Source organism: Streptomyces sclerotialus (assembly GCF_040907265.1).
GTDB classification, from domain to species: domain Bacteria; phylum Actinomycetota; class Actinomycetes; order Streptomycetales; family Streptomycetaceae; genus Streptomyces; species Streptomyces sclerotialus.
The window spans coordinates 7,295,800-7,411,142 of the sequence record NZ_JBFOHP010000002.1 but is presented as its reverse complement, the minus strand read 5'-3'; the positions used below and the strand labels follow the sequence as shown (position 1 = coordinate 7,411,142).

Sequence of the window (115,343 nt, the reverse complement as noted above, 5' to 3'; positions counted from 1 at the left end):
CATTGGATGCCTCCCATGGGGGTGTCCGGGTCGGCGGGGCCGTCGGCCCGGCCCTTGCCCTTGCGCGGGCGCTTGGGATGGGTGTCGCCGCCCGCCCCATCGGCACCGCCGCGGCCGCGCTTGCCGCCCGCGACCGGGCCGGGTTCGTTGTCGGCCACGGTCCAGTGGCCGCCGTCCGGGTAGCGCACGGTGTCCGTACTGGTCGTCCAGACGATCTCCACCGGCGGCGGCAGCCGCTTCTTCCCCGCCTTTTCGGGGGCGAAGGTGGTCATGCTGCCGTCCGCGAAGGTGATGTGCAGTTCGCGGCCGAGGGCGTTGGCGTAGCGCTGCAGGGCGAAGTCCTCGGCCGTGGCCCTGACGGCCCGGTCGGCAGCGCCTTCCAGGCCGTCGGGCAGGAAGTTGTTGCGGCGCAGGCGCCCGCCGGCCAACGCGATGGACAGTTCCTGGGTGGTGAGGCCTGTGTCGAGGTTGCTCCGGAGCACCTCGTTGAGCAGGTTTTTGATCGCGTTCTTGGAGACCGTGCCACCGCGGCCGAGTTGGGCCCGCACGTCTCGCAGGAGCTGCTCCGCCGAGGGCAGGCGCAGGTGGCCGGGCGCGTTCTCGAAGGCGTGCAGCACCGAGGTGGGTGCCGGCTGGTGCGAAGCATGCACGATGGCGTGGTCGAGCATGTCCAGGAAGTACGACGGCTCCTCGTTGTGGGCATAGCCGTGGGTGATGAACCGCAGGTCCTCCTGGCGGATACCGGCCCGGATCGACGGGTCGCCGGGCAGCCCGGCGGAGACGTTGAGCCCCAGCGCGTGGGCGTCCGTACCCAGTTGGTCGCTCAGCCGCGCGGCGATGACGCGGGGAGGCTCCTGGGCCGGGCCTTCGAACGGCTTCGTCGGGTTGTAGACCGGCCGCAGCGGGTTGTCGTGATCCGCCGCTTCCGGGGACAGGTGGAAGCGCTCGTCACGGACGGGCTTCAGCTCCAGTCCGCGCTTGGTGTCCTTGTCCACGACCAGCCGCTCGACCTGTGCCAGCCCGGCGTGGTCCTGGAGCAGCTTCCCGCTCTTGCTGAAGAGGTCGGCCGCGACCCGGGAAAGGTCGGTGGAGATGGCCGCCTTCTCGAACTCGGCGACGAAGGCCGTACCGCGGACGGGCAGCGTGTGGTTACCGGCGGCGATCTGCCGCTGCGCCTCGCGGTCGGTGATGCCGTCCGCCACCCGCTTCTCCCAGTCGTCCTGGCTCTCGCCCGGCAGCCTCGGGAAGTCGTCCTCGGTGAGGCGGGGCAGGGTGGTGTCCAGCTCCCAGGCGTTGAAGTTGTTGAGCGCCCGGCTCAGCTGGTGGTACTCGGCGCCGCCGAGGCCGAAGCGCAGCGGCAGCCAGCCTTGGACGCCGGGCATGGCGTCCACCAGCGTCGCGGTGGCGTCGACGAAGAGGTTGGGTTCGGGCGCGTACGGCAGCAGTGGGTGGCGGCGGGCGATGCCGACGCGGGCGTGCGTGTCCGCGCGGACCCGCAGGACCACGGTGATCCGGTTCTCCTGCGTCACACGCAGCTCGCCGGGCTGCCGCGTGGTGTCCGAGGGCTTGACCTTGCCCTTGGCCTCGCCCTTGGCCAGGTGGTCGTCGATCTTGACCAGGAGCGGGTCGGGCGAACCGTCGCCCGGCGGCTCGGGTACCCGGTAGCCACCGAACATCGCGAGCGGGCGCAGCGGCTCGGCCGACGACGGCTCCCCCGCCCGCTCGACGCCGCGTATGTCGAACTTCTTCTCGAAGTAGTCGAAGATGTGCCGGCCGCTGGGCACGGTGTGCGGGAAGTCGTCGAAGTCCATGAAGGCGAAGTACGGATGGGTACGCCCGGTGCCGTCGGCGCCGCCGGCCATCATCGCGTGCACCATCGACCGGCTGGCCGGGCTGGTCATGACGGTGTTGCGGACGATGCCGTACGGGAAGTCGGCGCCGCGCCAGCCGACACCGACGACGGCGATCGGGAAGTCCTCCTGTACGCCGTCCAGGGCGTGCCGCACCGCGGTGTTGATCCGTGCCATCTCGCTCGCCGGGCCGTTGAGGCCGATGATCACACCGAAGCGTCCCCGGAAGCTGTCCGGCAGGCCGGTGGTGACCGCCCGCAGGAAGGCGTCGAGCTGCCCGTTGCCGAGGTCGTCGTACTTGACGACGGTGTTGACGACGAAGGAGAGCGGGCGCTGCTCGCGGACACTGTCGCGCACGTTGGCCAGGTAGTCGGCGCCGGACAGCGGCCGCTGGTCGAGCCCGTGCAGGTTCTGGAACGCGGTGTTGGCGCGGATGTCGCCCGGCGTGGTGCCGCGGGTGAGGGCGCCGTCCCACCGCAGACCGGGCATTTGGTGGTTGCCGCCGCCCTGGCCCGAGGGGCCGGGCTGTGCGTCGGTCATCTCCACGTCGCGCGGCCCGGGGTGCGAGGACGGCGCGCCGCCGAGCGGCCCCACGTACTCGCCGCGCTGCGCGCGGTCGGCGGCGATGGCGGAGTTGGCGTCGTCGATCTGCTGCCGGAGGGCCTGCGGGTCCATGCCCAGTTCGTCGAGGCGTGCCTCGGCCCGGTCCATGTCGGCCCTGCGGGCGCCGAGTTCGCCGAGCGCGTCGAGGGAGGCTGCGGAGGGCTTGGCCGGGCCGGGGCCGTGCGGATCGGGTACCAGGCGGTGCACGTCGTCCTGAGCACGCGCGAGGTTGTTCGCCGCGCGCTCGTACTGCGCCCAGGCGTCGAGCCGCAGCTCGGCCTCCGGCCCGCTCGTACCGCCGGTGACGATGTCGTGCCGGGCCGCGGCACGCTCGCCGATGCCGGTTCCGGGCTCGAAGCCGAGCGGCTTGGGCGGAGGCGCCGGCGTGACGGAGCCGCCGGTACCGGGAACGTTGGTTCCGGAGCCGCCGGTTCGGGGGACGTCGGTCCCGGGGACGTCGGTATCGGTCGCCCTTCCCTTGCCCTTGTCGATGGACGGTCCCTTGTCGACTCCCTTGCCCTTGTCGACCTGCGGGGCGGGCGCCTGGTCGCTCACGTCCCAGTGTCCGGGTTGCGGGCCGCCGTGGTCCGGGACCCAGGTCAGGTACAGCGGCGGGCCCGGCTTGCGGGCGCCGACGACGTCGACCGTGTGGGTGGAGCCCTCCGTCCCCCGGATCTCCAGGGGGCGGTTGAACGCCTTGGCGTAGCGTTCCAGCATGATCTGCTGGATCGGGCCGACCTCCGACACGTCCGGGCCCAGGCGCCCGGTGACCAGCCCGACGGTCAGCGCGCGGCCGTCGATGCCCCGTGTGTAGGCGTCGTTGATCAGGTCCGCGACGCCGTTCTTCCCCATCTGCCGCTGCAGCTGCGTCAGCAGTGACTGGGCGTCCGGGATCGCGCCGGGCGCGGGCCGTGCTCCCCTCGGGCCGTTGGCGCCCGCGGGCGGCTCCGGGAGGCTGCGCAGGAGCGAGTCGTACGGCAGGCCGCCCGTGGGCAGCACCTCGGCGATCACGTAGTTCTGCAGCCGGGTGAACGTCGCCTCCTCGGCGGCGAAGGCCAGCGCGTGGCTGATGAAGCGCTTCTCCGCCGGCACGATGCCCACCACCAGCCCGTCCGGCCGGCCCGGCACACGGAGGGAGATGTTGAGGCCGAGGGTGTTGCCGTCACCGCCCAGCCCGGCGCCCAGCCGGTCGAGGGTGGCCCGGGGGTGCTCGTTGAACTCGGGCGGCCGCCCGTCGATGCCGAGGGGCTTGAGGGGATCGTCCCGGAAGCCCAGGTGGGGGGACTTCCCCTTCAGCAGGTCCTCGCGCAGCTTCGCGAGCTTCAGGCCGTCCTTGGCCGGGACCGTGTTCGGGTCGACGTCGAAGGAGTCCCGGCCGAAGGCGTGCTCCACCACGTTCTTCAGGGTCAGGTGCTCCTGTGGCATGTTGCCGACGCCACCGGCCTTGCCGAGCTTGTAGTAGCCGGCCATGAGCCGGGAGAGGTCGGTGGGGACCGCGCCGCCGACGAAGTCGGCCACGAACGCGGTGCCGCGGTCGGGCAGCGTGGAGTTGGCGGCGGCGATGTCGCGCGCGACCGCGTTGCCCGGGGTGTCCGGCAGGGTCTGGTCCAGTTCCCAGGCGTGGAAGTGGTTCAGCTTCTCCCGCAGTCCCTTGTACTCACCGCTGCCGCCACCGAACCGGATCGGCTGCCAGGCGCTGCCGTCGGCCAGCCGTACCTTGTCCACCATGGTGACGGCGGCGTCCACGAAGAGGTTGGGCTCGGGCCCGTACGGCAGCAGCCCGTGGATGCCGGCCAACATGGCGCGGATGCGCATGTCGGCGTCGACGACGGACGCGAACTTGTCCACGTCCTGCTGGGTGAAGGTCATGCCGGCGGGCGTGGCGTCGCGGTTCTTGGTCTCCTTGATCAGCCGCTCGACCGAGCTGTCCACCTGGACGCCGTCGAGTTCCACCGTCTCGCCGGTCTTCGCCGGCACCCGGTAGCCGCCGACCATGCCCAGCGGGCGCAGCGGCTTCGGGTCCGTGTCGCCCGGCAGCGCCACGGAGTCGTCGGACGCCTTCGCCGCGGCTCCCGTGTCGTCGGGCAGGTTCTTGGCCCAGTCGTCCACGGCGCCGCCCTCGCCGAGGGTGAACTCCCGGTCGAAGTGGTCGAAGACGTGCCGGCCGCTGGGAACGGTGTGCTCGTACACGTCGAAGTCCATGAAGGCCCAGTACGGGTGGCTGGGGCCGGACGGGCCGCCGTGCATCATCGAGTGCGCCATCGACCGGGCCGCCGGGCTGGTCATGGTGTGGTTGCGGATGGTGCCGTAGGGGAACTTCTCGCCGTAGAACGTGGTGGCCACCAGCGCCAGCGGGTGGTCGAAGGCCACCGACTCCAAAGCCTGGTCCATCGCACGGTGGATGGCCGGGAGGTCCTCCGCCTTGCCGTTGACACCGATCACCACGCCGAGGCGGCCGTCGTAGCCGTCCAGGCCGCGGGTGATGGAGTTCAGGAAGTCCTGGAGCCCGCCGGCGATCTGGTGGTACGGAGCGATGGTGTTGACCACGAAGGACAGCGGCCTGCCCTCCCCCGTGCTCGCCCGCATCCAGCTGAGGTAGTCGTCCGCCGTGAGCGGCTGGTGGCCCACGTACGGCAGGTCGCGGAAGGACTGGTTGACCATGGTGCGGCCCGCGCCATGGGTGCCCGGCTCGGGCCACAGGGCGTGCGGCGCCTGCGGGTCGGGGGACCAGTCGTGCGCCCCGAGCGGCAGCGGCTCGTCGGAGTGCGGCGTCGGCGCGCCGCCGAGCGGCCCGACGTACTCCCCGTTCTGCGCGCGCTCGACGGCGATGGCGTTGTTGGCGTCGTCGAGCTGCTGGCGGATGGCCTGCGGATCCATGCCCAGCTCGCCGAGCCGGGTCTCCGCCTCGGCGAACTCGGCACGCTTGGTGCCCAGGTCGTCGAGCGCGTCGAAGGCCGCGGGGGACGGCTTGGACGGGCCGGGCTGGTCCGCCTTGGGCACCAGCCGGTCCACCTTGCCCTGGGCGCCGGCCAGGTCGTACGACGCCCGCTGGTACTGCTCCCAGGCGTCCAGCCGCAGCTCGGCCTCCGCGCCGCTGGTGCCGCCGGTGACGATGTCGTGCCGGGCCTGGTCGCGGGCGCCGCGCCCGGTGCCGGGGCCGGAACCGAGCGGGTCCTCCGGTGCCGGGCGGTGCGGGAAGGGGCTGCCCGGTGCGGGCTGCGGCGCCACGGAGTCCGCCTTGCCCTTGCCCTTGTCCACGGACGGGGCGGGCTCGGGCGCCACGTGATCCGCCGCCTTGCCCTTGTCGGCGGACGGGACCGACGCGGATGGGACCGATGCGGACGGGACCGACGCGGGCGGGACCGCCTGCGTCTCCGGCTGCGGGTGCGGCCGCGGGCCGCCGGCGAAGCCGTGTTCGCCGAAGAGGCCGCCGGTGAGGGCGTTGATCTGCTTGCGGGTACGCGCCGCGTCGATGCCCAGTTCGTCGAGCCTGGCCTCCGCCTCGGCGGCCTCGGCGCGCTTGACGCCCAGGTCGTCCAGCGCCTCGGCCAGGGCGGGTGAGGGCTCGCCCTGGGCGGCGCCCGGCGGCGGCGCCAGCTCGGCCACCTTGCGCTCCGCCTTACCGAGCTGCGACAGCGCGTTCTCGTACCCGGCCCACGCGTTGAGCTTCGCCCCTGCCTCGGGACCGGTCGAACCGCCGAGGATCAGGTCGTTCCGGGCGCGCAGGCGCTGGTTCATGGCGGCGGCACCGGAGAAGCCGCCGAAGCGGTTGCGCGGGGGCGCGGTGACCGGGCCGGAGTCCTTCAGGCCGGACGCCGGGGTGGGAGCGGGCCCGGCCTTGGGCGCGGGCGCCGGCGTGGGCGTGGGGGCGTGTTCGGCGGCCTTGACCGCGGCCGGTACGGCAGCGGCGTCCGCCGCCTTGGACACGTCCACCTTGGACACCTCGTCGCCCGGGTGGGCGATCAGGTCGAGGGCGCTGTGGTCCGCGATGCCGGACGCGCCCGCGCCGTCCAGGTCCGGACGGGCCGACACGCCGGCGGGGCCGCTGTCCGAGGTGGCGCTGTGGCCGGTGGCGCTGTGGCCGGTGGCCGGGGCGGGTTTGCGGTCGCCGGCATCCAGCAGGCTCATCGCCAGGTCATGCTGGTCGGGAACCGGTTGCGGAGCGGTCTCGGTCAGGGAACCGTTGCCGGACGAGGCGCCTGCGTTGGTGCCCGCCGCCGCGTCCGGGCTCTTCGCCCGCAACGGGTCGTGCGCACCGGCGCCCGTCGGCCGGATCGTTGCCGCCGGGCCGCCGTGCGCACCCGGTACGCCGTCGGCTCCGGGCAGGTTACGGGTTCCCGCCGAGCCGTGCGTGAGCGCCGCGTCCTGAATGCCCGTCAGGTCCGTGCGCGCCGGGCCGCCCGGCACCGTGTGCGCCAGGTCCTGCGCCGTGAACGTGCGCGTCGCCGCGTCGCCGATGCGGATGCTGACGCCGTCCCCGTGGAAAGCGGTCACCGCGACGTCGCCCGAGGCCAGCGCCTGCAGTTCGGGGAAGGTCATGTCCTCCAGGGCCTCGCCGTGCCCGGCGGCACCGCGGGCCATCGCGTGGCCGTCGCCGATGCCGTGGACGGATCCGGCGTCGAACGAGGCCTCCGGGACGCGGACGGCGGGGGCGTCCGCGTGGGCGAGCGGCGACGACGCGTGGGTGTCCTTGAGCAGGTCGATGGCGGTGTCCGCGGACAGCAGCAGATTGTTGTCCATACGGATGTGCCCGGCTGCGAAGTCCGTCTGCTGGATGAGCTGAGTGGCACCGGAACCGTGGACGTCCGGGACGGTCAGGCCGTTGGCGTGTGTGGTCATGCCGGGTACGTCGGGGGCGGTCACCAGCCCCGGCTGGTCGATCTGCTGCACGCCCGCGTGGGTGAGGGAGCCGTTGGGCACGGTGATGCCCTGGGGGACCGTCATGCCGTGCGGTGCGGTGACGCCCTGCGGCGCAGTGACGCCGTGCGGCACCGTGATGCCGTTGGGGGCGATACCGCCGAGCCCGTTCGGCATGAACGCCCCGAGCCCGTTCGGGGTGAGCGCTCCGAGCCCGTTCGGGGTGAGCGCCCCCAGCCCACCGGGCGTGAACGCCCCCAGTCCGTTCGGCGTGAACGCCCCCAGCCCACCGGGCGTGAACGCCCCCAGCCCTCCAGGCGTGAAGTGCGCGCCCGTCAAAGCGCCCGGGAAACCTCCCGGGAGACCGGCCGCGCCGAGATGCAGGCTCGACAGGTTCACGAAGCCGCCCGGCACGAAGGGCGCGCCGGTCCCGCCGACGGGCCGGAACGGCACGAGCGCGCCGGGCCCGCCGAACGCGCCGGTGGGGATGCCGCCGCGCAGCGCCGCGTCCGTACGCCCCGCATTGGCCAGCAGCGCGTGCAGTTCGGGCTGCTTGATGCCCAGGACCCGCTCGCCGAAGGCGAGCCGCGCGGCGCCGCCGAAGCCCAGGACACCGAGTTCGGTGAAGTCCAGAGGCAGGACGGTGGCGGTGACGATCCGCCCGCCCCGCCCGAAGTTGACCTTCGCGTACGCGCCGATCTTGGCCCAGCCGCCGTCGAGGTGACCGGTGACCGTCGCCCAGTCCTTGGCGAAGGTGCCCGCCAGGGACTCCCAGCCGCCCTTGGCGAGGTTGCCGAGCCCCTTCACGCCGTTGACGATGTTGAGGGCAGGCGCCGCGTGAGCGGCGATGACCGCGGGCGCGACCACGATCTTGGGCATGCCGTGCAGCGAGGAGAAGTGGCCGATCTCCGCGAAGATGTTCTTCCCGGCACCGGCGACGCCCTCGAAGCCGCCCTTGAGGACGCCGCCCAGACCCTTGACGATGGAGCCGACCGGCAGAGCCTTTGTGGTGGGGAAGAGCACGCCGAGGAAGGCGAGGCCGAGCTCCAGGCCGCTCGCCTTGCCCTGGCTGAAGTCGACGATGGTCTTGATCAGCAGGACCGCGTTCATGCCCCAGGCGAGGACCGCGAGGACGCCGCCGGTGAAGATGGCGATGACCGACAGGACGATGGTCAGCCATTCGAAGGCTTCCCAGAACATGTCGCAGTCGCTGACCGGCTGGACCATCAGCGACCCGGCAGCGGTCAGCGCCTTGTCCAGGGTGCTCGCCGCGTTGCTGAGCGCGGTCCTCGCCTCGTCGGCCCGGTCGATGTGGGTCTGCCGCTGCGGGTCGTCGTCGGCCAGGCCCTGGATGGCGGACAGCGCCTGGTCGGCGTCGCTCTGCGCGTCGGTGACGGCGGTGGCGTACGTACGCAGTGCCGCCTCGGCCTGGTGGAAGGACTCCTCGACATGGCCGACGAAGTTGTGCAGGTGGTCGTCGACCATGTCGCGCAGCTGGTCGGCGGTCTTGCCGACGAAGCGCCGGCCGTCACCGGCGGTCTGCTGGAGCGCCTTGAGGCCGTTGTTGATGGTGCCCGCGTTGGTGGCGAGGTCGCGCATCGCGTCGGCGATGGCCGTGATGGCGGCGGCGTCGCCCGGTGTCGGGTCGCCGTCGAGGCCGAGAGCACCCCAGTCTCCGGGACGCGTAGCCAAGCCTGTTCCTCTCCCGCGGTAGACCGTTCACAGGTGACACTACCGGCGCGTTCAGCTCACCGGTCTCAGAGGGCACCACACCTACGTTTACGTATCTGCGGTCCGATCGGTTCACCGTGTGAACGACATCACTTCGATCCACTTCGCCGGTACTTACGTGAACCGATTCGCTTTCCGTTGCGTTTGACCAGTGGAGAGACCTGGAACGATCTCCGACCGCGCGAAGGGTGTGACCGTGACCGACATAGCCGTTGACTACGAACTGCTCAACGACGTCGCGCAGAAGGCCGGCAAGCTCAAGGACGAGGTCAAGCAGGCCCGCGAGAGCAAGCAGGAGTATTCGGTCGACGAGGTCGGCACCCAGGTCGCGGTCGCGGCGATCCGCAAGTATTACGCGACGTGGAAGGGCTCCTTCAAGCGCTCCGAGGAGAAGCTGGAGAAGCTCAAGAACCTCTACGAGGGCGTGGCGAAGAAGTGGGCCGACTGGGACTTCGACCTGGCCAACAAGGCCGCCAAGCAGAGTGCCTCGATCGCCTCCGACCTGTGGAACGCCCGCAACGACGAGTGGAACGCCTGGCACGAATCGGTCGAGAAGGCCAAGAAGGAGTACCCGGACCTCGACCCGTCGATGCTGCCGGAGGAGCCCGAGAAGCCCGGTGAGCGCCCGGACGAGTGGACCACCGACGACGGGCACGGCAACAAGACCACCACGACGTACGAGTACGGGCCGGACGGCAAGCCGACGAAGGTCACCACGACCATGGAGACCAACACGGGCCTGAAGGCGACCGACACCACGAACTACCACGCCGACGGCACGTACGACTCGACCTCGACGGACGTCTTCGGCAGCGTCACGAACACCACCGGCACGTCGAAGACGACCGAGACGCCGGAGCACAAGACCACCACGGACGACTTCACCAGCAAGACGAAGGACGCCGACGGCAACGAGAGCACCACCACCGGTACCACCACTTCGGTCACCGACCAGAAGACCGGCCACCGCGACACGAAGACCACCTACACCACCGTCGGTCCCGACGAGGACGGCAACGAGCAGACGGTGACAGGTACCACCCACTCCTCCGTCGATCTCGACGGCCACGAGGTGACCACCACCATCGAGGTCAACGAGGACGGCAGCGGCACCAAAACCGTGGTGACCGACGGCAAGACGGAGGAGTGGACCAGCGACGACGCCGAGGGGGACACCGGCTGGACGCCGAAGGAGTCCGACGACTGACGGCCCCCGCCCTCGGCCCGACGCGCCCCCGGGCCCCGTCCGGGTTCCACCCATCCCCCTACCGACCCAGGGAGTCAGCACCATGCCCGCAGGCAACATCAACATCGACTACAACGAGATCCAGCGCGTCTCCGGCGTGATGAAGCAGGCCGTCAACGACATCAACCCGCTGCTGCTGAGCACCAAGACCTCCGTCGAGGGTCTGCTGGACAACGGCCTGTTCATGCAGCAGAGCAGCCCGGCGCTGAAGGAGTCCTACAGCAACCTCACCGCGTCGCTGCAGAAGGCGGTGGAGAGCATCAACTCCTTCGCCAACCAGTTCAACCAGATCAAGAACAGCGTCGAGAAGATGGACCTGGACATCGCGACCGGCACCAAGAACGCCGGCTGACGGGCCGCACGACACGGGCCGCGCGACGCGGACCGTACGACGCGGGCCGCACGACACGACGGTGCCCCGCCACCGGACCAGAAGTCCGGCGGCGGGGCACCGTCGTATGTGCCGTATGTACGGGCGACCGGTCAGCCGGCGTCGCCGTCGCGCAGCACCGTCTCCGGCACCAGCACCGACACCAGCGCACCGGTCACCGGGTCGACGGTCAGGCCCCGGCCCGGCGTCGGACGGCCCCGCAGCAGGTCGTACGGCACCCGCACGCCGAGGATGTCGCCCTCGCCCGGTGACTGCGGCGACAGCAGCACGCCCTTGCGTACCCGCCGTACCAGGCCGAGCCAGCCGATGCCCGCCGAGGTCAGCGTCTCGGCGGTGGCGGCGGCGACCAGTCCGATGCCGCGGTCCCGGCCGGTGGTGGCGACCTCCCGCAGCGCCGCGTCGCAGGCGGGCAGCTGGGCGAGCAGGTCGGCGTCGTCGACCAGGACCACGGCGGGCCCCGGTTCGGCGTTCAGCGCCGCGCTCACCTCGTCGGCCAGCGGGTCCGGGTCCTGGATGACCACGGCCCGCGGGTGCCGGGCCAGGCCCCGCAGCGGCGATTCACGCGGCGTGAGCGCGACCACCCGGGTGCCGCCGGCCAGCAGCGACACCGCGAGCGTGGTGAGCGCGGTGGACCGGCCGCTGCCGGGCGGACCGCTGACGAGGAAGGACGGCGCGTCGGCCGCGAAGTCCACACCGATGGCGCCCAGGTCGTCACCGCCGACGCCGAGCAGTCCCCACAGGGGACGCCGGTCGGCCGCCGGGACCTTCTCGTACGCGTCGGTGAACGACACCTGGCGGGGCAGGCTCAGGACGCGCGCCGGGCGGCGCGCCGCGGGCAGGTCGCGGTCGCGCAGCGCGGCCCGCTCCCCGATCCGCTTGAGCGCCTCGGCCTGGTCGCGTCCGGTGACCGGGGCCCCCTGTCCCTGAGGGGCCTGTTCGCCGAGCAGTGCGACCTGCACCTCGGTGGCGCTGCCCCCGCGCCAGCCGCGGCCCTGCGGGACGACGGCCGGCACCTGCTTCGGCGGGATGCCCGCCAGGCTGTACTCGTTGCGGTCGGTCAGCCTGAGCAGCAGCCGCTCGTCGTTGAGCGAGGCGACCTTGCCGGTCAGCAGCGCCCGCTCGGACGTGGCGACGACGTGCAGCCCCATCGGCGCGCCCTCGCGGATCAGCGCGGTCAGCTCGTGCATCGGCCGGCCGCCGTCGTGCTCGCCGAGCAGGGCGGCCAGCGAGTCCCAGCCGTCGACCAGGACGACCACGTGGGCGGGGCGTTCGGCGGGCGGCAGCAGGGCGCGCAGTTCGGTGAGGTTGGCCGCGCCGTGGGAGGTGAGCAGTTCCTGGCGCGCGCCCATCTCGGCGGTCAGCCGGGTCAGCAGGCGGCCCAGCCGTTCCAGGTCGGCGCGCGGTACGACGGCGCCGCAGTGCGGCAGTTCGGACAGCGCCGCCAGCGCGCCGCCGGCCGCGTCGATGCCGTACAGGTGCACGTCGGCGCTGGAGTGCCGCTGGGCCAGCGCGCCGCCTATGGTGCGCAGCACCTGGGAGCGGCCGGAGCGCGGGGTGCCCAGGACGTACAGGTGCCCGAAGCGGCTCAGGTCCAGTTCCAGGGGCTCCTGGCGCTGGGCGCCCGGCAGGTCGGCCAGGCCCCAGACGACCGGCGCGAGGCGCCCGTCGGCCGGGTCGGGCCGCTCGGGCAGTTCGGCCAGGCTCACCGCGTTCGGCAGCGCGGGCAGCCAGGGGCTGGGTTGCCGCTCGATCTCCAGCTGAGCGGCGGCTTCCTGGACCGCGTCGACCAGGGCCGTCAGGTCGGTGGGCGCGTCGGCGCGGTCCATCGCCTCCTGGATGGCGTCGAAGAGGTCAGCGGTCTCCTCGACGGGTTCGGCCGCCGTACGGCCCAGCAGCGACCAGGTCAGTTCGCTGGTCCAGACGTCGGCCCGGTGCTCTGCGTCTGCCCCGGTGCCCGTTTTGCCGTTGTCCGCGGCCGCGGCCTGTCCGTCCTCGCGTACGGCGCCGACGAAGGCGGTCTGGAACGGGAGCACCGAGCGGTGCCCGATCCGGGCCAGGGCGCGGCCCGGGGTGTCGCTGGAGATGCTCACCGCGTCGTTGACCTCCAGGACGTCCTGACTGTCGAGGGCGTCGGTGACGCGCAGCGAGATCCGCAGATTGGTGTTGGCGCGGATGTCGGCGGTGACCACACCGGCCGGGCGCTGGGTGGCGAGCAGCAGGTGCAGGCCGAGCGAGCGGCCGCGCTGGGCGATGCCGACCAGACCCGGTACGAACTCCGGGACGTCGCGGGCGAGGGTGGCGAACTCGTCGATGATGAGCAGCAGCCTCGGCAGCGGTGCCAGCGCGGGGTCGCGGCGGCGCATCGCCCGGTACTCGGTGTGGTCCTTGGCGCCCGCGTCGGCCAGGATGCGTTCGCGGCGGGTCAGTTCGGCGGTCAGCGAGGTCAGGGCCCGCTCGACCAGGTGGCTGTCCAGGTCGGTGACCATGCCGAGGACGTGCGGCAGCCGCTCGCAGCCGGCGAAGGCGCTGCCGCCCTTGTAGTCGACGAGGACGAACGTCATCTCGTCCGGCCGGTTGACCGCCGCCAGGGAGGCCACCAGCGTCTGGAGGAGTTCGGACTTGCCGGCGCCGGTGGTGCCCGCGATCAGGCCGTGCGGGCCGTCCTTGACCAGGTCGAAGGTGACAGGCCCGGTGTAGCCGGTGCCGAGCAGGACGCCGGTGGAGGCCGGGCGCTTGGTCCAGCGCGCTGCCAGTTCGGCGGCGCGCGGCGGTTCCAGGCCGAGCAGGTCCAGCAGCCTGACGCGGTCCGGCAGGCCGTCCGAGCCGTCCGGGGTGACGTCGCGTACGGGGGCCAGGGCCCGGCCGATCCGCTCGCACCAGCCGGTGTCCACCAGGTCGGGGCGGATGCCGGTGATGTCGGCACTGCCGGTACGGCGCAGCGTCACCTCGCGGGCGCCGACCGCGCAGACGGTGACGCACTCCTCGGGGAGCATCCGCTCCTCCTGGTCGAGGCAGATCAGGAACACCCGTACGGCCGGGCCCTCCTTGAGGACCTGCACCACGCCGGGCACGTCCCGCAGCCGCCGGGCGCCGTCCAGCACCACGACGAGGTCGGGCTCGGCGAGCAGCGCGCCGCCCATCGCGGACTCCCGCGAACGGGCCCGTGAGCGGATCGCGGAGACCAGTTCGGAGACCCGGTTGGCGACCGTCTCCGGGTCGTTGCCGATGGTCACGGTGGGTCCGCCGGACGGCGGCGCGGCGACGCCGCCCTCGCCGGGGCGGGCGTGCGGCAGCCAGCGCACCCACTGCCAGGCGGGCGCGCCCGCCGCGTCGGTGAGCACGGTGATCCGGACGTCGCGCGGGCTGTGCAGGATCGCGGCCTGCGCGACGGTCCAGCGGGCCAGCGCCCGGGCCGCGTCCGTCTCGCCCGAGATGCCGACGACACCGTCCCCGGCCAGGTTCACACCGATCGGCATGTCGGGGATCTGCCAGTTGACGGAGCGGTGGTTGTCCTCGCGGGAGGCGTCCTCGATCGTCAGCAGCGACGCCTGGCGTACGGTGCCGACGCGCAGCAGCAGGTGGTCGGAGTCGCCGCGGCGGCGTTCCCACAGCCGGGCGCCGGGGCCGACGGCCCACATGCCGGCGGCGGCCGGGTCGGGTCCGGCGGCGACCCGCAGGCCGCGCTCGCGCGCGACCATGTCCTTGACGTCCGCCTCCAGCGAGGCGCGCCGGGCACGGTAGTTGGCGACCGAGGTCAGGAAGTCGCGCCAGCCGCTCCGCTTGGCGCTGATCCAGTTGCCGATGGCGAGCACCGGACTGAAGACCGCGAACACCAAGTAGAAGTACGAGTGCAGGAAGAAGACCATGCCGACGCCCATGAACAGCGGCGCGATCACCACCAGCAGCGGGATGGTGCGCCGGGCCGGCGGCACCGGCGGCGAGGGCAGCGTGAACCGCTCCGGCACCAGCGGCGGCACGATCCGCGGCGGCCGGTTGAAGTCCAGGTACGCGCCGTCCTCGGAGGCGGTCACGGCGGCGTCCGCCTCGGTGGGCTCGGCCACCCGCAGCAGGTACTCGCCCATCCGCAGCTCACCGCCGAGCGGCCACTCCACCCAGCCGTCGGGGACGGGGGCGTGCGTGTCGGCGTAGGGGTCGGGGAGTTCGGGCGGCGGCGGGGGCGGCAGCGGGGTGGCGTCGGCGCGGGGCCGGGCGGGCGGTGGTTCGGGCACGGACAGGCGTACGCCGGTGCGGTGGCCGGCCCCTGTGCCGCCGTCCGCCGGCGCGCCGCCGGACGCGGGTCCGCCGGACGCCGGGTCGGTGTTCAGCAGGACGGTGCCGTCCGCGCGTACGGTGATGCGGATGCCGCCGGCAGGCACCTCACGGCCGTCGAGCCGTACCGAACTGCCCGCCTCCGGACCGACGGTGTGCGTACCGCAGTCCAGGGGCCAGACCCGGCCGGCACCGCGCCCGCCGATCAGCTGGAGTTCCACGCGGGGTGCGCGCGGCAGCCGCTCGCCGTCGGCGGAACGGGACGGCGGCGGCAGGTCGGCGCGGCCGGGCCCGTAGCCGCCGTCGGGCTCGGGCGGTACCGGACCGCCGAGACCGAGCGTGGCACCGTCCCGTATGCCGGTGGCGGCCAGCGGCAGGTCGGCGGGGAGTTCACGGCCGTCGAGGAAGAGCGCGGGGGCCGTGCCGCCGGTCGGGGACTCGCCGGCGAGGCGTGCGGCCAGTGCGCCGACGGTGGTCGAGCCCGGGGTGTCCAGGACCAGGTCGCGCCGCTCGGGGGCGGGGTGCGGGGAGCCGGACCGGTCCGGAGCGGAGGTTTCCGGGGCGGCTGGAGCGAGGGTGACGAAGAGTCTCACGGGGTACGAGGAGTCCGTTCCTGGGGATCGCCGGAGGCGGCGGGGTCGGAGTCGGCATCGGAGCGGTCGGCGGCGGAGCGGTCGGCGGCGGAGCGGTCGGCGGCGGACACCCCGGCCAGGCCGGAAGCGGGTGCGGCTGCCCGGAGCTCGGCCAGGTCCGGTTCCGTGAAGTCGAAGCCGTCCTCCACGGCGGAACCGGCGTCGGCCGGGCGGTCGGGGCCGGCCGCGCCGTGGGCCGTGCGGGATTCGGGTGCCGTGGTGGCCGGTCGCCCGGGTGCGTCCGGACGCTCTGCGGGAAGCGCGGGAGCGGGTACGGCGGAGGCCGCCGAAGCAGTCGTCCCCGGAGCAGGCGCACTCGGCGCGGGCTCATCGAAGTCGGCATCGTCGAAATCGGCATCGTCGAAGTCGGCGTCGTGGGGAGCGGCTACGACTCCGCGCGGCATGCCGTCGGCACCGCTGTCCGCCGCGCGGGCTGCCTCGGCGGGCCGGGCGGCCGGCTCGGCGGCCGTCACCTGCTCGCGTACCGGCTCGGTTCCGTTCGGTGCGGGCGCGGGCTTACGGAGTTCCGGCTTGGCCGGGGCGGTTTCGTGGACGGGCCCGGCGGCCGGGACACCGGACCCGGTGTTCGTGTCCGTGCCTGCGCCCGTCCCCGTACCGGCATCCGTGCCTGCGCCCCTCCCGGTACCGGCATCCGTGCCTGCGCCCCTCCCGGTACCGGCGTCCGGCAGGACACAGTGCGGCGCGGGGAATCCCCGCCGTACCGCGCGGGCCACGGCCCGGCCGAGTGCGGACGATTCCACGTCCACCTGTGGCCCGGGCCCCAGCAGCCGGCCGTCCGGCTCGGCGTGCAGGACCCAGCAGGCACCCGGCAGCCGGCCGCCGGCCAGCACGCGGGCCTGTCCTCGCGCGCACAGCTCCGCGAGCCGGGCCGCTTGCGCGGGCGTCGGTGCCCAGCAGACCACCACCGGCACCGCCTCGGCCGGGATGTCAGGGCCCGCCGTCGCCAGTTCGGCGAGGATGTCGTCCAGCGAACGCCCGGGGAATCGCGGGTGCACCCCGGAGGCGATCCGGACCGGCGGCCCGTCCGGCATCCGGTCCACCTGCGCGGCCAGCGCCTGGAGCGCGCCGCGGGCGACCCGCGCGTCGCCCTCGATGGCCAGCGCGGCGGGGCCGCGCAGCCAGTCGACGAGGACGACGCCCGGCGCCTTGCGGTCCACGCCCAGGACGAGCGGCAGCCGTACGGCGCGGCCGAGGCCGGCAGGCCGCGTCCGTACCGCATCGGCCGGCGCGGTCCAGGTCCACTTCCCCGGCTCGTCCGCCGCGTCCGTCCAGGGCAGCACCGGCCCGGCGGAGCCGGCCGGGTCGCGGCCCGCGACGACGACGCGGACGCGGTCCCCGGCCTGGGACAGCTGGACGGCGGGCACGTAGCAGCCCTCCCCCGCGTCCGCGTCCGCGCGGTCGAGGGCCGCCCGCACCACGTCGCCGGCGGCCGGGTCGGCGAAGTACCCGGCCAGCATCCGGGCGCAGCGCCGGTGCCGCAGGTAGGCGCGCAGCGGCGCGGTGAACGCCCGTGCGGTCATCCGTGCCTCCCACGCGATCCGGCGGCAGGTACGGCGGAAGCCGCCCTGCCTGCTCACGGTGCGGACGAGGAGCCAGACGAGCAGCACCAGGGCGACGAGGAAGCCGATGAGGATGAACCAGGAGTTGCGGTCCGGCATGCCGAGGGCCAGCGGTACCGGGAACTGCGCCGGTGCCGCGACGGCCGCCGCGCCCGAAGGCGCGGCGTGGCTGGAGAGACTCACGCGCACTCCCGCGCGGCGAGCGCGGCGGCCTGCCGCAGGTGGTGCATCGCGTGGTGCAGCCGGGACTTCACGGTGCCGGACGGAATGCCCAGGGCGTGCGCCGTATCGGGGCCGGAACAGCCGAGCAGGTATGTGTACACCAGAACCTCTCGATGGGGGCGGGACAGTTGGGCGAGCAGCTCGACGACGTGCGTCCGCTCCACGACGCGCGCGACCTCGTCCGTGAGAACGGCCGTCTCCGGCGGCAGCCCGGTCGGCACCGCGGGGCGGGAGCTGTCACGCCGACTCCAGTCGATCACGACGTTACGGGCGACCTTGAACAGCCAGGGCAGACTCGGTTCCCACCCGGTCTCGCGCCGGGCGCCGCGGGCGCGGGAGGCCGCACTCTTCAGCCAGGCGCGCAACAGTGTTTCCTGGACGACGTCCTCCGCGCGCTGCGGGTCGGCGGGCAGCAGGCCGGTGACATACCGCAACAACGGCTGACGGTACGTCAGGACAAGTGCGGTGATGCGTTCCTCGGCGGACGGGCGCCCCGGCCCGGCGGCAGCAGGCCCCGGGGCCGATATCGCCGGTTCGCTCATCGATGCGCTGCCTCAGGGGTGTGCGGGGGTGCCAGGCCGTACCCCGAGCGGGGAACAAGTGGTTGCCGTGACCACGCACCCCAGCCTAATCAGCGCCCACCGAACGCGGCAAAACCCCTGGGTGAACAGACGCCCCTTGCCAACCGCAAACCTACTCACAGCGACCCATAGTTCAACATTTAAACACTGGCTGTACGGGGGCGCCCTGAGGCCCCCATCCTGTCCTCAGGAGCCGTCAGCGGCGTCGCGCCGTGGTGGGCAGGGCAGGCCGCCACCGGGCTTCACAGCGCACGACGTCGTCGCGGTGCTGGAGCGTCAGGTCGATGTCGCCGAGGCCGGCCAGGAATCGATGACGGGTGTCGGCGGGAAAGCCGAAAGGGGCGTCGATGCCGTGTGCGCTGATGCGGCACTGCTGGAGGTCGACCGTGCCGGGGCAGGCGGGGTCACGTTCGAGCACGTCCCAGAGCTGCTCGACGACGGGGACCGGTACGGTGACCGGGAACAGCCCGTTCCGGCACGCATTTCCGGCGAAGATGTCACCGAAGCGGGGGGGCGATGACGGCCCGGAAGCCGTAGTCGACCAGCGCGTGAACCGCGCCGTCCCTGGAGGACCCGGTCCCGAAGTCACTGCCGGCCACCCGGATGGTCGCGGAGTCGTAGGGAGTGCGGCTGAGGATGAACTCCGGGTCGTCGCGCCGGTCGACGGCCGGGACGGGAGCCGGGGCGACGGATACCGACACCAGGACGGCAGGGGCCGGCAGCAGGGCGCAGGACCGCGTGGCGAACCGGTTGCGGGTGGCCCGCGCTCAGGGAGCGTTCAACATCGTGGGCGGGGTCTGGCCGCTGGTACATCTGCACAGCTTCGAATGGTATTCGGCCCGAAGCGTGATGACTGGTTGCAGAAGGCCGGCGCGGGACAGTTCGCGGCCACCGGCGTGGGCCTGCTGCGCGCCCCGGCGACCGAACAGGGCATGGCCCAGGCACGCGCCCTCGGCATCGGCGCCGCTCTGGCCTACCTGGCCGTGGACCTGTACGACGTGCCGCGCGGGGCGGATTCGCGCCACGTACCTGTTGGACGCGGCCATGGAAATCGGCTGGCTGGCGGCGTGGTGGGCGGCCGGCCGACAGGACCGGCGGCGAGCGGGCGCGCAACAGCGGGACGCTGCGCAACAATGTGACGTCCTCTGACGGTGCACAGCCCCGGCACGGCTCCGCCGGAGGACGGGCCGTCCGTCGTAGGCGCCGGCCAGTGTCATGGGAGTCGTCCGGCCGCTCGATGACCCACACGCCGACCGTGTTGAGAAGTGGCGCAACTCCCTGGCGGTAACGGCTCATCCGAGGATTGGGCCGCGCGGCGGCGGACACTCGCTCGTCGCGGTACGCCACCACCGGCCGCGGGCCGACCGGCCTTCACGCCTGCGACCGGTGAGCACTGCCACGGGGCGCGGCACGGCGCGCTCGTGTGGAGCACCTCTCCCGTCAGGTTCGTCGCTCCTTCGCGGTCTCTCTCAAGCAGGTTCACGTCTCTTTCAAGCAGGTTCACGTCTCTTTCGAGCAGGTCCAAAACAGGTTCGAGACAGGTTCAAGACAGGAACACACCATGACGACTGTTTCCGAGCCGGTGTCTCCCGTACCGGCCCATAGGAAGCTCAGCCGGGGCCAGGTGGTGGTGAGCTGGCTGACGACCACCGATCACAAGAAGATCGGCCACCTGTACCTGATCACTTCCTTCCTCTTCTTCCTGATCGGCGGCCTGCTGGCCATGGTCATCCGGGCCGAACTCGCCCGCCCCGGCCTGCAGATCCTCTCCAACGAGCAGTACAACCAGGCGTTCACCCTGCACGGCACCGTCATGCTGCTGCTGTTCGCCACCCCGACCTTCGCCGGCTTCGCCAACGCGATCATGCCGTTGCAGATCGGCTCACCGGATGTGGCCTTCCCGCGGCTGAACATGCTGTCCTACTGGCTCTTCGCGTTCGGCGGCCTCATCGTCATGGCAGGGCTGCTCACCAGCAACGGCACCGCCGACTTCGGCTGGACCGCCTACACCCCGCTCAGTCGGCACGAACGCAGCCCCAGCGTCGGCGCCGACATGTGGATCATGGGCCTGGCACTGTCCGGCTTCGGCACCATCCTCGGTGCCGTCAACTTCATCACCACCATCATCTGCATGCGCGCTCCGGGCATGACGATGTTCCGGATGCCGATCTTCACCTGGAACGTGCTGCTGACCAGCGTCCTGGTGCTGCTGGCCTTCCCCGTGCTGGCCGCCGCGCTGCTCGTGCTGGAGGCGGACCGGCGCTTCGGCTCGCACGTCTTCGATCCGGCCAACGGCGGCTCCCTGCTGTGGCAGCACCTGTTCTGGTTCTTCGGCCATCCCGAGGTCTACATCCTGGCGCTGCCGTTCTTCGGTGTGGTCACTGAGATCATCCCGGTGTTCGCGCGCAAACCCATCTTCGGTTACGTCGGGCTCATCGGCGCCACGATCGCCATCACCGGCCTGTCCGTCACCGTATGGGCCCACCACATGTTCGCCACGGGGGCCGTCCTGCTGCCCTTCTTCGCCTTCATGTCCTTCCTGATCGCCATTCCGACCGGGGTGAAGTTCTTCAACTGGATCGGCACGATGTGGCGGGGCTCGCTGTCGTTCGAGACGCCGATGCTGTGGGCGGTCGGCTTCCTCGTCACCTTCCTCTTCGGCGGGCTGACCGGCGTCCTGCTGGCCTCGCCGCCGCTGGACTTCCACGTCACCGACACGTACTTCGTCGTCGCGCACTTCCACTACGTGCTCTTCGGCACCATCGTGTTCGCGATGTTCGGCGGCTTCTACTTCTGGTGGCCGAAGATGACCGGCACGATGCTCGACGAGCGCATCGGCAAAATCCACTTCTGGACGCTGTTCCTCGGCTTCCACGCCACCTTCCTGATCCAGCACTGGCTCGGGGCGGAAGGCATGCCGCGGCGTTACGCCGACTACCTGGCCGCCGACGGCTTCACCGCGCTGAACACCCTCTCCTCGATCGGCGCCTTCCTCCTCGGCCTGTCGACCCTGCCGTTCCTGTACAACGTGTGGAAGACCGCCAAGTACGGCAAGAAGGTCGACACGGACGATCCCTGGGGCTACGGCCGCTCACTGGAGTGGGCCACCTCCTGCCCGCCGCCCCGGCACAACTTCTGCACCCTGCCCCGCATCCGCTCCGAATCCCCCGCCTTCGACCTGCACCACCCCGACATCGCCGCCCTGGACGCGGCTGTGACGGCCTCCGAAGGGCGGGACGTCCTGGACAAGGCCGAGGAAGCACCCCGCTCCCCCTCCGGTGACCCGGAGAAGCCATGACCTTCTCCGGCGCCAGGTCGGGCCACGCGGAGGACGTCACCACCGGCGTCCGCTGTGCCTCACCACAACCGTGACCCGCATCGCGGTGGCCGTACTCTCCTGCGTACTGGGCGGTACCGCCGGTACTAGCGGTACCGGCGGTACCGGGGCACTCGCGGTACCGGGGGCACTGGGTACCGGCGAGCGGGTGAGGACGCCTCACCCGCTCCAGGCGTCCGTGCGCGGAACGGGCCCGACGTCGGAGGTACGGCCCGGGCGCATCGCGGCATGCCGCTGCCCCGGGCCAGGGCCCGAGCGGGCGGCCAGGGCGTCGGCGACGGCGCCGGTGGCGAACGCGTACACACTCTTGTGCAGCAGGTCCACCGCCAGTTCCTTCCGTGGCCAGGTCGGCGGCGGAGCCCCCACCCCGGTGGCGTTCTCCAGGATCTGGTCGTTGGTCAGCCGTACCACGGCGAACTTCGCCGAGGACCACGGGCCCCGCAGCCCGGCGTGCGCCATGACCGACCGCACCACACCGAGCAGGGCCCCCTGCCCGAAGTGCATGACCCAGTTCACCGGCACCGGCTGCTTCCCCGGCCGCTCCGCCCTACCCGTCACGCGTTCCAGGGTTCGCGCCGGCACGTGAGAGTCCGGCCGGCCCGTCAGCCGCTGCTCCAGCTTCTCGCCCATCGTCATGACCACCGCACCGGCCGCACCGGCCAGCAATCCCTGCCACACCGCTCGTTTCATCACGCCGTCACGAGTACCCAGCCCCGCGACGACAAGCGGGAAAACCAGAACAAACACCCCACTGGGCGGCCGGTTCCCCCAAGGGGACGGACAGCCGTGCGGACCGGGACGGAGAGCGAGCCGGAGCGCACCGACGCCCGCTACCGCAGCGCATACCCGCCCCTACCGGCGGGCCCGGCCGAGAACCGGGTACGAGCCTCGCCCGAGACGCGTGACCTGTAGCTTCTCATCCTTTCCCGCTTCCTTACCGGGGCTCCGACTCTTGACACCACCGTCGCGTAACCCGCAGGATCACTCGCATGAACCTGTCAGACAGCCAGACAGGCGGTCCGATACCGCGGCGCGTCAGCGCGATGGAAGCGGTGCTCGCCCACCTCCGCGGCGCCATCGAACGCGGCGACTACGCCATCGGTGACAAGCTTCCCTCCGAAGCGGAGCTGTGCCGCACTCTGGAGGTCAGCCGGCCCGTGCTGCGCGAGGCCCTCCGGGCCCTGCAGACCATGGGCCTGACCGTCTCCAGGACCGGCAGGGGCACCTTCGTGGTCGCGACCACCGTCGAGGACCCCACCTTCGGCGACTACGCGGCCAGCGACCTGCTGGAGGTACGCCGCCACATCGAGATTCCGGTCGCCGGGTACGCGGCACTGCGCCGCACCCCGGAAAATCTGGACCACCTCTCCCACCTCCTCGACCGGATGGAACGGGAGACGGACACCACCGCGTGGGTCGCGATGGACAGCCTCTTCCACCTCGCCGTGGCCGAGGCGGCCCAGAACCCGGTCTTCCGCCGGGTCATCGAGGAGATCCGCGACGCGCTGGCGCGCCAGTCGGCGTTCCTCAACAACCTGGGCGGCCGGCGCGAGCGGTCCAACCAGGAGCACCGGGCGATCGTCGAGGCGCTGATCGACGGTTCCGAGCAGGACGCGGTGGCGGCCATGTCCCACCATCTCGACCGCGTCGACACCACCCTCACCGACATCGTGCGCCCCACACGTACGGACATACCTACGGAAGGCAGACCCGAGGCGTGAGCGAACAGCATCTCAAAGGCGAGACGCGCCCCTCGTCCGGCCACACGTCCGACCACACGTCCCACACCTCATCCGGCCACATCGACGCCGGAGACGCGGGGTACAGCAAGTCCCTGAAGTCCCGGCACGTCAACATGATCGCCATCGGCGGCGCCATCGGCACCGGCCTCTTCCTCGGCGCCGGCGGCCGGCTCGCCGACGCGGGGCCCTCCCTGTTCCTCGCGTACGCCGTCTGCGGCCTCTTCGCCTTCCTCGTCGTACGGGCCCTCGGCGAACTGGTCCTGTACCGCCCGTCCTCCGGCGCCTTCGTGTCGTACGCCCGGGAGTTCATGGGCGAGAAGGGCGCGTACACCGCGGGCTGGATGTACTTCCTCAACTGGGCGACCACCGGCATCGCCGACATCACCGCCGTGGCCACCTACACCCACTACTGGGGCATGTTCTCCGACATTCCGCAGTGGGTGATCGCCCTCATCGCCCTGGCCGTGGTCCTCACCGTGAACCTCATCTCGGTGCGGATCTTCGGCGAACTGGAGTTCTGGTTCGCCATCGTCAAGGTCGGCGCACTGGTGATCTTCATGTGTATCGGCATCTTCCTGCTGGTCACCCAGCAGCCGGTGGACGGCACCACGCCCGGCCCCTCCCTGATCACCGACCACGGCGGCATCTTCCCCGGCGGCCTGCTGCCCATGCTGCTGATCATCCAGGGTGTCGTCTTCGCGTACGCCTCCGTCGAGCTGGTCGGCGTCGCGGCCGGGGAGACCGAGAACCCCGAGAAGATCATGCCGAAGGCGATCAACTCGATCATGTGGCGGGTGGGCGTCTTCTACGTCGGCTCGGTCGTCCTGCTGTCGATGCTGCTGCCCTGGACCGCGTACAGCGCCGACGAGAGCCCCTTCGTGACCGTACTGTCCCGCATCGGCGTTCCGGCGGCCGGCGGCGTGATGAACCTCGTCGTGCTCACCGCGGCCATGTCCTCGCTCAACTCCGGCCTGTACTCCACCGGGCGCATCCTGCGCTCCATGGCCGTCAGCGGTTCGGCGCCGCGGTTCACCGCCCGGATGAGCCGCAGCCAGGTGCCGTACGGCGGCATCCTGCTCACCAGCGGGATCTGCGTCCTCGGCGTCGGCCTCAACTACGTGGTCCCCGCCGACGCGTTCGAGATCGTGCTCAACTTCGCGGCGCTCGGCATCCTCGCCACCTGGGGCATGATCATGATCTGTCATCTGCTCTTCTGGCGGAAGACCCGGAAGGGCGAGCTGACCCGCCCCGGCTTCCGGCTGCCGGGGTCCCCCTGGACCGAACTCCTGACGCTGGCCTTCCTCGCCTCCGTCCTGGTCCTCATGTACGCCGACGGCGGCGCCGGCCGCACCACCGTGCTGTGCCTGCCGCTGATCATCGCAGCGCTGGTCGCGGGCTGGTACGGCATCCGCGGCCGTATCGGGCGCACCTCCACCGGGACCGACGCGTGACCCGCATACCGGCCCACGACGGCCCACCGTCCACGACGACCCACCACTCGTCGGGAGAGACGACGACCCACTCCTGGTCGGGAGAGACGACGACCTACCCCTGGCCGGAAGAGACGACGACCTACCCCTGGTCGAGAGAGATACAGATGCACCACCCGCAGAATCGTTCCTTCGCCGACGCGTCCCACACGGATGCATCCGACACGGACGCACGGTCCCTCGCGCCGGCACCCGCCCTCCGCGAACCCCGCCACGCACCCGTCGCCCACGTCCTCCGTGGCGGGCTGATCGAGGGCATCCACTACGGCTCCGTCGTCGTCCTCGGCGCCGACGGCGAGATCCGCTTCCAACTCGGCGACACGGAAGCCGCCTGCTACCCGCGCTCGGCGCTCAAGCCCGTCCAGGCCGTCGCCATGGTGCGGGCCGGGCTCCCGCTCGACGGCGAACTGCTCTCCCTCGCCGCGGCCAGCCACTCCGGCGAGGAACGCCACCTCGCCGGAGCCCGGCGGATCCTCGATCTCGCCGGCGCCACCGAGGACGACCTGCGCAACGTCCCGGACCTGCCGTACGACCCTGCCGTCCGCGACGTCTGGGTCCGCACGCACCGCCCGGCCTCCCGGCTCGCCCAGAACTGCTCCGGCAAGCACGCCGCGATGCTCCACACCTGCCTGCTCAACGGCTGGCCGCTGGAGAGTTACCTCGCCCCCGACCACCCGCTGCAGACAGCGATCGCCGAGACCGTCGAGGACCTCACAGGGCAGCGCATCGCGCAGGTCACCGTCGACGGCTGCGGCGCCCCGCTGTTCGCCGTCTCCCTGCACGGCCTCGCCCGCGCCGCCGCCCGCATCACCACCGCCGCGCCCGGCACCCCCGAGGCACGCGTGGCGGACGCCATGCGCGCGCACCCCGAGATGGCCTCCGGCGCCGGACGGGACGTCGCCGCGCTGATGCGCGCGGTTCCCGGCCTGCTGGCCAAGGACGGCTTCGAGGGTGTCCAGGTCGCCGCGCTGCCGGACGGCAGCGCCATCGCCGTGAAGATCGCCGACGGGGCGAACCGGGCGCGCATCCCCGTCGCCGCTGCCGCCCTGGCACGGGCGGGCGTCGATCCGGAACTGCTCACCGCGTTCGCCGGGGAGCCGATGCTCGGCGGCGGCCGGCCCGTCGGCGGCGTACGACCGGTCCCCGCGCTGGACGCCCAGGCCGTCGCCGCCCCCGCGTGACCCTGACCCGACGCAGGTCAAGCACCTGGCTCGGCCACCTCACCAGGCTGCGTCAGCCAGCTCACAAGCCCGACTCACCCACCTCGAAGAAGAGGACCCGCACACCCATGACCGCCGCCACCCGCAGCGAACACGACCTGCTCGGAGACCGGGAGATACCCGCCGACGCGTACTGGGGCGTCCACACCCTGCGCGCCACGGAGAACTTTCCCATCACGGGCACCCCGATCTCCGCCTACCCGCACCTGATCGACGCCCTGGCCACCGTCAAGGAAGCCGCAGCGCTCGCCAACGAGGAACTCGGTCTGCTGGAGCCCCGTAAGGCGGCCGCGATCGTCGCCGCCTGCCGCGAGATCCGCGACGGCAAGCTGCACGACCAGTTCGTCGTCGACGTCATCCAGGGCGGCGCCGGCACCTCGACGAACATGAACGCCAACGAAGTCGTCGCCAACCGTGCGCTGGAGCTGCTGGGGTACGCCAAGGGGCAGTACCAGCACCTGCACCCCAACGAGGACGTCAACCTCGGCCAGTCCACCAACGACGTCTACCCGACCGCCGTCAAGATCGCGACGGTGTTCGCGGTCCGCGGCCTGCTCAAGGCGATGGCCGTCCTCCAGGACGCCTTCGCCGCCAAGGCCGTCGAGTTCCGCGACGTGCTGAAGATGGGCCGTACTCAGCTTCAGGACGCGGTCCCCATGACCCTCGGGCAGGAGTTCTCGGCGTACGCCGTGATGCTCGACGAGGACCGCAGCCGGCTCTCCGAGGCCGTCGAGCTGATCCACGAGATCAACCTCGGCGCCACCGCGATCGGCACGGGCCTCAACGCCCACGCCGGATACGCGGAGTCGGCCCGCCGCCACCTCGCCGACATCACCGGCCTGCCCCTCGTCACCGCCGCCAACCTGGTCGAGGCGACTCAGGACTGCGGCGCGTTCGTGCAGATGTCCGGCGTGCTCAAGCGCATCGCCGCCAAGCTCTCCAAGAGCTGCAACGACCTGCGCCTGCTCTCCTCCGGCCCGCGCGCGGGCCTCGCGGAGATCAACCTGCCTCCGGTCCAGGCCGGTTCCAGCATCATGCCCGGCAAGGTCAACCCGGTGATCCCCGAGGTCGTCAACCAGGTCGCCTTCGAGGTGATCGGCAACGACGTCACCATCACCATGGCCGCCGAAGCCGGACAGCTCCAGCTCAACGCCTTCGAACCGATCATCCTGCACTCCCTCTCGGAGTCCCTCACCCACTTGCGCGCCGCCTGCCTCACCCTCGCCGAACGCTGCGTGGCAGGCATCACCGCCAACACGGAAGCGCTGCGCGCGACCGTCGAGAACTCCATCGGCCTGGTGACCGCCCTCAACCCGCACATCGGATACGCGGCCGCCACCGACATCGCCAAGGAGGCCCTCGCCAGCGGCCGCGGCGTGGCCGAACTCGTCCTGGAGAAGGGATTGCTCCCTGCCGACAAGCTCGCCGCCCTGCTGCGCCCCGAGGCCGTCGCAGGCAACGGCTCCCCTCTGACCTGAAGCAGAACCGGTCCGGCCTGAAGCAGAACCGTGCGACGCCCGGCAGGACCGGTCTGACCTGAAGCAGGGCCGGGCGGCGCCCGGCAGTACGGACGTCGCCCGGCCGACCCGCCCCCCTGTCGCTGCCTTCCGACCAACCACCGCCCCAAGGCGGCCGGCCCCACTCGGCGTCCCATGTGAGCCGCCACCCGCCGTGCCCCTCGCCAGACCGGCTCGATCCGGTACGTCATGGGATGGATGAGCGCGCCCTCACCGGCGGTAACGAACATGTTCAAGTAACCGGCTTCCGTGAACGCCTCCGAGAACGACCCTGCCCCCTGCGGAGACTGGACTGTCAGAAGGGCGCCGACGCGGCGACAACATCGGACCGAGTTCGCCGACAGCAGCGCGCCCGGCTGAAGGCCGCCGCCCTAAGAAGTCCTAACGAAATGCGCTCGAAACGGTGCGCGGCATGTGTCCAGAACCTCGTGAGTGCCGACAGAGCCACTCGATGAATTGACCGTGGCTGCGCTCGCGTTGGCGTGCCGGTCCGGGAGCTCGGATTCAACTCGCGGTCGAGTCCTTGGTCAGCGCGTCCATGAAGAGGTCGATGAGCGCACGGGCTTGCTCTTTGGTTCCGTGCTGCACGGAATAGGCGATGCCACCCATGAGGAGTAGGACATCGTCCGGGGCGACATCCGGTCGCAGGCTTCCGTCTCGGGCGCCGGCCGCGAGGAGGGTGGCAACAGCGTCGGTAAGGAGCGCGCGGCTGTCCGAGTATGGATCGATGCCGGAGGCGATGACAGCGTTGAGGGCTTCGGACATCCCGCTCTTGGCCGTGGCGTAGTGGATGAAGTGTTCCATCCACATCCGGGTGGCCTCGGCGGCCGGGTACTGGGTGAGAAGGTCGTTCACCTTCTCGCACACCTGGGTGAGTTGGCGCCGGTAAGCGGCGTCGATGAGAACTTCCCGAGTCGGGAAGTGCCGGTAGAGCGTGCCAACACCGACGCCCGCCTGCTTGGCAATGGCGGCAGGCGAGGTGTCCAGCCCCTGCTCGGCGAAAGCCTGCGCAGCGACCTCGAGCAAGCGCTCCCGGTTCTGCAGCGCGTCACTCCTGGTGCGGCGGGGCGTGGCGGGCATGCGGGTTCCTTCGGCGTCAGTCTCCAGTTGCTTTCCGGAACTCGTTCCGCTTAACTCTAAGCGGAACGGATTCCGGTACCACTCTACTTCAGGAGACCCCCGTGCCCGCTCCCTCCGACAAGGCTTCACGTCATTGGTTCGTCACCGGAGCCTCCGGTGGGCTGGGCCGCCATCTCACCGAGCACGCCCTCCGGAACGGCGACCGCGTTACGGCGACGGTCCGCCGCCCGGCAGCTCTGGAAGACCTGCGCAAGACGTACGGCGACCGGCTGACTGTCGAGATCCTCGACCTCACGCGGCCGGCCGACGTGGACAAAGTGGTCGGCAGGACTCTCCGGTCCGGGCCGGTGGACATTGTGGTCAACAATGCCGGATACGCGGTTGTGGGCGCCGCGGAGGAAATGACCATCGAGCAGATTCGCGACCAGATCGAGGTCCTCCTGCTCGCGCCGATGATGATCACCCGCGCCTTCCTGCAGCCGATGCGTGAGCAGGGCGGTGGCCGGATCATCCAGATCTCCAGCGTGGGCGGCCAGGTCGGCATCCCCACCCACAGCTCCTATCACGCGGGCAAGTGGGGACTGGAGGGCTTCACCGAGAGCGTCAGCCGCGAGGTCTCCGACTTCAACATCCACTTCACTCTGGTCGAGCCCGGCGCCACCCGCACCGGCTTCGCTTTGGCCCTGCAATACACCACCGAAACGGCCGTCTACCGTGACAATGCCGTCGGCCAGACCCGGCACTACCTGGAAACCGCAGACGAGAGCGTCTTCACCGGCGACCCGGCCAAGCTCGCTGCCGCCATTTACGACACCACCCGCCACCCGAGCCCGCCACTGCGCCTGACTCTCGGCTCCGACACCTATAGCGCAATCCACGCGGCACTCACCGAACGTCTCACCGTGCTCGAGACTCAGAAGGATCTCGCTGAATCTGTCGCCTTCACCCACTGAGCCCTTTCCAACCTGACGGTTCGGGTGGGCAGTTGAGCTTACAGACAGGTGAAGCCCCTGGTAGATGGGTTTTCGACCAAGAAATCCGTCTCCACCAAAGGCTTCGTGTGCTTGTCTACCCGTCGGGCGTCGACGTGTCCAGCTCTGCCCTGCGCTTCCTGTCCGCCAAGCTCCGCCGACACCGGCGGGAGCTCGGCACCCGCTGGCGGCGCCTGAGCCCCGGCCGGCAGGCCTTGCTCACCCTCGCCCACCTCCGCAACGGCCACCCGTACGCCCAGCTCGCAGCCGGGTTCGGCATCGAGACCACGACCGCCTACCGGTACGTCGCCGGGGCCGTTGATCTCCTGGCCTCGCTCGCCCCGACTCTTGCGGAGGCGGCCCGGACGGCATCGACGAAGGCGTTCGTGCTGCTGGACGGCACCCTGCTGCCGATCGACCGGATCGCCGCGGACCGGCCGTTCTACTCCGGTAAGCACGAGAAGCACGGGATGAACGCGCAGGTCCTGGCCGATCCGCCCGGCCGGCTGCTGTGGGCCTCGCCGGCTCTGCCCGGTGCTTTCCACGACGTCCGGGCCGCCCGTGAGCACGGCATCATCGGTGCTCTCGCAGGCGTCGGCATCGAGTGCTGGGCTGACAAGGGCTACCGGGGCGCCGCAGGCACGGTCCGCATCCCGTACTGGGGACGCTGGGAGACCCTTTCCGCAGGGCAGAAGGCCCTCAACCGAAATCCCACGCGAAGATCCGGGCCCTGGTCGAACAGGCCGTCGCCACCCTCAAGTCCTGGCGGCTCCTGCGCAGACTGCGGTGCTCGACCACCCGCATCACCAGCCTCGTCCAAGCCGTCCTCTGCCTGCATCTGGCCAGGTCGGACTGAGGATGGAAAGAGTTCACTGATCCGCCCGACCGGCGCGACACGTCAGGAAATCTCGCCGCCATTATGGCCTTACGCATCTCCGCAACTTCGACGTCTGGAAGTCCGGCACGTCGTCTCACCCCAGCACTCCCAGGCGATCGCATCAGGCGTCGCCAGCAGATGAGGGCGCATCCGAGAGTGAGGAACGCTTCGTGGATGTCGTCGCGTATCTCCCAGCGGATTCGCAAACGGCGGAACCAATGTAAGTGGGCGAACGCGCGCTCCACGACCCAGCGTTGGGTGCCCAGTCCGGAGCCGTGCTCGGTGCCACGGCGGGCGATCAGCGGCTTCACTCCGAGGACCCAGACCATGCGGCGGTATTTGTCGTGGTCGTAGCCGCGGTCGGCCAGCACCACGCCGGGGCGGCGTCGGGGCCGGCCGCGCTTGCCGCGCACGGGCGGCACGGCTTGGAGGAGCGGGATTAGCTGGGTGACATCGTTGCGGTTGCCTCCAGTCAGGGTGGCGGCGAGCGGGATGCCGGTGGCGTCGGTGATCAGGTGGTGTTTGCTGCCCGTCCTCCCGCGGTCCACCGGGCTTCGTCCAGTCTTGGCACCTCCCTTCAACGCCCGGATGTGGGAGCCGTCGACGGCTGCACGGGAGAAATCGAGGGCATTCGCGCTGCGGAGTTCGGCGAGGAGGACCCCGTGCAGCTGAGGCCATACACCTGCCTCGGTCCACTCAGCCAGGCGGCGCCAGCAGGTCATTCCAGACCCGAAGCCGAGTTCCTGCGGCAGATGTTCCCAGGCGATCCCGGCGCACAGTACAAACAGGACGCCTTGGAAGACCAACCGGTCAGGATGCCGTTTGCGTCCCGGATGTCGCATCCGACGCTCCACCTTGGGCAGCAACGGCTCGATCACCGCCCACAGCTCGTCGTCGACTTCCCACGGCTTCGGCCGCGCCACCGCACACCCCCAGGTCGTCAGTCCCGGAGTGATCCAACCAGCTCGAAGACCCTTTTGTTAGGAGTCCTAAGCGTTGACGCATCAGCCGAGAAAGCCCAACCGGGCCCGCCGGTCGGTGTTATCGGCGTTCGTACCCACTTCGGCGCGGCGTTGGTTCCAGCGGTCGCTGTATCCGCGCGCTTGGGCCGGGTTGACGCAGAAGCGGCCATACCGTGCTCGATGGTTGCCCGCGGCGTACAGCCGCCGGAAAGGCGGTGAGCCTTCGCAGCGTGGAGCTACGAGCATGTCTACGAGCACACTGCTCTGTTCTTCGCGTGCACGCAAGACGATGTGCGACCCGCATGAAAGAGCCGCCGCGGCATGAGCGACCGTCCGGACAGACGACCTCTTGCTGTCCTTGGTGGGCTGTCCCAGTCGCTACTCCCGTTTGCCCGGCTCCACCCGCAGCGTCTCGACGTCCTCGGCCAACCACTCCTGATTCGCCGACTCCTCCGCCTGACCGTACGGCGCGACAGCGAGATCCTGGGCGGTGACGTGCTCCTCGATCGCGTCGGCGAGCTGCTGGAGCTTGAATGCCTGTTCCCGGTAAATGCCGCCCACGGCACGATTCGCGCCCAGGTCGATCACGCCCTCGCTTCAAGAGACGAGCAGGTCAGCGAGTGCATTCGAGATCACCGACGGGACATTTTAGCTGGCACCCACAATAGAACTTGACAAATGCCATGACCAGGCCCTAGAAGGAGGAATTGGCGGCTGCTTTCCATTTCGTGGAAGTATGCCATGAATCGGGGGACACCAAGTTATGAACAGTATGCTCTACGGACGCTCTCGTCTCACCTTTCTCGATGATCTGGGCGTCCGAATCGATCAACTGGATTCGTCAGGACTAATCACTCCAACCATCGCCACCCTTCCTCGGTCACGGCGCGCGACATCCGCTGACTTCCTTACGCAACTCGTCGGCAGGGAGGCGCAGCTGGCGAAGATTCGGCGGGCGATCGAAGCGCGAAGGTCAATTGAGTTCGTCTCCCCTTGCGGCTTCGGCAGGACCAGCTTACTCAAGCACTTCATAACAAGCCCGGAAGCGAGGCAGTCGACAAGTCCTCACATCTACCTCAGAGTGCACGATAAGCACGTCGGGGACGTACTGCAACTCCTCGTGAACGAACTCTACGAGTACACGCCCTGCGTCAAGATGACCGATATGGAGTGTGCCCAGGTTCTGCATCGCGCCAATGCCGTCATTGCTTTGGATGACGTCAATGCCGAATCCGATGTAATCCCTTACTTACCGCAAGTGGCATCGAACTGTTGCTTCATCGTAGGCGCTTCCGAGCCGCTCCTCGGAGATTGGGGGGAGTCTCATGCTCTTCCTGGCTTGCCCGAAGGCGTAGCCCTTAATCTATTCATGCGCGAGTTGGGCCGGAGCATCTCAGAGAGCGAGACGCCAGCGGCGCAACGTCTGATATCCGTAGTCCGTGGGCAGCCACTCAACATCAAGCAAGCTGCATTCCTGGTGCGGTCGGGCGATAACTCAATAGACTTCCTCGCCGAACAAGCCGAGTCCGACGCTGCCGCGCTGGACCGACTCAGCATCAACGCGCTTTCAGAGCAGCAGCGGCGAGCCCTTGCAGCTCTGACTCTTGCGGCTGGAGCGCTGCTTCCGTCGGGGCTGGTCTCGGTAATAGGGGAGATGGCATTCCTGGCTGACGGGTTGATCCGCCTGAATGAGCAAGGTCTTGTCGATCATCCTGATGATCGATTCGGGCTTCCCGTATGCAAGGTGGAGAGCTATCGCGATTTGCTGATCGGATACGTGGGCTTGGCGTCTTCGCTGCGGGCAGTCGGGGATTGGCTAGCCAGTGGGAATCTGACAGGAACGGATGCCCGATCAGCAGTGGAGGCGATCGTCAGTCTGATCGGCACGGCGGCTGGCCATCGGGAACTGGGCGCCGTGGTGCGGCTCGTTCGGCTCGTGGAACCTATTCTGTTCATCGAGGGTAGGTGGGAATCCTGGCGAAAAGTCATCAACCAAGGCTTCTGGGCAGCACAGTCGACGGGGGACAAAGCCGCCCAGGCTCTATTTTCTCATCAGCAAGGAACGTTACTCTGGTGCAATAACCGCGAAGAGGAAGCCCGAGGTGCGCTACAACACGCGCTCCGACTGCGCGAACAGTTGGGGGACGGTGTGGGCGCGGCTCTTACGGCCCATAATCTCGCCTTCCTTTCCGGCGGCGATGTCAACCGTCGTTCTGATGGAAACGCTGACGACCAACTGCCGCAGCCGCCGCCGCGTCCTTCTCATGCCTGGCAGGCATCGAAGAAGGCAATGCGTCGAATAGGGATGGTAGTGATCGCTCTGATCAGCGGTCTCGTGCTTGTCACTGCAATAGGAAAGACTGTAGAGAGCCAGGACGATCCTCCGCAGCGACCTTCCACGCCCACCCAAAGCACAGATGGGAACAGCCCGGGCGGCGGTAACGGCGGCACGGACGGCGGCACCAATGGCGGCACCAACAATGGCACAGACAACAACACCGAGGATGGCACGGACAGCAACACCGACAACAACACCGAAGATGACGCAGACAACAACACTGACAACAACACCGAAGATGGCGCAGACAACAACACCGACAACGGCACGGACGGCGACATCGAGGCACCGACGGCAACACCCACAACAGCACGGACGACAGTACCGACGGCAACACCGACGGCAACACCGACGACTGCAGTGCCGACGGCAACACGGACAGCGGCACCGACGGAGTCTTCGCGTGGTTCGGCTGCAACTGACTCGGTCGATTAGGTGGACATGGAAGTTTGCGAAGGGGTGGCCCGCGCCCGCCCGACAATGTGCCAGATCCGACGGATCACAAGGTCAGGGCCACCACAGGGCACATCAGATGCGCGCCTAACGGCGTCACAAGTCGGCACGCATCGGCGCACAGCCACGAACACCAACGCCCCATCAGCGCAGGTGACGGGCCGACCGGACCAAGTAATAACGTTCCCCGAGCTGCTTCGGAAGACAAAGAGGTCGTGGGCTCTTCGGATTCCGTCACCCGCCGCGCCCAGAGGCACAAAAACTAACGGGCTCATCACACATGGGCCGAGAGGTATTCGGTATGGTCGTAGTTCGACGCCACAGATCCGTTACACGCCTCAACCGAGGAAGCTCAGCCGGACCCGGCGCCGCGGATTGTCCCCGTTCGTGTCCGCCGAGCTCCGTTGAGGCAATCCCACGGTAGCGAGCAAAGTACACCGCACGGTTCACCATCTGCCCCGACGTCGTCGCAGGCAGTGGCGCACCTCTGGCCTGATACAGGGGCGGGCAGGTCAGGCCGTGCCGAGCGGCGCCGGGTTCGCCGTCGGCTGCGCGCCCGGCTGAAGGCCGCCGCCCTAGCGGCCTCGTGCATGGTTGACTCCGTGGCCCCGGTGGGTGAGGATTCGCGCGGCGTTCGTCCGAGGGCAGTCGTCGATCGCTGGGCTCCTGCTTGCCGAAGTGAGGCCAGTCCGGTGATCGCTTGAACGATGCCGTCGAGCGGTTCACGACGGTCGTGGTGACGGATCGGCGCCCGCCATTTCTTCAGGTGAGCGATACCGTGCTCGGCCCGAGTGTGTTGGGAGAAGTGGGCGTTGCGCTGTTGTGCGAACGGTTCCTCCCGCCACGGGCGCGCGTTCTTCTCGAACTTGCGGTGCGGCAGGGGAATCACCTGTCCGGCGGTCTGGGCGCCCAGCCCCGGTAGCCGGCGTCGACCAAAATCTCGATTCCGACGCGGCCGGAGAGCAGGTCCACCGGCCGGTGTCGCGGGCCTGAGTGGTGCCGGGACAGTCGCCCCCTGTCTGGTAGCGCCACCGAAGAGTAGTCGTCCCGCTGCATCTGTGACGATGAGGGCCTTCCTGGCATTCTGTTCGCCTTGCCGGAGGCATAACGGCGACATAACGGTCCCGGGCGGGCGTTCCCGCCGAGGGTTGACGGACTCGGATCTCGGTGGCCTCGGTGATCGCCGTCTGTCCCGTTACTCCGAGGTGCTGTCCCGTTGTCCCGAGGTGCTCGATGACCTCGGTGAGCGCGTGCAGCCGGACGCCCGGCGCAACTGAGCAGCCGCGCTGTGCCAGCAACGGCCGGCCGCACTTGCGGGATGGCCCGGGTGTTGGTGGAGCGTACACACCGGACCAACACACCAGTACGCCATGCGTGATGCCATGCCGCAGATGGACCAAGGTGGCCGGCAACGGTCAACGAAGACCAGCTTGTACCGGCCTCTGGCGCCTATCGCCCGCTGTCGCGTCCGGGAACCACGCGTTCGAGCCCAGTACCTGGCCTTCCTCGGCCTCGCCGCAGTTCTGCTCTGCTACAAGCGTCTCCGACGACTCACCACACAGGACACGGTCCTGGAGACGGTTCGAGGCGGCCCGATGCTCAGGTCTCATGATCTTCCCCGCAGGGACTGGCGGGTATTGCCCGCCGCCGTCGAGGGCGGGTACTGAGCACTCAGCACCTGACCGGTTTCCGCTCTTTGCCTGGCTGTTCGGCTTGCGTGAATCTTGGGGAACAATCAGCTGCCTTGAGCCGTGGCTGCCGTACAGCTTCGTCATCATGCGGGAGGGTCAGCCGTGCGCGTCACTGTCGGGCTACCCCCTGAGCGCGGGATCGACGGCCGATGCGTGCCGTGGTGACGGGTGCCGCCGGTTTCATCGGCTCTCATCTCTGCGAGCATCTTCTTCGCCATGGGGACGAGGTTCTGGGTGTCGACGCCCTCATCGACACTTATGATCCGGTGTGCAAAGTGAACAATCTGCTGGCGGCACGGGAGTGGCAGCGCTTCTCGTTTCTCCACTGTGATCTGCTCACGGCCGACTTGGATTCGCTGTTGTGCGGCGCTGATGTCGTCTACCACTTGGCCGGGGAACCTGGTGTGCGGGATTCCTGGTGAAGCAGATTCCGTCTCTATGCCGAACGCAACATGGTCGCCACGCAGTCTCTGCTGGAATCCGCCCGTGCACGGCAACTGAGCAAGTTCGTCTTCGCGTCCACTTCCTCCGTCTACGGCAATGCGCCCCAGTGCCCCACTGCGGAGTCCGTCCGGCCCGCACCGGTGTCGCCGTACGGCGTTTCGAAGCTTGCTGCCAAGCAGTTGTGCGAGACGTACCGCGAAGCGTTCGGTGTGCCGACGGTCTCCCTGCGGCTCTTCCGGTCTACGGGCCTCGGCAGCGCCCCGACATGGCTTTCGCGCGTCTCATCGACGCTGCCATGCGCGGCATTCCGTTCACGCTCTACGGTGACGGGCGGCAGAGCCGCGACTTCACTCATGTTTCCGGTGTGGTCACTGTCATGCGGGATGCGGCACGGTCAAGCTTCTGCGGTGTCGCCAATATCGGTGGCGGTGGCAGGACGACGATGCGCCAAGCGATACAGCTGGTGGAACGACTCACCGGTCCTGTCACCGTCAAGAGTGCGCCGGCCCGGCCAGGCGATGCGCGCCATACGGGGGCCTCGCCGTGGATGCCAGCCCAATTCCCCGACATGAAGGGGAAGTGTGACATGGCGGTAACGCAAGAGTCGTACGAAAACCTCGCACGGAAGTTCGGGTTCGGCGAGTATTACGGCTTCGAGCAGGTGCCGACCCCCCAGTAGCTCGAGACCTACGGCATGGCGCTGCTGGCAATCGCCAACAGCGACCCGACTGACCGACGAGGAACGGAACTTCGTACTCGGCCTCGTCGCCGGTCTGGGCGGTCAGCAGGAGGTCGTCGATCGCCTGCGCAACTACGCGGCCGACGACGACCCGCGCGCCGTACTGCACAGGGAGCCCCAGCTGGAGGACGCGGTCGGTTTCCTGATCTACGACGCGATCCGTGCTGCCTCGGCGGACGGGGTCCTGGACCCCCGCGAGTTGCGGGCCATCTACGACGTGGCGAAGGAACTCGGATTCCCGCCCGACAACGTCCGCAAGCTCCAGGCGATCTACGCACAGCAGCGCCACCTGACCGGTGAGCTCTACACCACCGCGGTCGCCGATCCGAAGAAGAACGTCTTCTGAAGGGTACGCCCCTGCTGAATGCGCTTCGCCGGTGCGCTCTCCACGGCACCCGCGAAGAATCGCCCCACCCGCTCGCCCTGTGTGCCGGTTCCCTGCCCGGGGCCGGCACACAGCGCTGAACACAGAAGACCGCACAATCCGGTCGCGCGGACCGGCTCATATCAATGACCGACTGCTCCACGCACCCCTGAGCGACAAGGCCACCATTGCTGGAATCTCCCGAGTGGGAAAATCGCTGGGGCGCGGAATGTATCCGGCTGGCTGCGCACGAGAAACTTTTTCAGTTGGTGGGTCTGCGGTAGCTGATGAGAGCCGTCGGACGTCAACGGCGCATCACATGAGTGTCGCAGTACAGGAAGTAGCCACCCCCCAAGGGATGTCGACCAAGGTCTTCGTTTCTCGGGAGTGTCCTGGGCTTGGCGCAGGCCCCTCCCTGGCCGCCCATGGAGGCCGATTCCCAAAGGGCTGCTGCCTGCTTCCCGCATGGGCGACGAGGCGGGGAAGGGTCGTCGTGTGGCCCGGCCCGCCGATGCGCTCTGCGGCTGGCACGACGACTGTGCCGTGGCCACCCCCCGAATCCTCTACGGGTACGATCCGCCGGACAAGACCTCAGGAGGGGAAGCGTGGCCGAGACCAGCACCACCCGATCCGTCGCCAGTGAAGCGCGAGAGGCGCCACGGAGTCGGCTGCGGCGCTTGATGCGCTACCTCCCCGTGATCGCCCCCGTCCTGCTGTGGGCCGTGCCGTGCTGGGTTCTCCTGCACACCGGCCAGCACTGGCCGCTCCCCGTCACACTGATCGGTACCACACTGTTCGCCCTCGGCCTGATCGGCATGCCGCTCGCGATGGTGCGCGGCCACGGTCGGCGCCAGCAGGACCGGGCGGCGATCGTCGGTGACACGCTGCTGGGCAGCGCCTGGGTGGTGTTCACCTGGTCCGTCCTGTTCGGCGTCCTGCTGCGGCCCGCCCTGGCCGTGGCCGGCGTCGGTGACGGACGGGACCGGGCGCGCATCGTCACCTGGGCCGTCCTCGGCGTGGCCGCCGTGCTGCTCGCCTGGGGGTACGCCGAGGCCCGACGCGTGCCCCGCGTGCGTCGACTCGACGTGCAGCTCCCGCGGCTGGGAGCCGGGTTGGACGGCACCCGAGTCGTCCTGATCACCGACACCCACTACGGTCCGCTCGACCGCACCCGCTGGTCGGCACGGGTCTGCGAGACGGTGAACACCCTGGAACCCGACCTGGTCTGCCACACCGGCGACATCGCGGACGGCACGGCCGAACGCCGTCGCGCCCAGGCCGCCCCACTGGGCACCGTGCAGGCGACTCGGGCCCGTGTCTACGTCACCGGCAACCACGAGTACTACAGCGAGGCCCAGGGCTGGGTCGACCTGATGGACGAGCTGGGCTGGGAGCCGCTGCGCAACCGCCATCTGCTGCTCGAACGCGGCGGTGACACCCTCGTGGTCGCCGGCGTCGACGACGTCACCGCCGAGTCCTCAGGACTGGCGGGCCACCGCGCCCACCTGACCGGAGCCCTCCAGGACGCCGACCCGGACCTCCCCGTCCTCCTCCTCGCCCACCAGCCCAAGTTCATCGACCGCGCGGCAGCCCACGGCATCGACCTCCAGCTCTCCGGCCACACCCACGGCGGCCAGATCTGGCCCTTCCACCACTTGGTCCGCCTCGACCAACCAGCCCTCGCCGGCCTCAGCCGCCACGGCACTCGCACCCTCCTCTACACCAGCCGCGGCACCGGCTTCTGGGGCCCGCCCTTCCGCGTCTTCGCCCCCAGCGAGATCACCCTGCTCGTGCTCCGCTCTCCGCAGCAGTCCACTTCGTCCTAGGTCGTGTCCGCCAAGTCATGGCAGCCACAGTCGTAGGCAGGCGAGGGTGACCATGGACTGGGAGTGGCGGGCACGTTTGTCGTAGCGGGTGGCCAGGGCTTTGTTGTGCCCGAGTCGGTTGAAGCAGCGTTCGACGACGTTGCGGCGCCGGTATGCCGCTCGGTTGAGTCGGCACCGGCCCTCTCGCCGCCGGATGCGGCCGTTGATCTGGTCGATCCGCTCCGGGACAACTGTCGCGATGCCTCGGCCACGCAGGTACGCGCGAGCTCGTCGTGTCCTTGATCTCCTGGCCGCCGTACGGGAACACGCCGACTGGATGGCCGTCATGTATGCCGGGCGGCTGGCCGAGTACGGTCCGGTGGCCCTGGTCCTGGACCGTCCGTACGCCCCGTACACCGCGGGCCTGATCGCTTCCGTCCCGAGTGCGGCGGCGGGCCGTAAGACACGGCTGCCCGCCATCCCGGGCCACCCGCCCTCCGCGGGGGCAATGCCGCCGGGCTGCGCCGCCCGCACAGCGGCCAGGTCCGGTTCGACGGTACGGAGCTGACCGCCTTGAGCGAGCGCCGGATCCGTCCCTTCCGGCCACGCCTTCAGCCCGTCTTCCAGGACCCGTACGGCTCGCTCAGCCCGCGCAGGCGCCTCCGCGACCAGATCGCCGAGCCACTGCACGTTCAAGGACGTTGGTCCGCGACCTCCGGCCCCGGGCGGTTCGACGAGCTGCTCGACGTGGTCGGGCTGGAGCGTTCGTACGGGGACCGGCTGCCGTACGAGCTGTCCGGCGGGCAGTATCAGCGCGCCGGTATCGCGCGGGCACTGGCCTGCGCCCCCGACCTCATCGTCCTGGACGAACCGATGTCCGCACTCGACCCGTCGCTGCGCGCCGGCATCCTGAATCTCCTCCTCGACCTCCAGGACGAGTTCGGGCTCGGCTGTCTCTTCATCTGCCACGACCAGGCCGTCGTACGGCACTTCTGCGACCGTGTACTGGCCATGGAGAACGGGAGGATCACGGGCCGTGAGCAGATCACGGCATGACACCGCTGGCCCGGCTGTCGAGCGTCTGCAACCAGGCCCGTCGCCGCCCCACCTCCCGTGACGCGGCTTCGGGCCGGTGACGGGCACGCGCCCGGCGTCGACCGCCGGCTGGGGCTGCCACATGCGGGCGTAGCAGCCGTCCTGCCACCAGCCGTGTTCGGTGTGGGTGCCGCGCGAGACGCGGCTCCGTCGAAGATTCAGTAATTGCCGCGCAGGCCCAGTCGCAGATGCTCGGTGTGGTGGAGGGCCTCGTCGAGGAGTTGGGCGACGTGGTTGTCGAACAGCCGGTAGACGATGCGCCGCCCTTCACGATGGCCGGTGACCAGGCCCAGGGCTCGGAGCAGGCGCAGCTGATGGGAGACGGCGGACTGGGCCATGCCGACCTCGGCGGCCAGTTCGGAGACGGGATACGGCCTTCGGCGCAGGGCGGTGAGGATCCGCAGACGGGAGGGGGCTGCCAGGGCCTGGAGGGTGGTCGCGACGACCTGCGCGGTCTCCGCGTCCATGGTCACGGCCTTGCCCGTCACCACGCCCTGGCCGGCGACCGCGCCCTCTTCCGCATCGCCCCGCTCAGCGGCGTGCACGGCCGCGCCTGCCCGTCGCCCGCGCCCGTACCTCACCCGGCGGCCGGATGAATTGCAGTTCCAGCGCTGCCGGCGGTACGGCGACGCCGGGCCCACCGTCGGCCGCCCACCGCACCACGTCCTCGGTGGCGTCGTCGCTCATCGCGAAGCCGACCCAGGTCGCCCGGCCGCCCATCCGTCGCCCGGCCCCGGAGGGCTGGACGACGATGACATTGGCCTGGTCGCACGGCCCCAGGCAGTCGGTCGTACGGACCGCCAGCCGGCCGTTCGATTCCCGCGCTGCCGCCTGCAGCCGGGCCAGCTGCCAGGCATGGTCGAACCCGGGATGCTTGCGGGCGTTGCCGCAGCAGCAGCCCCGGCACACGACCAGCGTGCACGGGCGCTCGCGGGCGGCGCCGATCACCGTCCGCGACGCAGCGCCCTCCGCCCGCGCCATCGAGGACACCGTCCGTGCGGCCTCGTCCGCCCGCGCGGCGAGTTCCCGGCGGCGCGCAGCGGCAGCGCGCCCCTTCGGGCGACTCACAGGGCGGCTCCCGGCGGCAGCCGCAGTGCCCGCACCGTACCGCCGTGGTATGCCGCGATCAGCAGTTCGGAGCCGGCCCAGGCCAGTGCCTGTACCGCCGACTCGCCCTCCAGCGTGCGGGCCGGGCGCAGCCGCGCCTGCGGGCGTCCGGAAGTGGCGTGCCACAGGGCGAGCGTGCCGTCATCACCACCGCTGGCGAGGTGGCACCCGCCGCCGGGGCGCCAGGCGAGCGCGGTGACCGTTTCGTGTTCGCGCAGGGAGCGCGGAGCAGTACCCGCAGGGCCCTTGCCGGAGAAGTCCCATACCGTCACGTCCGGTGCGCCGTCGGCCGCCAGCCAGAATCCGGTGTCGTCGAAGGCGAGCCGGGAGACCTTCTCCGGGTAGCCGGACATGGTGAGTTCGGAGCCGTCCCGCGTGCGCCAAATGTGGATGGACGCGTCCTGGTTGCCGCTGCAGATCCAGCGCCCGGTCGGCGCGACGGCCAGCGCCAGGTGCGACCCGATGTACGGGTACGTCTCCACGGGCCGTTTCTGATGCCTCTCGTGGCAGCGCACGGCCCCGTATGCGGCGACGGCCAGCCGACGGCCCTGGCGCAGCCAGGCAAGGTCGGTGACGGTGCTCGCGGCGGGCTCCGTGGCCCACAGCTGCTTGCCCTCGGCGTCCAGGACCAGCGCTGTCTTGCCGGAGGCCACCGCCACGCGCTGCACGTCGGCCCAGCGGGCGGTGGCGGACCAGCGCCCGGTCTCGATCGCGACCGTGCGGCCGGTCTCGCGGTCGTGCAGCCCGTACCCGGTGGGACCGGTCGCCGCGACGTGGCGCCCGTCGGGCGAAAGCGCCACGTGGAGAGCCCCGCCGGGCAGTTCGAGTACGGCCGTCGCCGTCCCCGTGGCGAGGTCCAGGGTCCAGACCCGTCCCTCGGCACCGGCTACCGCGAGTTGTCCGGCCGCGGTGGAGAGCGCTACGGGCGCATCGTCGACGGCGGTCTCCCAGGCGATGGAGACGCCGGTGTGCACTGCCGCTTCGGTCGTGTCCATGCTCACGCGGCGACTCCCGCGGTGGTCAGGCAGGCCGCGAGGCCCGTCTCCAGCTGTGCGCGGTCCAGGCCGCGGCCGATGAAGACCAGCTTGGACTGCCGGCTCTCGCCCTCCTGCCAGTCCCGCCCGAACTCGCCGTCCAACAGCATGTGCACGCCCTGGAACACGTACTGCTTGGGCGCGCCCGCGATGGCGAGGATGCCCTTGGAACGGAAGATGTCCGCGCCCTTGGTGCGCAGCAGGGCGCCCAGCCAGCGATTGAGCCGGTCCTCGTCCAGTTCGCCGGTCAGTTCGAAGCCGACGGAGGTGACGGAGGTGTCGTGCTGGTGCTCGGTCTCGGTCAGGAACTCCGGGTCGTCCTTGAGCACCCGCTCCAGGTCGAACGCGCCCACGTTCATGACCCGCGCGAGATCCACCTCGGCGTGCTGGGTCGGGATGATCTGCACGGGCGCGTTGATCGCCCGGATGCGGGAGATGACCTCGGCGATCGTCGACTCGTCCGCCAGGTCGGTCTTGTTGAGCACCACCCGGTCGGCGAAGGCGATCTGCTCGACGGCCTCGTTCTCCACGCCCTCCGGCTTCTCCTCGTCCAGATGCGGGAGCGCGTGCGCCGCGTCGACGAGCGTGACGATGGCGTCCAGGCGCAGCTGGCCTGCGATCTCGTCGTCCATGAAGAAGGTCTGGGCGACGGGGGCCGGGTCGGCAAGCCCCGTGGTCTCGATCAGGATGTGGTCGAACTTCTCGCGCCGTCGCATCAGCGCGCCGAGGATGCGGATGAGGTCCCCTCGTACGGTGCAGCAGATGCAGCCGTTGTTCATCTCGAAGATCTCTTCTTCGGCGTCCAGCACGAGCGCGTCGTCGATGCCGACCTCGCCGAACTCGTTCTCGATCACCGCGATCTTCATGCCGTGCTGCTCGGTGAGGATGCGGTTGAGCAGTGTGGTCTTCCCGGAGCCGAGAAAGCCGGTCAGTACGGTGACGGGCACTCGGCCGTCCTGTGGTTCGCGTGCTTCGGTATCCACAACATCGGACATTGGGCGTCAGACTCCTTGTTCGGCTTGTTCGGCTTGTTCGGCTTGGTCGGCTTGGTCAGCTTGTACGGCTTTGGCGTTCGGTCGGGGTGCACTTCCGTGCATGGCGGGTCGGCAGCTCGCGCAGATGCCCGTCAGCTCGACGGTGTGCTCGAGGGCGACGAACCCGCTGATCTCGCGGGTCTGCTCGACCCAGCGTTCGACCACGTCGGAGTCGACCGGCCGGCTGTGACCGCAGCTGCGGCAGAGCAGGTAGTGACGATGACCGTCCGCAGCGCGCCTGCGGTAGAGCCGCTCACCCGTCTCGTCACGCACGACATCGAGACGCCCGGCGGCCTGGAGGGCGCGCAACGCGCGGTAGACCGTGGTGAGTCCCACCGCTCTGTCCATGGTCGCCATCCGGGCGTGCAGCGTCTGGGCGGAGACGAAATCGGAGCAGTTGACGAGCGCGCGCAGCACCGCGACCCGCTGCGGCGTCATCCGCGTGGGCGATGTCTTGGCACCGGTCATGCCGATGAGGCTAGATGAAAATGAATTCCATGTCCATGTGAAGGCTCGTTCATGTATCCCCGGAGGCCGATTCGAGCCATGCGTGCCACCGGGGCCCCTGCTGGCACACCAGCCCGGCTTCCAACTCCCGCTATTCGCCGACACATTGCGGCGCGCCACGCCTGACACCCAAGCCCCGCGCCTGGACGCCGCATGTGGACACGCGCATGACATCGCTTTCACGTGATGCAGTCCCCTGCGCATCGCGTTCGTCGGCGAGGGCGGCAGCGGCAAGGCCACGCTGTCGACTCTCTTCGCCCGGCACTTGGCAGATTCCGGCGCACCCGTCGTCGCCATCGACGGAGACATCCATCAGCACCTGGGAAGCACCCTGGGGCTGGACGAGCAGGACCTCGCCACCACTCCTCCGCTCGGCGTCCATCCCGCGGACATCAAGGAAGCAGCTCACGCCTGCTGCGACTGCTCGGGCCGTATCCGGTGCACGCCCGCCACCGCCCGCGAAGTGGCCGGGGTACATCTCACGGTGACCGGGGCTTTCGAGAAGGAGGACCTCGGAACCGCCTGCCATCACTCGACGTGCGGGGCCGTCGAGCTCTACCTCCATCACTGGTGGACGGTGCGGGCGAGTATGTCGTCGTCGACATGACGGCCGGCGCCGGCTCCTTCGCCTCCGGCCTGTTCACCCGCTTCGGCGTGACCTTCCTCGCCACGGAGCCCACGCGTAAGAGCGTCTCCGTCTACGGTCAGTACCGCGAACACACCGTTGAATTCGGTGTACCGACCGCCGTGGTCGGCAACAAGGTGACCGGTGAGGAGGACATCGCCTTCCTCCGCGAGCACGTCGGCGATGATCTGCTCACCTGCCTCACTCACTCGGACTGGGTACGGGCCAGGGAGCAGGGGCGCGACACCGGCAGCCTCGAACCGGACAACCATCACGCACTGGGGCGGCTGCGCGCGGCCGTCGATGCACGCACGATCAAGGAGAACCTCCGCCGCTCAGGAGCGGATCGGGGTGGGCGACCCAGGCCTCCCTGCCCTGCGCGAGTTCGGCATCGCTGAGCACGGCGGACTCCAGGGCGGAGCGGATCCGTTGCTCATCGAGGCCGGTGCCGGTGAAGGTGATTTCATTGCGCCGCTCGCCGTAGTAGTCATGCCAGAACCACGAGGCGAGCGTGCGCCGCTGCGGCGAAACCGCATTCCAGGCGCGCTGGTCGCCGGCCTCCAGCCAGCTGCCCGCCTCGCGGAGTTCCAGGTGCGGGCCGGCCGAGCGCCATGCCACGACGGAATCGGGGCGGCTGGCCAGCCACAGGTGTCCTCGGCTGCGGACCGCGCCGCACATCACCGTGGCGAGTACGGCTGCCAGTCGTTCGGGGTGCAGGGGACGCCGGGCCCGCCACAGGACGGACTCCACGCCGTGATGAACGCCGCGCCCCAGGGGTGGCACCGTCACAGGCTCCAGCCGCGCCCGCCACTCGTCGACGGTTCCGCGGGGCGCCGGGCGCACGAGGGACGGCGGCAACCCCGCCTCCGGTCCATCGATGTGCGAGGAGGCAACGAGCACGGCCTGCCCGTTGAGGTGGCCGGCCAACGCGGCCACTCCCTCCATGCGTTCACCGTCACCGTTCGCCGCCACGGGCAGGATCAGGGCGTCCGCCGCCTCGACCTGGCGGGCGGCGGCCTCGGCCGGTGTCAGTGGATCGGTGTGACCATCGCCGCCCCACAGGGGTGCGGCTCGGTGGACGCAGCCGATGTCCGCCATGAAAGGAGCAGGGTCGACGCCTACCAGGAGAGGCGCGGGTTCGTAGTGGTCGGCCAGTGAGCTGCTCCCGATCCGGGTGCGCCACAGCTCTGTGAGGAACGGGAGGACGTCGAACTCGGCGGGCAGGGCGAGGACGACGTGTGGTGCCCCGGTGGTGCGTCGGAGAGCAAGGAGGTCCTGGCGGAGGATCACCGCCGGATCGCCTGTTGCGCTCAGGGGCGCGGCCGTCTGCTGCCGTGCGTCGCCACCGGAGATGAAGCGCTGGACGGCCGGATATGCGCCGTCCCTGTGCTGGATCGACACCGCGAGGACCACGGCGCCCGGAGCCGCGCGCAGCACATGATCCACCGCCACGCCCCGGACATGGGGGGTATTGCCGGTCACTACGCTCAGCAGAACTTTCGACATGAGTGGTCCGCTCATGCGGGGCGGGAGACGTACGGGGGTGCCGGAGCCACGCGCAGGCCGATGCGCAGGGTGCCGTCGTCCGGCATGCCGGCCCGCAGCCACACGCCGACGGCTTCCGCGTCGGCCTCGGTGGCGAGAGGCCCGAGAAGCACCGCAGGGCCGGTGGCACTGCGGTCAGCCGCACAGGGCTGCACGACGGCGTGCAGCCCGCGGGCGGCGTCGCAGTCCAGGACTCGCCCGAGGCAGGTGGTGACGACCATGACTCCGTGGGAACAGCTGCGGACGGCCTGCCGGAGCCGATCCACTATCTGACGGCCGGCGGACTCACGGCAGTCCGTGCAGGCAACCAAGGTGAACGGGCGGCTCGGGCCGCCCTGCGCCGCGCCGGTCATGCCGCTCCTCCCGCTTCGCGCGGAACGGTGAGCAGCGCGCTCCGCAGAATCTCCTCAGTGACCTGCTCGACGGGGTGATGGAGGGTCCAACGGCGGGCCGGGGCATCCATGGGCAGTACGGCGATGACCGTCTCCAGCGGCGGACAGCCCGGCTCGGTGCAGGCAAGCTCCCGAATCACCACGGCGGTGTCGTCATCGAGTCCGAGCAGCGCGCGTACGGCCTCCTTCAGCTCGCGCACCTTCGGGCTCGGTTGCGGGCGGGATCCCAGCGGCATGGCGTCCGTTCTCCTTCTCCGGGTGGGGTTGGCAGTCGCCGCAGTCACTGGTGCGTCCACTGGTGCGTCAGCTCGGCCGCGGTCCCGGCGGCAGCCATCAGGGCGTGCAACTCCTGCACCGGCACGAAGCGCCGGCAGGTCGAGAGAGCCCGTGGGACGACTGCTCACTGCCGGTGCAGCACCACAACCCTAAATGAAAATGAATGTCATGTCTATGTGGTCGCGACGAGTGTGCCGGTTCGGCGAACGCCAGCCGGCGGAGGCACCACGTACGAGACGGCCCTCTCGGACCGCGACCGGTTCGCGTACGGCCCTCCCCCTCGCCCAGAGGCACACCTGCGGCAGCCCAGAGGCACACCTGCGGCAGCGATTCCGGGCAGGAGGAGTCCCGACGCAGCCCTTCGCGCCCTCCGGCGCCGCCACCGGACGGCTCGTCCACTGCGCCGCCTCCGCAGTGGCAGGCGCCCTGATCGTCAAAGGCGCCACCAAACCCCTCCACCCGGCCAAGCCTGCCGCCCGTAAGGCCGTCGTCGAGGGCTTGGCCCAGAGCATCCGCACCGGACGGTGGCTGGCCTCGTTCGCGGAAGAGGCCCGGCTCAAGGCCGGCGACGTCCTCGCGGAGGCCCGTATACCACTGGGTGAAGAGGTCCCGCCGCCCTCCGAGGTCGCCCCCAGGGCCACGGGCACGAGCACGGATCATGTCCGGTGTGACTGTCCGCTCCCTGACCACGGGCCGGATCCGTCTGCCAGTCGGTGTTCGGGGTCCATGCCGTTGGTGTAGCCGCCGGTCCCGAGGTGGGACTGCATGGTGACGTCGGGTTCGTAGTGCCTGCGCAGGGCGTTCGCCGAACGCTCCCGCCGGCGCGCCGTTCCCCCGACGCGACCTCGAAGCCGTCGCCTCCGCGGCCGAGGAAGGCCACCCGGATGTCATCGGGCAGGCCGGTCACTGCGTCGGTGATGACCACGTCGAGGTCGGCGACTCCCGGGAGCAGACTGCCGGCGGTGCAGGCGGCCTCCGCCAGTGGCAGGTAGGGAGGGCATCTCAGTCCGCCGCCCGCTCCGCCCACGGGGCGAAGGGTCACCGTCCCGTCGGATGCCTGCCGCGCGAAGAAGCTGAAGGCAACTGCCTGGATCGCCTCCGGGGGCGTCCCCCGGGTATTCCACCCGCGTTTCCGGCGGACGCTGCCTGCCCGGAAAGGGCTCCCCACCCGCGCTGGCATCAGCCAACCCCGTGCTGCGGGGGCCGAGTGAGCACAGCCTCGCCTGCGGCGCACTTGCCCGCTGACAGTTGGACCAGGCACCGTTCCTGATCGTGGTCACCAGCGGAATGGTTGATGAATTCCGCGGAACACTGGCCAACTTGAGAGAAACCCGCGCACGCGGACTCATCGTATGCGCGGAGTCCCCTTCTTCCGCCTGGTATCCGTTTCAGGGCACCGTCCACGGGGCGGAGGATTCCCGGGAAGTGCTCGCGGCGCGCAACATTCCCCATGTCTAACGTGAGGATCCTGCTCGGCTGGACCAGGACCTCGCGGCGGCGTTCGCCGCCTACCGCACGGGCGAGGCCAGGTGGTGCTGCTCACCACTCCGCCGGTTCTTCAGGCAACCTCCCTTCCCGAACATCCACGGCACCTCGATGACCGCCCCGAGCCCCGTACATGTGCATACCCAGCTGCGGCTCCGGTGGTCACAACTCCGGCCGCGGGTGGTGCTCGAGCCAGTGCTCGGCAATGGCGCCCCGAGTGGCCACCCACACTCCGTCCTTGGCGGTGATGTAGTCGAGGAAGCGGCGCAGGGCGGGAAGCCGGCCGGGACGTCCGACCATTCGGCAGTGCAGTCCGATGCTCATCATCTTGGGGCGGGCCAGCCCATTCGGATCGCCCTCGTCGTAGAGCGTGTCGAACTGGTCCCGGAGGTACCGGTAGAATGGTTCGGCGTCGCTGTAGCCCTGGGGCAGGCCGAAACGCATGTCGTTGCAGTCGAGCGTGTAGGGCACCACGAGATGTGGCTTCGTGCCGCCGTCGGAGTTCTTCACCAGCATCCAGAACGGCAGGTCGTCACCGTAATAGTCGGAGTCGTAGAGCAGCCGGCCGTCGTCGACGACGAGGCGGCGGGTGTTCGGCGAATCCCGTCCTGTGTACCAGCCCAGCGGCCGCCTGCCGGTAAGCCTCTCGATGATGTCGAGTGCCTGCTGCATGTGGGCCCGTTCGATCTCCTCGGGCACCTCCTGGTAGTGGATCCACTTGAGTCCGTGGCAGACGATGTCGTGGCCACGGTCGAGGAAGGCTTCGGTGACGTCTGGATTGCGTTCGAGGGCCGTGGCGACTCCGAACACGGTGAGAGGCAGGTTGAACCGGTCGAATTCCCGCAGGATTCGCCAGACCCCTTGACGCGACCCGTACTCGTACACCCCGTCCATGGACATGTGCCGCTCGGGGTAGGGGCTGGGATTGAACATCTCGGACAGGAACGTCTCGGCCGTCGGATCGCCGTGGAGCACATTGTTCTCCCCGCCCTCTTCATAGTTGAGGACGAACTGCACGGCGATGCGCGCTCCCCCGGGCCATTTCGGGTCATACCCGTCCTGCCCGTAGCCGACAAGGTCGCGGGGGTAGTCAGCGGTGCTGTCATAGAACGGCATCTGCGACATCAGAATCCTTTCACAAGCGTGCACCGATCGACAGAAAATGGGTCGGTGACTGGAGGAGCGTTCGAGGGCCCTCAGCGACATCGATTACTTCGGCGGCCACCACCAGGTGTACGAGGGCCGGGCGTTGGCGACGCCGGTAGTGAGTAGTGAGTCGAGATGCTGCCGGTCGACCGCCAGCGACGCTGCGGGATCGATGGCAGCTGTAGCGGATGTTCCACACGTCGAGGGCGGCTATGCGTTCGTCCTCGCGGTTGCATTCGCGGGCGTAGAGGACCCCTCGACCATGATCCGCGGGTGACGCTCGACCTTGCCGTTGCGGCGTGGGGGGGTAGGGCTTGGTGTGTTGGTTTCGGAACTTGGCACCGACGATGCAGGCGAAGCCGCCGGACCGACAGCAAGCGCCGTTGTCGGTGACGACGCGGTGGATGTGAGTGATGCCGTACGCGGCGAACCAGCCCTTGGGCCCGCCCAGGAACGCGGCGGCAGCCTTACCTTTCCCGTCGGCCGGCAGTTCGGTGCAGACCAGTCGGGATTCGACGGACCGGCCGCAGAGCGGAACGAGAAAAGTTTCCTGTACCGGTCCCAGGCACAGCTCGCACGCGGACATGCCGATCCCCATCGCCTTCGGACGTAGCGACACCTCGAAAGAGATGCCGGGCTGGGCGGCGCCGTGGCCGCGAAACCGCCCAACCCGGAGCGTGCGGGCCGCGGGCCACACAATACGCTACATGAAAATGAGTTTCATAAAAAGGCAGCGATCTGTCCGCGAAGGCGCAGCCTGGACCGGACACCCGAGGCAGATCACCGACGTTCACACCCCCGCTGGGGCGCCACCGACCAGCCTTGCGACTCAGCACCCGCGACGTCGACCGGTGGGGCGACTTCTGCCCTGTGATGCCACCCGCGGGCTGCACGCTGCCGTACAGCCGTGCACAACGGACCGCAGATACGCAGGCCCGGTGACCCTCCTCTGCCCCATCGCCACCGAAGCCGGCACGGAAGCGATCGGTGCGTGGCTGCGCGCAGGCATACGGGACGACGGCACACCGCCCGCCGGCCTGCGCGCGGCACCGTCACCCCGGCGCCCGTCCCCTCTCAACTGAGGAACACCCGATGCCCAAGGGTCTTTTGAGCGTGGTGGCCGGCAACACGCCCGCTGCCCGAGGCGCGGTGGTGGCCCAGGTGCTGCGGGCCTCTCCCACGCCGCGGTCGTCGCCGTGTCAGTTCAGGACAGGGACGACGGTCACCCGGCCATCCACCGCTTCCTGCCCAGCAGCGCCCCGCATCACCGGTCCGCCACTCCGCTGAGCGCGACCGGCGACCCGTGGTGATCCTCCGACAGTCTTTACGACATGCGTCAGGTGGTACGACATGTGTCAGGTGGTATGACATGTGTCAGGTGGTACGACGGGAGTACTTCGGCCAACCTCCGCCCCCGGTCACCAGCGACGCACTGACAAGAACTGGAACAGGAGCGGCCCGACTCCGCCGCACGTGCGCGCAGATCCATTCGTTGCCGCGGATCAGAGGAGGCTGAGACGGCCGGACTTCCCCTCTGCAGTCCCACCGAAGCGGTCGGCTAACCGAGGAAGCTCAACCGCACCTGGCGCCGCGGATTGTCCCCGTTCGTGTCCACCAAGCTCCGTAAAGTCAACCGCCAAGGTACCCGATCGCATCCTTCACGCGGTGTCATCGGAGAAATGTCGGCCTGAGTGATTTCTCAGGAACGACCAGGTCAGGTTCCATTTTTTGGCTCGCGGCACCGCGTGCTGTCGCCTAGAGCGTCATGACCAACAGTGAGGGTTCTCAGTATTGCCTCTCTAGGGTGAGGCCGGCTTTGGCGATGACGGTCGAGCCCCCGGTTCACGGTGCGCTGGGTCAGGGCGAGTTTCCCATCGGGCGGCCGTTCGAGTCCGGTGGCGCCCCGAGGGCCCGCGTCGGTGTAGGCGCGGTCAGCGAGGACGGGACTCTAGCGTTCGCAGATCCAGATGATGTGGTGGGTGCGAGTTGCGGTCAGGTCGTGGGGCGGGCCCGGCAGCGCTGGCGAGATCCGCAGCAGGTTTCCGTCCGGGTCTATGACGGACTCAACGTTCATGCCGCGTCGGCGGTGCTTGGCCGAGGAGTCGGCGCGATTGGCGTCGCCACGGTCGCACTCGGCGAGCAGGACGTGAGCGGGGTCGTTTCCGTGCAGGGTCTCGGGCAGGCCGGAGCCCGGTCGGCGAGCAGGCCGGGGACGGCGGTGACGTAGGCGACCCGTCGGACAGTCTGCGGACGCTCGGCACCATCAGTCGATCCCGAGAGGGATGCTGAAGTCGACCTCGGGTGACTTGTTGAGGGTGACGCGTCGAGAGCCGCAGGTGAAGGGCAGAGCACAGTGTAATCGCAGCTCTCCTTCAACCTCGCTGCTCGGAGGTTCCTCGATTACATTCTGTCCACCAAGCGTGTCCGTACGATACTCAGCGTACGGAATAAGGCCTTCCGGATATGTACGGTGCCGGCCGCATCGGTAGGGTCCGCTCGTGACGTACATAGTGACCCTCACTCCGGACCAGATGGCCGACAACGAAGACGATTGGCTCGTCTCGGAACGCTTCACGAAAGGACTGCCCACCGGGCTCGACACGTCCGATACCGGTACCCGGCTAGCGCTCCTGGTCTGCGACAAGCGGTCTCGTTCCGCGAACAACGGCCGCGATGGGGTCGCCGAGCACGGCCGCTTCATCACCTGGATGGGGGCGGTCCAGCGCTTCAACACCGTGGGACCGGTCGACAGGAGCATCACCATCGAGCCCATGCGTAGATGTCCGAAGCCGGTCCCCCTGGACGGACCCGACGGAATCCTCGCTTCCCTGCCCTCGACTTACCGGGCTCACGTGGAGCGAGCCCTCTCCGAAAGCGCGGGCCACTGCGGCATGACGACCTGGCACGTTCTGCGGGAAGCCCTCCTGAGACGTCACCCCGAGTTGGCCCGGTACATCGACTGGCTACTCGCCCATCTCAACCCGCTCGTCTTCAACGTCGAGGACGCGGCTGACCGTGCGTGGCAGGAACAGAAGGACGCGGCTCAGTCCCTCACCCGGGTAGCCGACTTCCCCCACTCCGCGCTGTCGGCCTGGGGACGTCCTGCGTCCCGGGATGAGCCATACCTTGCGGGACTCATCCCGGACCCGGTGGAGAACAGTCTGATCGACCATGACGTACGGGCCGGGCTGGGCGGCGAAGCGGCCCTTTTCGACGACTGGCGACAACGCGGCGACGTGCGATGCGACATTCACGTACTGGAAGACTCCACAGGACGCCGTCTCGAGGTCGTCAACGTCAACGCCACCCCGGTCGAGAGCCGACTGGGCACGGACATGATCTACTACCACCACCCCACGCACAGCTTCGTCTTCGTCCAGTACAAGCGCTTGGAACCCCGGCGCAAGGAATACCGGGTGAACAAGCAACTCTTGGATCAGATGGAACGCTTGGAACAGGTTTCACGGCTCAGTTCAAAACCCGCCCGCTCTCACGAGTGGCGCCTCTCCCCGGACGCGTGCTTTCTGAAGTTCGCACATTGGCGGAACGGGGCGGCTTCCAGCACCGAGCTGGCCCACGGAATGTATATCCCCCTCTCCTACGCCCGCGTCCTCCTGGAGGACGACTGCACGCTCGGACCCAGGGGTGGGCGCATCTTCAGCTACGAGAGGACGGTCAGCTACCTCATCGGCTCGGAGTTCGCGGAGTTGGTGAAGCTCGGCCGAGTCGGAACCGTGGGGACCAGCGTCGAGCAGTTGAGGGACTTCGGTCTGCAGCGTGCCCGCGAGGGGTACAGTGTCATGCTGGGATTCGAAACGAGCAACGAGACGCCCCGCGAACGGGCCGTGCGCGCCCGCAGTCGCAGTGCGAAGAAAAGGCCGAAGGTGAACTCCTACTCCCCGCCCACCTCGCAGCAGCAGTAAGCGGTTCGCGATCTTCGAACGTGCCGGTCAGAGGGGTTAGGGCGAGGCTCCACGAGCGTGCTCATGCAGGTTGCCGGAGCGCGGTCGCCCTTCCTCTCTCGGGCGGTGTTCCGGCGATCTTGTCCATGGCAGCGGTTCAGGCAACAGTTCTACGGCTCTTTTCGCTTCTTGCGGGGTGCCTGCCTAGCGCCGGCTTTCCGGCTCGCCCGCGACCGCGTCATCGGAGCGGTGGTCGAAGAGTCCCTCTCCGCGGTGAGTGGCCTGACGGCGTGTGGCTCGCGCGCCTCGATGCCCTCGGTCCCAGGGATGGGATCGGGCTGTATCGGTGCGGGGGCAGAACGTCGTGCAGTGTCCGGGACGGGCAGGATGTTCCGACGCTGCAGCTCGGAGACACTGACCAGCGGTGACATGAGAACACCGTCGAGCAGCTCATTCTGAGCCGACTGCAGCTCGACCAGATGCCAGAGGACAGCGAGCACGTACTGAAGTTCCTCGCTCCAGGCGGGGCGCCATCGGTCGTGCCGAATGTGATCCAGCTGACTGACGGCCCTACGGGACGGTGGTCCCGTCCTGCGTTTCAACCAGCCGTCGAGAACATTCTGTCCGCTGACTTGGTAATCCCGCATCTCTTGAGTCACCGGCCCGAAAGCGCCCTGCCCGACGCGGAGTTCGGACCCGTCGGCATCGTAGACGAAGCCCTCGGGGAGTTCGTCCCTACCGACCTGTCTCCGGTACGTGATCGCTGGCTGCGCAGTCGTCCAGACCTGCCGAGGTCCACCGGGCCTCCCCGCCGCCGGGTCCACAAACCTCTCTCCGAAGGTCGAGGCCCAGATCACCTTCCGCCCAATGTGCAGCGCCTCCGACCACAGTGTGGCGTCACCGGTTAGTGGTACGCGGACGCCGTTGGTGGTGAGTTCGTCATCGAAGCGGGTGCGGAAGCCGGGGTGGGCGGTTACTGCCGCGATGTACGCGGCCAAGTCCTCGGCGGTGACAGGCAGACCCCCGAAGGAGTTACGCAGGTGCTGGAGAAGGCCGGGGGTCACATTGGGGGTGCCATCCTTCTGCAGGAGGGGGATTACCCTGCCACCGCCCCAGCCAGTGAAGTGATGCATATCCGGCATCAGCGCTGTGAATAGAGTAGCGGGGCCGTCGCCGAAACGTTCGGAGTGCTGCTCCACGATATGGATCTGCCCGTCGGCCCGGTTCTCCCACAGCTCCGGCGAGCATCTGTCGAGGACCCTGTTGTCTGGAATGATCCACTGCCGATCGAAAGGTCGGAAGGCTACAGGTACCGGCTCTGGACACTCGGAGCCTGCCTCTAGCATCGACCGCCTTTGCTGTGCTGAACCCGGGAGCGGCTTGACCTGCCGGTCGACGCTACGGCTCTGAGTCTCCCGGAATAAGGCGCGCTTCTCGGCAATATCCGTCTCGGTGGTCAGCCTCCGCCATCGGGAGCGAAGCATGTCGGAGTCCGGGGAGTAGACCCACGTCCGCTTCGGTAGGATGCCGGGCACTGTCCATGGCAGCAAATCGTCCATTGCGGGATAGGTATCCCAGGCTCCGTGTGCCGCGGGCGTGAACGGGGCGTGGGCGTCCTGGCGCACCGACCGCCACTGGTCACTGTCCGGCCCGAGAGCCTCGAGTTGCGCGTACTTCTCCTCACGGGTATTGCCGTCCAACGCGACGTACCTGATGTGGGCGAGCTCAGTCTCGGCCCTGCTGCGGACAAACACGGCGATCGTCAATTGCTGCTGTACGCCTTCGAAGAGGCGAGTCCGCATTGGTGGCTGGATTCCCTCTGGACTGAGGTCGATGATCCAGCCCTCCGAACAAGTCTCACGCAGGTACTTCCTCATGCCCCGAAAACCGGGCCCGCTGAGGAAGCCTGCGGTACTGATGAAGGCGACGATTCCGCGGTCCGACTCGGAACGATGCTGTTCGAAGACCTTGAAGGTGGCCCAGCGCCAGAAGTAGACGTACAGGTTCTTGAGCTTGTTCTCATGCACTCCGTTCCTGCCACCGAGGCGGAAGTCATCGAGTAAAGGTGGTCTGTCGTCACCCTCACGGCCCTTCTCCACCCAGCCGCCCTCTCCTTCGGCTCTCTCCCGGTCCGGCGGGTTACTGATCATGACGGTGACCTTTTGCTCCCGCTTGATCCAGTCCGCCTTGCGTGTGTTCTCTACCAGCGGATCGCCATCAGGCAGGAACGTAAAGAGCGTGGCCCTCTCGTAGGGGTCTGCGAGGGTATCGGCGAGATGGAGTCGCAGATCTCCGAGTTGAGTGTCGGTGACTTGCTCGCGGAGGGTCTGGGTGATCCTCATCTGGGCGACCGCGTAGGCGGCCATCTGCCGTTCAAAGCCGATCAGCCGGCCCGCCAGTTGTTCCACCGCTTCGCCCCGGAAACCCTCCCCGCGTCGGGAGCGCTCCTCGGCGACTGTGTCGATGATTTCGCTGAGGAATGTGCCCGTGCCCATGGCGGGATCGACGATCGTCACCTGCTCGTCGGCGAACCCTTCCACGCAACCCAGCCGGGTGCGCAGTACGGCATCGGTGAAGCGGACCATTTCCTTCACGAGACGGGGCGGGGTGTAGTACGTGCCGGAGCGTTTACGGAGCTCGCGATCGTATTCCTGCAGGAAATTCTCGTAGAGGTGAACGTGGGCGTCGGGCTTCTGAGCTCGGATCGCCTCCCAGTTGACGGCATCGATGACCTGCACGAGCGTGTCGATGCGACGGGCGAACTCGTCGTCTACCGTCTCCGTCAGCAACTGCAGGGCTCGGCCCATGACCGTATTCTCGGCCTTCAACTCACGTGCGACGTCAGCGAAGTTACGCCCAGCGAGCGGTACGTTTTCGATGCGAGCCAGCAGCAAAGCGAAGGCGATGGTCTGGGTATAGCGGTCGGCGAAGAGGCGGTCGGGGGCCTGGCCATCGGTCGAGGGGAAGAGCACCTTGCTCCAGTGGTGCGCGAGAGCGGTGAAGGGCTTGGGGGCACGCCGTCGGCTGCCAAGACCGTCTGGCGCTCTGCATTCGAGGGCAAGCTGCTCCAGCACCTCCTCGCGCAGGTACTGGCACAGCGGAGCGATGGACGTCACCAACTGGCTCACGGTGGTGATGCGTTGCGGCTGCCATCCGAGAAACTCCCGCAGTAGATCCCGAAACACCGCACCGTGGGCTTCACCGGTACGCAACCGTCTGCCGGACCGGTAGAGATCACCCTCGAGCCGGACCGTGCGGAGGGGCCGCGGCCCGCCTCGGTACAGGCACCAGGTGTGGCCGTTGGTGTACAGCACGTTGGGTAGCCGACGCATCAGCTCCCACTGCTCGCGGTCCCGCTTCGTGAAGCCGTCGGGTGTGACGTCGTGCCCAGGGGCCTTCAGCTCCAGGAAGCCGGTGATGCGCCCCGCGGTCTCCACCGCGTAGTCCGGACGCACCCGGGCCTCGGGCAAGGGGTACTCGGGGTGAAGACGAGGACTCAGCTTCCAGCGCGCACCGAAAGCCTCCACCAGCTTCGCCACCGGCAGGCTGATGGACGCCTCCGTGTCGCTGACCCGCAGACGCTCCCTGCACTCGGATCCGAAGTCCGCCACGCGAGCTCTTATCCACTCATCCAGCACCTTGTCCCCCTCCAGACTGTGGCCTCTCGGTGGATCACCGTAGACACAGCCTGCTGGAGGCGAACAGGCCACCTAAGTGCGCACAGGGGGCGCGCGAGGGGCACGGACGGGGCGTTGCGTAACCGCCGGGAAATCAGATGCTGGTGTTGGCCAGGAGGAGACTGCAATAGCCGACGTAGACGTTGCCAGTGCGCGAGGCGTCCTCGCGGACGTGCACGCGGGACGCGATGGCTTACCGTCACCGGCGCACCTGTGGGATCACATCCACGCTGGCGTGACACGCCCTCATCACATGGTTCGCATCATGCGCAGGAGAACTGCTCCTCGGAAGACCGGAAAGTCACCCCAGGAAACTCAATCGAACCCGACGGTCTGTGTTATCGGCATTTGTATCCGCCAAGCTCCGCTAAGGCGATCCGCACGCTACACGCCATAGGTACGACGACGCACGAATGCTCAGTACGAGCAGTGCTCTCTACGCCGATTCCCGGCTGCTCCAGCACCTGGCGATGTGGTCAGCTGGGGTGGAAGACGAAGGCGAAGTACTGCTCGTACTGAGCACGGCGTCGGTTGGCCCCCACGGCGTAGACAAATGCCTATCTGAGGCGATGAGCACGTCCGCAACAGAGCCAGATCGAACCTATACAGGTAGGAACGGGCTAGGCCTGCCATGCCAGGAGACGCGCAGCGCATCACGGGCTCGGGTAGTGGCGACAAAGAGCTGATTGCGGCTCTTCTTCAGCTCACGTTCGTAGCGCTTGGGATCGGTCGTCGCGTACTTCTCGGTTAGGGCGGAGCGCGGGAGGATTCCATCGCTGGCCCCAACGATGGCGAGCTTTTGGTACTCGAGGCCCTTGAAGCGGTGCATTGTGCCGATGTGTACTTCACCGCCGCCCTGCGGTCCGTCTTTGGTAAGGGTCGCCGTGGTGATTCCGTGCTTGATTTCCAGGTCGGCGGCTACGCGGCTGGCCATTTCGCCATCGGCGACGCACACGGCCATGGTGCCGCTGGGGTCGCGTGCTGTGCCGTCCTCGGCCGGTTCGGTGATTTCCGCGCGCCACTGCTTGAGAGCCTCGGCGAGCTGGGTAATCTCGTCGGTCCAGTCGGCGCAGGCGACGTACTCGGGGGCCGGGCCGTGCAGCAGAGAGTGGTAGCCCTCCAGGCTGTCGGTGCCGTCGTCGAGGTCGTCGTAGGTGGCTCCGCGGACGACCTTGGCTGCCTGGTCGAGGATCTCCTGGGTGGTGCGGTAGCTGAGCGTCAGTTTCGAGGAGCGGCCGCGGATGTTGATGCCGACGGTGGAGAGGGTGACCTGCCGGTCGTAGATCCGCTGGTGCGTGTCGCTGGCGATGAACAGGTCGTCCGGGCCGGGCGCGACCATGGCGCGCAGCATCTTCCAGTGGGCGGGGCTGAGATCCTGGGCCTCGTCGACGATGATGTGCCGGTAACGGTGACGCAGGTAGCGCATCCCGGAGCTGTTGTCGTCGAGGTGGGACAGGTCGCCACCGCCGATGTCCTCCTTGCGTTCGGCCCGGAGTTGGATTTTGCGGGCGCGTTCCATCTCGTAGCGGGCCGCGCGTTCGGCGGACTGGGCCCAGGTCTCGCGGCCCAGTCCGTTCAGGCGCAGTGTGAACTGGTCGAGCAGTTTCCAGACGGCAGCGCGTTCGGGGCGGTTGAGGGCACGGCCCATGCCGGCGCGACGGGCCTTGAAGTAATCCTGGCGGGTGGCGAGGGACTGGCCGAGGATGATCTGTTCCCATTCGTCGAAGAGGAACTCGCCGTCCCAGCGATGCTCGTCGTGTTCGAATAGGACTTCGCGCAACACGCCCAGGGCCCTGTCGTCGGTGATCAGGCTGCGTTGGGAACCGGGCGCGGTGTTCTCGTTGAGGACGCTCTGGGCGAGTTGGTCGATGTGCTTGATGTCGATACGGTCCAGCAGCGCTGAATCCATGAGGGAAGTGAGCCGGGCGCGCAGGTCGGCGGTGAGGTTCTTGGTGTATGTGGTCAGCAGGATCGGCTTGCCATGGCCGGGCGGCAGAGCAGCGGCGAGGCGGGCGACGCGGTGCAGGGCGACGATGGTTTTGCCGGTTCCGGGTCCGCCGCTGACGCGGGCGGGGCCGCTGTAATTACGTTCGACGATCTTGTGCTGGGTGGGGTGGAGATAGACCTTCCAGGCGCGGAAGTCGCCCTCGGCAAGGACGTTGCGGATGTCGTCGTCGACCGTGGTGACCGCGGTGCGGGTGAGGGCCGCCGCCATGTCGTTCTCGAAGCCTGGCTCGAGCTCGGCGGAAGCGGGCTGGGTGATCTCGCGTTCGACCTCGTCGACGGACATGCCGGAGCCGAGCCCGGTGAGGACCTCGGCGGTCAGGCGCGGGGCGCCGGCGATGAGCTGGTCGAGTTCCTCGTCGGTCGTGACGGTGAGGGCGAGGTCGATAAGGGCGTCGGCGACACCCAGCCGGCGCAGGTCCTCGGGGGTGCAGCTGACGAGGAGCGGTTCGACAGGGGCGGCCGGTTCCTGCGACACAACCGGCGCGCGCGTGGGCTCCGTCGGTGCGGCTTGCCCGTCCGGGGCCGGAGTGAGCTGGAGTCCCGCGCGCTGGAGGACACTCTGGCCGACGACGCCGAGGTCGACGAACTCGATCTCACCGGTGATCCGGTTGATGGCGACGCTGAGCTCTTCGTAAACGTCCTTGCGATGGCGGACGGCGACGATCAGCCATTGCTGCACTCCGTCGGCGCCGACACCGGCCCGGGCGAGAAGCGCCCGGTACGAGCGGTCGATCTTGGCGCGGAAAATACGGCCGTCGCCCTTCAGGGGCTTGAGATCGATGCTGGGGTGATCGGGGTCGAGGCGGAACTGGTGACAGAAGTCGTAGAACTTCGTCTTGACCGACGAGTCCATCTTGTAGAGCTCGTTTTCGGCCTTCTGGTAGAGACTGAGGCGTGCGGTCATTGTGCGGCACTCTGTTCTTCGGAGTCGGGGCGGACGGTGGCCTCGGGGAGGGTTGCGAGGAGAACATCGAGATCGGCGAGCCAGTCGTCGGCCGAGCGGATAGTAAATCCGGCGTCGCGGTAGGCGCGCCAAGTCTTGTCGCTCTCGTCGTCCTCCTGGTCGTGCGGCTCGGCCATGACAGCGATCCGCAGGTCGCCGTCGTCCCAGGCGAAGTCGGCGAGCCAACCGCGTTGGCCGAGCTCGTAGCCGTATGCGGGGGCTTTCTTTCCGCCGTCAGCCAGTGCATGGGCGAGGCGGGTGAGCGGGGCGTCGGGTTCGTCCTCGTCGAGGTATTCGAGGATCTCCCGGTCCCACAGCAGATCCCGCAAGGCCGCTTCGAGAGGCGTGTCGTTGGACGCCTCCGAGGGCTTGGACTGCGGTGCGGATGTCCCGGTGCCGTACCGCACGACGAGAGATTCGAGTTCCCCGAGGCCGCCGAAGGCCTTGAGGGTCGCGGTGTCGAAGCGGCCGGCGGTCGTGGTGGTCAACTGGACGCCGTCGCCTCCGTCGTGGGCAAGGAACTGCAGGACGTTGGACCACTGGAGCCATGAGCGCCAGCGCGCCTTGTGTTCGGGTGTGCCGAGCTGGTCGGGTTCGCTGTCGTCGAGGCAGGCCAGGGCAGACCAGTGGCCGGTGGTCCCGTCGACCAGGAAGGCTATAGGGAGACCGGACTGGTCGCAGGTTTGGAACAGGTTGAGCGTGCCCGTGCCCTGTTCGGGTGCCGGGTCGATTCCGTCGGTGTGTCCCCAGGCACCGAGGAGGTGGTCGAGCATCCGGCGGGACTGGTCGGGAGTGCCGCTGCCGACGAGGATCTCTTTCTCGGTCCCGAAAAGCCCTCCGACCACGGCCGCTGCCCGCTTGCCCCAGGCCCCGTCGTCGGGGCTGCGCAGGTAGGCGAGGAGCATGCTCATCGGGTCGGTGAAGGCGGTGACGGCGAGGTCCTCGCCACCACGCTCGGCGTAGAGCTGCTTGGCCAGATCCTGAGCACTGCGTGGATACGGCGGCCACACCGGCTCGGCCGGCTCCCGCTCCGCGGAAGACTCCGCCGTGTTCGTCAGCCGCTCGAAGGCGTCGAGATCGCCCCAGGTCAGCTGGAAGACGGCGCGCCCTTCGGCCCGGAGCCGGTTGCGCTTGTCGGCATCGCCGGCGAGCCGGTTGTGACGGCGGGTGGCGTGGTAATGGTGTCCGTCCAGGTAGACGGTGATCTTTCGTTTGGGGCCGTCGGCGCGTTCGAAGGTGAAGTCGGTACGGGTGTACCCCTCGTTACGCTGAGCGGTCAGGCGCCAGCCGTGCACAGTGCCGGCCTCGTCCAGACGCAGATAGGCGCTGTTGTCTCCGCTCTCCTCCAGAACGGCGTCGGCGCGCTGTCCGGCCCACCCGCGCAGGGCCCTGAGGAAGCGTGCCTCAAGGTCGGACTCCACCTGCCCGTCGAGACCGATCTGGTCGGTGTTGCCGACCGGCTTGGTAGCCCAGGCGTCGGTGTCAGTGCCGAGGAGCTCATCGAGGATCTCCAGGGCGGCCTGGCGGGAGACGCGCTCGATGTGCTGTTCGTCGGCGTAGCGGTACAGACAGCGGTGGCAGGCCGATCCGCCCTCCCCGTTGCAGGGGCACTCCACGAGGAGCCGGCGCGCGCCTTCGAGCACCTGCCGGAAGTTCGCGGGGTCGGTGAGCCGGTCAAGGTAGCCGGTGCCGTGCGGGAGACGGTCGTACAGCACCAGAAAGTGCCGTTTCTCCACTATGTCGCGGTCCGGCATGGTGGCGAGGGTGCTGTCGAGGTGCTGCGGGTCGCCACCGAAGGCATCGTTCACGCCGAGGCGCAGGGCCGCCTGGAAAGAGTGGACCTTCTCCTCGACGAGGACAGTCGCGGCAGGCAACAGGATGCGCAGGGCCTCGGTCTCCAGCTCGTGAGCGAGCAGGACGGGTTCCTGGGGTACGCCCTTCTTGCCACGCCGCAGCGGGCACCACGGGGTGTGGTGCTTGAGTTCGCGCTGACGGTTGGCGGAGTTGTCCACGGCGTCGCGGTCGTCGTCGAAGACCGGCCGCCCGTCGGCGCTCGTCGCCCCGCAGGCGGTGCACACATGGAACGGCGCGATCCGCACGGGCCGCCCGGCGAGCTGGTCATTCTCCTGGGCGCCGATGCTGAGCGGCCCGGCGTTGACGCGGCGGATGAAGGCCCGGCGGGTGTAGTCGACGCCGAAGATTTCCTTGGTGTGTCGCCAGGACTTGCCCTGGACGAAGTCCTTGGGGGCGATGTCGACCATGTCGACGACCGAGTAGAAGCGACGGTCGCGGTCGTCGCTCTCGTCGCCGATCCTGGCGTCCTCACGTTTGTCGCGGGCCGTCACGACGCTGGGCTGGACGATCTGCCGGAGACAGCCGGAGTCGGCGATACCCGTCTCGCCGCAGCGCGGGCAGGGTGACATGTCATTCTCGGCGTCCTCGGTGCGGACGTAGCCGCACGAGGGGCAGAAGCGCCAGTGGCGCCAGTCCCGGTCCCGACCGGTGACGATGTCGATGCCGGTGATCCGGTGCTTGTAGCCCTCGGCGTAGAAGGTGTTGCCGGGGGCGAGTTCGGACAGGGCGAAGCCGCGCGGACGCCCGTAGGAGAACGACTTCGACTTGTAGCGCACCCGGCCTTCTGGTGTAGTGCCCTCGGGCCAGAAGACGGTGGCATCGAGGGTGGTCGTGGCGTCGATGAGAGCGTAGTTGGGCAGCAGACCGAGGTCGCACAGCACGGTCTGGGCGGGCTGACGCTGTCGCGCGGCGCCCTGCTTTGAGAGGGCGCCCAGTTCGGCCTCCAACTCCGCCTTTGTGCGCGCCTGTTCGTCGTCACCTTCTTTGAGCTCGTCGATCGCCGCGCGGATCGTACGGATACGGGTGCGCAGCTTCTGGTTCTCGCGCTCCCACTCCCGCTCGGCCTTCTCGATCGCGCTGCGGATGCCCCGTACCGCGTACTTCTTCAGCTCCTCCTTGGCAGTCTCACTCACACCGGTCGGGAACAGCGCGAGGAAGCCCTCGACGAGTTCCTCGCCATTGGCGAGGGCGGCCTCGGTGAAGTCGGCAAGGTAGCCGGAGGGACCGAACAGTTCGTCGACCCGGCGCGACAGCGCGGCCAGCGGCTTGCCGTCCTCGCGCAACAGTCGGCCGCGCGCCGCAAAGTCAAGGAGGTGGGCGGTGTACTGGCGACGCAGGATCTCGATGGCCGACAGGTACGAGCCGGGCGGCACGATCCGCCCGTCGATCATGTCCCGCGGCCGGTCCAGGAAGTAGAGGTCACGGCGGGAACGGTCGGGGATCGTCAGCAGGAAGGCGTTACCCGTACGGCGCCCGGCCCGGCCCGCCTGCTGGGCGTAGTTGGCCGGCCGACGCGGCAGGGCTCCGAGGACGACGGCGGACAGATCGCCGATGTCGATGCCCATCTCCAGCGTGGGCGTGCAGGACAGCACATTGGGGTCGTTGAAGCCCTGGCCGTCGCGAAAGGCCTCCTCGACACGTTCCCGCTTGCCGCGGGAGAGCAGACCGGTGTGCTCGGCGGTGATGACCTGGTAGGTGCCGGCCCGCCGGTACAGGCTGCGATAGTAGTCGTCGCGGTAGTCACGGTCCCTGTCGTGCCGGTCGACGGTCTCCAGCCACCGGTCACCCGCGACCAGCCGACCGTTCGCGCAGCGGTACGCCTGACAGGGCTGCCCGTGATACTGCGCCAGCAGCGAGGGATGGACGGTCTGCTCCCAGAAGCACCTCGGGCAGCGCACATACGACACATTGACCTGGGCATCGGGCAACAACTGCAAGCGAATGGCGCCCGGTTGCAGGCCGTAGAGCCGGACGGCCGTGTTCCGTGGGGTCCGTGCCGCGAGCAGCCCGGCGTCGATGAGCCGGGGCAGCAGCCGCACCCAGAACTCGTCGGCCTGCTCGCGGGTCATGTCGAAGCAGCGCTGCGCCCAGGTCTGGTACCAGGACAGTCGCCCGGCGGCGAAGTCGAACTCACTGCTCTGCTTGGGCCGCGCAAGCAGGAAACTCGGCGCGGAGACACCCTTGGGGAAGGCCTTCATACCGCGCGGACGGCCGCCCCAGATGAAGTACCGGCTGGTGCCCGCCTCGTCGAGGAACTTCTCCAGCCACCGGTGTCCGATCGCCCCCCGAGTACGCAGCCGTTCCAACAGGCCGCGCAGGAACGCCAGATAACGGGGGTCGTCGTGCTCGGTGAAGGCCGACCCGCGCTGCGTGGACTCCCCGTGGGCGGCCCGTACGAGCGCCACGGCCGCCCGCTCGTCGGGGAGATCCACCCAGGCGGCCGCGGTGCGGGTCAGTTCGAGGGTACGGCCATTGCGGGACCGGTGGCCGAACTCCATCACGGCCTCGAACGCGAACCGTTCACCGATCAGGTCCCACGTCTTCTTGTCCCCGCCGCGTCCCCTGCCCGACAACAGACGCGCCACACCCGTGTCGTCGTGCAGGTCCGGCGGGACGACAGCGGCGAGCGTCTCACGATCGGTGGTGGCCGCGACGACATCGGCGACGAGGTCGTTGAGGGCACTGGGCCGCTGCTCGCTGAGACGCTTGGTGAACAGCGCCCGCAGGGAGAAGGTGTACGAACGTGAGGCGACGAAACCGGCCCGGTGCGCGGCATCCTGCACCGAGTCGTTGAACATCAGCGTCTTCGTCTCGCGCTGCTCCTTGTCCATCTCCCCGCCGGTGAACAGCTGGGTGACGGACGCGGCCGCGAGCGCGGCAGCACCCGTACCGAGGAAGCGGATTGCGTTGTGCGTGCCGCACGCCGGGCACCAGTCGTCCTTGGCGGCGCGTTCCGCGGTGTCGCCGAGCTGGACAAGGACGAAGGCCGAGTCGGGGCCGGTGGGCTGCGGGTTGCCCTCGTCGTCGTAATCGTGCTGAGGGTCGGGCAGACGCAGGCGGCGAGAGAGCCCGTCAAGCACCATCAGCACGCCCGCACCGCCGGTGGTCAGCGTCCTCTGCGCCGCCCGGTCCATGGCGGTACGACCGTTGCCCTCACGCGCCTCGCTGTCGGTGGCCGCCACCAGCGTACGCACCTTGGCCTTTTCGGCGGTGACCGTGGCCCGGCGGATCTTGTGCGCCTCGAAGTTGAGCTCCTCCAGATCCGACTCCGGAGCGAGGACCGACCACCCGGAGCGCCCGCACTCGCGGCAGTACACCGCGGGCAGGAAGGTCTTGGTGTCGCGCGAGGTGGTCGTGTCGGGCGTCGTGCGCAGCTGTCTTTGCGTGCCGGCGGTATCCCAGGCGAACTCGGCCTTCGGCCACGGCAGTACACCACGCAGCATGCGCGTGACCGACCGCGCCCACTGATGCACCTCGACCTGAACGAGGGGACGGCTGAGCGCGGCCGGCGCCTCCGGGGCCCGCGCCACGGACAGTAGAGCGACGAAGCGGGCGAGCGCCAGGGCGGCGATCTGCGGCCGCGTTGTGATCGCCTCGTCCCAGCTCTTCGCGCCACTGCGGCGCATCACGTCGAGCACCTCGTCGTAGGTACGCACCGTGCCGTCGAAGGCGTTCAGAACCGCGTACGTGAGCCGGTTGCGCTTGAGCGCGGCACCGAGGGCAACCGGCTCGGTGGTGCGGCTTCCGGTGACGGCCTCGGCGAGGTCGGCGAGCGCTTCGGGGCCGGATGCGGGGTCCGGCAAGGTGGTCAGAGTCTCAGGGGGCGTGGCCTGGCCGGGAAGGAACTTCGGATCCGGGATCGACTCGTCGAGCATGAACTCGTCGACCGTCAGCCGCTCCTCGCCAACGATCGCGTCCTCGGTGAACTGGGCGCCGAAGACGTTGGTGGCCACCGGGAGGAGTTGGCGCACCCCGTCTTCATCGGTGCCTGAAGCGAGGGTCGCGGAGGTGGCGACGGGAGTGATCGTCCCGAGCGGCCTGCCGGACTGGTTGGCACCAACAGCGATAGCAAGGCGGCGCAGCAGCATGGCCACGTCGGTGCCCTGCGCGCCGTCGTACGTATGGAACTCGTCGACCACCACGTATCGGATGTCACTGCCGTCCCACAGCGGCGCGTCGGCGGCACGCTGCAGGAGCAGGTCGAGCATCTTGTAGTTGGTGATCAGGATGTCCGGCGGGGACAGCTGCATGTCCTGGCGGCGGGTGTAGACCCGGTCGTAGTGCGTCGCCGCCTTGTCCCCGATGTACAGGCCCGCGCGTACGCCCCTTAACTCGTCGTAGTCGGTGAGCAGTTGGTTGATGCGGGCCGCCTGGTCCGTGGCAAGGGCGTTCATCGGGTAGAGGAAGACGGCCTTGACCCCGTTGTTCCCGGCGGCGCGCTCGCGGGCACAGTGGTCGAGTACGGGGTAGAGAAACGACTCGGTCTTGCCGGAGCCCGTGCCCGTGGTGACGAGGGTGGGCTGAGGGTTGTGGCCGTCCTTCGAGGTGAGCCGGGCGAAGGCGCGGGCCTGGTGGGCGTACGGTGTCCAGCCGTCGGTACGTACCCAGTCCAGGTGCTGTTGCCAGCCATCCTCAGCCGGAGTGAAGGGCGTACGCAGGCGGAGGTACGGGCCGCGGAACATACCTGTCTTCTCGTTCCCGAGAAAAGCGTGCAGGGCCTTGCGGGCGCCCTCGTCCGCGAGGCCGTACGTCGTGGACAGGTACTGGAGGAGGCTCTCCTTGAGTCCCTGTGCTTCAAGGGTCGGTCTCACTTGCCCGGGACCTCCATCTTCTGCGGGTCCCAGAGACCCTTAGCTACGGCTTCGTCGAGGCGCTTCTTGAAGTAGGCGTGGGCTTCGCGCATTTCGCGCTCGCGGTTCGCCTTGTAGAAGGGGGCGGTGTAGCCGTCGGGGACGGGGGCGCTTTCGGGGTCCTTTTGGTAGGCCTCGAACTGGGTCCAGTGGTCCTTGGTCTGGTCGAAGCCGTACGTGTACCGGCCTCCGGCGATCTTCCGCTCGTTGGCGTCGAACCAGGTCACTGGGTCGAAGTCCTGTGTGATTGGGTAACGGGCCCGGTACATGACGATGAGTGTGTCCGCGTCGATCCCGAGCCAGACGGCGACAAGTGCGTCGATCTCGACCAGGGCGGCGCGGCGAGCGTACTCGGTGCGGAGGGGGGTGTCGCGCTGCCATGTGGGCGTGACGTCGTGCAGTTCGGTCTTGAGGTTGGGCCATTTGAGCGCCCAGGGCTCGTAGCCGGACCACTTGGGGTCGTAGAGCTCTTCCCAGAGGTCGGCGTAAGCAGTGGTCAGAAGGTTGAGACGGAGGGTGCGGAGGAGGAGGGGAGGGGCGAGAGGGTGTTCGCTCTGCGGTGCCGGAAGTCGCCTGGCCTGAGCAACGTCGAGGTGTCCGACTCCTGCGGTCCGAAGCAGGTAGTCGATAGGCAGCGCGGCTAGGTAGCCCGCAGCAAGCGCAGTGAGCCTCCTTGTCGACAGTCGCGCAGAACGCACCGCGTGGACATGCGTTGTCCCAGGCGGGATTAGCGCTCCATAGAGCGCGCGCTCAGTGTCAGGCGCGACTCTCTCGCGCCACGCAACCCGAAAGTCTTCGCTGTAGGGGTAACTTGCCTTGGCAAGCAGGAACTTCTCGACCTGCTCGTCCTCGACCTCCTCTGGCCCGACTTGACACTTCTCCGCGATCCGAAGCCGAGCCTGCGCACGCTCCTCCTGCGACTCGAGCAGTTTCTCGTAACTCTCCCAGTCCGGCCACCTGTCCTGCTCACCCAGGAACACATCGCGCGGAGCCACGCACCGGTACTCCGACTCCGGCACCGCGTCGTCCGCGAGCGCTCTCGGGTTAAGGCCGCGTACCTCGCCACCGCCCTGACTGGGCTGCTTGAACATCGGGTTGGCAACGCCGATCTGCGGGCCCTTGAGGATGACGTCGCTCCACGCCATCGCGTGGTAGTCCTCCTGGCCGTCGACGCCAGTGTTGTAGTCGATAAGCCGCAGATTCTTGTTCGGGCCGAACTGCACCTTCTTTGATGTGGTCTCGTTATATCCCTGCGTGACGTCAGGTTGAAGGGTGCCGAGACGCAAGGGGTAGGTCCCTAGCGCATCGATCGCCGGGTCCTCCGCCGTGCTCACTGGCGTGATCAGACGCGTGTGCTCCAGGGGCCCTTCATCACCTGCGAGGCGGCGCCACCGCTTCAGCGTGTCCGGAGTCACGCGGACGACACGCTTCGGATGAGGTCGTTCGTCCCAGTCCCCGTTGTACTTGACACCGGGATCGTCACCGATGTTTTCGGCGGTGGCGGATGCCCGGAGCGCGTCTACAGTGAAGAGCCACGACAGTGAGTCGAAGGAAATTTCCCCTTCGTCCCCGTAGATGTGCACGCCGAAGTGGCTGGACCGACCCACAGGCGGCGGGAAGAAGCGATTGCCTGCATTGACGAAGTCACCGTGCACACGCAGCCGTCGGTATGCCGCAGCCCGTAACACGGCCTCGTTGTCCCCCGCGAAGTGGGTGTCAGGGTGCACCATCCCGACTGTCCCGCCATGTGCCGCGTGGTCCCATACCTCACACATGAATGCCCGGTATAGATCCGGACGGCTTCCCGAAATCAGCGGGTAAACGGGTGACGCCGACAGGTAGCTCGCCATCGTCACCGTATTCGTCACCTCACCGAGTACGTACTTCCGCACCTCCTCGCGCGCCAGCTCGGCCTCCCGCCGCCGGTTTTTCTGCTCCGCCTTCGGCTTCTCCGTGAGCATGAACCACGGCTCGTACTCCGCGAGGACCGGATTCTCCTTCCATTCCGGTCGCACCCACGGCGGGTTACCCACCTGTAGATCAAAGCCTCCCGCCTCACCAGCAAACACACCGGCGAAGTCCAACTCCCAGTGCAGGAAGCCCTTTTCCGCGGAGATGTCACGGACGACACGCATCCACGGATATCGCGTCTCGACCGCCTTCCGGGCATCATCCATGCCCATCTCAGCCTGAATCAGGTCTTCGAGAGCTTTCAGCTCCTTGAGGGAGTCGACAGTCGTGGCAAGGGTGTTCTCCGGGATCGGTCCCGTGCCCACCATGGACTCCAGGAAGGCGATCCAGTCGTCCAGGCTTGCGAGCGGGATGACCTCCCGGCGACGCGCCGAGCCGCCGGCCTTCTTGGGAGCGGAGGAGCTACGCGCCTTCTTGACCTCCTTCTTCTCCACGAGCCCGTCGTCATCCACGCTTTGGCCCAAGGACATCTGGTCCCCGTCCATGGCGAACAGGAGCCCGTTCTCGACGAATCGAGGCGCGGGTGTCGGCTCAGGAACAGGCGGCTGATCGACCTTGACGGCCTGCCCGGCCACCGACGACAGCAACGCATCCAGGTCGGCACCCGCCCGCGCCGTCACCACCGGTGCCGTGCCGTACTCCGCATCCGACCCGTCCAGCAGCCCCACCTTGTCCAGCGGCCAGAACCACAGCGCACACCACGCGTCCATGACCTGCTTGAGCCGCCAGTATGGAGAGCCCTCCGCCTCGAAGAGGTCCTTGAAGACCTGCTCCTTGGTCAGCGGCAAGCTCTGCTCGGCGTTCCGCTTGTCGCAGCGGAGGAAGGCGTACTCCTCCGCATCCTCCTCACGATCGGCACCCCACACATCAATGGTGCGGGCGATCTCTCGCTCGCTTAATTCCATGCGCTTGGCGACCAGCTGCCACAGGAACTCGACCCGACGAGCCGCAGCCTGCAACCGGGCGAGCTGACTGTTCTTGCCGCCCGTCGTCTTGGGCTTGGTCTGGACGCTCTTCTTCCACGCCTTCAGCTTCTCCACCTGCGGCCCGGCGAGCTGCTCGACCAGCTTCTTCGCATCGCCGCTCGTCCCCGCGACCGAACCCCACCCGGGCGTGGACAGAAGAAATTGATGCACAGCCCCGTCCGGCAGCGGCTGCTCCGCCCCGTCCTCCGGCGCTCGGAACGGTAGCTTGGTCGGTGTCTGCGCGCCGATGGTCCGCTCCTTCTTGATGCGGTCGGCCTCGTACACCCAACGCCGCGCGCCGATAAGTGAGTTGCCGCGCCGCAGGTGCAGTCCGAACCACGGCGCACGCATGCCCGGGTGCATGGTGTTCAGCCACAGCGAAACCTCGGCAAGCTCCACACCCGTCGCGTTCAGGTCGATCCCGTACGCGTTATGGAGGGCGATGTACGCCTTCACCTTCTGCTTGGCGTCGAGCGTCTCCGACGCGTCCAGGCTGACGCGCAGTTCCTCCTGGCGTCGCTTCAGGTACTCCTCGGCGACCTGGTTGATCGCCTCGTTGAGGAACGCACCAGAGCCCAGGGCCGGTTCGCAGATCGTGTAGCGCAACAGCTTGCTCGCCCGCGTCCGGACGGTGTTGCCGTCCGCGTCCTTCTCCTGGTCGAGGCGGTGCTTGAGCGCCAGCTCGACGGTGACCTTCGTGAGGGATTCAGGGGTGTAGTACGACGCGGAGGTTTCCCGGTCACGGCCGGCCAAGCGGTAGACGAACGTGCCCGGGGCGTACTTCTTCGGGCCGCGCAAGCCGTACTGCTCGGCGTCCTGGGCGGAGTACACGACATGCGTGTTCTCGCGGTAGTCCTTCAGCCGGTCCGCGGGGATGAGCCAGGAGCCCTTCTCGGGGTCGCCGTACTGCTTGTCGCCCTTCTTCGCGCCGGGCTTGGCGACCTCGGCCAGCTCCTCCTCGGCGATAATGCCGGTGTAGGACATCAAACCCTCGTAGACGGCTCCGAGCTGGTTGATGCCGAGGTTGCGGTAGGAGATGAAGCCGCCCTGTCTCCCCTTCTGGCCAGCCTCCTTCATGGTGAGCAGACGCAGCACCTGGTGCAGGGCCTCGTTGCGTAGGCGCAGGTCCAGCCACCGCGGCTCCTCGTTCCCGTCCTCGTCCCAGCGGGGGTCGAGGACGCGGGTGCCGATGAGGGTGATGGCCTTCGGGTCGAACAGCTCGCTGCGCAGCGGCTCGAAACGCAGGCCGCGTCGCTCGCTGCGCTCGGCGGCGGGCTTGTGGTCGTCCGGTTCGGTGCCGTGCGGGCGGTGGCCGTAGTTGATCTTGTTGAAGAGGACGTCGAGGGAGGCGTAGAGGTGGAAGCCCTTGCAGCTCTCCTCGTCGACCAGCTTTCGCTCTCGCGCCACCAGCTCGCGCAGTCGGGCGATCGAGTAGCCGGCCTCGTACGTGGAGTCGTCAGCGGGCAGGATGCCCAGTTCTGGGCGGGCCTCCGCGTACAGGAGGAAGAGGATGCGGTAGAGGTAGCGCAGCGATTCGCGGGTGAGCTGCTTGGCGAACGGGCCCTGCTTGGGGTCCTCGATCTCCCGCGGCTCGACGTCCGCCTCACGCAGACGGACCAGAACCTCGTTCGCGATGATTTCGACGGAGCGCTGGAGCCCCTTACGCAAGTCGGAGTTGACTCCGACGGCGTTGTCGCGGGACGCCTTGAGCAGGTCGTCGATGCGTCGGCCCTTGCCGTCCGGGCGGGGCGCGAGCATGTCATGGGAGAACATGGCGGCGAGCAGAGCGAGTTCGCCTGCCTTCGCCGTGTCGTTGCGGGCGAGCGCCGTGTCGAGGCTGGCAGCGAGATAGCGGCCCTCGGCCCAGGCACCCCGGTCGGCCAGGACGAGCACACCGCCGCAGAGCAGCAGGACGAAGCGGGGTGCGTCACCGCCGGGCTCGTGCAGCTCGCTCTGGAACAGCCAGCCCGTCAGCTTCTCGCCGACTTCGAGGAGGCCGTCGGCGGCCTTGAGGGGGTGGAGGAGCCGTCCTGCCTTCTCGGGGTCGAGGGCGTGGTCGAGACCGTCAGTCCAACCGCAGTCCAGGGCGATGATGCCGTCTCCGTGCCAGGCGGTTTGGAGCTCGTAGTCCTTGCCCGCGTTGTGCACGGTGATCGGCTCGGGCCGGTCGCCGCCGTAACCGAGGGCTTTGAGGACGGCGGTGTGCCAGGTGGTGAGGTGCTCGGCCCACTTGCCCGTCGGGTCGTCGTAGGTGCTGCTGAGTCCCTCCTGCTTGGCGCGGGAGGCCAGGAAGGGGCGCACGGTGGCCTGGTACTCACCGCGGAGCTGAGGGAGGAGTTCGCGGGGGGTGGGCCGTGGGTCGTGCGGGTCGGTCTCGCGGTTGGTCCAGAGGGTGAACAGGCCCTCTTCTCCCGCCTTGCTCTTCTTGAGGGTGTTCTCCAGCTCTTCGCTGAAGTAGTGGGCGGAGAGGTATTCGCCGCGGTTGGCAAAGGAGTCGTAGGTGTAGCTCATCGTGCGGACTCCTCGGCCTGCGTGGCGGACACGGTAGTGGTGTGGAGGGGTTCGAGAACGGCGAGGACTCGCAGCATCGGGTCACCATCGGTACGCAGACGGCGTACGAGTTCGCGGCGGCGTGCTGCGGTGTCGTACACCTGCCGGCGGCGGCGCTCCTGGTTGCCTACGGCAATCAGGGCGCCCTGCTCCCAAACGTGCACCCGGTCCTCGTACGGGGCCAGGTAGGAGTCGACCTGCTTGTCGTAGTCGGCGCGGCGCTCGCGCAGATGGGTCTCGGCCACGTCGACGGCTGCGGGGACCAGGGCCTGGAGGAGGCCGGGGTCGACGGGCCGACCGCGGCCGGGCATGTCGGGGCCGACGCCGCAGGCGGCGAGGAATGCCGAGTCCATGCGCCATACACGAGGAGTGGCTTCGGCGAGGCCGGTTACGGCCATCCACTCCACGACCGTCGGCTTGCCCGCCACGTTGGAGTACACGCCCTGGAGGAGGTAGACCGGGCCGGTGAGGACCGCGGGCAGGGAGGCGTCGATCCGTTTGGCCCTGTTGGCGTCAGGCCGGTAGGCGAGGACGAACGCCTCGTCGTAGCGGAGCTTGGCCAGGACCTTGTCCGTCACCCAGTCGAGCACGGGGTGGATGTCGGAGACGTAGGAGACGTTCGGCCACTGGGAGGTGGGTTGGTCGGTCTTGCCCTGCTTGGCGTTGCGGGCAGCTTCCAGACGGTCGGCGGCGTACTTCTTGTCGAAGGTGATACGCAGCGTGCCCTCGTACTTGGGGGTGGTGAGGATCTTCTCCTGCTCCAAGTACGACTTCGGCAGTTCCCGGAAGCGGTACTGCAGGTCGTCGGGCGGAGTGAACTCGATGCGGCCACCCGCCGTCTCGGGCTTCCAGTCGAGGGCCTCGCGATCGGCCGGTGGGTAGATGAGATCCACCGCGGCCTGGAAGTACGCTTTGGTGTCGGCGAACACATGGGGAACGTCGGCCTCGGGCACCGGAGCCGTGCCGACGGTGGCCGGAGCGGCCGTCGGGTCGGCGAGCCGGGCATTGGCGCCGGCGAGGAGTCCGGCGAGGACACCGCCGGACTCTTGTTGGGACTGCTTGATAGAGCGTTCGACGGTGCCGCCCTTAATGAGGTCGCGGGTGAGGCGGTCCTCTTCCTTCTTGTCGTTGTAAAGCCCGGTGACGGCCTCGGCGCTGCCCTCGCCGGTCTCGATCTCGTGCGCCTGGGCCTCGCGCCGCAGCAGACGGGTGCCGACGAGCCGGTCATCGAGCGTGAGCATCTCGCCGGTCTCCTCGTCGCGCCGCCAGGGCACGTCGGCGGTGAGGATGAGCGCGCGGAACTCGGGACTCACCGCCTGCCCGTAGCGGTCGATGCGTCCGTTGCGCTGCTCGATGCGGATGAGGGACCAGGGCAGGTCGAAGTGGATGAGGTCGTGGCACTGGTGGTGCAGGTTGACGCCTTCGGAGGCGATGTCACCGGTGAACAGCAGCCGCACCGGCTCCTCACGCCGACCGAAGCGGTCGACGATCTCCTGCTGCTGCTGGTCGTTGGTGGTGTCACCGTGCATGACCTCGACGGCGCCGTCGTACGCCTTCCAGGGGCGAGTCGGGTCTGGCTTGGCCTGATTCCTCTTCTTGAAGCCGAGGCGGGCCGGGACCTCCTGGGCCAGCCAGTCCAGGGTGTCGACGCGCTCGGAGAAGATCACGACGCGGCGCTCGGAGAGCGGTCCGACGCCGAGGTCGTCCTTGAGTGTGCGGACGAGCGCGGCGAGTTTGGCGGAGTCCTGGTCGGTGAAGTCCGCGACCAGTGCCTCCAGCTCCGCGAGGGCCTTGCTCTCGGCGGCGAGAGCGGCGCGGCGGGCGGGGTCGTCCGCCGCGGTCCTGACCTTGCCGCCCTTCGCCGTACCCCGCTTCGGGTTGTCCAAATACTCACGGCGACTGGCGAGGGATTTCCGCAGGGCGACGTGGGAGGAGAGGAACGCCTTCAGGAAGTTGTAGCCGACCAGCGGATCGGCGCAGACCGATGAACGGTTCAGGTCCCCCGGGGTCCACTCGCTCGCGAGCTTCTCCAGGACGGCGATCTCCTTCGGCGTCGCCGGAGCCGGCACGGGCAGGGAGGGACCGCGTTCGGCCCAGGGCTTGCCCTTGAGGCTGTCACGTACCTCGCGGTCGGTCTTTGTCCGCCTGATGTAGAGGTGGTCGAGGTCGGCGACCTTGTAGTTCTTGGGGTCGGCGATCGCCGCCGGGTCGAGCATCCGGATCAGCTCAGCGAAGGATTCGGCATCCCCGTTGTGCGGGGTGGCGGAGGCCAGCACCAGCGCATCCGTGCGCTCGGCGAGGCGGCGGGCGAGCCGGTTGTTGCGGGTGCCCTTGTTCACGAGGTTGTGCGACTCGTCGATGACCACCGCGTCCCAGGTGATGTTCTCAAGGTGGTGGGCGTACGTCGCTGACTTGAGGGTGTCGACGGAGACGATGACCCGCTTGAAGTGGGCGAACGGGTTCCGGCCTGCCGGGATCTCCTGCTGGATGCGTTGGATGCCGGTGGCGTCCAGGCGCACCAGTGGCAGGGAGAAGCGCGTCCACAGCTCACGCTGGAACTGCTCCAGCACATGGGCGGGCGTGACCACGAGGATGCGCTCGCCGCGCCCTCGACGGATCAGCTCCGCGAGCGTGATGCCGATCTCCAGCGTCTTGCCCAGACCGACCACGTCGGCGATCAGCAACCGGGGCTGCGGATTGCGCATGCACAGCGCCAGCTCGGCTGGACGCAGCTGATGCTCCTGCCGGTCCATGAGGAAGGAGTCGGCGAGCGCGATGCCGTGCTCCGTCTGCGGCAACGCGGTCTTGCGGATGACCGCTTCGAGGTAGAGGCGGGCTTTGGCGTGCTTGGAGGTTCTATCGGGCACAAGCCGGGTCTTACGTGGGTCGAGCACCTCGATCTGGTCGAGCCCGGAGTAGAAGACCGCGTCCGTGCCACGGACTAACGAAGACACACCACTGGCCTCGACCATGAGCCCGTCGCAGGTTTCCGCGACCGACTTCACGAGCCACTGCTCATCGCGCACACGTATCTGGGCGCCGGGAGCGAAAGCCGGCCTCACGCCGGCCGGGTACCCCGACCGCGCCGGGTCGGCGGCGCCCGCTGCAGGTATCTCGGGCTGCTTCGCCGAGGTCACGTGATGCTCCTTGGATGGACTGTGTACTCGTGGTGGACAGTCTGCTCGTGCAGAGGGGGAAGTCTGCGGCGGCCATGGCCGCCAAGGCGGATACTGGAGAGATAAGGCGATCCCTCGTCTGTGTACCGCGCCTGACCGGGCGTCGGCGGGAAGAAGCGAGGATGGCAGCGATTCAGCGCTTCGCCCAAGCGAGCGAAGGCCTCATCGCATAACGTTCGCGGAGCTCCTCGGCAACCCGGCGGGAAGCGGGAGGGCGGCCCGGTTTCGCCACAGGAGACGGCGAAGAAGTGGCCAGCTGCTTCGGTGCGGGCTCTACCGTCCCTCCACGCCCGGACTCGGGTACGGCCGGGGTACGAGTCTCAACGGCGGTCGCGGCCACAACATCCGTTCCCGGCTGACCAATGGTCGGCGGGACTGGTGGATACCGCTTCTCCGACGCCGATTCCTCACGCAGCAACCTCTCGAGCGAGTCGAGCCGATCCAGCATCGGCGCATCCGGCTGCGGCAACACCGATGTGGGGTAATCCTTCGCCGTCGTCTCTTGGATCAGAGCCCGTCGTGCGCGAGCCGGACTCGTACCCAGAAGCCGCATGAGATCGGCGAACTGCCGGGTCACCCGCTCTAGGGAGGGGCGGTCATCCGCCTTGTGCGCCAACATCGACGTCACGACGGGAGCGAGTTCGTCGGGCAACCCGGACAGATCGGGGCCGACCTCGGGGTTGACCACCTGCGCGGCCACCGCCTCCCACCGGACGCCGTCGTACGGATAGTGCCCGGTCGCCGCGTACAGGAGTACCGTGCCCAGACCGTATACGTCGGCGGCCTGCGTCACGTCCGCCTCCCCCAAAGCCTGCTCGGGCGGCATGCAGCGCACCGTACCGATGACCGAGCCGGCCTGGGTGAGCGACCCCTTGGAGACTCCGAGGAAGGCACCGAGTCCGAAGTCGATGATCACTGGGCCGAAGTCGCCCAGGATGACGTTCTGCGCCTTGAGGTCCCGGTGCACCAGGCCCGCTGAATGTACGGCGGCGAGACCTTCAGCCAACAGCGCCCCGAGGCTCGCCACGAGTGGCGCGACAAGGGGGCCGTGGTTCCCCACGACATCGGAGAGCGAACGTCCGGGGACGTAGTCCATGGCCAGCCAAGGCTGCTCCGCAAACGGGTCCGCGTCGATGAAACGGGCTACGCGACCGGTCCCTGAGACGGTACGCGCGAGGTCCGCCTCGCGCTCGAAACGGGCACGAGTATGCGGGTCCGTGCGGTCGGGTCGGATGACCTTCACAGCGACCGGTTCCCCCGCAACGGAGTAGGCGAGGTACACCTCCCCCATCCCGCCCGCGCCGAGCCGCCGCTCGACGAGATAAGGACCGATACGCCGCGGTAACGTCCCGTCGTTCACCGCATCCCCCGACTCCCCAACAACAGCACAGTCTTCCCGGCGCGTGCGCTACACCTCAGCCAACGAAGGGCGCGAGCGGCATAGGCCCTGCCGAATCACTCCTACAGTGTAGTGATCGTAATCCCTCAGCAGGAAGTGATCCTTCGGCCCGGGAAGGAACTTCCGCTCCATGTCCGGAGCCAGGCCGCTCTGAAAGGAGCATCATGCCCCGGACCTGCCATATCGTTCCGTCCGCATATCTAAGCAGGACCAGCGGGTCGCCGAGGAAAGTGATGTTCCCCTGCCCTCGGCGTTCTCCGGCCATGCGGAGCCGACCACCCATGTTGTCGTCCGACGGACAGGCCTGCCGCTGTTGTTCTGCTACTGAGGTGAGCATCTTGAGTCCAGTCGTCGGCGATGACGGCACCTGCCCACTGCGGCAACAGTCGCTCCATAGGGGACCGGTATATCTCTGAGTCAGTGTCCAGGTCTTGACTATGAGGCATCAGCGAGTGGCGTTCTTCGACGTCTTGACGAGAGCCTTTCGCGGCCGTGATTTTGCGCTGGACACCGTGCCGCGTCGTAAGCCAGACCGTCCGGGCCAGGCTGCAGGAAACGCCGCCGCCAGGTGCGGACCGCGTTCGGGGAGAAGCCGCCAGGCACCTCCATGTGGTTCTGCGTGCTCGGTCTCGTCACGATGTCACCGGTACGAACAACTCGGCTTTGCAGGTCAGCCCCTCACCTGCGTCGCCCTAGCCCTCTCCTGGCCCTGCCGCCGCTGCGTACTCCGGGGCGGCGGGACCGCCCTGTCCCGTTTTGGACGACCGTTCTAGTCGCATGAGATCAACACTCCGGACGTCACGTGGCGGCATTCGAAGTGTCTGACCTCGTTGAATCGGCGCTTCGAAGGGCCTCCCCCCACGGGAGGCCCTGGGCTTGGTGCGGCCGGGCTTCGCCTCTACAGTCCGTACCGAACCAGCGCCCTAGCCAAGAAAGCTCAACCGAACCTGCCGGTTCGGATTGTCCCCGTTCGTGTCCACCAGGCATACCGACTGCCAGGTGCCCAGTTCGAGGTGGCCGTTTACGACGGGGAGGGTGGCGTGGGGTGGGACGAAGGCGGGGAGGACGTGGTCGCGGCCGTGGCCGGGGCTGCCGTGGCGGTGGCGCCAGCGGTCGTCGGCGGGGAGCAGGTCGCGGAGTGCGGAGAGCAGGTCGTCGTCGCTGCCCGCGCCGGTCTCGATGATGGCGATGCCGGCCGTGGCGTGCGGTACGAAGACGTTCAGCAGGCCGTCGCGGCCGGCCGCCGCCTCGGCGAGGAATGCCGAGCAGTCTGCGGTGAGGTCGTACACGGTCTCGTCGGAGCCGGTGGTGATGTTCAGTACGTGTGTCGTGAATGCGTGACCCATGCTCCCCATGATCGGTGATCCGCCGGGAAGGGCCGAACTGACACACGGCCGCAACAAAGGTCCACTGGCCGAGACGGCGATTGACCCGGTCCGGGCCGCGCGGCTACGTTCAGCGACATGTTTACGTCAGCCCTGCTCACCACGCGCGGTCACATCGACCTGCTGCGGGTGGCTTCCGCCGGCTGTCCCGGCGGCTGCTGACGCGCTCTCAGCCGATGCGCTGAATCCTCTCACTTCTTCGGCGCGGTCTCACCGCGTGGTGTTTGCGTGTTGCGGTGTTTCCGCGTCGTTGTGTTCTTTTCTGATGCGTGCGTGGGCCGCATTGCCGCCGCTCCCGCTCCCCCGTTCTTGCCTCTGCTCGTGGAGCTTTCATGCCGCTCGATCAGGCCGTCGTAGCCGATCAGTCGTCCTCACCACCCGATGTGTCTCGGAGAGAGACCGTTTCTTCCGCCTCAGTCGCCTCTGTCTCAGGCGTCTCCGCCTCAGGCGTCTCCGCCTCAGGCGTCTCTTTCCCGTCCGTTCCTGAGCTCGTCACTCTTGTGCCGGTGTCGGCGCGTCGCCGGTCTGTTCCGCGGTGGCTGCGGCGTGGTGTGGGGCCGGTGGGGTTGCTCGTGCTGTGGCAGGTGCTGAGTGGGACGGGGGTGTTGCATCCCGACGTACTCGCCTCGCCCGGCACCATCGCCCGTACCGCCGGGAGCCTCATCTCCGACGGCACCCTGCCGTCGGCGATGCTGGTATCCGTTCAGCGCGTACTGGTGGGCCTGTTGCTGGGCGGCATCGCCGGTGTCGCGCTCGCGCTCGTCTCCGGGCTGTCGCGGCTGGGTGAGGACCTGGTGGACGCGACCGTACAGATGCTGCGGTCCGTCCCGTGGGTGGGTGTCATCCCGCTCTTCATCATCTGGCTGGGCATCGGCGAGGCACCGAAGATCGCGCTGATCTCGCTGGGGGTGGCCTTCCACCTGTATCTGAACGTGTACGCCGGGATCCGCGGCGTGGACGCCCAGCTGGTCGAGGCGGGGTCCTCGCTGGGGCTCGGGCGGTGGGGGCTGATCCGGCACGTCGTACTGCCCGGGGCGCTGCCCGGCGCGATGACCGGGCTGCGGTACTCGCTGGCCACCGCGTGGCTCGCGCTGGTCTTCGGCGAGTCGGTCAACGCGGACGACGGCATCGGCTTCCTCATGAACCAGGCCCGGGAGTTCTTCCGTACCGATGTGATCGTGGTGTGCCTGATCGTCTACGCACTGCTCGGTCTGCTCGCCGACTTCCTTGTCCGTACCCTCGAAAGGCTGCTGCTGCAATGGCGACCGACGTTCACGGGGCAGTGAGCCCGACGACGAAGACGGTGGAGGGAACCCACGCTTCCGCCGCTGTGCGCGTGGCCGGGCTGACCCGTTCGTTCGGTGGGCGGGCGGTCATCGACGGCCTCGAACTGAACGTGCGGGCAGGCGAGTTCGTCGCGTTGCTGGGGCGCAGTGGGTGCGGCAAGTCGACGCTGCTGCGGGTGCTGGCCGGGCTGGACCGGGAGATCGAGGGCGAGGTGTCGGTACCGCGCCGCTCGGCCGTCGCCTTCCAGGCGCCGCGGTTGATGCCCTGGAAGAAGGTGTGGCGCAACGTACTGCTCGGGCTGCCGGGCCGTCCCGGACGTGCCGTCGCGGAGCGGGCGTTGGGCGAGGTCGGACTCGCGCACCGTACCGACGCCTGGCCCAAGACGCTCTCCGGTGGCGAGGCCCAGCGCGCGTCCCTGGCGCGTGCTCTGGTGCGCGAGCCGGATCTGCTCCTGCTGGACGAGCCCTTCGGCGCGCTGGACGCGCTGACCCGCATCAAGGCGCAGCGGCTGGTCGCCGAGCTGTGGCAGCAGCGTGGTTGCGCGGTGCTGCTGGTCACCCACGACGTGGAGGAGGCGCTGCTGCTCGCGGACCGGGCGGTGGTCATGGACGAGGGTGTGATCGCGTACGAGACCGCCATCGACCTGCCCCGCCCCCGCGACATCACCAGTCCGGGCTTCGCCGCGCTGCGCAGCCGGCTCCTGGAGCGACTGGGCGTGGCCGAGGACGTCGAGCCGGATACCTCTGCCGATGCTCCTGTTGTCCCCACTGTCCCCACTGTCCCTACTGTCCCTACGGCGGTCAGTACGGCGGCCGGTACGGCGACGTCCCGCACGGCGAAGGGCGAAGCCTGATGGGCAGCAGCAGGACGTCGCGGAGAACGCCGAACGGCACGGCGCCCACGACAGCGCACCGCATCACCCACGGAACGACGAGGAACGGACCCACCGTGATGAGATCCCGCCGACCGGCCCCGGCCCTTGCCCCGGCCGTCGCCCTGCTGCTCCCCCTCGTGCTGCTGCTGACGGCGTGCGGGGGTGCGTCCCGGGCGGAGGGGGCGCCGCCGGTAAGGGCAGTGGCACCGACGGCAAGGGGGCGCTCACGCTGCGCGTCGGGGATCAGAAGGGCGGTTCGGAGGCGCTGCTGCGTGCCGCCGGGGAGCTGGACGATCTGCCGTACCGCATCGAGTGGTCGACCTTCACCTCCGGCCCGCCGCTGCTGGAGGCGCTCAACGCGGGTGCCGTGGACATCGGCGGGGTGGGCAACACACCGCCGGTCTTCGCCGCCGCCGCGCAGCAGAAGCTCAAGGTCATCGCCGCCACGCACAGCTCATCGGCGGGCGAGACGATCCTGGTGAAGAAGGACTCGCCGCTGAAGCGGCCGGCCCAGCTCAAGGGCAGGACGATCGCGGTGGCGCAGGGCAGCTCGGCCAATTACCAGCTCGTCGCCTCACTCAAGAAGGCGGGTCTGACGACCGAGGACGTCAAGCTCAGTTATCTGCAGCCGGCCGATGCGCTGGCCGCGTTCACGCGGGGCCGGGTGGACGCCTGGGCGGTGTGGGACCCGTACACCTCGCAGGCGCTGGACCAGGCCGACGCTCGGGTGCTGACCACCGGGAAGGACGTCGTCAACGGCCTGTCGTTCCAGGTGGCAGCGCCGGACGCGCTCGACGACAAGAAGAGGTCGGCGGCTCTGAAGGACTACAACGAACGGTTGCGGCGCGCCCAGGACTGGGTCTTCAAGCACCCGCAGCGGTGGGCCGAGGTGTGGGCCGAGGAGACCGGGCTGCCGGAGAAGGTGGCGCTGGACGCGGTACGGCGTACGCGCGGTACGGCCGTACCGGTCGCCGTCGACAAGGCAGCCGTCGCCTCCGAGCAGCGCATCGTCGACACGTTCGCGGACATCAAGCTGATCCCGCGCGCGTACTCCTTCGAGGAGTTCGTCGACACGCGCTTCAACGGTGATCTGCCGCCCTCCAGCACCGCCCCGCGGTCGTACGGCAGGGGCGACTAGGGAAGAAACGGGAAGACAGCGGGCCCCGCCTCTGTTAGTAGAAACATGAACTATGTCAGCGGGGTCCGTGACGTCGACATCGTCGTCATCGGTGCAGGTCAGGCCGGTCTCGCCGCGGCGTTCCACCTGCGGCGACTGGGTTACGTCCCGGACCAGGACTTCGTCGTCCTCGATCACGCGCCGCGTCCGGGCGGCGCGTGGCAGTTCCGCTGGCCGACCCTGACCTACGGCAAGGTTCACGGGATGCATGCGCTGCCCGGGATGGAACTGACCGGGGCGGACGCCGCACGGACGTCCGCCGAGGTCATCGGCGAGTACTTCAGAGCGTACGAGGACACCTTCGGGCTGCGCGTCCACCGTCCGGTGCACGTCACCGCGGTACGTCCGGGGCCGGAACCGGACGGCCGTCCACTCGGCAGTCCGCCCGGCCGGCTGTTCGTCGAGTCCTCGGAGGGTACGTACGCCACCCGGGCGCTGGTGAACGCGACCGGTACCTGGGACCGTCCGTTCTGGCCGCACTTCCCGGGTCAGGAGCGTTTCGGCGGGCGGTTGCTGCACACCGCCGGCTACCGCGGTCCGCAGGAGTTCGCCGGGCGGCGGGTCGTCGTGGTCGGCGGCGGCACCTCCGCCGTACAGCACCTGATGGAGATCGCCGAGGTCGCGGCGGACACGGTCTGGGTGACCCGGCGGCCGCCGGCCTTCCGCGCGGGTCCCTTCGACGAGAACCGCGGCCGCGCGGCGGTGGCCCTGGTCGAGGACCGGGTCCGGCAGGGCCTGCCGCCCCGCAGCGTGGTCTCGGTCACCGGACTGCCGATGACCGAGGAGCTGCGCCGGGCCCGGGAGCGCGGGGTGCTCGTGCGTCGGCCGATGTTCGACCGGATCACCGGAACGGGCGTGCAGTGGGCCGAGGGAGTGCGGGACGACGGGGTGACCGGCTACGACGCCGACGCCATCGTTCTCGCCACCGGCTTCCGGCCCGTCATCGATCATCTCGCCCCGCTGCGCCTGCGCGCACCCGGTGGCGGCATCCGGATGTCCGGCACCCGCGTCACCGACGACCCCCGCGTCCACCTCGTCGGCTACGGCCCCTCGGCCAGCACCATCGGCGCCAACCGGGCGGGCCGGGCGGCGGCCCGGGAGATACGACAGCTCCTGGAAGCCGAGCCGGTCGCCGCCTGACTCCGCCGACGGATCGGGGGTTCACTCGAAGCGCGAGGGGTCGCCCGCGCCCCGGCGTACGAGCTCGGGCTCGCTGCCGGAGAAGTCGATGACCGTGGTCGGCTCGGTGCCGCACTCGCCCGAGTCGACCACCGCGTCCACGACGTGGTCGAGCCGTTCCTTGATCTCCCAGCCCTGCGTCAGCGGTTCGTCCTCGCCGGGCAGGAGGAGGGTGCTGGAGAGCAGCGGCTCGCCCAGTTCGGCGAGGAGGGCCTGCGCGACGGCATGGTCCGGGATGCGGACGCCCACCGTCTTCTTCTTCGCGTGGAGCAGCTTGCGCGGCACCTCCTTCGTCGCCGGGAGGATGAAGGTGTAGCTCCCGGGCGTCGCGGCCTTGATGGCCCGGAACACGTCGTTGTCGATGTGGACGAACTGGCCGAGCTGGGCGAAGTTCTGGCACACGAGCGTGAAGTGGTGACGGTCGTCGAGCTGCCGGATCGAGCGGATCCGGTCGATGCCGTCACGGCTGCCCAGCTGGCATCCGAGGGCGAAACATGAGTCCGTCGGGTAAGCGACGAGCGCGCCGGACCGGATGCTGTCGGCCACAGTGCCGATGGTGCGCGGTTGCGGGTTTTCGGGGTGCACGTCGAAGTACTTCGCCATCCGTCGAGCCTAGGCCATGTGATCGAAAACCCGTACCAGCATGGCCGGTACGCGTTTTGCGGTCACCGCCCCGCGCGAGTACGGGCGTCGCGCCCGCCCCGTCCGGCTCGTGGTTCAGCCAGGGAAGCGGCCCGTGCTGCGTAGTTCCCAGCGGCGTTCGGCGTAGGCCAGGTCGTCACGCCACAGCCGGCCGGCGACGGCCCGCATGAGGGGGCGCAGGGCGGGGGCCGCCTTGCGCGCTGCCGCGAAACCGGGGCGGTCGGAGGCCGCCACCAGCGCTTCGATCACCGCGGTGCGCGGCCGCCCCCGGTCGTCGGGGGTGAGCGGGGTGGCGTGGGTCTCGACCACGGAGCCCTGGCCTTCGCCGTCGGTGATGCGCATGACGACCGTGCGGGGCTCCGGGGCCGTGAACACCGCGCGTACGGGGACCACCAGGCGGCCGGCGAGGCGGAAGGAGACGTCCACCGCGAACCCGTCCTCGTCGTCGGCCGTGTCCGCCCCCTGCGGCCCGCCGTCCGGCGCCGTCACCACCGTGAGGTCCACGAAGGAGTACGGGTGGAACCAGGCGCCGTGCCAGGGATCGAGGCGGTTGGCCACCACGTCCTCCGGCTCGCACACGCCGGTACCGGTGTAGACGGCCGTCACCGCGTCGGGCAGGTGCGGGCGTGCCGGGATCACCGGGGTGTCCCGTGGTTCCTCCCCGCCCGCTGCGTCCAGGCGTACCCAGACCAGTACCCCGTCGTCGTGCACGGGCAGTGGTGCCCAGCCCGCGAACGGGCTGCCGTCCAGGGCGAGTCCGTGCCAGTGGCAGACGAGACGGCCGCAGCGGACGGGGCTGTCCCGTAGCGGCGCGCCGAGGTGGGGGCAGGCGCCCGGGCCGGCGACCAGGCGTCCGCCGGCGTCGCGCCAGACGACCACCTCGTGTCCGGCGACCGTACGGCCCAGGGGGCGGCCGGGTCCGATGTCCCGGGTGGCGCCGACGACGAACCAGTTGCCGGACGGGCGGGCCAGCGCGCGTTCGAGTGCCGCGGCGATCAGCTTCGGCCTGGCGTCCCGCCACGTCGGCCGCTGGCGTTCCCAGGGGACGGGGGCGCGGCGCAGGCGGAGCGGGTAACGCCCGCGTACGGGGCGGCCGTCGGGGCTCATCCGGCCTCCCCCGCTCCGGCCGGCCGCAGGGCAGCTTTGGCGGCTCCTGTCGGCCGTAGGGCAGCGGTCCGGCTTGTGACGCCTACGAGGGGCGGCGAGCCGCCCGCCCGTAGGCGGGCCGTCACCACCCGGGCGAGGCCGTCCAGGGCGACGGCCGCCCGGCGGCGCCGGGGGACGACAGCGCGCCGGTGGAGTACGGCGTAGCCTTCGGCGGCGATGGTGTCCAGGATCGCCCCGTAGAGCACGAACGCGGTACGGATGCAGGGGCGCGCCACCGGGTCGAGCATCGCCAGGCCGGGGGCGGCCTCCCGGTACACGCCGCGCGTGAGGTCCTCGGCGGCCCGCAGTGCGGCGGTGATGCGGCGGTCCGGCCGTCCGGTGTCCCGGCTCCAGCGGAGCAGCTGCCGGTCGACGCCGTGCGCGCCGAGCAGGTCGGCAGGCAGGTAGATCCGGCCCCGGTCCAGGTCCTCCCCCACGTCCCGCAGGAAGTTGGTGAGCTGGAAGGCGATGCCCAGCGCCGCGGCGTGCGGGGCCGCCCGGTCGCGGGGCACCACCGTGCCGAGCACCGGCAGCATCTGGAGCCCGATCACCGCGGCCGATCCGTGCATGTAGCGGCGCAGCTCTTCGTAGGTGGCGTAGTCGGTGACCACCAGGTCGTCGTGCATGGACGCCATGAAGTCGGTGAAGTGGCGGTGGTCGATCCGGTACCGGGCGGCGGTGTCGGCGAGGGCGTGCACCACGGGCTCCGCGCTGTGCCCGTGGCGCAGCCCGTCCTCCAGGGCCCGCCGGAGCCGCAGCAGTGCCTCGCGGCGCTCCGGGCCGGTGGCGCCGTCGTCGAGGCTGTCCACGATGTCGTCGGCCCAGCGGGCGAAGCCGTACAGGGCGTGCACGGCGGGGCGGCGGGCCGGCGGCAGCAGCCGGGTGGCGAGGAAGTACGTACGGCCGTGCCGGGCGTTCAGGTACCGGCAGCGGGTGTACGCCGCGCGCAGGGCCGGGTCGGTGATGCCGGCGGCGTCCAGTTCGCGGTCGGTCATGGCCGGGTGCCTTCCGTGGCCGGACGCGGGGCCCGGATGCGGGTACGGGGACGGGGCGGCGGGCCGGTGACCCGGGCGGCCGCCAGTTTGCCCGAGAGCAGGACGGTCGGTACGCCGACGCCCGGTGTGGTGCCGCAGCCCGCGAGTACGGCGTTCTCGGTGCCGCCGACGAGGTTGCGCGGACGGAAGGGGCCGGTCTGCGCGAAGGTGTGGGCGGCGGAGAACGGCGTGCCCGCCGCGTGTCCTTGTGCGTGCCAGTCGGCCGGTGTGACCAGGCACTGCTCTTCGACGGCGGCGGCGATGCCGTCGAGTCCGCGGCGCTGGAGTTCGCTGAGCAGGTGGTCGCGGTAGCGCGGCGCGAGGTCGCGCCACTCGGCGGCGCTCGGCCCGATGTCGGTGTTGGGGCAGGGCGCCAGGATGTAGTGCAGGTGGCGGCCGGGGGGCGCGAGCGACGGATCGGTGGCGGTGGGGCGCGTGATCAGGAGGGACGGGTCGGTCATCGGGCGGCCGGTCCTGGTGAGTTCGTCGAAGGTACGCCGCCAGGCACCGCCGAAGGACAGCGTGTGGTGGGCGAGGTCCGGCCAGGTGCGGTCGGTGCCCGCGTGCAGGACGACCGCGGAGGGCGAGTGGCGCAGCCGTACCGGGCGCCGCGGGCGGCGGCCCAGCAGCCGGTAGGCGACGGGCAGGTCGGGGGTGAGGACGACCGCGTCGCACGGGATGCGGCCCTGGGAGGTGAGCACCGCGGTGACGCGGCTGCCGGAGCGTTCCAGGCGGGTGACGTCGTGTCCGTACCGCAGGTCGGCACCGGCTTCGGCGGCGGCCTCCGCCATGGCCCGCGGCAGGGCGTGCATGCCGCCGCGCGGGAAGTACACGCCCGCGACGGTGTCCATGTACGCGATGACGGCGTACGCGGCCAGGGCGCGGGCCGGCGGGACGCCCGCGTACAGGGCCTGGAAGGTGAACACCCGGCGCAGCCGCTCGTCGTGCAGGTGGCGGGCGATCCGGGCGTCGAGGCGGCCGAAGCCGCCCAGTGCGGCGAGGCGGGCCAGGTCGGGGTTGAGCAGCTGGAGCGGTGAGTCGAAGTTCGCGTCGATGAAGCGGCGCATCTGTGCCCGGTAGACCTCCTCCAGCCAGCCGCGCAGGCGCCGGTAGCCGGCGGCCTCCCGGGCTCCGGCGAAACGTTCGACCTCGGCCTCCATCGCCTCGGGCCCGGTGTGCACGTCGAGCCTGCTGCCGTCGGCGAAGTGCGCTCTGTAGGCGGGGTGCAGGGGAACGAGCTCGACGCGCTCCCGGAGGCTGCCGCCCACCGCCGCGAAGGCCTCGTCGGCGAGATCCGGCATGGTCAGGACGGTGGGACCGGTGTCGATGCGGTAACCGCCGCGCTCGATCCGCCCGGCGCGGCCGCCGGGCAGCGGACCGCGCTCGACGACGGTGACCCGGCGTCCGGCGCCGAGCAGGTGCAGGGCGGCCGCGAGGCCGGCGAGCCCGGCTCCGACCACGACGACGTGGTCGGTGGGCCCGGGGAGGGTCCTGGTCATCGTGTTCCTCCGTCGGCCGCGGGCGGGTGGCGGACGCTGTACGCGGCGAGCCGTCCCATCTTCGCCGCCGCGGACCCGTGGACGGCGGACGACACGAGGGCGGGCCGTACTTCGGCGCGATCGCGTCCGGAACGGTGCCGGTGGGGCCGGCGGTCCCGGGGTACCCAGGTGGCCGGAAGCCACACCGTCCGTCGGCGCGCCTCCGCGTGCCGCGCCTCCAGTGGGCGCGGGACACGGAATCCTTCGGGCAGCCCTGTATCGCGCGCCCGAAAGGCCACGCACCGCGCGGCCATGTGCCGCGCGCCGCCGTACCGGAGGAGGAAGTCCCGTGCTCGACGCGGATGTCGCCATCGTGGGGGCGGGGGCCGCGGGCCTCTCCCTGGCCCACCGGCTCTCGTCACCCGTGGGCGGCGGCCGGCGGCCGGTGGTGGCACTCGTCGACGCGCCTCCGGGGCCGCTGCGCCCGCCGCGGCGCACCTGGTGCTTCTGGGAACGTGACGACGGCGCCTACGAAGCGGCGGTCACCGCCTCCTGGCAGCGGCTCGCCGTGCACGACACCCAGGGCAGGACGGCGGCGGGCTGCATCGCGCCGCTGCGCTACAAGATGATCCGCTCGGACGACTTCGAAGCACTGGTGCGGCGCGAGCTGGCGGCGCGCCCCGGTGTCCGCCGCATCGAGGCGGCGGTCGACGCGGTGCGGGACGTGCCCGGGGGCGCCGAGGTGCACGGCACGACGGCCGGAGGCGAGCCCGTGACCGTGGCCGCCCGCTGGGTGTTCGACTCGCGGCCGCTGGGGATCCTGCCGGCGGCCCGTACGACGCTGCTCCAGCACTTCCGGGGCTGGTTCGTCCGTACCGAGCGGCCCGCCTTCGACCCTCAGGAGGTGCGGCTGATGGACTTCCGTACGCCGCAGCCGTCACACGGCCTGTCCTTCGGGTACGTGCTGCCCACGGGGCGGCGCACGGCTCTGGTGGAGTACACGGAGTTCTCGGCGGCACCACTGAGCACGGACGCGTACGAAGCTGCGCTGCGCCACTACACGCAGGACGTGCTGGGCCTGGGCGGCCTGTCCGTCACCGGTACGGAGACCGGCGTGATCCCCATGACGGACGCGCCGTTCGCCCGGCAGGCCGGGCCCGCCGTCTTCCGCATCGGCGCGGCCGGCGGTGCCACGCGCCCGTCGACCGGGTACACCTTCGCCGCCGTACAGCGGCAGACCGGGGCGATCGCCGCCGCCTACCGCGCGGGCCGCCGCCCGGTCCCGCCACCGCCGCACGCGGCACGGTCCCGTGCGATGGACTCCGTACTGCTGCGCGCCCTGGACACCGGGCGGGTGGACGGCGCCGACTTCTTCGCGCGGCTGTTCCGGCGCGTACCCCTGGAGCGGCTGCTGCGCTTCCTGGACGGGCGTACGCGGCTGTACGAGGACCTCGCGATCGGGCTGCACACCCCCGTGCTGCCGATGCTCCGCACAGTGGCCGAGCTGCCGCTGCTCCCCCGGCGGCCGTTCCCGCGCCCGTGACCATCCACCCACCACGACACCTCCGGGTGACCGAGGAGGCTTTATGCCCTTGCTGCGTGACGCGGCACCGTCCGCCGCCCGCCGTGGCCGCGACCGGCGCGCCCGCGTCCTGCTGCCCCGTCCGGGCCGCCCCCCGTATCGAGGGCGAGCCGCCCACCACGGCGGTGATCGGCGGGGGCATCGCCGGGCTGGCGGCCGCCACCGCCCTGGCCGAGCGCGGGGTACGAGTGACGCTGCACGAGCGGGAACCGGTGCTCGGCGGCCGGCTCGCCGGCCGGCCCGTGCGGCTCGCCGACGGCACCGGGGCGACGATGAGCCGGGGCTTCCACGCGTTCTTCCGGCAGTACTACAACCTGCGGGGACTGCTGCGCCGGGCCGATCCCGGGCTGCGCGCGCTCACGCCGCTGCCCGACTACCCGCTCCGGCACAGCAGCGGCATGCGTGACAGCTTCCGCCGGGTGCCCAGGACGCCGCCCTGGAGCGCCCTGGGGTTCGTCGCGCTCAGCCCCACCTTCCGCGCCCGCGACCTGCTGCGCATGAACCCGGTGGCGGCCCTGCCGCTGCTCGACGTCCGGGTGCCCGGCACCTACGAGCGGCTGGACGGCACCAGCGCCCGGGACTTCCTGGACGCCATCCGCTTCCCCGAGGCCGCGCATCACCTGGCCTTCGAGGTCTTCTCGCGCAGCTTCTTCGCCGATCCCCGTGAGCTGTCGGCCGCGGAGATGGTCCTGATGTTCCACATCTACTTCCTCGGGTCCAGCGAAGGGCTGCTCTTCGATGTGCCCGGCGAGCCGTTCCCGACGGCCCTCTGGGAGCCGCTGGCGCGCTATCTGGCCGGCCATGGTGCCGAGTTGCGTACGGACAGCCCCGTGCACTCCGTGGAGCCCGCAGCGGACGGCGGCCTCACCGTGTCCGGCCCGGCGGGCTCCCGGCGCCACGACGCCGTGGTGCTCGCGCTGGACACCGGCGGGCTGCGCTCCCTGGTCGACCGCTCCCCCGGGCTGGGCGACGCCCGGTGGCGCGGGCAGGTGGACCGGCTGCGTACGGCGCCGCCGTTCCTGGTGTCGCGGCTGTGGCTGGACCGGCCCGTCGCGCCGGACCGGCCCGGGTTCCTCGGGACGAGCGGGTTCGGCTCCCTGGACAACGTCAGCGTGCTGGACCGGTGGGAGGGCGAGGCCGCCCGCTGGGCCGCGCGCACCGGCGGCTCCGTGGTGGAACTGCACGCCTACGCGCTGCCCGAAGGGGCCGACCGCGAACGGGAACAGGAGCGGCTGCTCGGCCAGTTGCACGCGGTCTACCCGGAGACGCGGGCGGCGCGTGTGGTCGACGCGCACCATGAGTGGCGTGCGGACTGCCCGCTGTTCCCGGTGGGCGGCCATGCCGACCGGCCTACGGTGCGCACGCCGCACCCCGCGTTGATGGTCGCGGGTGACCTCGTCCGTACGGATCTGCCGGTGGCCCTCATGGAACGCGCGGCGACCTCCGGGTTCCTCGCCGCCAACGCGCTCCTGGAGCGCTGGGGCGTACACGGACAGATCCTCTGGACCGTTCCGGACCGGGGACGCTCCGCCGCGCTCCGGGCGCTGGCGAGGTGGCGGGACGAGGGGTGACGTCCGGCCCGGGGCCCTGCCGGCAGGCCAGGGCCCCGGGCCGGACGCGGCCCCCGAAGACGGACCGGCACCCCGTCAGAGCGCGTCGGGCAGGCCGGGGGAACGGCCGTCGAGGTGGGTGACCAGCGCGTCATGGGCCCGGTTGAGCACTTCGGCCGCGCGGGGGAAGTCCTTCAGCTGCCCGGCCAGGATGTCCATGGCGGGGAAGAGCACGTCCGGGGGGACGTCACGGGCGGTGAGTACGTCCGCGGTCCAGGCCATGAAGTCGGTGAACAGCGTGAGGTCGTCCACGTACAGGGTGGTGGCCAGGAAATCGATGATGTGCGCGATGTCCTCGGCGGTGTACTGCCGCTGCCGTTCCGTGTACGTCTTCATGGCGGGGACGTGGTCCTCAAGGGCGCCGAGGGTGTGCTGCACCAGCTGTGCCGTCGACCGCGTGATCAGCGTGTACTCCTGGTCCTCGAGGTGCGGCAGGTCGTCGGCGGGCTGGCGTACGGCCGCCGGGTCGGGCCGTGTCAGTCCCTTCTCCAGCCGGTCGGCGGCGCTGCGTGCGTCGTCGGCCCAGATCGCGCCGAGTTGGCGCGCGTACCTGCCGTGCCGGCCGAAGGCGGCGCCGCCGGCCAGCACGGGAACCCCCGCGGTACGGCAGGCGTTGACCGTGGTGTGGACCGTGGGGAGCCGGTCGGCGAGGGAGGCGGAGAGGGCGACGGCATCGGCGCCGGTGCGGTAGAGGTGGGCGACCAGGTGCGGGGTGGGGACGTGGGCGCCGAGGAAGTCCACGTGCCAGCCGCGCAGTGTGAGGACCTCGGCGAGCAACCGCGCCGGCAGGGCGTGCCATTCGCCTGGCACGCAGGCGATGGTCATGCGCCGGTCGGCGGCCCGGCCGCTCTTGTTGCCGATGCCGCGGCGGCCGCCGGTGTGCAGCGCCACGGCGGCCACCACACGGTCGCTGATGGCCGTGGCGGCGTGTTCCTGCGCGACGGTGATCCGGTTGGCGGCCCATTCGACGCCGATCCGCCGCTGGACGGTGGCGATCGCGTCGAGCAGGAGCGCCTCGGGGGCCAGTCCGGCGTCGAGGGCGGCGAAGGCGGTCTGGGCGGCGGCGTATTCGTCGCCCTCCAGGAGGGCGTCCCACAGCTGCGTGCAGGTGACGTCCAGCTCCGGCGTGGCGCCGGAGGACGAGTGCGAGGGAGTGTTCATGTCGTTTCCTGCCTGAGGTGTGTGCGTTTACCTGCCTGAAATGTGTGCGTCCGCCGCGCTGCTGCGCGCGGTCCGTGGTGCGGTGATGGCGACGACGGCCATGTCGTCGTGGCGGCCCTGGCCGATCCACTGCGTGGCGAGCATCTGAATGCGTTCGACGACGGCTTCCGCGGGCATGGCCACGCACTCGGACAGGGCGTTCCGCAGCCGCCGCTCGCCGAACATGTCCCCGCCCAGCGGACCGCCCTTGGCCTCCGTGATGCCGTCGGTGAACATCAGGCACGTCTCCCCCGGCGCGAGCTCGACCACGGCCGTCTCGGCCTCGATCTCCGGCAGCACGCCGACCAGGGTTCCGTAGGTTTCCGCCTCCTCGACCGTGCCGTCGGTCCGCACGATCAGCGGTGCCGGGTGCCCGGCGCAGGTCAGCCGCAGCCGTACCCGCCCTTCCACCCGCAGCGCCGAGGCCAGTACGAGCGTGGCGAAGCGGGTGTGGTGGGAGTTGACCAGCGCGCCGTTCAGCAGGCTCAGGACCCGGTGGTGGTCGTCGGCCATCGGCAGCAGCGCCTGCAGCGTGTTGCGGATCTTGCCGGTGAGGACGGCGGCGTCGAGCCCCTTCCCGCACACGTCACCCAGCACGACGAAGGTCTCCTGCCGGGCGTCGCTGCCGGGGTGGACGTCGTAGAAGTCTCCGCCGACCCGGGTGCCCTGGCCCGAGGGACGGTATCCGCCGGCGAACTCCACGCCGTGCACCTGCCGCAGCGTGGGCGGCAGCAGCTCCCGCATCAGGGTGGCGGTGATGCTCGCCTGCTCGGCGTAGAGCTTGACGACCGACCATGCGGCCCCGGCCCGTCCGGCGAACAGCCGGGCGAAGGCCTCCTCGCTCTCGCTGAACGCCGTCCGGTCCTCGCGGCGCAGCAGGACCAGCGCGCCGGTCGGTACGCCGTGCCCCGGCAGCGGCGTGACCACCACCGAGCCGACGGGGCCGGCGAAGGAGCCCGGCACCATCCACTCGGGGACCGCCGCGGGATCGATCCAGCAGCCGGACACCGACGGCAGACCTTGTAACGCTTCGCTGAGCCCTGGGACCTGGTCCGGGTCCGCGGAGATCGCGCGGCGCGTCACGGCACCGTCGGCGCTGCTGGTGATCATCGACAGGCTGCCGCCGGCCATCGAGGGGATGACCACCGCCGCGTCCGCCAGGTGCCGGGCGGCCAGCTGCGCGGTCAGTGTCATGCACCGTTCGACGTTCATGGAGGCCAGCAGTGCGTTGGAGACCTCCGACAGCAGCAGGGCGCGCTCACGTTCGGTCTTGAGGGCTTCCTCGGCCAGCCGGCGGTCGGTGTCGTCGATCAGCCACCACACCACCTCCCCTTCCGCACCGAAGGTCGCGTACGCCTCGAAGCTCCGGCCGCCGGCCTTGCCGCGCACGGGCAGCGCGCCCTCGCGGTGGGCGGAGCGGACGGCTTCGGGGCCCCCGGCCAGGCGGGGGTCGGTGAGGCGGCGGTGCGCGTCGGCCAGCCAGCTCGGTACGACCTCGTGCAGCCACGCGCCGGGCACCGCATCGGGGAAGAGGAGCGCGGCCGCCCGGTTCGGCTCCAGCAGGGCGCCCGCGGTGTCCGCCACCAGCACGGGGTACGGAGCGGCACCCCATGCGGTACCGAGTCCGACGCCGTGGTGACCGGCAGCAGCACCCTTGAACGTCTCCACGAGTCTCCACAAGCGGGCACGAGTCCACACGGGTGGGGCGCACGGCTGAGGCCCCACCAACTTCCTCCCGGCTCCCGGCTGGACACCGTCCAGGGGACCTTCCCGCACCCATCCGGTCGCAGCAACCGATCCTCCGCATAACGCCGATGCCGCACCGAAGGTGTTTGCAAAGACACCTATGAACGGCACGTTTCTGTCCGTCTCTGCTCGCGCCACATACCGAATTCGACCAGTGACTGTCAGGACCCCGAGCAGGCCCGCGAGACGACAGCGGCCACGACGACGACGGCCATGACGACAGCGGCCCGGCAGCCGGCCCTCACGCGTGGGGTGCGAGGGTGCTGCCGGGCCACGTCCTCAAGGGCGTGTCACTTCCGCGGTGGCGCTCCGTCGATCGGGCGGCCGGGCACACCGGGGCGGCGCTGCCGGGGCAGCGGACCGCCGGGCGGGCGGTAGTCGACGCCGAGGGCGTCCAGGCGGGCGTAGTGGGCGGTCATCCGCGCCTCGAAGCCCGGGTAGTCGCGTGCGGCCGGGGCCGGCAGCGGGGACCAGGCGACCTCGGCGAACGCGGCGAGCCGGGGGAAGACCTGGTAGTCGACGCGGGCGCGGTTCTGCATGACCTCGGTCCAGACGTTGGCCTGGGTGCCGAGGACGTGGCGGGCCGCCTCGGGGGAAAGGCCCGGCGGTACGGGTTCGAACCGGTAGACGTCCTCCAGGGTGCGGACGTACCCGATGGGCATCGGCTCGTCCGGGCCACCGTGCTGGCGGTGGTCCAGGTAGACCTGCTGCTCCGGGCACATCACGACGTCGTGCCCGGCCTCGGCCGCGGCGATGCCGCCCGCGTAACCGCGCCAGGAGGAGACCGCGGCGCCGCCGGGGAGGCCGCCTTCCAGGATCTCGTCCCAGCCGATGAGCCGGCGGCCGCGGGCGGTCAGCCAGTCGTCGAAGTGGCGGATGAACCAGGACTGGAGCTCGTCCTCGCCGGCGAGTCCCAGTTCGGTGATCCGGGCCTGCGCGGCCGGGGACCGCCGCCACTGGTCCTTCGGGCATTCGTCCCCGCCGAGGTGCACGAACGGCGAGACCTCGGCCGGGAAGAGGTCGAGCACCTCCTCCAGCACCCCTTCGTAGAAGCGCAGGGTGGTGTCGGTGGGCGCGAGGATGTGCGGGCTGACGCCCCAGCTGTCCCACACCTCCAGGGCCGTTGTGTCGACGACGTCGGCGTTGCCGAGCTGCGGGTAGGCGCTGATGGCGGCCTGTGAGTGGCCGGGTACGTCGATCTCCGGGACGATGCGGATGTGCCGTTCGGCGGCGTACGCGACGATCTCCCGGATGTCGTCCTGGGTGTAGTGGCCGCCGTACGGGGTCTCGTCCCACAGCTCCGAGGCGCGGTGGCCCCACTTGGTACGGGCGCGCCAGGAACCGACCTCGGTGAGGCGCGGGTGGCGCTTGATCTCGAGGCGCCAGCCCTGGTCGTCGGTGAGGTGGAAGTGGAAGACGTTCAGTTTGTGTGCGGCGAGCAGGTCGAGCTGGCGCAGGACGTCGTCCTTGGGCAGGAAGTGCCGGGCCACGTCGAGCATCATGCCGCGCCAGCCGAACCGGGGGCCGTCCTCGATCCGTACGGCGGGCAGCGGCCGGCGCTCCCGGGGCCTCACGGGGGCGCGGCGGAACGCGTCGGCGCCGAGCAATTGGCGCAGGGTCTGGGCGCCCCAGAAGACACCGGCCGGTCCGCCGCCGGTGAGGCGCACGGCGTCGCCGGCGGTGTCGAGCCGGTAGTGCTCCGGCTCCAGTGCGGGGTCGACGGCGAGGGTGATCGTCCCGGGTGCGTCGGCACGGCCGGGCGGCAGGGGCAGTCCGAGCGCGGCGCCGACGGTGGAGCGCAGCCACCGTTCGGTGGTGGCGGTGCCGGGCGCCGCCGCGAGCGCGGTGGACGCGTCCAGGACGCAGCCGCCGCCGGGAGCGGCCGTCATGTGCGCCGGGGCGGGGACGAGTGCGGTGTGCACGGCATCAACGGTGTTCACGGCATCAGTCCTTGACCGCGCCGCCGAGCCCGGAGACCAGACGGCGCTGTACGAGTACGAAGAAGACCAGGACGGGGACGGTCATCACCGTGGAGGCGGCCATGATCCCTCCCCAGTCGTTCTCATCGGGCTTGAAGAAGACCAGCAGGGCCAGCGGCAGGGTGGACTGCGAGACGTCGCTGATGAGGAAGGACTTGGCGAACAGGAAGTCGTTCCAGGTGGAGATGAAGGAGAAGACGCTGGTCGCGGCCAGGCCGGGGAAGACCAGCGGGAAGAGGATGCGCCACAGGAAGCGGGCGCGGCTCGCACCGTCGACGGCGGCCTGCTCCTCCAGGGCCTCGGGTACCGCCTTGACGAAGCCGCGCAGCATCCAGATGGCGAACGGCAGGGAGAAGGCGAGGTGCGGCAGGATCAGCGAGCCGAGGGTGTTGAGCTGGCCGAAGTCGCGCATGAGGAAGAACAGCGGGATGGTCAGCGCCTCCACCGGCACCATCTGTGCCACCAGGAACATGATCAGGAGGGTGGTGCGGAACCGGAACCGGAAGCGGGTGACCGCGACGGCGGCCAGGAAGGCGATCAGCGCGGAGGCCACGACGACCGTGCCGGCGACGATCAGGCTGTTGAGGAAGTAGCGGCCGAAGTCCTCCTGCTGGAAGACGCGGCGGAAGGCGTCGAGGGACGGGGTGAGGGTCCAGGGGCGCGGCTCGGTGGACTGGATCTCGCCGGCCGGTTTGAAGGCCGAGAGGACCATCCAGTACAGCGGGAAGGCGACGAGGGCCGCGATGACGAGAGCGGCGGCCTCGGCGGCCAGCCGTCCGGGGCGCCGGAAGCGGATCGTGCCGAGCAGGCTCACAGTTCCTCCCCTTGGCGCCGCACCGTGCGCAGGTGGACCAGCGTGACGGCCAGCAGGATCAGCAGCATCACCACGCCGATCGCCGAGCCGAGGCTGTACTGCGAGGAGGCGAACGCCTTCTGGTACGCGTACACGTTGAGCACGAGGTTCTGCCGGGCGACGCCGCCACCGCCGGTCATCACGTAGATCTGGGTGAAGATCTTGAAGTCCCAGATGACCGACTGGATGGTGACGACCAGCAGGATCGGCCGCAGCATCGGTGCCGTCACCGAGCGCCAGGTGCGCCACTGCGAGGCACCGTCGAGTGCGGCCGCCTCCAGGACTTCGGCGGGAATGGCACGGATTCCGGCGTAGACGGTCACCATCACGAACGGGAAGGAGCACCACACGACTTCGAAGAGGACGAGGGCGAACGCGCTGTAGCGCCCGTACGTCCAGGAGAAGTCGCCGAGCCCCAGCACCTTGTTGACGGGGCCGAAGTCGGGGTCGAAGAGGAAGACCCAGACGGTGGAGCCGGTGATGGCGGGGGTGGCCCAGGCGCCGAGCGCGGCGAGCATCAGGACGAGCCGGGGCAGCGCGCGGACCCGGGTCAGCAGGACGGCGAGGGCGCAGCCGACGAGCAGTGTGGAGAGCACGCAGGCGGTGGCGAAAAGGACGGTGGCGAGGAGCACCCGCCAGAACTCGCCGTCCGAGAAGAGCGCCGCATAATTGCCGAACCCCTGGAACGAGGTCGGCTCCCCGCCGCTGACCTGGGCCTGGGTGTACTCCAGGAACGAGATCAGGCCGAGCTGGTAGATCGGGTAGACGAGCAGGCCGCCGAGTACGACGAGCGCGGGCAGCAGGTAGAGCCAGGGCGTCCAGCCGGGGCGGCGCAGGGTCGTCAACGGTGCGGCCCTCACTGTGCTTCGGCGAAGGCGGCGTCCATCTTGCCGGCCGCGTCGTCCGACGCCCGGTCCACTCCCTTACGGCCGCTGACGATCTCCTGGAACATGGTGGGGAGGATCAGCGAGGCGTCGATCTGACCCCAGGCGGGCGAGGCGGGCACGGACTTGGCACCCGCGTGCAGGGTCTTCACGAACGGTTCGACGAACGGCTCCTTCTCCGCGGCCTCGTCGAGCACGTCGGTGTAGGTCGGCAGGAAGCCCATGGCGTCGAACAGCCGGCGCTGGGACTCCTTCCCGGCCAGCGACTTCATCAGGTCGACCGCGAGGGTGCGGTGCGACGTGCTCTTCAGTACGCCGATGTTGTTGCCGCCCGCGAAGGCCGGGGCGATCGATCCCTTCTTCACGCCGGGCAGGGGTACGACCGCGTACTTGCCCTTGGCCTTGCTCGCCTCGACGGCGGCGTGGCTGAAATCGCCGCCTATCGCCATGGCCGCCTTGCCGGAGGTGAAGGCGGTGACGGTGGCGTTGCCGCCCATGGAGGCGCACTTCTCTGCCGGGCAGTTGGCGTCGCCGAAGAGCGAGGCGTACGCCTTGATCCCCTTGCGGGCCTCCGGGGTGTTGACGGCGGACTTGTAGGTGCCGCCGCTCTTCACCGCGAGTTCGCCGCCGTTGGCCCAGAGGAAGGGCAGGGCGCCGTAGGTGTAGGCGCCGCCGACCGCGAGGCCGTAGAGATCGGGTCTGGCCTGGTGGACCTTCTTCGCGGCGGAGATCAGCTCCGCCTGGGACCCGGGCGGGGCGATGCCCAGGTCCTTCAGGACGTCGGTGCGGTAGTACAGCGCGCGGACCCCCACGAAGAACGGCGCCCCGTAGACCTTGCCGCCGACGGTCACGGACTGCTTGGCGGTGGGGTCGGTGTCCTCGGCCTCGTCCCACGCGGCGTACTCGGCGCTGACGTCGGCGAGGCCGCCGTCCCTGACGTACCCGGCGGTGTCGGTGTTGCCGTACTCGATGAGGTCCGGCGCGCTCTCCGGGTCGTTGAAGGCGGCCTTGATCCGCTGGGCGCGGGTGTCGACGGGGATGTACTCGACCTCCACGTCGGTCCCCTTGTGCCGCTTCTCGAAGTCGGCGACGGCCGCGTCGACGACCTTCTCCTTGGGCTTGTTGCCGACCTCGCGGAACAGCCACACGCGGAGCGTCCCGCTCTTCTCGTCCTCCGGTGCGCCGCTCCCCGAGGTCTGGGGTGCGCAGGCGGTCGCGGTGAGACCCGCGAGGGCAAGTGCGGCCAGCGGAGCGGCTATTCGGGCGAACGGCTTCATCGATACCCCTACGATCGAGCGTTGCAATATACGCAATGAACGTTTCGCTCTGCACAACTGGCGTGGAGCATATGGCCGCCCAGAGGCGCGGACAAGGTCTGTACCAGTTCGTGATCCGCGACGCGGGATGCAATATCGGCCAATCAACTTAAGGCGATTGTCTTAGTAAGACACGCGTCTTACGGTGATCGGGAAGCCGACGCCCGGAGGAGCCCCCCCATGACCGACGAGGCCACACCGATTCCTGACTACCCGTTCGATCAGCCGCACGTACTGGAGCCGCCGCGCGAGTGGGCCGAGAGCCGGGCGAAGTGCCCGGTCACCCACGTCCGGATGCCGAGCGGGGACGTCGTGGGCCTGCTGACCGGGTACGACGAGGTACGCACCCTGCTCGCCGACCCGCGGTTCAGCCGCGACCTGTCCCGCAAGGGCGCGGCCCGCCTGTCGAACACCGAGGACGGCGGGCTGTTCAGCCGGACCACCGAAGGCACCGCGGACATCCAGGAGGGCCCGGGGCACCAGCGGTGGCGACGGCTGCTCAGCCGGGCGTTCACCGTGAAGAAGATGGAGGCGTGGCGCCCCCGCGTCCAGGAGATGGCGGACGAGCTGATCGACGCCATGATCGCCAAGGGTTCGCCGGCCGACCTCCGCGAGGAGCTGGCGCTGCCGCTGCCCGTCCGGGTCATCTGCGCGCTGCTGGGCGCGCCGAGCGAGGACCAGGACAAGTTCGCCTACTGGTCCGAGGTGGCGCTGACCCTGACCAAGTACTCGCAGGAGGAGGTCGACGCGGCGCAGCAGGCGTTCCACGACTACGCGTCGGAGCTGGTCGAGCAGAAGCGCGCGCACCCCGGTGACGACCTGCTCAGTGAGCTGACCCAGATCTCCGACAGCCAGGACGGGCGGCTCAGCAACGAGGAGCTGGTCTCCACCGCGCGCGGCCTGTTGCTGGCGGGGCACGAGACCACCTCGAACATGATCCTGAAGATGACGGCACTGCTGCTGTCCGAGCGGGAGCGCTACGAGGCCGTGGTCGCCGACCCGGAGCTGGTCACGGGCACCGTGGAGGAGTCCCTGCGGATGGACCCGCTCGCGGGTGTGGGCATCCCGCGCTTCATCACCGAGGACATCGAGGTCGGCGGGGAGCCGGTCAGCTCGGGCAGCAGCCTGCTCGTCAGCCTGGCCGCCGCCAACCGGGACGCACGCAAGTTCCCCGAGCCCGACCGCTTCGACCCGCGCCGCGAGAACAACAGCCAGCACGTCACCTTCGGTGCCGGCCCGCACTTCTGCGTCGGCCAGACGCTGGCCCGGGTGGAACTGAAGGTCGTGCTGGAGACCTTCGCGCGGCGGCTGCCCGGCCTGCGGCTGCGGGACACCCCGGAGCAACTGCGCCAGCGCGAGGGCGTCGCGGCCGGTGGCCTGCAGGAACTCTGGGTCACGTGGTGACGCGGCGGAGCACCGGGCAGCAGGGAGCGAGGAGGTAGCATGAAGATCACCGTGGACCAGGATGCGTGCTGCGGCAGCGGGTTGTGCGTGATCAGGGCCGACCGGGTGTTCGACCAGCGGGAGGAGGACGGTGTCGTGATGCTGCTGGACGAAGCGCCGTCGCCGGAGGACTTCGAGGATGTGCGCGCCGCGGCCGCGGGGTGCCCGACCGGGGCCATCCGACTCGCGGAATGAACACGACCGCGCCGGCCGCCTCGCCGTCCCCCCGCTCGGTGCTCGCGCGGAACAAGCTGATGCGCACCGCGGAGCGGCTCTATGCCGAGCGGGGTTTCGCGAACGTCTCCGTACGGCAGATCAGCGAGGCGGCCGGCCAGCGCAACAACTCGGCCGTGCAGTACCACTTCAACGGCCGTGACGAGCTCATCAAGGCGATCCTGTCGAGCTACACGGGCGTCATCGAGGAGCGCCGCATCGCCATGGTCGAGGCGCTCGGCACCCGGCGGACCGTGTCTCTGGAGGAGCACTACACGTGCCTCATCATGCCGGGCGTCGAGTACCACATCGACGCCTCGGCTCCGACCTGGGGCGCGCGCTTCCTCGCCCAGGCGGTCGTCGAGCCGGCGCTGCGCGAGTACGTGATCCAGGAGCATCTGAGCACCCCGACGCACCGCATCCTCGACACGTACGGCGCGGTGCGGCGGGAGGGCGTCGATCCCGGCCTGCTCCAGCGGCACAACGCGATGGTGCGCCAGCTCAGCGTGCACGCCTTCGCCGAGCTGGAACACGACCTGGCGAACGGGCGGATCGACCCGTCCGAGACGGAGCAGCGCTGGCGGATGCTGGGGCAGGACCTCATCACGGCACTGTGCGGACTCTCGACCGCGCTGCTCGGCCGGGCGTGAGTCGGCCCGCTCGTCGCGGGCCCCGCCACGCTGGTCGGGCTAGCCGGGCAGGACGTAGACGGAACCGCCCGCCCCGCCCCGAACGGCTCCGTCCGTCCTGCCGTTGAGCGGGTCGGCGGCGGCGTACCGGCACAGGGCGCGGAGCCGCTGCCGGAGCCGCCCGGGGTCCTTGGGCGGACCGCCGGGTGAGATGTCCGCGGCCAGTCTGTACGACCCGCGGCAGCCGGCGCGCAGCAGGTACGTCAGGTGCCAGACGTCGGTGCCGGGCAGCCGGTCCAGCAGCGAAGAGGTGAGGTCGTCGGGGTCGGTGATGCCGTCGGCCAGCAGCAGTACCTGACCCGTGGCCCGGTGGCCGCGCCAGAGGAACGTCACCGCGCGGTCGCCGGCCTCCCCGGTGACCGTTTCGACCAGAGGTGTGCCGCGCCGTTCGGTGTCGGCCCAGAACTCGGCGAGCAGTGCTTCGTGTTCGGCTCCGGTGACGGTGGCGAGCCGGGCGGCAAGGCGTTCGACGCAGGGACCGGCCGTGCGGAACGGCCGCGAGTCCTGGGCGTCGGGACCGGCGAGGACGTACATCTTTCCCGCTTTCCTGAGCGGCGTGCGACCCCTGTGACCGCCCCGCCGCGACCATGTGTACTTAGGTTAGCCTAAGCTAACTTCATCGGTCACAGATTGTCCCGCCCGGGAGGCCGCCCATGCGTCTGCTCGTCACCGGCCGCGCCGGATTCACCGGCTCGCCCTTCCTCAGGGCGCTGCTGTTCCCTGCCCCCATAGGCGCCCCGCACGCCGTCACCGTGCTCGACCCGTCCGCCGGCAGCGGCCCCGGGAGACCGCTCCCCTTCGACGGCCGCTCCTGCCTCGACCACGTACCCGGCGACGTCCACGACCGCCCGCTGGTACAGGAACTGATGCGCCACCACGAGCTGGTCGTGCACCTCGCCGAAGAGCCCGCCGTCGACCGCACCGCCGTCGCCGACCTGCCGGGCACCCGTACGCTCCTCCAGACCGCCGTGCACGCCGGGGTGACACGGTTCGTCTACGTCTACGACCACTACCGGGCACTGCGGCTGACGCTCGGGGGCGGCGAAGCCGGCCAGGTGCACGACCTCGGCGGCGGGTCGGAACTGACCGCCGCCGAGCTGACCGGACGCCTGCTCGCGGAGTGCGGCCGCTCGGGAGGCACGCGATGAGCTGCTGGCTGGTGACCGGCGCCGACGGAGAGGTCGGACGCCGGCTGTGCGCCCTGCTGCGCGCGAACGGACAGCGCTTCCTGGCACTGGGCCGGGACGACCTCGACCTCTTCGACGCGGCGGCCGTACAGACCACACTGCTGCGCACCCGGCCGGCCGTCGTCGCCCACTGCGGGACGTGGACCGGCCCTGGCGACACCGGGCTCACCGGCCCCCGTGCCGTCCGCGGCGGCCTCGACGCCCTGCGGGTCCTCGCGCGGGCCTGCGGCCGGCTCGACGCCTGCCTGCTGCACCTGGCCGCCGGGCGGACGCTGTGCACGACATCGCTGTACGCGGCACACGGCCGCACCGTGGTGCACGAGGAACTGCCGGACACCGGCCCGGGAACGCCGCGACGGCACCCCGAGGGCGGCTGCCCGCAGCCGGACTGGGTGTGTGACGTGGCCGAGCGGCTGTACGCGCTGGGCAGTGCTCCCGGTGGCCGGGCGGCCCGCGGCCCGCGGCCGGCACCCGCGCTCAGCGGCGGGCCCGGACGCCACTGAGCGCCCGCCGGCCGCCATGGGAGGTGCGGTCCGGCACACCGAGCGGTGTGTGCGGGCCGCACTCCGCCAGCAGGTCGAACAGGCCCGCCACGTGCGTGCGAAGTCCCCCCGCTGCATAGCGCTCCGGGTGGGCCGCGTACTCGACCCGCAGCCCCGAACTGCCGCTGTCGGCGCGCACGGTGAGGGCGAGGTCGCGGACCGGCCCGCCGGACAGCGGGTGCGGGACGGCGGGCGCGCCCGCGAAGGTGACCTCGTCACCGGAGGTCCGCACCTCGACGAGCGGGCCCACCGGGTCCGGCCCCGCAACGCTCCGCCCGAGGTCGCGCCGGATGTCCGGCAAGGGGTAACGCTGGTGGCGCCGGGCGGCGCGGAGCCCGAGGACGACCTGCCGGGTCAGCGTCGCGAAGGTGTCGTGCGGACGCACCGTCAGACGCAGCGGGAGGACGTTGCGCAGCACTCCGGGGACGCTCAGCGCCGTCGGCCCGGTGCGGCCCGGCATCGGCACCCCGAGCACCACGTCGGCGGAGCCGGTGCTCCGCGCGACGTACAGCCCGAGCACCGCGGTCAGCACCTCGCCCCGGGTCGCGTTCAGATCGGCGGTCAGCGACCGGAGCCGCGAGAGGAGATGGCCCGGCACGGTGACGCCGTCGCGCAGCGGCGTACGGACGGAGTGCGCGGCGCGGCCCGCGAGCGTGGGTGCCGCGGGGCGGCCGGCCAGGGTGGCGGACCAGTGGTCCCGGTCGGCCTCGTACTGGTCGGAGGCGCGGTACGCGGCCTCGTCCGCGAGCAGGTCCGAGAGGCGGCCGAAGGGGCTGTCCGGGGGCCGCAGCCCGGCGGCGAGCGCGTCGTGGACCTCGGCGGTCCGCCGGACGAGCAGTCCGCGCCCGAAGTCGTCCACGACCAGATGGTGGAAGCGCCGGTACCAGAGCCAGTGGGCCTCCCCCACGCGGAACAGCGCGTACCGGAAGAGCGGCCCGCCCGGCGGGAAGGGGCGTTCCAGGTCCGCGGCCATCCACGCGCGCGCCTCGGCGTCCGGGTCAGGCCGGTCACGCAGGTCGGCCCGGTGCAGGGGGAAGCCCTTGCCCGGCGCCTCGATGACGAGGGCGCACTGCCGGGGCCCTTCGGCCGTGGCGAAGAACCGCATGCGCAGGGCGCTCGCCTCGCCGACCGTGCGCTGGAGCGCCTGCGCGAACAGCCGCGGCTCCAGCGGCCCTTGGATCTCGCGGTACTCGGCGCTCTGGTACGCCGGGCCGTCGGGGACGCGGCGCCACGCCTCCCACACCTCTTGCTGGGCCGCGGTGAGCGGCAGGGCGCGGGGGCACGCGGACGATGTGCCGCATGCCGCCCTGCCGAGCGGTTCCGGTACCGGCATGACCTACCCCGCTTTCAGTAAGGTAAGCCTAACCTAACATGAGCGGTTCACCGTGGCCGCTCCCCGCCGTTGGGTGCCGCGTACCGATACCGGCCTCAGGCACCGTCCCGCAGCCCTGCCACCGCCGGAGGCATGTTGTAGGGCGTCACGATCTGGATGGTGGCGGGCGGAACGGCACCTTCGGGAGGCAGGGCGCCGTGCGCGCGCATGACGGTCTGGCAGGCGCGGCGCATGTCCTGGCGGAGGTCGTGGTGGAGGACGGCGGAGAGGCGGCCTTCGCGCAGCAGCCGGGTGTTGTCCTGGTCGAGGTCGTGCGCGATGAACACCGCACACTCCCGGCCCAGGTCCTCGAAGGCGTCCACGGTCGCCGCGTTCCCGCCGCCCATCGAGTAGACCGCGTTGATGGCCGGATCGCGCTCCAGCGCCGCCAGGACCACTCCCGCTGGGTGGCGTCCAGACCGTCGCTGTCGGTGACCTCCACCAGGGTGCGGTGCGGCTGGGTGGTACGCATGGCGCTGCGGAAGCCCATCTCGCGCTCCTCCTCACCCCGGAAGAAGCCCCGGCTGATGGTGGTGAGGACGTTCCCCGGACGCTCGCCCAGCCACTGGCCGACGAGGTAGGCGGCCGTGGTACCGGCGGCCCGGTTGTCGATCCCCACGTACGCGCGGCGCGCACTGCCGGGCAGATCGGTGACCAGCGTGACGACGGGGATGCCGGCGGCCGTCAGCCGGCCGACGGCCGCGACGACCTCCGGGACATCCGGCGCCTTGAGGACGACGCCCTGCGAACCGCGCTTACCGATCCTGTCCAGCGTCGCGACCAGCTCACACACCCGCCCGGCCTCCCGGAAGTGGAAGCGGGCACGCACCACCGCCGGGCGCAGGGCGGGCAGTTCGGCCTCCAGCGCGGCGCGCACCGCGGACGAGAACCGTTCCGGCGCCCGCATCACCATGTCGATCATGAACGTGCGGCCGCCGATCCGTACCTGCGTCCGCTGCCGCTCCAGGTCCTCGATGGCCTGGTGCACCTCCATGACGGTGCTCTCCCGTACCCCGCCCCGGTCGTTGAGGACCCGGTCCACGGTGGCCTCGCTCAGCCCGGCCTGACGGGCGATCTCCCTGATCGGGAAGGGGTGTGCCATGGCGGTCCTTGCGACGTGCTGACGGTTTGCTGAGGGATCGCTGAAGGTTGCTCGGCGCCGTACCGTACCGGCCGGAACGGGCCCCGGTCACCGGTTCAGCTGCGGTGACGGAAGACCGTCCTGGGTGCCGGGGAGGGCATCATGGGATGCTGAAGCCTCCATGGATCATGGCGAGCAACGGGAGAGTACGGCAGCGTGATGGCAGCGATACGGCGGGCCCGTACCGGCACCTGGGACCGTTTCGCGGCGTCCGACCCCGGACTGCTGCGGCTGATGGCGGGGTTGCGGACGGTCGGCGCGATCACGCTGACCCTCGCCGTCCTCGCCCTGCTCGGCACGGACGTCACCCACATGGTGGCGGGCGCCATGGCCGCCATGGTCGGCACCTTCGCCATCAAGGAGAAAGAGGTGCGCGGCCAGGCCGTCACGCTCGCGTGCGGACTGCCCGTCGCCCTCCTCGCGATGTCGCTGGGCGCACTGCTGCACTCCCGGATCATCGCCGGTGACATCTTCTTCGTCCTGCTGATCTTCGGCGCGGTCTACGGACGGAGGTTCGGCGACCGCGGCACGGCGCTCGGCCTGATCGGCTTTCAGGTCTACTTCGTCTCCCTCTTCGTCGGCGCCACGGTCGACACCCTGCCGGAGCTGTACCTGACGCTGACCGTCGCGTTCGCGTGCAGCGCGGTCGTACGTTTCGCCGTGGTCCCGGAGACGCCGCAGCGCACCCTGGCACGGCTCCGCGAGGCGTTCCGCGCGCGACTAGCGCAGCTGGTGGCGGCCCAGATCGAGCTGCTGGACGCCACCCCCGAGGACCTGGACAAGGTGCTGGACACGCTGCGGCAGCGCACCGCCCGGCTGCACGAGGCGGCCCTGATGATCCAGGGCAGGCTGGAGGAGGGCACCCGGGACGCGGCCACCGCGGCGCGGCTGCAGCGCCGTGTCGCCGACGCCGAGATCGCCGCCGAGCGGCTGGGCGTCACCCTGCTCAACGCGCGCAGCGCCGAGCGTGCCGACACCATCACCCTGCACCTGCCGCATGCCCCGGTGCAGGTCGCCGAGGACCGCATGCCGACCGAGGACGCCACGACCCGCACCCTGCGCCGGGACTTCAGCGCGCTGCACCTGCTGATCGCGCGGCCCGCCTCCGACGGGCGCGGCATGGCGGTGGCCCACGTACGGAACCGGCTGCTCGGCTACCGCGACGAGGACAAGCTGCCCGCCGCCTCACCCGCCGTCCAGGACGTCTTCCGCGGTATAGGCGAGTCCGCGCGTGCCGTGCTCGGTCTGCGGCTGGCGCTGGACGGGCCGCAGGACGCCACCGACGACAGCCCCGCGACGGCCCGCTCCCGCGAGGAGTTCGACGCGGAGGACGTGGCGATGGCCGGCCTGGACGAGGAGGCCGAGGAGCAGGCCGCCGACGAGCGCACCGGGCTGCGGCGGCCCACCACCCGGGCCGCCTTCCAGGTCGCGGTGGGCTCGACGCTGGCCATCATCGGCGGCGAGTTCCTCTCCACCCAGCGCTGGTACTGGGCGGTGCTGACCTGCTGGGTGGTCTTCCTCAACACCGGGTCCACCGGCGAGATCATGGTCAAGGGCTACCGCCGGCTGGTGGGCACGGTCCTCGGCGTGGTCGCGGGTGTGGTGCTCGCCGGCCTGGTCGGCAACCACACCTGGCTCGCGTTCGCCCTGGTCCTGCTCTTCATCTTCGGGATGTTCTTCACGGCACCGCTGTCGTACGCGCTGATGTCCTTCTGCGTCACCGCGATGCTGGGCCTGCTCTACACCCTGCTCAACACCTACAGCGTGGACGTGCTGGTGCTGCGCATCGAGGAGACGGCGCTCGGCGCGGCCTGCGGCATCATCGCCGCGGCGCTGGTACTGCCGGTGCACACCGACCGCCGTACGGACGAGCTGCTGGGCACGGTGCTGGAGCGGCTGCGGGACGTGGTGTCGGCCGCGGTGGAGCAGCTCAGTGGCGGCCCCGCCGCCGACCTGCTGGACAAGGCGCGCGACCTGGACACCGCGCTGGACGACCTGCGGGCCTCCACCCAGCCGCTGACGCACCCGATCACACCGCTGCGAGTACGCCGGCAGACCGCGCGCTATCTGGTGGCGCTGCTGGAGACCTGCGCGTACCACGCCCGTTCGCTGGCGGCCACCGCCGAGCTCGTGCCGTACAGCAAGAACGTGGCGGCCGACCCGCGCCTGGAGCGGGCCGGCCTGCGCATCGCCCGGAACATCGACGTGATCGTGGCGCGCGTGGTGGACGAGAGCACCCGCGGCGAGGTCACCGCCGGCGCGAGCATCGCCTCGATACTCGACGTGGACGACACCGGCACGCCGCGCACCGGCACGGTCACCTACCGCGTGCTGCGCCACCTCCAGCGCCTCGACGAGGGCGTGGTCGGCCTCGCCCGCCCGCTGGACGTCCCGGTGGCCGGGCGCAGCGTCGGCACGACCGGCTGAGGCCCGGCAGGCGGGCGCGGGTCTCATTCCACGCGCGGCTCGGCCGCCGCTGACCCGGTGGCGTCGTCCTCGATCAGATGGACGTCGTCGACGTCGATGTTCACCTCGACGACCTCCAGGCCGGTGATGCGCTCCACGGCGGCGATGACGTTCTCCCGCACGTCACGGGCCACGTCCGTGATCGGCACGCCGTACTCCACGACCAGGTCCAGATCGATGGCCGTCTGCCGCTCGCCCACCTCGACCTTCACGCCACGGCCGACGTTCGGGCGACCGCCGGGCACCCGGTCGCGGACGGCGCCGAAGGTGCGCGAGAACCCGCCGCCCATGTCGTACACGCCGGGGATCTCCCGCGCCGCCATGCCGGCGATCTTGACGACGACGACATCCGCGATGGAGGTCCTGCCACGCGTCGCCGCGGGCTGGTCGACGCCCGTGGCCCCGCCGCTGACGGTGGTGTTCCCGGCTCCGGTGTTCCCGGCTCCGGTGCCGCTCTTCGCGGAAGCGGCACTCTTCTTGGAAGCGCTGGGCTGCTGCGTCGTCATGGGGTCTCCTCGGTCGGGCAGGTCCGCTCCGGTGGTCGCCACCTGCTCTCGTCCGCTTGGACCCGCCCGCGCCGGTTTCGTCACGCGGTCCCCCGGCACGTTTCTCCGCGTCCGTCACGGTCCGCCGGAAGCTCGCCGGGCCGCGTCACGCCCCCAGGGCGAGCCGGGCCGAGCGGTGGGCCGGCCGCGGGTGCACCCGGCCCCGCGCCTGGGACCGGACGGGCTCGGTGAACGCCCGACAAAGCCGGTGCGGGAAATGTGGGGCGCCCGGACCCGGTGCCGCCGCACGATGGGGGCATGGATGACACGACCTTGGTATCCCGCTTCCTCCGCGACGGCTTCGTGAAGCTGGAGGGCGCCGTCGCGCCGCGCGTGGCCGCGGACTGCGCACGGCTGCTGTGGCGGGAGACGGGCGTCGCCCCGGACGATCCGACGACGTGGACGCAGCCCGTGCACTGGGTGGCCGGCCTGGCGCAAGGCCCGTTCGCCGCCGCCCCCAACTCACCGGACCTGCACCGCGCGTACGACCTGCTCGTCGGCGCGGGGCGCTGGGAGCCGCGTTACTCGCTGGGCACGTTCCCGCTGCGCTTCCCGCACGAGGAGGAGCCGGACGACGCGGGCTGGCACATCGAGGGAAGCTATCTGCCGGAGGGCGAGAGCTGGTACTTCACCAATCTGCGCTCCCGGGGCCGGGCGCTGCTGATGCTGTTCCTGTTCAGCGAGGTCGGCGAGGAGGACGCCCCGACCCGCATCCGGGTCGGCTCCCACCTCGACGTGCCCAAGGTGCTGGAGAAGTACGGGGAGGACGGGGCCGGCGGGCTGACCCTTGCGCCCGATCTGGTGGCGGCGTCCGACCACCGGCCGCTCGCCCTCGCCACCGGATCCCCGGGCGACGTCTTCCTGTGCCACCCGTTCCTGGTGCACGCGGCCCAGCCGCATCACGGGAAGCGGCCGCGCTTCATGGCCCAGCCGCCGCTGATGCCCGCCGCGCCGTACGAACTGGAGCGGGCCGACGGCGCGTACTCACCCGTGGAGATCGCGATCCGCCGAGGTCTGGGACGGGACGTGCCCGGTCCTCCGGGCGGGGACGGCGCCGCCCACAGCGACAGCGCCGGATAGGCACGCTTCGTCAGTGCCCGGAACAGGACGGGGGTGGGTGCCCGCACAGCGGTACGTCCGGCAACCGCCCGCCCACCGCGAGCTCAGCCTCCGGTGCTGCGGCTCGTGGCGGCGGTGGCGCCCGCGGCCGGCACCGGGGCCTCCCCGGGCGGCCGGCCGGTCTTCGGGCGGCTGGTGAGCGGCATACGGAAGGCCCAGTCCATCCGGGGTTCCATGACCGGGCGGAAGAACCGGCGCACGGGGTACGAGGTGAGCGCCAGCGCGAGGGCGATACCGAAGGCGGTGACGGCCAGTTCACCGGCCGGGGTGTGCCAGAACTCCGCGTCGAACCAGCCCTTCCAGGCCGCGGTGCGCACGAAGAAGCCGTGCAGCAGGTAGGCGCAGAGCGTGCCGGCGCCGAGCGAGGTGAACCACGTGCGGCGGCGCGGTACCAGCGCCAGGAACGCGGCCGAGAGGATCAGCGAGCAGGCCGTCGTGCCCAGCACCATCGCCACGCCGACCGGCCAGGAGACGTGCAGTTCGCCCCAGCTGTGGTTGTGCATGGCCCACTGCGCCGTCATCCGGCCCTTGGCCCAGTACGCCACCGCGGCGCCACCCGCCAGCACCGGTACGGCGGCGATCCGTACCCACCTCGCCCGCAGCAGCTGCCAGTGCTCGGGGCGCAGCACGAGACCGATCACGAAGAAGGGCAGGAACTGCAGGACCCGGTCCAGGTTGAGGATGCCGCTCACGGAGGTGGCCGCGCCGATCAGCGCGACGGCGAAGGCGAGCCCGACGGAGACGTACCAGCGCATGACCCGCCACAGGGGCGCCGTGAGCCGCCACACGAAGAGCGCCGCGAGGAACCAGGTGAGGTACCACGGGGAGAGCAGGCTGAGGTCGTTGTCCCGGCCGTCGACGGCGTTGCCGTACAGCGTGTACGCGGTCTCGAAGACGAGGTAGGGCACGGCGACGCCGGTGAGGAGCCGCTTGCCCTGCTCGGGCTTGAGGACGAAGCTCCGCGAGAAGTAGCCGGAGATCATGATGAACAGCGGCATGTGGAACATGTACAGGAACAGGTAGGCCGACCAGACGGCGTGGCTGTCCTTGAGCGGCTGCCAGGCGTGTCCGGCCACGACCAGCACCATGGCCAGCAGCTTCGCGTTGTCGAAGAACGGATCGCGGCCCGTCCCCTGTCCGCCCGGCGAGCGCTGTCCCACGTGACCTCCTCGGCAACGACCACGGCTCCGCCGCTGCGACCCTAGGGGCCGATGAGGTCCGGCGTCGAATGGACTCCGAACGTGTCGGCGGCGCCGGGGGCGTCGCCGACAGGGCGGGCGGTGGCCGTCACCGGGTCTCGTAGCGGCGCTCCGCCGTGTCCTCCGGGGAGTCGTCGGTGACGCCCGCGCCCGCGGCCGCCGCTTCCCAGCGCTCGGCCCCGCCGGCGGTCTCGAAGACGATCCGCTCGTCGACGACGTGCATCGACGCGGCGGCCGGTGCGTCCGCCGGCATTTTCAGCACTTTCAGGTTCTGCCGCTGCCGGCCCGGGTCGGCGAGCCGCAGAATTTCCTCCGGAGAACTCTCCAGTCCGATCGGTTCGGCGTGCAGGTGAACGACAGCGCCGGTGTTCTCGTCATACACGACATAACTGACCGTTTTCCTCACGCGCGTCCTCCCCTGAAATTTCGCCCCTGTGAGCCCGTCCCTGGAATCCCGTCCCTGGAATTCCGTCCCTGGAATCCCGTCCTCAGGTGATGTCGTAGACGACTCCTTCGGCCCGGTGGCCACCACCGTCGCCGCGCAGCTTCATCGTCACTTGCGTCGCGCTCTTCAACCGCTGACCGGCGTCGAGCGTGCTGATGTTCGTCACCGGATCGCTGTCGTCCCGCACGGTGCACCGGACCGAGCCGTCGGGCATCACATGGCACACCGCCGAGATGTACACCTGGCCGTAGGCAGCGCCGGTTTTCGCGCAGAGCGCGCCGGTGACGAGATACCTGCGATCGGGATCGAGACCGATCGTCACGGAAGCCGTCGTGCTCCCCCGCACCCACAGAAAATAACGCTGGACCACGAACACGGCCACCGCCCCCTCCGATTTCCGATGGCGGCAGCCTAGAAATGCGGCGGGCCGCCCGCAATGCCGGAATTCGCCGTGCCGGGCTCCTGACGCGCCTTTCCGCGATGCACACTCCGATGCGTGGCGTGACACTGGCCGCATGGACTGGTACCCACTGCGACTGACCACGCCCGTGAAGCAGCACGTCTTCGGCGGCCGCGCCATCCCCGACCGGCTCGGGCGCGGCGGGCTGCCCGAAGGGCCCGTCGCGGAGACCTGGGAGGTCAGCGACGTGACCGGAGAAGGCGCGCGGATCGGGAACGGAGCGCTGGCCGGGTGGACCCTGCGAGAGCTGACCCTGGCACATCCCGAGGAGCTGGTCGGCCGGGACTGGCGCGGCCCCCACTTCCCGCTGCTGACCAAATTCATCGACGCCCACCGCCCGCTCCCGGTCCATCTGCACCCCGACGACACCGCGGCCCGGGACCGCGAGGGCGAGCCGAACGGCAAGACCGAGGCGTGGCACATCCTGGACGCCCCGCCCGGCGCCACGGCGTACGCGGGGGTGCGCCCCGGGGTGGATCACGAGCGGCTGCGGCAGGCACTGCTCGACCAGGACTTCGAGGCGGTGCTGCGGCGGCTGCCGGTGCGCGCGGGCGACACCCTGTACGTACCGGCCGGGACGGTGCACAGCTTCGGGCCCGACACGCTGGTGTACGAGATCGAGCAGACCTCGGACCTCCAGCAGCACGCGATGCGGCACCGGATGGAGGACGGTACGCCGCTCGACGACGCCGAGTGGCGGGCCAACATCGAGGCGCTGCTCGCGGAGTGGCGGCCGGACCCCCGGCCGGACTTCCATCCGGGGCTGCGGCTCCCGTCGCCCGGCGGTACGGAGGCCCGGATGCTCTGTGCGGGCCCGTACTTCGCACTGGAGCGGTGGCGGAAGCGGGCCGCGGGGGCCTCGGCGCCGCTGGTCCGCGCGTTCGGCACCGCCGTGGTGCTGAGCAACGCCGGACCGCCGGTGACCGTGGCGTACGAAGGCGGGAGCGAGCCGCTCGGGCGGGCCGAGACGCTGCTGCTGCCCGCGGCGCTCGGCCGGGTGGAGATCCACGGCCCCGCCGACGTCCTCTTCGGCTACCTGCCCGACCTGGACCGCGACGTCCGTGCCCCGCTCCGCGCCGCCGGTCATGACGCGTCCGCGATCGCCGCCCTGGGCGAAGACCTCGGCTGAACCGGCCCCGGCGCACGCACCCGGCGACGAACACGCGAACACGGGAGCGGCTGTTCCCGGCAGGACCAGGGCGCCCCCCCGATCCCCTACGGGACCTTCACCGGGACCGCGGGTGTCGTGGCGTCGCCGATTTCGACGCTGGTGCCCGGGCTGGTGCAGTGCGTCGAACTCTGGAATGTGCCCGACCAGTCCACCTTCTTCCCACCCGCCTCAGGTGTACAGAAGGTCGTCTTCGTGCCGTCCGTCTTGACCGTGCGTGTCTCACTCGACGTCGCGGCCGTCGAAGGGGACCCGCCGGTGGAATAGGCCAACCGGCCCTTGCAATGGACCTTGATGGTCGGCTCGCTGCCGGCGCACTCGACGCGGATCTTGTAAATGACGCTCTTGGCCCCCTTGGACCAGTGCGGCCTGTCAGCCGACGCCTTGCAAACGAACTTCCGTGCGTCAGCCGCACGGTGGCTGTCGGCCACCGCGGGGCCGGCACTCAGACCGCCGGCCATGACGAGGCAGGTAGCTGAAACGGCAATCGCCCTGAGCGAATTACGCACACTTCCCCCTGTTTCACATAACGGTGGGCCAGGTCACAGCCCCGCGTAGATGGTCGAAACGGAGGTTGGTCCGGGATACGGCAAACGATCAATGCCCTTCCCGTTCCCGGCAGGCCTCGGACGACACCTGTCACCCAACGCCGGGCCGCTGTCGCGTAGCCACGTCGGCGGACCGCCTGTCGGCAGGTCCGGCCGTTACGGTCAGCCCATGCACGTACGAGGAGTGGATCCGCGAGACACCACCTGGGAGCAGGACGCCGCCACCTACCGGGCGTACTTCTGGGACGGGTCGGCGAACGCGTCGGACGACTACGAGGTGACCGGCGCCGACGTCGAGGAGGTCCTGGCCTGGGCGCACGTCAAGGCGGAGGAGACGGGCTCGGCCTACACGCTGTACGTGCGCGTCACCGACGAGGGCGGGCCCGGGCTGGTCCGCCTCAGCGGGGTGGCGGGCGACCCGTTCGCTTGAAATCCTCGCCCGCGAGTACATGACACAAGTGCTCAGGTCGACGCCGTCGCCGCCGTCGACGCCGTCGCCGCCCCGGAGGAAGAGGCCCTCCTCGCCGACCGACGATGCCCCGCGTTTGCCCTCGATCGTGCGCGGACCACGAACGGCCACACGTTGCGTACGGACGCGGGCCCGGCGAAGAGGCCGCCGGGCCCGGCCGGCTTCAGCTCGCCGCGCTGTTCAGCGCCGCGAGAACCGCGCCGTATGCCTCCTTCTTCTGGTAGTTGCCGTTGTGGAGCAGCGGGGTTTCCTGGGCGCGCCAGGAGTACTTGTCGGTGACGCCCCACACGGTGATGCCGTTGCACCGGGAGACGGCCACGCACGCCTGGGTGACCTGCCGGTACACATTGGCCTGTGCCGTGCCGGAGCCGCCGACGTCGAGCTCGGTGATCTGCACGTGCACGCCGAGGTCGGCGAAGCGCTGGAGGTTCTGCCGGTAGGTGCTGAGGTCGGAGTTCGAGGCCAGGTGGCTCTGGAAGCCGACGCAGTCGATCGGTACGCCCCGGGCGCGGAAGTCCTTGACCATACGGTAGATGGCGTCACTCTTGGCGTTGATGCCGTCGGTGCCGTAGTCGTTGTAGCAGAGCTTGGCCTTGGGGTCGGCTGCTTTCGCGGTGCGGAAGGCGTCCTCGATCCAGCCGTTGCCCAGCTGCTTCTGGAGGTTGGACTGGCGTCGGCTGCCGTCCCATTCGAACGCCTCGTTGACCACGTCCCAGGAGTCGATCTTGCCCGCGTAGTGGCCGGCGACCTTGGTGATGTGGTTGCGCATCGCCTGGCGCAGCGCGTCGCCGGTCAGCCCCTGTACCCAGCCGGGCTGCTGGGCGTGCCAGACCAGGGTGTGGCCGCGTACGAACTTGCCGCGCTGCTTGGCGTAGGCGACGAGTTCATCGCCACCGCTGAAGTTGAACTGACCCGGGCTCGGCTCGGTGGCATCCCACTTCATCGCGTTCTCGGCGACGACGCTGGAGAACTCCCGGTTGAGCGTGGATTCGTAGTCCGTCTCGCCGAGGTGGGGGGCGACCGCGGCGCCGAAGTACCGGCCGCTCTGGGCGGCCGCGGCACCGAGGGTTTCGGCGGCCTGTGCGGTGGGGGCGAACGCCAGGACGGCCGCTGCCGCCAGGGCACCGGTCGCCGCGACGGTGATCGTCGACCGGGTGCGTCGTGAGGCGCGTCGCGGGGCGCCTCTTCCGGAGGATTTGTCGGACATTGCGTGTCCCTCTCTGGTGGGGGTGGGTGCCCGTGCAGGGCATGTCCTCGTACGGCCGGTGGCCGTCAGGCCAGGGCGGCTTCCCAGCGGGTGCCGTCGCCGGTGGCGTCGCCGGGGAGCCGGTCGCGGGCGGCGGTGTCGTCGTACAGGCGCCAGCGGAACCAGTCCACGAGGGTGTTCTGGGTCCGGTCGAAGGTGGGGAACCCCGGGTTCAGGTACGCGGCGTGGTCCGCGCCGACGTGGGTGAGGAACGCCTTGGGCGCGCGCAGCTCCCCGTACGCCCGCCGGGCCAGTGCGTAGTCGCAGGTCGGGTCCCTGTCGCCGTGGATGAACAGCACGCCTGCACGGACCGAGGTGGCGGGGTTGCCCATGTCCACACAGGCGACCGGGACGGCGGCGGCGATACGGTCGTCGGGCCATGCGGTCACCAGGCCGTGGGTGGTCATGCCGCCCATTGAGTGCCCGGCGACGCCGACGCCGGCCGCGGTGTCGATGTGCCCGGCGAAGGGACCGCCCGTGGCGTCGTTGAGCGCCAGGGTCCGGGTGATGACCTCGGAGACGTCCTTCGACCATTCGCCCCCGTAGACGGAGCCGAGGTTGGTGTTGTCGGAGAACGAGGGGGCAGGGCAGATGAAACCGGCGGAGGCTATCGCGTGGGTCTGCGAGGCGTAGGAGTCGGAGTTGCCGCCCATGCCGTGGCTCCACTCGGCGACGGGGAACACACCGTCGGCGAGCGGGGCGTTGGGAACGGGGGCGCCGCCGGGGGTGCCGGGGGTGGGGTAGAAGACCTTGGTGAACAGCGAGCGGGCACCGCGGCTCCAATTGAACTGGCGCACTCCGACGGCGAACTGACGGGCGGGCGTTGCCAGTTCGGCGCCGGAGGCACGGTGCAGCCCGGAGCCGAGCAGGGGGGTGCTCAGGCCCGCTGCCGCGGCCGCGGTCAGGCCGAGGAAGGTACGTCGTCTCAACGACATGCGTGACTCCTTGCGTGGGGTACAGGGAGGTCTCATTGCGTGGGGGGCAGGGAGGTCTCAGCAGGTGGAGCCGGTTTGTGTGGCCAGGCCGAGCCGGTAGGGCAGCTGTGAGTACTCGCCGCTGGAGTTGGGGTCCCGGCCCTGGTAGAGGAACCGGAGGCGGCAGGGGTCGATGGTCATGGTCTGGTCGTTGGTGGCGCGGATCAGCTCGCCGTGGCTGATGTCCTTCGTCCAGGCACCGCCGGGGAAGGT

At 69.9% G+C, this 115,343-nt stretch carries 77 protein-coding genes and 9 pseudogenes (3 of these 86 cut by a window edge); 35 read left to right on the top strand and 51 right to left on the bottom strand.

The annotated features are described in order from the left end of the window. On the bottom strand, window positions 1-3 hold the beginning of the coding sequence (locus AAC944_RS32515; RefSeq protein WP_030609276.1) for a right-handed parallel beta-helix repeat-containing protein. The gene continues 2,784 nt to the left of window position 1, outside the view; the window shows 3 of its 2,787 coding nt (coding positions 1-3); its start codon is at window positions 1-3; the stop codon falls past the left edge of the window. After that, window positions 1-9,002, bottom strand: partial view of a putative T7SS-secreted protein gene (locus AAC944_RS32510; protein WP_030609279.1) — the 5' portion only. Its footprint begins 1 nt before the window's first position; the window shows 9,002 of its 9,003 coding nt (coding positions 1-9,002); it begins with the start codon at window positions 9,000-9,002; the stop codon is cut by the window's left edge — 2 of its three bases fall inside, at window positions 1-2. The genes AAC944_RS32515 and AAC944_RS32510 overlap by 4 nt, the downstream gene beginning before the upstream one ends. A gap of 235 nt (window positions 9,003-9,237) precedes the next feature. Here AAC944_RS32510 and AAC944_RS32505 point away from each other — a divergent pair, with 235 nt between their 5' ends. Together AAC944_RS32505 and AAC944_RS32500 are read left to right on the top strand one after the other, a co-directional pair. After that, window positions 9,238-10,248: a hypothetical protein gene (locus AAC944_RS32505; RefSeq protein ID WP_030609282.1), complete on the top strand. Its 1,011-nt coding sequence runs from the start codon at window positions 9,238-9,240 to the stop codon at window positions 10,246-10,248. Window positions 10,249-10,330: 82 nt separating this feature from the next. After that, window positions 10,331-10,639: a hypothetical protein gene (locus AAC944_RS32500; RefSeq protein ID WP_030609285.1), complete on the top strand. Its 309-nt coding sequence runs from the start codon at window positions 10,331-10,333 to the stop codon at window positions 10,637-10,639. Between the two features lie 131 nt (window positions 10,640-10,770). Here the strand turns inward: AAC944_RS32500 and AAC944_RS32495 are convergent, their stop codons facing one another. The 5 genes from AAC944_RS32495 to AAC944_RS32475 form a co-directional block, all read right to left on the bottom strand. Then, entirely contained in the window at window positions 10,771-15,540 is a 4,770-nt protein-coding gene (locus tag AAC944_RS32495; protein ID WP_030609288.1) for an FtsK/SpoIIIE domain-containing protein, read from the bottom strand. Further along, window positions 15,537-17,342 carry a hypothetical protein gene (locus AAC944_RS32490; protein WP_196942810.1) on the bottom strand — a complete coding sequence of 602 codons (1,806 nt, stop codon included), beginning with the start codon at window positions 17,340-17,342 and terminating at the stop codon, window positions 15,537-15,539. The genes AAC944_RS32495 and AAC944_RS32490 overlap by 4 nt, the downstream gene beginning before the upstream one ends. After that, window positions 17,339-17,923, bottom strand: a complete 585-nt coding sequence (locus AAC944_RS32485) for a sigma-70 family RNA polymerase sigma factor (RefSeq protein ID WP_063759875.1) — start codon at window positions 17,921-17,923, stop codon at window positions 17,339-17,341. Before AAC944_RS32485 ends, AAC944_RS32490 begins: the two co-directional genes overlap by 4 nt. A 235-nt stretch (window positions 17,924-18,158) precedes the next feature. Continuing rightward, complete coding sequence (locus AAC944_RS32480; protein WP_051871455.1) at window positions 18,159-18,380, bottom strand: 3-isopropylmalate dehydratase small subunit; 222 nt, start codon at window positions 18,378-18,380, stop codon at window positions 18,159-18,161. A 79-nt stretch (window positions 18,381-18,459) separates the two neighbouring features. Beyond that, the gene (locus AAC944_RS32475) at window positions 18,460-18,663 is read right to left on the bottom strand and encodes a 3-isopropylmalate dehydratase small subunit (protein WP_051871456.1); all 204 of its coding nucleotides are present in this window, start codon (window positions 18,661-18,663) and stop codon (window positions 18,460-18,462) included. Window positions 18,664-18,789: 126 nt separating this feature from the next. Here AAC944_RS32475 and AAC944_RS32470 point away from each other — a divergent pair, with 126 nt between their 5' ends. Both AAC944_RS32470 and ctaD read left to right on the top strand, forming a co-directional pair. Beyond that, on the top strand, window positions 18,790-19,101 hold the full coding sequence (locus AAC944_RS32470; RefSeq protein WP_196942812.1) for a hypothetical protein: 312 nt from the start codon (window positions 18,790-18,792) through the stop codon (window positions 19,099-19,101). A 422-nt stretch (window positions 19,102-19,523) separates the two neighbouring features. Next, window positions 19,524-21,260 (top strand): aa3-type cytochrome oxidase subunit I, encoded by a 1,737-nt coding sequence (ctaD, locus tag AAC944_RS32465; RefSeq protein WP_030609299.1) that lies wholly within the window; start codon window positions 19,524-19,526, stop codon window positions 21,258-21,260. A 198-nt stretch (window positions 21,261-21,458) separates the two neighbouring features. Here the strand turns inward: ctaD and AAC944_RS32460 are convergent, their stop codons facing one another. Next, window positions 21,459-21,989 carry a hypothetical protein gene (locus AAC944_RS32460; protein ID WP_196942824.1) on the bottom strand — a complete coding sequence of 177 codons (531 nt, stop codon included), beginning with the start codon at window positions 21,987-21,989 and terminating at the stop codon, window positions 21,459-21,461. A gap of 353 nt (window positions 21,990-22,342) precedes the next feature. Here AAC944_RS32460 and AAC944_RS32455 point away from each other — a divergent pair, with 353 nt between their 5' ends. The 4 genes from AAC944_RS32455 to aspA all read left to right on the top strand — a co-directional run bounded on the left by AAC944_RS32455 (window position 22,343) and on the right by aspA (window position 27,229). Continuing rightward, entirely contained in the window at window positions 22,343-23,020 is a 678-nt protein-coding gene (locus tag AAC944_RS32455) for a FadR/GntR family transcriptional regulator (protein WP_030609304.1), read from the top strand. Next, on the top strand, window positions 23,017-24,492 hold the full coding sequence (locus tag AAC944_RS32450) for an amino acid permease (RefSeq protein WP_030609305.1): 1,476 nt from the start codon (window positions 23,017-23,019) through the stop codon (window positions 24,490-24,492). The genes AAC944_RS32455 and AAC944_RS32450 overlap by 4 nt, the downstream gene beginning before the upstream one ends. A gap of 146 nt (window positions 24,493-24,638) precedes the next feature. Beyond that, complete coding sequence (locus tag AAC944_RS32445) at window positions 24,639-25,712, top strand: asparaginase (RefSeq protein WP_030609308.1); 1,074 nt, start codon at window positions 24,639-24,641, stop codon at window positions 25,710-25,712. 107 nt (window positions 25,713-25,819) lie between these two features. Further along, a complete protein-coding gene (aspA, locus tag AAC944_RS32440) occupies window positions 25,820-27,229 on the top strand; it encodes an aspartate ammonia-lyase (RefSeq protein ID WP_030609311.1) in 1,410 nt (469 codons plus the stop codon). 543 nt (window positions 27,230-27,772) lie between these two features. Here the strand turns inward: aspA and AAC944_RS32435 are convergent. Beyond that, entirely contained in the window at window positions 27,773-28,348 is a 576-nt protein-coding gene (locus AAC944_RS32435) for a TetR/AcrR family transcriptional regulator (protein ID WP_030609312.1), read from the bottom strand. 101 nt (window positions 28,349-28,449) lie between these two features. Between AAC944_RS32435 and AAC944_RS32430 the strand changes: the two genes are divergently transcribed. After that, window positions 28,450-29,301, top strand: coding sequence for an SDR family oxidoreductase (locus tag AAC944_RS32430; RefSeq protein ID WP_030609314.1), 852 nt, complete (start codon window positions 28,450-28,452; stop codon window positions 29,299-29,301). Window positions 29,302-29,408: 107 nt separating this feature from the next. After that, a pseudogene (locus tag AAC944_RS32425) lies at window positions 29,409-30,175 on the top strand (transposase family protein). Between the two features lie 137 nt (window positions 30,176-30,312). On the opposite strand, the pseudogene AAC944_RS32420 reads toward AAC944_RS32425, so the two are convergent. Next, window positions 30,313-31,119 (bottom strand): annotated as a pseudogene (locus AAC944_RS32420) (IS5 family transposase); the annotation flags it as partial. A 417-nt stretch (window positions 31,120-31,536) separates the two neighbouring features. Then, the gene (locus tag AAC944_RS32415) at window positions 31,537-31,746 is read right to left on the bottom strand and encodes a hypothetical protein (protein ID WP_030609319.1); all 210 of its coding nucleotides are present in this window, start codon (window positions 31,744-31,746) and stop codon (window positions 31,537-31,539) included. Window positions 31,747-31,921: 175 nt separating this feature from the next. On the opposite strand from AAC944_RS32415, the gene AAC944_RS32410 reads away from it, so the two are divergent. The 5 genes and pseudogenes from AAC944_RS32410 (at window position 31,922) to AAC944_RS32390 (ending at window position 39,013) form a co-directional block, all read left to right on the top strand. After that, window positions 31,922-33,931 (top strand): hypothetical protein, encoded by a 2,010-nt coding sequence (locus AAC944_RS32410; RefSeq protein WP_196942814.1) that lies wholly within the window; start codon window positions 31,922-31,924, stop codon window positions 33,929-33,931. A gap of 718 nt (window positions 33,932-34,649) precedes the next feature. Further along, the gene (locus AAC944_RS32405) at window positions 34,650-34,871 is read left to right on the top strand and encodes a hypothetical protein (RefSeq protein ID WP_196942816.1); all 222 of its coding nucleotides are present in this window, start codon (window positions 34,650-34,652) and stop codon (window positions 34,869-34,871) included. A gap of 918 nt (window positions 34,872-35,789) precedes the next feature. Further along, window positions 35,790-36,763 (top strand): annotated as a pseudogene (locus AAC944_RS32400) (NAD-dependent epimerase/dehydratase family protein). 277 nt (window positions 36,764-37,040) lie between these two features. Beyond that, a complete protein-coding gene (locus AAC944_RS32395) occupies window positions 37,041-37,169 on the top strand; it encodes a hypothetical protein (protein WP_368396610.1) in 129 nt (42 codons plus the stop codon). Window positions 37,170-37,792: 623 nt separating this feature from the next. After that, the gene (locus AAC944_RS32390; RefSeq protein WP_030609322.1) at window positions 37,793-39,013 is read left to right on the top strand and encodes a metallophosphoesterase; all 1,221 of its coding nucleotides are present in this window, start codon (window positions 37,793-37,795) and stop codon (window positions 39,011-39,013) included. A gap of 15 nt (window positions 39,014-39,028) precedes the next feature. On the opposite strand, the pseudogene AAC944_RS32385 reads toward AAC944_RS32390, so the two are convergent. Continuing rightward, a pseudogene (locus AAC944_RS32385) lies at window positions 39,029-39,283 on the bottom strand (IS5/IS1182 family transposase); the annotation flags it as partial. A 46-nt stretch (window positions 39,284-39,329) separates the two neighbouring features. Here AAC944_RS32385 and AAC944_RS32380 point away from each other — a divergent pair. After that, complete coding sequence (locus tag AAC944_RS32380) at window positions 39,330-39,560, top strand: oligopeptide/dipeptide ABC transporter ATP-binding protein (protein WP_030609323.1); 231 nt, start codon at window positions 39,330-39,332, stop codon at window positions 39,558-39,560. Between the two features lie 5 nt (window positions 39,561-39,565). Further along, window positions 39,566-40,048, top strand: a complete 483-nt coding sequence (locus tag AAC944_RS32375) for an ATP-binding cassette domain-containing protein (protein WP_368396606.1) — start codon at window positions 39,566-39,568, stop codon at window positions 40,046-40,048. A 197-nt stretch (window positions 40,049-40,245) separates the two neighbouring features. Here the strand turns inward: AAC944_RS32375 and AAC944_RS32370 are convergent, their stop codons facing one another. From AAC944_RS32370 to AAC944_RS32350, 5 genes are all read right to left on the bottom strand, one after another. After that, on the bottom strand, window positions 40,246-40,554 hold the full coding sequence (locus AAC944_RS32370; RefSeq protein WP_051871472.1) for an ArsR/SmtB family transcription factor: 309 nt from the start codon (window positions 40,552-40,554) through the stop codon (window positions 40,246-40,248). A 64-nt stretch (window positions 40,555-40,618) separates the two neighbouring features. Continuing rightward, entirely contained in the window at window positions 40,619-41,068 is a 450-nt protein-coding gene (locus AAC944_RS32365) for a (2Fe-2S) ferredoxin domain-containing protein (RefSeq protein WP_030609330.1), read from the bottom strand. A gap of 83 nt (window positions 41,069-41,151) precedes the next feature. After that, window positions 41,152-42,189: a WD40 repeat domain-containing protein gene (locus AAC944_RS32360; protein WP_051871459.1), complete on the bottom strand. Its 1,038-nt coding sequence runs from the start codon at window positions 42,187-42,189 to the stop codon at window positions 41,152-41,154. Window positions 42,190-42,191: 2 nt separating this feature from the next. Then, window positions 42,192-43,223, bottom strand: coding sequence for a CobW family GTP-binding protein (locus tag AAC944_RS32355; RefSeq protein WP_051871460.1), 1,032 nt, complete (start codon window positions 43,221-43,223; stop codon window positions 42,192-42,194). A gap of 6 nt (window positions 43,224-43,229) precedes the next feature. After that, a complete protein-coding gene (locus AAC944_RS32350; RefSeq protein WP_030609336.1) occupies window positions 43,230-43,730 on the bottom strand; it encodes a Fur family transcriptional regulator in 501 nt (166 codons plus the stop codon). A gap of 235 nt (window positions 43,731-43,965) precedes the next feature. Between AAC944_RS32350 and AAC944_RS32345 the strand changes: the two are divergent. Next, window positions 43,966-44,705: pseudogene (locus AAC944_RS32345) on the top strand (ATP-binding protein); the annotation flags it as partial. Window positions 44,706-44,709: 4 nt separating this feature from the next. On the opposite strand, the gene AAC944_RS32340 reads toward AAC944_RS32345, so the two are convergent. From AAC944_RS32340 to AAC944_RS32330, 3 genes are all read right to left on the bottom strand, one after another. Then, the gene (locus AAC944_RS32340; RefSeq protein WP_368396605.1) at window positions 44,710-45,876 is read right to left on the bottom strand and encodes a GTP-binding protein; all 1,167 of its coding nucleotides are present in this window, start codon (window positions 45,874-45,876) and stop codon (window positions 44,710-44,712) included. Between the two features lie 35 nt (window positions 45,877-45,911). Next, entirely contained in the window at window positions 45,912-46,160 is a 249-nt protein-coding gene (locus tag AAC944_RS32335; RefSeq protein WP_368396604.1) for a hypothetical protein, read from the bottom strand. A gap of 128 nt (window positions 46,161-46,288) precedes the next feature. Continuing rightward, a complete protein-coding gene (locus AAC944_RS32330) occupies window positions 46,289-46,567 on the bottom strand; it encodes a hypothetical protein (RefSeq protein WP_030609344.1) in 279 nt (92 codons plus the stop codon). Window positions 46,568-46,760: 193 nt separating this feature from the next. On the opposite strand from AAC944_RS32330, the gene AAC944_RS32325 reads away from it, so the two are divergent. Then, entirely contained in the window at window positions 46,761-47,348 is a 588-nt protein-coding gene (locus AAC944_RS32325; RefSeq protein ID WP_368396603.1) for a DUF1490 family protein, read from the top strand. A gap of 906 nt (window positions 47,349-48,254) precedes the next feature. On the opposite strand, the gene puuE is transcribed toward AAC944_RS32325, so the two are convergent. The 3 genes and pseudogenes from puuE to AAC944_RS32310 all read right to left on the bottom strand — a co-directional run. Beyond that, window positions 48,255-49,217 (bottom strand): allantoinase PuuE, encoded by a 963-nt coding sequence (gene puuE / locus AAC944_RS32320; protein ID WP_030609346.1) that lies wholly within the window; start codon window positions 49,215-49,217, stop codon window positions 48,255-48,257. A 10-nt stretch (window positions 49,218-49,227) separates the two neighbouring features. Next, window positions 49,228-49,836, bottom strand: coding sequence for a hypothetical protein (locus AAC944_RS32315; protein ID WP_196942818.1), 609 nt, complete (start codon window positions 49,834-49,836; stop codon window positions 49,228-49,230). 1,233 nt (window positions 49,837-51,069) lie between these two features. Then, a pseudogene (locus tag AAC944_RS32310) lies at window positions 51,070-51,467 on the bottom strand (transposase family protein); the annotation flags it as partial. 269 nt (window positions 51,468-51,736) lie between these two features. On the opposite strand from AAC944_RS32310, the gene AAC944_RS32305 reads away from it, so the two are divergent. After that, entirely contained in the window at window positions 51,737-53,161 is a 1,425-nt protein-coding gene (locus AAC944_RS32305; protein ID WP_030609350.1) for a hypothetical protein, read from the top strand. A gap of 149 nt (window positions 53,162-53,310) precedes the next feature. Here the strand turns inward: AAC944_RS32305 and AAC944_RS32300 are convergent, their stop codons facing one another. The 7 genes from AAC944_RS32300 to AAC944_RS32270 all read right to left on the bottom strand — a co-directional run bounded on the left by AAC944_RS32300 (window position 53,311) and on the right by AAC944_RS32270 (window position 77,878). Further along, complete coding sequence (locus AAC944_RS32300) at window positions 53,311-56,751, bottom strand: type ISP restriction/modification enzyme (RefSeq protein ID WP_368396602.1); 3,441 nt, start codon at window positions 56,749-56,751, stop codon at window positions 53,311-53,313. 667 nt (window positions 56,752-57,418) lie between these two features. Next, complete coding sequence (locus AAC944_RS32295) at window positions 57,419-59,728, bottom strand: UvrD-helicase domain-containing protein (protein ID WP_030609354.1); 2,310 nt, start codon at window positions 59,726-59,728, stop codon at window positions 57,419-57,421. Beyond that, window positions 59,725-66,432 carry a DEAD/DEAH box helicase gene (locus AAC944_RS32290; protein ID WP_030609357.1) on the bottom strand — a complete coding sequence of 2,236 codons (6,708 nt, stop codon included), beginning with the start codon at window positions 66,430-66,432 and terminating at the stop codon, window positions 59,725-59,727. Before AAC944_RS32290 ends, AAC944_RS32295 begins: the two co-directional genes overlap by 4 nt. After that, window positions 66,429-71,918: a hypothetical protein gene (locus AAC944_RS32285; RefSeq protein ID WP_030609361.1), complete on the bottom strand. Its 5,490-nt coding sequence runs from the start codon at window positions 71,916-71,918 to the stop codon at window positions 66,429-66,431. The genes AAC944_RS32290 and AAC944_RS32285 overlap by 4 nt, the downstream gene beginning before the upstream one ends. Then, window positions 71,915-75,094, bottom strand: coding sequence for a DEAD/DEAH box helicase (locus AAC944_RS32280; protein ID WP_030609365.1), 3,180 nt, complete (start codon window positions 75,092-75,094; stop codon window positions 71,915-71,917). The genes AAC944_RS32285 and AAC944_RS32280 overlap by 4 nt, the downstream gene beginning before the upstream one ends. A gap of 172 nt (window positions 75,095-75,266) precedes the next feature. Then, a complete protein-coding gene (locus AAC944_RS32275; RefSeq protein ID WP_030609368.1) occupies window positions 75,267-76,493 on the bottom strand; it encodes a serine/threonine-protein kinase in 1,227 nt (408 codons plus the stop codon). A gap of 962 nt (window positions 76,494-77,455) precedes the next feature. After that, window positions 77,456-77,878: a secondary thiamine-phosphate synthase enzyme YjbQ gene (locus tag AAC944_RS32270; protein WP_030609371.1), complete on the bottom strand. Its 423-nt coding sequence runs from the start codon at window positions 77,876-77,878 to the stop codon at window positions 77,456-77,458. Window positions 77,879-78,417: 539 nt separating this feature from the next. On the opposite strand from AAC944_RS32270, the gene AAC944_RS32265 reads away from it, so the two are divergent. From AAC944_RS32265 to AAC944_RS32250, 4 genes and pseudogenes are all read left to right on the top strand, one after another. Continuing rightward, window positions 78,418-79,203, top strand: coding sequence for an ABC transporter permease (locus AAC944_RS32265; RefSeq protein ID WP_037771345.1), 786 nt, complete (start codon window positions 78,418-78,420; stop codon window positions 79,201-79,203). Continuing rightward, the gene (locus AAC944_RS32260) at window positions 79,176-80,057 is read left to right on the top strand and encodes an ABC transporter ATP-binding protein (protein WP_078888330.1); all 882 of its coding nucleotides are present in this window, start codon (window positions 79,176-79,178) and stop codon (window positions 80,055-80,057) included. The genes AAC944_RS32265 and AAC944_RS32260 overlap by 28 nt, the downstream gene beginning before the upstream one ends. Before the next feature lie 98 nt (window positions 80,058-80,155). After that, window positions 80,156-81,216 (top strand): annotated as a pseudogene (locus AAC944_RS32255) (ABC transporter substrate-binding protein). Window positions 81,217-81,261: 45 nt separating this feature from the next. Then, window positions 81,262-82,395: an NAD(P)-binding domain-containing protein gene (locus AAC944_RS32250; RefSeq protein ID WP_030609382.1), complete on the top strand. Its 1,134-nt coding sequence runs from the start codon at window positions 81,262-81,264 to the stop codon at window positions 82,393-82,395. Between the two features lie 21 nt (window positions 82,396-82,416). Here the strand turns inward: AAC944_RS32250 and AAC944_RS32245 are convergent, their stop codons facing one another. From AAC944_RS32245 to crtI, 4 genes are all read right to left on the bottom strand, one after another. After that, window positions 82,417-83,037, bottom strand: a complete 621-nt coding sequence (locus tag AAC944_RS32245) for an L-threonylcarbamoyladenylate synthase (protein ID WP_030609385.1) — start codon at window positions 83,035-83,037, stop codon at window positions 82,417-82,419. Between the two features lie 114 nt (window positions 83,038-83,151). Beyond that, window positions 83,152-84,183 (bottom strand): Rieske (2Fe-2S) protein, encoded by a 1,032-nt coding sequence (locus AAC944_RS32240; protein ID WP_030609388.1) that lies wholly within the window; start codon window positions 84,181-84,183, stop codon window positions 83,152-83,154. After that, entirely contained in the window at window positions 84,180-85,217 is a 1,038-nt protein-coding gene (locus AAC944_RS32235; RefSeq protein WP_030609390.1) for a phytoene/squalene synthase family protein, read from the bottom strand. The genes AAC944_RS32240 and AAC944_RS32235 overlap by 4 nt, the downstream gene beginning before the upstream one ends. Further along, on the bottom strand, window positions 85,214-86,755 hold the full coding sequence (gene crtI, locus AAC944_RS32230) for a phytoene desaturase family protein (RefSeq protein ID WP_030609393.1): 1,542 nt from the start codon (window positions 86,753-86,755) through the stop codon (window positions 85,214-85,216). The genes AAC944_RS32235 and crtI overlap by 4 nt, the downstream gene beginning before the upstream one ends. 328 nt (window positions 86,756-87,083) lie before the next feature. On the opposite strand from crtI, the gene AAC944_RS32225 reads away from it, so the two are divergent. Continuing rightward, window positions 87,084-88,277 (top strand): lycopene cyclase family protein, encoded by a 1,194-nt coding sequence (locus tag AAC944_RS32225; protein WP_030609396.1) that lies wholly within the window; start codon window positions 87,084-87,086, stop codon window positions 88,275-88,277. Between the two features lie 43 nt (window positions 88,278-88,320). After that, a pseudogene (locus AAC944_RS32220) lies at window positions 88,321-89,887 on the top strand (FAD-dependent oxidoreductase). 75 nt (window positions 89,888-89,962) lie between these two features. Here the strand turns inward: AAC944_RS32220 and AAC944_RS32215 are convergent. From AAC944_RS32215 to AAC944_RS32190, 6 genes are all read right to left on the bottom strand, one after another. Next, the gene (locus AAC944_RS32215) at window positions 89,963-91,087 is read right to left on the bottom strand and encodes a cobalamin B12-binding domain-containing protein (RefSeq protein WP_030609401.1); all 1,125 of its coding nucleotides are present in this window, start codon (window positions 91,085-91,087) and stop codon (window positions 89,963-89,965) included. Between the two features lie 27 nt (window positions 91,088-91,114). Then, window positions 91,115-92,794 carry a PP2C family protein-serine/threonine phosphatase gene (locus AAC944_RS32210; RefSeq protein WP_030609403.1) on the bottom strand — a complete coding sequence of 560 codons (1,680 nt, stop codon included), beginning with the start codon at window positions 92,792-92,794 and terminating at the stop codon, window positions 91,115-91,117. A gap of 368 nt (window positions 92,795-93,162) precedes the next feature. Next, a complete protein-coding gene (locus AAC944_RS32205; RefSeq protein ID WP_030609406.1) occupies window positions 93,163-94,794 on the bottom strand; it encodes a beta-N-acetylhexosaminidase in 1,632 nt (543 codons plus the stop codon). Between the two features lie 22 nt (window positions 94,795-94,816). Then, window positions 94,817-95,665, bottom strand: coding sequence for a carbohydrate ABC transporter permease (locus tag AAC944_RS32200; RefSeq protein ID WP_030609409.1), 849 nt, complete (start codon window positions 95,663-95,665; stop codon window positions 94,817-94,819). After that, the gene (locus tag AAC944_RS32195) at window positions 95,662-96,564 is read right to left on the bottom strand and encodes a carbohydrate ABC transporter permease (protein WP_063759877.1); all 903 of its coding nucleotides are present in this window, start codon (window positions 96,562-96,564) and stop codon (window positions 95,662-95,664) included. Before AAC944_RS32195 ends, AAC944_RS32200 begins: the two co-directional genes overlap by 4 nt. Further along, window positions 96,561-97,865 carry an extracellular solute-binding protein gene (locus AAC944_RS32190; RefSeq protein ID WP_030609416.1) on the bottom strand — a complete coding sequence of 435 codons (1,305 nt, stop codon included), beginning with the start codon at window positions 97,863-97,865 and terminating at the stop codon, window positions 96,561-96,563. The genes AAC944_RS32195 and AAC944_RS32190 overlap by 4 nt, the downstream gene beginning before the upstream one ends. A 219-nt stretch (window positions 97,866-98,084) precedes the next feature. Between AAC944_RS32190 and AAC944_RS32185 the strand changes: the two genes are divergently transcribed. From AAC944_RS32185 to AAC944_RS32175, 3 genes are read left to right on the top strand one after another with little or no spacing between them, the layout of a single operon-like run. After that, on the top strand, window positions 98,085-99,308 hold the full coding sequence (locus AAC944_RS32185; RefSeq protein WP_030609419.1) for a cytochrome P450: 1,224 nt from the start codon (window positions 98,085-98,087) through the stop codon (window positions 99,306-99,308). 39 nt (window positions 99,309-99,347) lie between these two features. Next, on the top strand, window positions 99,348-99,542 hold the full coding sequence (locus AAC944_RS32180; protein WP_030609422.1) for a ferredoxin: 195 nt from the start codon (window positions 99,348-99,350) through the stop codon (window positions 99,540-99,542). Beyond that, entirely contained in the window at window positions 99,539-100,210 is a 672-nt protein-coding gene (locus AAC944_RS32175; RefSeq protein WP_051871461.1) for a TetR/AcrR family transcriptional regulator, read from the top strand. Before AAC944_RS32180 ends, AAC944_RS32175 begins: the two co-directional genes overlap by 4 nt. A gap of 39 nt (window positions 100,211-100,249) precedes the next feature. Here the strand turns inward: AAC944_RS32175 and AAC944_RS32170 are convergent, their stop codons facing one another. Next, window positions 100,250-100,783, bottom strand: coding sequence for an enterochelin esterase domain-containing protein (locus AAC944_RS32170; RefSeq protein ID WP_030609426.1), 534 nt, complete (start codon window positions 100,781-100,783; stop codon window positions 100,250-100,252). A gap of 119 nt (window positions 100,784-100,902) precedes the next feature. Here AAC944_RS32170 and AAC944_RS32165 point away from each other — a divergent pair, with 119 nt between their 5' ends. Beyond that, window positions 100,903-101,397: an NAD-dependent epimerase/dehydratase family protein gene (locus AAC944_RS32165; protein ID WP_030609429.1), complete on the top strand. Its 495-nt coding sequence runs from the start codon at window positions 100,903-100,905 to the stop codon at window positions 101,395-101,397. Continuing rightward, on the top strand, window positions 101,394-101,939 hold the full coding sequence (locus tag AAC944_RS32160) for a sugar nucleotide-binding protein (protein ID WP_030609431.1): 546 nt from the start codon (window positions 101,394-101,396) through the stop codon (window positions 101,937-101,939). Before AAC944_RS32165 ends, AAC944_RS32160 begins: the two co-directional genes overlap by 4 nt. On the opposite strand, the gene AAC944_RS32155 is transcribed toward AAC944_RS32160, so the two are convergent. Together AAC944_RS32155 and AAC944_RS32150 are read right to left on the bottom strand one after the other, a co-directional pair. Next, window positions 101,914-103,311, bottom strand: a complete 1,398-nt coding sequence (locus AAC944_RS32155) for a condensation domain-containing protein (protein ID WP_030609433.1) — start codon at window positions 103,309-103,311, stop codon at window positions 101,914-101,916. The two genes, AAC944_RS32160 and AAC944_RS32155, sit on opposite strands and share 26 nt — an antisense overlap. Before the next feature lie 95 nt (window positions 103,312-103,406). Then, a pseudogene (locus AAC944_RS32150) lies at window positions 103,407-104,452 on the bottom strand (LacI family DNA-binding transcriptional regulator). Window positions 104,453-104,650: 198 nt separating this feature from the next. On the opposite strand from AAC944_RS32150, the gene AAC944_RS32145 reads away from it, so the two are divergent. After that, window positions 104,651-106,918, top strand: a complete 2,268-nt coding sequence (locus AAC944_RS32145; protein WP_037771838.1) for an FUSC family protein — start codon at window positions 104,651-104,653, stop codon at window positions 106,916-106,918. Window positions 106,919-106,941: 23 nt separating this feature from the next. On the opposite strand, the gene AAC944_RS32140 is transcribed toward AAC944_RS32145, so the two are convergent. Continuing rightward, window positions 106,942-107,463 carry an Asp23/Gls24 family envelope stress response protein gene (locus AAC944_RS32140; RefSeq protein WP_030611999.1) on the bottom strand — a complete coding sequence of 174 codons (522 nt, stop codon included), beginning with the start codon at window positions 107,461-107,463 and terminating at the stop codon, window positions 106,942-106,944. Window positions 107,464-107,760: 297 nt separating this feature from the next. Here AAC944_RS32140 and AAC944_RS32135 point away from each other — a divergent pair, with 297 nt between their 5' ends. After that, window positions 107,761-108,582 (top strand): phytanoyl-CoA dioxygenase family protein, encoded by an 822-nt coding sequence (locus tag AAC944_RS32135; RefSeq protein ID WP_030612001.1) that lies wholly within the window; start codon window positions 107,761-107,763, stop codon window positions 108,580-108,582. Window positions 108,583-108,665: 83 nt separating this feature from the next. Here AAC944_RS32135 and AAC944_RS32130 read toward each other — a convergent pair whose 3' ends face one another. The 3 genes from AAC944_RS32130 to AAC944_RS32120 form a co-directional block, all read right to left on the bottom strand. Then, window positions 108,666-109,781, bottom strand: a complete 1,116-nt coding sequence (locus AAC944_RS32130; RefSeq protein WP_051871593.1) for an acyltransferase family protein — start codon at window positions 109,779-109,781, stop codon at window positions 108,666-108,668. A 127-nt stretch (window positions 109,782-109,908) separates the two neighbouring features. Further along, on the bottom strand, window positions 109,909-110,226 hold the full coding sequence (locus AAC944_RS32125) for a hypothetical protein (RefSeq protein ID WP_196942900.1): 318 nt from the start codon (window positions 110,224-110,226) through the stop codon (window positions 109,909-109,911). 82 nt (window positions 110,227-110,308) lie between these two features. After that, the gene (locus AAC944_RS32120; RefSeq protein ID WP_030612010.1) at window positions 110,309-110,647 is read right to left on the bottom strand and encodes a hypothetical protein; all 339 of its coding nucleotides are present in this window, start codon (window positions 110,645-110,647) and stop codon (window positions 110,309-110,311) included. Between the two features lie 133 nt (window positions 110,648-110,780). On the opposite strand from AAC944_RS32120, the gene AAC944_RS32115 reads away from it, so the two are divergent. After that, window positions 110,781-111,854, top strand: a complete 1,074-nt coding sequence (locus AAC944_RS32115; protein WP_030612013.1) for a type I phosphomannose isomerase catalytic subunit — start codon at window positions 110,781-110,783, stop codon at window positions 111,852-111,854. A gap of 86 nt (window positions 111,855-111,940) precedes the next feature. Here the strand turns inward: AAC944_RS32115 and AAC944_RS32110 are convergent, their stop codons facing one another. Next, a complete protein-coding gene (locus AAC944_RS32110; RefSeq protein WP_196942902.1) occupies window positions 111,941-112,354 on the bottom strand; it encodes a hypothetical protein in 414 nt (137 codons plus the stop codon). Between the two features lie 256 nt (window positions 112,355-112,610). On the opposite strand from AAC944_RS32110, the gene AAC944_RS32105 reads away from it, so the two are divergent. Next, window positions 112,611-112,871 (top strand): hypothetical protein, encoded by a 261-nt coding sequence (locus tag AAC944_RS32105; RefSeq protein WP_196942905.1) that lies wholly within the window; start codon window positions 112,611-112,613, stop codon window positions 112,869-112,871. Between the two features lie 202 nt (window positions 112,872-113,073). Here the strand turns inward: AAC944_RS32105 and AAC944_RS32100 are convergent, their stop codons facing one another. From AAC944_RS32100 to AAC944_RS32090, 3 genes are all read right to left on the bottom strand, one after another. After that, complete coding sequence (locus AAC944_RS32100) at window positions 113,074-114,117, bottom strand: endo-1,4-beta-xylanase (protein WP_030612021.1); 1,044 nt, start codon at window positions 114,115-114,117, stop codon at window positions 113,074-113,076. A 65-nt stretch (window positions 114,118-114,182) separates the two neighbouring features. After that, on the bottom strand, window positions 114,183-115,091 hold the full coding sequence (locus tag AAC944_RS32095) for an alpha/beta hydrolase family protein (protein ID WP_030612024.1): 909 nt from the start codon (window positions 115,089-115,091) through the stop codon (window positions 114,183-114,185). A gap of 57 nt (window positions 115,092-115,148) precedes the next feature. Then, window positions 115,149-115,343: the 3' end of a glycoside hydrolase family 62 protein gene (locus AAC944_RS32090; RefSeq protein ID WP_368396601.1), read on the bottom strand. Its footprint extends 837 nt past the window's final position; 195 of the gene's 1,032 nt are visible here — the last part of the coding sequence; its start codon lies beyond the right edge, outside the window — the gene reads right to left on this strand; its stop codon occupies window positions 115,149-115,151.

Excerpts from the sequence above, each read along its gene's own strand:
- AAC944_RS32180 (WP_030609422.1), top strand. The coding sequence starts at position 99,348 with ATGAAGATCACCGTGGACCAGGATGCGTGCTGCGGCAGCGGGTTGTGC.
- AAC944_RS32325 (WP_368396603.1), top strand. The coding sequence starts at position 46,761 with ATGAAAATGAATGTCATGTCTATGTGGTCGCGACGAGTGTGCCGGTTC.
- AAC944_RS32190 (WP_030609416.1), bottom strand. The coding sequence starts at position 97,865 with ATGAAGCCGTTCGCCCGAATAGCCGCTCCGCTGGCCGCACTTGCCCTC.
- AAC944_RS32095 (WP_030612024.1), bottom strand. The coding sequence starts at position 115,091 with ATGTCGTTGAGACGACGTACCTTCCTCGGCCTGACCGCGGCCGCGGCA.
- AAC944_RS32110 (WP_196942902.1), bottom strand. The coding sequence starts at position 112,354 with ATGGCCGGCGGTCTGAGTGCCGGCCCCGCGGTGGCCGACAGCCACCGT.
- AAC944_RS32370 (WP_051871472.1), bottom strand. The coding sequence starts at position 40,554 with ATGGACGCGGAGACCGCGCAGGTCGTCGCGACCACCCTCCAGGCCCTG.
- AAC944_RS32165 (WP_030609429.1), top strand. The coding sequence starts at position 100,903 with ATGCGTCTGCTCGTCACCGGCCGCGCCGGATTCACCGGCTCGCCCTTC.
- AAC944_RS32435 (WP_030609312.1), bottom strand. The coding sequence starts at position 28,348 with ATGCCCGCCACGCCCCGCCGCACCAGGAGTGACGCGCTGCAGAACCGG.
- AAC944_RS32215 (WP_030609401.1), bottom strand. The coding sequence starts at position 91,087 with ATGAACACTCCCTCGCACTCGTCCTCCGGCGCCACGCCGGAGCTGGAC.
- AAC944_RS32135 (WP_030612001.1), top strand. The coding sequence starts at position 107,761 with ATGGATGACACGACCTTGGTATCCCGCTTCCTCCGCGACGGCTTCGTG.
- AAC944_RS32330 (WP_030609344.1), bottom strand. The coding sequence starts at position 46,567 with ATGCCGCTGGGATCCCGCCCGCAACCGAGCCCGAAGGTGCGCGAGCTG.
- AAC944_RS32485 (WP_063759875.1), bottom strand. The coding sequence starts at position 17,923 with ATGAGCGAACCGGCGATATCGGCCCCGGGGCCTGCTGCCGCCGGGCCG.
- AAC944_RS32410 (WP_196942814.1), top strand. The coding sequence starts at position 31,922 with ATGAACAGTATGCTCTACGGACGCTCTCGTCTCACCTTTCTCGATGAT.
- AAC944_RS32355 (WP_051871460.1), bottom strand. The coding sequence starts at position 43,223 with ATGTCCGATGTTGTGGATACCGAAGCACGCGAACCACAGGACGGCCGA.
- AAC944_RS32500 (WP_030609285.1), top strand. The coding sequence starts at position 10,331 with ATGCCCGCAGGCAACATCAACATCGACTACAACGAGATCCAGCGCGTC.
- AAC944_RS32155 (WP_030609433.1), bottom strand. The coding sequence starts at position 103,311 with ATGCCGGTACCGGAACCGCTCGGCAGGGCGGCATGCGGCACATCGTCC.
- AAC944_RS32445 (WP_030609308.1), top strand. The coding sequence starts at position 24,639 with ATGCACCACCCGCAGAATCGTTCCTTCGCCGACGCGTCCCACACGGAT.
- AAC944_RS32455 (WP_030609304.1), top strand. The coding sequence starts at position 22,343 with ATGGAAGCGGTGCTCGCCCACCTCCGCGGCGCCATCGAACGCGGCGAC.
- AAC944_RS32470 (WP_196942812.1), top strand. The coding sequence starts at position 18,790 with ATGGTATTCGGCCCGAAGCGTGATGACTGGTTGCAGAAGGCCGGCGCG.
- AAC944_RS32460 (WP_196942824.1), bottom strand. The coding sequence starts at position 21,989 with ATGAAACGAGCGGTGTGGCAGGGATTGCTGGCCGGTGCGGCCGGTGCG.
- AAC944_RS32270 (WP_030609371.1), bottom strand. The coding sequence starts at position 77,878 with ATGGGTCACGCATTCACGACACACGTACTGAACATCACCACCGGCTCC.
- AAC944_RS32115 (WP_030612013.1), top strand. The coding sequence starts at position 110,781 with ATGGACTGGTACCCACTGCGACTGACCACGCCCGTGAAGCAGCACGTC.
- AAC944_RS32245 (WP_030609385.1), bottom strand. The coding sequence starts at position 83,037 with ATGGCGAAGTACTTCGACGTGCACCCCGAAAACCCGCAACCGCGCACC.
- AAC944_RS32360 (WP_051871459.1), bottom strand. The coding sequence starts at position 42,189 with ATGGACACGACCGAAGCGGCAGTGCACACCGGCGTCTCCATCGCCTGG.
- AAC944_RS32145 (WP_037771838.1), top strand. The coding sequence starts at position 104,651 with ATGGCAGCGATACGGCGGGCCCGTACCGGCACCTGGGACCGTTTCGCG.
- aspA (WP_030609311.1), top strand. The coding sequence starts at position 25,820 with ATGACCGCCGCCACCCGCAGCGAACACGACCTGCTCGGAGACCGGGAG.
- puuE (WP_030609346.1), bottom strand. The coding sequence starts at position 49,217 with ATGTCGCAGATGCCGTTCTATGACAGCACCGCTGACTACCCCCGCGAC.
- AAC944_RS32140 (WP_030611999.1), bottom strand. The coding sequence starts at position 107,463 with ATGACGACGCAGCAGCCCAGCGCTTCCAAGAAGAGTGCCGCTTCCGCG.
- AAC944_RS32160 (WP_030609431.1), top strand. The coding sequence starts at position 101,394 with ATGAGCTGCTGGCTGGTGACCGGCGCCGACGGAGAGGTCGGACGCCGG.
- AAC944_RS32235 (WP_030609390.1), bottom strand. The coding sequence starts at position 85,217 with ATGACCGACCGCGAACTGGACGCCGCCGGCATCACCGACCCGGCCCTG.
- AAC944_RS32260 (WP_078888330.1), top strand. The coding sequence starts at position 79,176 with ATGGCGACCGACGTTCACGGGGCAGTGAGCCCGACGACGAAGACGGTG.
- AAC944_RS32285 (WP_030609361.1), bottom strand. The coding sequence starts at position 71,918 with ATGAGCTACACCTACGACTCCTTTGCCAACCGCGGCGAATACCTCTCC.
- AAC944_RS32240 (WP_030609388.1), bottom strand. The coding sequence starts at position 84,183 with ATGAGCCCCGACGGCCGCCCCGTACGCGGGCGTTACCCGCTCCGCCTG.
- AAC944_RS32295 (WP_030609354.1), bottom strand. The coding sequence starts at position 59,728 with ATGACCGCACGCCTCAGTCTCTACCAGAAGGCCGAAAACGAGCTCTAC.
- AAC944_RS32105 (WP_196942905.1), top strand. The coding sequence starts at position 112,611 with ATGCACGTACGAGGAGTGGATCCGCGAGACACCACCTGGGAGCAGGAC.
- AAC944_RS32250 (WP_030609382.1), top strand. The coding sequence starts at position 81,262 with ATGAACTATGTCAGCGGGGTCCGTGACGTCGACATCGTCGTCATCGGT.
- AAC944_RS32100 (WP_030612021.1), bottom strand. The coding sequence starts at position 114,117 with ATGTCCGACAAATCCTCCGGAAGAGGCGCCCCGCGACGCGCCTCACGA.
- crtI (WP_030609393.1), bottom strand. The coding sequence starts at position 86,755 with ATGACCAGGACCCTCCCCGGGCCCACCGACCACGTCGTCGTGGTCGGA.
- ctaD (WP_030609299.1), top strand. The coding sequence starts at position 19,524 with ATGACGACTGTTTCCGAGCCGGTGTCTCCCGTACCGGCCCATAGGAAG.
- AAC944_RS32185 (WP_030609419.1), top strand. The coding sequence starts at position 98,085 with ATGACCGACGAGGCCACACCGATTCCTGACTACCCGTTCGATCAGCCG.
- AAC944_RS32335 (WP_368396604.1), bottom strand. The coding sequence starts at position 46,160 with ATGGTCGTCACCACCTGCCTCGGGCGAGTCCTGGACTGCGACGCCGCC.
- AAC944_RS32170 (WP_030609426.1), bottom strand. The coding sequence starts at position 100,783 with ATGTACGTCCTCGCCGGTCCCGACGCCCAGGACTCGCGGCCGTTCCGC.
- AAC944_RS32380 (WP_030609323.1), top strand. The coding sequence starts at position 39,330 with ATGGCCGTCATGTATGCCGGGCGGCTGGCCGAGTACGGTCCGGTGGCC.
- AAC944_RS32350 (WP_030609336.1), bottom strand. The coding sequence starts at position 43,730 with ATGACCGGTGCCAAGACATCGCCCACGCGGATGACGCCGCAGCGGGTC.
- AAC944_RS32175 (WP_051871461.1), top strand. The coding sequence starts at position 99,539 with ATGAACACGACCGCGCCGGCCGCCTCGCCGTCCCCCCGCTCGGTGCTC.
- AAC944_RS32315 (WP_196942818.1), bottom strand. The coding sequence starts at position 49,836 with ATGGGGATCGGCATGTCCGCGTGCGAGCTGTGCCTGGGACCGGTACAG.
- AAC944_RS32365 (WP_030609330.1), bottom strand. The coding sequence starts at position 41,068 with ATGGCGCGGGCGGAGGGCGCTGCGTCGCGGACGGTGATCGGCGCCGCC.